Annotated in this window: 113 protein-coding genes and 2 pseudogenes (2 of these 115 running past the window's edge); 75 read left to right on the plus strand and 40 right to left on the minus strand. The window is 41.2% G+C overall.

Features of this window, described 5'->3' with window-relative positions; all coding sequences use genetic code 11:
* A protein-coding gene (locus tag ACFN7Z_RS07090; protein WP_010326937.1) for a bifunctional ADP-dependent NAD(P)H-hydrate dehydratase/NAD(P)H-hydrate epimerase crosses the window boundary here: on the plus strand, nt 1-693 show its final stretch. The gene continues 777 nt to the left of window position 1, outside the view; 693 of the gene's 1,470 nt are visible here — the last part of the coding sequence; its start codon lies off the left edge, out of view; its stop codon occupies nt 691-693.
* Complete coding sequence (locus ACFN7Z_RS07095; protein ID WP_010326936.1) at nt 690-968, plus strand: acylphosphatase; 279 nt, start codon at nt 690-692, stop codon at nt 966-968. The genes ACFN7Z_RS07090 and ACFN7Z_RS07095 overlap by 4 nt, the downstream gene beginning before the upstream one ends.
* A gap of 67 nt (nt 969-1,035) precedes the next feature.
* Here the strand turns inward: ACFN7Z_RS07095 and slyD are convergent, their stop codons facing one another.
* From slyD to ACFN7Z_RS07110, 3 genes are all read right to left on the minus strand, one after another.
* Entirely contained in the window at nt 1,036-1,518 is a 483-nt protein-coding gene (gene slyD / locus ACFN7Z_RS07100) for a peptidylprolyl isomerase (protein ID WP_004696728.1), read from the minus strand.
* Between the two features lie 139 nt (nt 1,519-1,657).
* Complete coding sequence (locus ACFN7Z_RS07105) at nt 1,658-2,959, minus strand: NAD(P)/FAD-dependent oxidoreductase (RefSeq protein WP_010326935.1); 1,302 nt, start codon at nt 2,957-2,959, stop codon at nt 1,658-1,660.
* Between the two features lie 124 nt (nt 2,960-3,083).
* Nucleotides 3,084-4,394: a D-alanyl-D-alanine carboxypeptidase PBP6B gene (locus tag ACFN7Z_RS07110; RefSeq protein WP_010326934.1), complete on the minus strand. Its 1,311-nt coding sequence runs from the start codon at nt 4,392-4,394 to the stop codon at nt 3,084-3,086.
* Between the two features lie 179 nt (nt 4,395-4,573).
* Here ACFN7Z_RS07110 and ACFN7Z_RS07115 point away from each other — a divergent pair, with 179 nt between their 5' ends.
* Complete coding sequence (locus ACFN7Z_RS07115; RefSeq protein WP_010326933.1) at nt 4,574-6,277, plus strand: M61 family metallopeptidase; 1,704 nt, start codon at nt 4,574-4,576, stop codon at nt 6,275-6,277.
* Between the two features lie 82 nt (nt 6,278-6,359).
* Here the strand turns inward: ACFN7Z_RS07115 and uraH are convergent, their stop codons facing one another.
* Entirely contained in the window at nt 6,360-6,758 is a 399-nt protein-coding gene (gene uraH / locus ACFN7Z_RS07120) for a hydroxyisourate hydrolase (RefSeq protein WP_010326932.1), read from the minus strand.
* Nucleotides 6,759-7,252: 494 nt separating this feature from the next.
* Between uraH and ACFN7Z_RS07125 the strand changes: the two genes are divergently transcribed.
* A complete protein-coding gene (locus ACFN7Z_RS07125; RefSeq protein WP_010326931.1) occupies nt 7,253-9,484 on the plus strand; it encodes an NADP-dependent isocitrate dehydrogenase in 2,232 nt (743 codons plus the stop codon).
* 126 nt (nt 9,485-9,610) lie between these two features.
* On the plus strand, nt 9,611-9,985 hold the full coding sequence (locus ACFN7Z_RS07130; protein WP_010326930.1) for a hypothetical protein: 375 nt from the start codon (nt 9,611-9,613) through the stop codon (nt 9,983-9,985).
* A gap of 39 nt (nt 9,986-10,024) precedes the next feature.
* Here the strand turns inward: ACFN7Z_RS07130 and ACFN7Z_RS07135 are convergent, their stop codons facing one another.
* Entirely contained in the window at nt 10,025-10,816 is a 792-nt protein-coding gene (locus ACFN7Z_RS07135) for a pseudouridine synthase (RefSeq protein ID WP_010326929.1), read from the minus strand.
* 197 nt (nt 10,817-11,013) lie between these two features.
* On the opposite strand from ACFN7Z_RS07135, the gene icd reads away from it, so the two are divergent.
* The 3 genes from icd to ACFN7Z_RS07150 all read left to right on the plus strand — a co-directional run bounded on the left by icd (nt 11,014) and on the right by ACFN7Z_RS07150 (nt 13,626).
* Nucleotides 11,014-12,267: an NADP-dependent isocitrate dehydrogenase gene (gene icd, locus ACFN7Z_RS07140; protein WP_010326897.1), complete on the plus strand. Its 1,254-nt coding sequence runs from the start codon at nt 11,014-11,016 to the stop codon at nt 12,265-12,267.
* Nucleotides 12,268-12,550: 283 nt separating this feature from the next.
* Nucleotides 12,551-12,724: a hypothetical protein gene (locus ACFN7Z_RS07145; protein WP_004696738.1), complete on the plus strand. Its 174-nt coding sequence runs from the start codon at nt 12,551-12,553 to the stop codon at nt 12,722-12,724.
* Between the two features lie 350 nt (nt 12,725-13,074).
* The gene (locus ACFN7Z_RS07150) at nt 13,075-13,626 is read left to right on the plus strand and encodes a M23 family metallopeptidase (protein ID WP_029575042.1); all 552 of its coding nucleotides are present in this window, start codon (nt 13,075-13,077) and stop codon (nt 13,624-13,626) included.
* Between the two features lie 219 nt (nt 13,627-13,845).
* On the opposite strand, the gene ACFN7Z_RS07155 is transcribed toward ACFN7Z_RS07150, so the two are convergent.
* Together ACFN7Z_RS07155 and ACFN7Z_RS07160 are read right to left on the minus strand one after the other, a co-directional pair.
* Entirely contained in the window at nt 13,846-15,048 is a 1,203-nt protein-coding gene (locus ACFN7Z_RS07155) for a YbfB/YjiJ family MFS transporter (protein ID WP_029575041.1), read from the minus strand.
* A 108-nt stretch (nt 15,049-15,156) separates the two neighbouring features.
* Nucleotides 15,157-15,762, minus strand: a complete 606-nt coding sequence (locus tag ACFN7Z_RS07160) for a flavin reductase family protein (protein WP_010326894.1) — start codon at nt 15,760-15,762, stop codon at nt 15,157-15,159.
* Nucleotides 15,763-15,921: 159 nt separating this feature from the next.
* Here ACFN7Z_RS07160 and ACFN7Z_RS07165 point away from each other — a divergent pair, with 159 nt between their 5' ends.
* The 3 genes from ACFN7Z_RS07165 to ACFN7Z_RS07175 all read left to right on the plus strand — a co-directional run bounded on the left by ACFN7Z_RS07165 (nt 15,922) and on the right by ACFN7Z_RS07175 (nt 21,214).
* Nucleotides 15,922-17,310 carry an L-cystine transporter gene (locus tag ACFN7Z_RS07165; RefSeq protein WP_010326893.1) on the plus strand — a complete coding sequence of 463 codons (1,389 nt, stop codon included), beginning with the start codon at nt 15,922-15,924 and terminating at the stop codon, nt 17,308-17,310.
* 152 nt (nt 17,311-17,462) lie between these two features.
* Nucleotides 17,463-18,290, plus strand: a complete 828-nt coding sequence (locus ACFN7Z_RS07170) for a PhzF family phenazine biosynthesis protein (protein WP_010326892.1) — start codon at nt 17,463-17,465, stop codon at nt 18,288-18,290.
* A 146-nt stretch (nt 18,291-18,436) separates the two neighbouring features.
* Nucleotides 18,437-21,214: a pitrilysin family protein gene (locus ACFN7Z_RS07175; protein ID WP_005401105.1), complete on the plus strand. Its 2,778-nt coding sequence runs from the start codon at nt 18,437-18,439 to the stop codon at nt 21,212-21,214.
* A 91-nt stretch (nt 21,215-21,305) separates the two neighbouring features.
* Here ACFN7Z_RS07175 and ACFN7Z_RS07180 read toward each other — a convergent pair whose 3' ends face one another.
* On the minus strand, nt 21,306-22,370 hold the full coding sequence (locus ACFN7Z_RS07180; protein WP_010326891.1) for an amidohydrolase: 1,065 nt from the start codon (nt 22,368-22,370) through the stop codon (nt 21,306-21,308).
* A gap of 120 nt (nt 22,371-22,490) precedes the next feature.
* On the minus strand, nt 22,491-22,886 hold the full coding sequence (locus ACFN7Z_RS07185) for a DUF3144 domain-containing protein (protein ID WP_005401107.1): 396 nt from the start codon (nt 22,884-22,886) through the stop codon (nt 22,491-22,493).
* 114 nt (nt 22,887-23,000) lie between these two features.
* Here ACFN7Z_RS07185 and ACFN7Z_RS07190 point away from each other — a divergent pair, with 114 nt between their 5' ends.
* A complete protein-coding gene (locus tag ACFN7Z_RS07190; RefSeq protein WP_005401108.1) occupies nt 23,001-23,633 on the plus strand; it encodes a hypothetical protein in 633 nt (210 codons plus the stop codon).
* 70 nt (nt 23,634-23,703) lie between these two features.
* Here the strand turns inward: ACFN7Z_RS07190 and ACFN7Z_RS07195 are convergent, their stop codons facing one another.
* Both ACFN7Z_RS07195 and ACFN7Z_RS07200 read right to left on the minus strand, forming a co-directional pair.
* Nucleotides 23,704-25,167: a CHAD domain-containing protein gene (locus ACFN7Z_RS07195; protein ID WP_010326890.1), complete on the minus strand. Its 1,464-nt coding sequence runs from the start codon at nt 25,165-25,167 to the stop codon at nt 23,704-23,706.
* 402 nt (nt 25,168-25,569) lie between these two features.
* Complete coding sequence (locus ACFN7Z_RS07200) at nt 25,570-27,030, minus strand: CYTH domain-containing protein (protein ID WP_010326889.1); 1,461 nt, start codon at nt 27,028-27,030, stop codon at nt 25,570-25,572.
* Nucleotides 27,031-27,316: 286 nt separating this feature from the next.
* On the opposite strand from ACFN7Z_RS07200, the gene ACFN7Z_RS07205 reads away from it, so the two are divergent.
* The 5 genes from ACFN7Z_RS07205 to ACFN7Z_RS07225 all read left to right on the plus strand — a co-directional run bounded on the left by ACFN7Z_RS07205 (nt 27,317) and on the right by ACFN7Z_RS07225 (nt 31,587).
* Nucleotides 27,317-27,700 (plus strand): DUF962 domain-containing protein, encoded by a 384-nt coding sequence (locus ACFN7Z_RS07205; RefSeq protein ID WP_005401111.1) that lies wholly within the window; start codon nt 27,317-27,319, stop codon nt 27,698-27,700.
* A 521-nt stretch (nt 27,701-28,221) separates the two neighbouring features.
* A complete protein-coding gene (gene thiE, locus ACFN7Z_RS07210; protein WP_010326888.1) occupies nt 28,222-28,842 on the plus strand; it encodes a thiamine phosphate synthase in 621 nt (206 codons plus the stop codon).
* A 42-nt stretch (nt 28,843-28,884) separates the two neighbouring features.
* Nucleotides 28,885-30,183: a glutamate-1-semialdehyde 2,1-aminomutase gene (hemL, locus tag ACFN7Z_RS07215; RefSeq protein WP_005401113.1), complete on the plus strand. Its 1,299-nt coding sequence runs from the start codon at nt 28,885-28,887 to the stop codon at nt 30,181-30,183.
* A gap of 143 nt (nt 30,184-30,326) precedes the next feature.
* A complete protein-coding gene (locus tag ACFN7Z_RS07220) occupies nt 30,327-31,157 on the plus strand; it encodes a hypothetical protein (RefSeq protein ID WP_005401114.1) in 831 nt (276 codons plus the stop codon).
* Between the two features lie 103 nt (nt 31,158-31,260).
* The gene (locus ACFN7Z_RS07225) at nt 31,261-31,587 is read left to right on the plus strand and encodes a hypothetical protein (RefSeq protein ID WP_010326887.1); all 327 of its coding nucleotides are present in this window, start codon (nt 31,261-31,263) and stop codon (nt 31,585-31,587) included.
* A gap of 3 nt (nt 31,588-31,590) precedes the next feature.
* Here the strand turns inward: ACFN7Z_RS07225 and ruvC are convergent, their stop codons facing one another.
* Nucleotides 31,591-32,136: a crossover junction endodeoxyribonuclease RuvC gene (gene ruvC / locus ACFN7Z_RS07230; protein WP_005401116.1), complete on the minus strand. Its 546-nt coding sequence runs from the start codon at nt 32,134-32,136 to the stop codon at nt 31,591-31,593.
* 122 nt (nt 32,137-32,258) lie between these two features.
* On the opposite strand from ruvC, the gene ACFN7Z_RS07235 reads away from it, so the two are divergent.
* Together ACFN7Z_RS07235 and ACFN7Z_RS07240 are read left to right on the plus strand one after the other, a co-directional pair.
* A complete protein-coding gene (locus tag ACFN7Z_RS07235; RefSeq protein WP_005401117.1) occupies nt 32,259-32,840 on the plus strand; it encodes an FxsA family protein in 582 nt (193 codons plus the stop codon).
* Nucleotides 32,841-32,972: 132 nt separating this feature from the next.
* Nucleotides 32,973-33,614: pseudogene (locus ACFN7Z_RS07240) on the plus strand (LysE family transporter).
* Here the strand turns inward: ACFN7Z_RS07240 and ACFN7Z_RS07245 are convergent.
* On the minus strand, nt 33,576-33,788 hold the full coding sequence (locus ACFN7Z_RS07245; RefSeq protein WP_010326884.1) for a hypothetical protein: 213 nt from the start codon (nt 33,786-33,788) through the stop codon (nt 33,576-33,578). The pseudogene ACFN7Z_RS07240 and the gene ACFN7Z_RS07245 sit on opposite strands and share 39 nt — an antisense overlap.
* 314 nt (nt 33,789-34,102) lie before the next feature.
* Here ACFN7Z_RS07245 and ACFN7Z_RS07250 point away from each other — a divergent pair, with 314 nt between their 5' ends.
* Nucleotides 34,103-34,348 (plus strand): hypothetical protein, encoded by a 246-nt coding sequence (locus ACFN7Z_RS07250; RefSeq protein WP_005401120.1) that lies wholly within the window; start codon nt 34,103-34,105, stop codon nt 34,346-34,348.
* A 97-nt stretch (nt 34,349-34,445) separates the two neighbouring features.
* On the opposite strand, the gene metK is transcribed toward ACFN7Z_RS07250, so the two are convergent.
* Nucleotides 34,446-35,612: a methionine adenosyltransferase gene (gene metK, locus ACFN7Z_RS07255; RefSeq protein ID WP_004984924.1), complete on the minus strand. Its 1,167-nt coding sequence runs from the start codon at nt 35,610-35,612 to the stop codon at nt 34,446-34,448.
* Between the two features lie 720 nt (nt 35,613-36,332).
* Between metK and tkt the strand changes: the two genes are divergently transcribed.
* The 4 genes from tkt (at nt 36,333) to ACFN7Z_RS07275 (ending at nt 39,937) form a co-directional block, all read left to right on the plus strand.
* Nucleotides 36,333-38,321: a transketolase gene (gene tkt, locus ACFN7Z_RS07260; protein ID WP_010326883.1), complete on the plus strand. Its 1,989-nt coding sequence runs from the start codon at nt 36,333-36,335 to the stop codon at nt 38,319-38,321.
* A gap of 116 nt (nt 38,322-38,437) precedes the next feature.
* Nucleotides 38,438-38,653 (plus strand): hypothetical protein, encoded by a 216-nt coding sequence (locus ACFN7Z_RS07265; RefSeq protein ID WP_004696769.1) that lies wholly within the window; start codon nt 38,438-38,440, stop codon nt 38,651-38,653.
* A gap of 114 nt (nt 38,654-38,767) precedes the next feature.
* Nucleotides 38,768-39,217, plus strand: a complete 450-nt coding sequence (locus ACFN7Z_RS07270) for a GNAT family N-acetyltransferase (RefSeq protein WP_010326882.1) — start codon at nt 38,768-38,770, stop codon at nt 39,215-39,217.
* A gap of 123 nt (nt 39,218-39,340) precedes the next feature.
* The gene (locus ACFN7Z_RS07275; RefSeq protein WP_004984916.1) at nt 39,341-39,937 is read left to right on the plus strand and encodes a YceI family protein; all 597 of its coding nucleotides are present in this window, start codon (nt 39,341-39,343) and stop codon (nt 39,935-39,937) included.
* A gap of 103 nt (nt 39,938-40,040) precedes the next feature.
* On the opposite strand, the gene ACFN7Z_RS07280 is transcribed toward ACFN7Z_RS07275, so the two are convergent.
* The gene (locus ACFN7Z_RS07280; RefSeq protein WP_010326881.1) at nt 40,041-40,742 is read right to left on the minus strand and encodes a glutamine amidotransferase; all 702 of its coding nucleotides are present in this window, start codon (nt 40,740-40,742) and stop codon (nt 40,041-40,043) included.
* A gap of 116 nt (nt 40,743-40,858) precedes the next feature.
* The gene (locus ACFN7Z_RS07285) at nt 40,859-41,422 is read right to left on the minus strand and encodes a TetR/AcrR family transcriptional regulator (protein ID WP_010326880.1); all 564 of its coding nucleotides are present in this window, start codon (nt 41,420-41,422) and stop codon (nt 40,859-40,861) included.
* Between the two features lie 94 nt (nt 41,423-41,516).
* Between ACFN7Z_RS07285 and ACFN7Z_RS07290 the strand changes: the two genes are divergently transcribed.
* Both ACFN7Z_RS07290 and ACFN7Z_RS07295 read left to right on the plus strand, forming a co-directional pair.
* Entirely contained in the window at nt 41,517-42,284 is a 768-nt protein-coding gene (locus ACFN7Z_RS07290) for an SDR family oxidoreductase (protein WP_010326879.1), read from the plus strand.
* An 11-nt stretch (nt 42,285-42,295) separates the two neighbouring features.
* Entirely contained in the window at nt 42,296-42,892 is a 597-nt protein-coding gene (locus tag ACFN7Z_RS07295) for a 2-hydroxychromene-2-carboxylate isomerase (protein ID WP_010326878.1), read from the plus strand.
* A 65-nt stretch (nt 42,893-42,957) separates the two neighbouring features.
* On the opposite strand, the gene eutC is transcribed toward ACFN7Z_RS07295, so the two are convergent.
* The 3 genes and pseudogenes from eutC to eat all read right to left on the minus strand — a co-directional run.
* Nucleotides 42,958-43,773 carry an ethanolamine ammonia-lyase subunit EutC gene (gene eutC, locus ACFN7Z_RS07300; protein ID WP_005401128.1) on the minus strand — a complete coding sequence of 272 codons (816 nt, stop codon included), beginning with the start codon at nt 43,771-43,773 and terminating at the stop codon, nt 42,958-42,960.
* A gap of 10 nt (nt 43,774-43,783) precedes the next feature.
* Nucleotides 43,784-45,169: an ethanolamine ammonia-lyase subunit EutB gene (locus ACFN7Z_RS07305; RefSeq protein WP_005401129.1), complete on the minus strand. Its 1,386-nt coding sequence runs from the start codon at nt 45,167-45,169 to the stop codon at nt 43,784-43,786.
* A 13-nt stretch (nt 45,170-45,182) separates the two neighbouring features.
* A pseudogene (gene eat, locus ACFN7Z_RS07310) lies at nt 45,183-46,511 on the minus strand (ethanolamine permease); the annotation flags it as partial.
* A gap of 76 nt (nt 46,512-46,587) precedes the next feature.
* On the opposite strand from eat, the gene ACFN7Z_RS07315 reads away from it, so the two are divergent.
* Nucleotides 46,588-47,334, plus strand: a complete 747-nt coding sequence (locus ACFN7Z_RS07315; RefSeq protein WP_004782810.1) for an IS5 family transposase — start codon at nt 46,588-46,590, stop codon at nt 47,332-47,334.
* A 6-nt stretch (nt 47,335-47,340) separates the two neighbouring features.
* Here ACFN7Z_RS07315 and ACFN7Z_RS07320 read toward each other — a convergent pair whose 3' ends face one another.
* Both ACFN7Z_RS07320 and ACFN7Z_RS07325 read right to left on the minus strand, forming a co-directional pair.
* Nucleotides 47,341-47,487, minus strand: a complete 147-nt coding sequence (locus tag ACFN7Z_RS07320) for a hypothetical protein (RefSeq protein WP_395442658.1) — start codon at nt 47,485-47,487, stop codon at nt 47,341-47,343.
* Nucleotides 47,488-47,710: 223 nt separating this feature from the next.
* The gene (locus ACFN7Z_RS07325) at nt 47,711-49,222 is read right to left on the minus strand and encodes an aldehyde dehydrogenase family protein (RefSeq protein WP_005401131.1); all 1,512 of its coding nucleotides are present in this window, start codon (nt 49,220-49,222) and stop codon (nt 47,711-47,713) included.
* Between the two features lie 198 nt (nt 49,223-49,420).
* Here ACFN7Z_RS07325 and ACFN7Z_RS07330 point away from each other — a divergent pair, with 198 nt between their 5' ends.
* Complete coding sequence (locus ACFN7Z_RS07330) at nt 49,421-50,596, plus strand: transcriptional regulator (RefSeq protein ID WP_005401132.1); 1,176 nt, start codon at nt 49,421-49,423, stop codon at nt 50,594-50,596.
* 29 nt (nt 50,597-50,625) lie between these two features.
* On the opposite strand, the gene ACFN7Z_RS07335 is transcribed toward ACFN7Z_RS07330, so the two are convergent.
* Nucleotides 50,626-51,597, minus strand: a complete 972-nt coding sequence (locus ACFN7Z_RS07335) for an alpha/beta hydrolase (RefSeq protein WP_005401133.1) — start codon at nt 51,595-51,597, stop codon at nt 50,626-50,628.
* A 192-nt stretch (nt 51,598-51,789) separates the two neighbouring features.
* Nucleotides 51,790-53,001 (minus strand): iron-containing alcohol dehydrogenase, encoded by a 1,212-nt coding sequence (locus tag ACFN7Z_RS07340; RefSeq protein ID WP_004984892.1) that lies wholly within the window; start codon nt 52,999-53,001, stop codon nt 51,790-51,792.
* Between the two features lie 239 nt (nt 53,002-53,240).
* On the opposite strand from ACFN7Z_RS07340, the gene ACFN7Z_RS07345 reads away from it, so the two are divergent.
* From ACFN7Z_RS07345 to ACFN7Z_RS07355, 3 genes are all read left to right on the plus strand, one after another.
* The gene (locus ACFN7Z_RS07345) at nt 53,241-55,202 is read left to right on the plus strand and encodes a hypothetical protein (RefSeq protein WP_058869753.1); all 1,962 of its coding nucleotides are present in this window, start codon (nt 53,241-53,243) and stop codon (nt 55,200-55,202) included.
* 131 nt (nt 55,203-55,333) lie between these two features.
* A complete protein-coding gene (locus tag ACFN7Z_RS07350; protein ID WP_058869752.1) occupies nt 55,334-57,049 on the plus strand; it encodes an AAA family ATPase in 1,716 nt (571 codons plus the stop codon).
* Nucleotides 57,050-57,150: 101 nt separating this feature from the next.
* Nucleotides 57,151-58,134: an ion transporter gene (locus tag ACFN7Z_RS07355; RefSeq protein WP_004984887.1), complete on the plus strand. Its 984-nt coding sequence runs from the start codon at nt 57,151-57,153 to the stop codon at nt 58,132-58,134.
* Between the two features lie 363 nt (nt 58,135-58,497).
* Here the strand turns inward: ACFN7Z_RS07355 and ACFN7Z_RS07360 are convergent, their stop codons facing one another.
* Entirely contained in the window at nt 58,498-59,718 is a 1,221-nt protein-coding gene (locus tag ACFN7Z_RS07360) for an MFS transporter (protein ID WP_005401136.1), read from the minus strand.
* Nucleotides 59,719-59,963: 245 nt separating this feature from the next.
* A complete protein-coding gene (locus ACFN7Z_RS07365; RefSeq protein WP_004696797.1) occupies nt 59,964-60,422 on the minus strand; it encodes a DUF441 domain-containing protein in 459 nt (152 codons plus the stop codon).
* Between the two features lie 135 nt (nt 60,423-60,557).
* Between ACFN7Z_RS07365 and ACFN7Z_RS07370 the strand changes: the two genes are divergently transcribed.
* A complete protein-coding gene (locus tag ACFN7Z_RS07370) occupies nt 60,558-61,292 on the plus strand; it encodes a pseudouridine synthase (protein WP_395442659.1) in 735 nt (244 codons plus the stop codon).
* 10 nt (nt 61,293-61,302) lie between these two features.
* Here the strand turns inward: ACFN7Z_RS07370 and ACFN7Z_RS07375 are convergent, their stop codons facing one another.
* From ACFN7Z_RS07375 to ACFN7Z_RS07385, 3 genes are all read right to left on the minus strand, one after another.
* Entirely contained in the window at nt 61,303-61,743 is a 441-nt protein-coding gene (locus tag ACFN7Z_RS07375; protein ID WP_004696801.1) for a GNAT family N-acetyltransferase, read from the minus strand.
* Between the two features lie 93 nt (nt 61,744-61,836).
* On the minus strand, nt 61,837-62,172 hold the full coding sequence (locus ACFN7Z_RS07380; protein ID WP_005401138.1) for a type II toxin-antitoxin system RelB/DinJ family antitoxin: 336 nt from the start codon (nt 62,170-62,172) through the stop codon (nt 61,837-61,839).
* A 112-nt stretch (nt 62,173-62,284) separates the two neighbouring features.
* Entirely contained in the window at nt 62,285-63,199 is a 915-nt protein-coding gene (locus tag ACFN7Z_RS07385) for a pseudouridine synthase (RefSeq protein ID WP_005401139.1), read from the minus strand.
* Between the two features lie 121 nt (nt 63,200-63,320).
* On the opposite strand from ACFN7Z_RS07385, the gene tsaE reads away from it, so the two are divergent.
* From tsaE to hfq, 4 genes are all read left to right on the plus strand, one after another.
* Nucleotides 63,321-63,797, plus strand: a complete 477-nt coding sequence (gene tsaE / locus ACFN7Z_RS07390) for a tRNA (adenosine(37)-N6)-threonylcarbamoyltransferase complex ATPase subunit type 1 TsaE (RefSeq protein ID WP_010326867.1) — start codon at nt 63,321-63,323, stop codon at nt 63,795-63,797.
* Nucleotides 63,790-65,730 carry a DNA mismatch repair endonuclease MutL gene (gene mutL, locus ACFN7Z_RS07395; protein WP_010326866.1) on the plus strand — a complete coding sequence of 647 codons (1,941 nt, stop codon included), beginning with the start codon at nt 63,790-63,792 and terminating at the stop codon, nt 65,728-65,730. The genes tsaE and mutL overlap by 8 nt, the downstream gene beginning before the upstream one ends.
* A gap of 6 nt (nt 65,731-65,736) precedes the next feature.
* Nucleotides 65,737-66,681 (plus strand): tRNA (adenosine(37)-N6)-dimethylallyltransferase MiaA, encoded by a 945-nt coding sequence (gene miaA, locus ACFN7Z_RS07400; RefSeq protein WP_010326865.1) that lies wholly within the window; start codon nt 65,737-65,739, stop codon nt 66,679-66,681.
* A gap of 93 nt (nt 66,682-66,774) precedes the next feature.
* Complete coding sequence (gene hfq / locus ACFN7Z_RS07405; protein WP_063454285.1) at nt 66,775-67,293, plus strand: RNA chaperone Hfq; 519 nt, start codon at nt 66,775-66,777, stop codon at nt 67,291-67,293.
* 117 nt (nt 67,294-67,410) lie between these two features.
* Here hfq and ACFN7Z_RS07410 read toward each other — a convergent pair whose 3' ends face one another.
* Together ACFN7Z_RS07410 and ACFN7Z_RS07415 are read right to left on the minus strand one after the other, a co-directional pair.
* Entirely contained in the window at nt 67,411-68,715 is a 1,305-nt protein-coding gene (locus ACFN7Z_RS07410) for a peptidylprolyl isomerase (RefSeq protein ID WP_010326863.1), read from the minus strand.
* On the minus strand, nt 68,715-71,174 hold the full coding sequence (locus ACFN7Z_RS07415) for an LPS-assembly protein LptD (protein WP_010326862.1): 2,460 nt from the start codon (nt 71,172-71,174) through the stop codon (nt 68,715-68,717). The genes ACFN7Z_RS07410 and ACFN7Z_RS07415 overlap by 1 nt, the downstream gene beginning before the upstream one ends.
* Nucleotides 71,175-71,295: 121 nt before the next feature.
* On the opposite strand from ACFN7Z_RS07415, the gene ACFN7Z_RS07420 reads away from it, so the two are divergent.
* The 28 genes from ACFN7Z_RS07420 (at nt 71,296) to pyrF (ending at nt 93,381) form a co-directional block, all read left to right on the plus strand.
* The gene (locus ACFN7Z_RS07420; RefSeq protein WP_010326861.1) at nt 71,296-72,312 is read left to right on the plus strand and encodes an aminoglycoside phosphotransferase family protein; all 1,017 of its coding nucleotides are present in this window, start codon (nt 71,296-71,298) and stop codon (nt 72,310-72,312) included.
* Nucleotides 72,309-72,998 (plus strand): N-acetylmuramate alpha-1-phosphate uridylyltransferase MurU, encoded by a 690-nt coding sequence (gene murU, locus ACFN7Z_RS07425; RefSeq protein ID WP_010326860.1) that lies wholly within the window; start codon nt 72,309-72,311, stop codon nt 72,996-72,998. The genes ACFN7Z_RS07420 and murU overlap by 4 nt, the downstream gene beginning before the upstream one ends.
* Before the next feature lie 84 nt (nt 72,999-73,082).
* Nucleotides 73,083-73,715: a 16S rRNA (guanine(527)-N(7))-methyltransferase RsmG gene (gene rsmG, locus ACFN7Z_RS07430; protein ID WP_004696825.1), complete on the plus strand. Its 633-nt coding sequence runs from the start codon at nt 73,083-73,085 to the stop codon at nt 73,713-73,715.
* Between the two features lie 25 nt (nt 73,716-73,740).
* On the plus strand, nt 73,741-74,523 hold the full coding sequence (locus ACFN7Z_RS07435; protein ID WP_005401148.1) for a ParA family protein: 783 nt from the start codon (nt 73,741-73,743) through the stop codon (nt 74,521-74,523).
* Nucleotides 74,520-75,407: a ParB/RepB/Spo0J family partition protein gene (locus ACFN7Z_RS07440; protein WP_004696828.1), complete on the plus strand. Its 888-nt coding sequence runs from the start codon at nt 74,520-74,522 to the stop codon at nt 75,405-75,407. The genes ACFN7Z_RS07435 and ACFN7Z_RS07440 overlap by 4 nt, the downstream gene beginning before the upstream one ends.
* Before the next feature lie 35 nt (nt 75,408-75,442).
* Nucleotides 75,443-76,096, plus strand: a complete 654-nt coding sequence (locus ACFN7Z_RS07445; RefSeq protein ID WP_005401149.1) for a MotA/TolQ/ExbB proton channel family protein — start codon at nt 75,443-75,445, stop codon at nt 76,094-76,096.
* A gap of 8 nt (nt 76,097-76,104) precedes the next feature.
* Nucleotides 76,105-76,527 carry a biopolymer transporter ExbD gene (locus ACFN7Z_RS07450; RefSeq protein ID WP_004696832.1) on the plus strand — a complete coding sequence of 141 codons (423 nt, stop codon included), beginning with the start codon at nt 76,105-76,107 and terminating at the stop codon, nt 76,525-76,527.
* A complete protein-coding gene (gene msbA, locus ACFN7Z_RS07455; protein ID WP_010326858.1) occupies nt 76,527-78,254 on the plus strand; it encodes a lipid A export permease/ATP-binding protein MsbA in 1,728 nt (575 codons plus the stop codon). Before ACFN7Z_RS07450 ends, msbA begins: the two co-directional genes overlap by 1 nt.
* A 3-nt stretch (nt 78,255-78,257) precedes the next feature.
* A complete protein-coding gene (gene lpxK / locus ACFN7Z_RS07460) occupies nt 78,258-79,262 on the plus strand; it encodes a tetraacyldisaccharide 4'-kinase (RefSeq protein WP_130235076.1) in 1,005 nt (334 codons plus the stop codon).
* An 8-nt stretch (nt 79,263-79,270) separates the two neighbouring features.
* Nucleotides 79,271-80,032, plus strand: a complete 762-nt coding sequence (kdsB, locus tag ACFN7Z_RS07465; protein ID WP_130235075.1) for a 3-deoxy-manno-octulosonate cytidylyltransferase — start codon at nt 79,271-79,273, stop codon at nt 80,030-80,032.
* Between the two features lie 19 nt (nt 80,033-80,051).
* Nucleotides 80,052-81,035 (plus strand): DNA polymerase III subunit delta' C-terminal domain-containing protein, encoded by a 984-nt coding sequence (locus tag ACFN7Z_RS07470; RefSeq protein ID WP_005401153.1) that lies wholly within the window; start codon nt 80,052-80,054, stop codon nt 81,033-81,035.
* A 14-nt stretch (nt 81,036-81,049) separates the two neighbouring features.
* Nucleotides 81,050-81,391, plus strand: a complete 342-nt coding sequence (locus ACFN7Z_RS07475) for a PilZ domain-containing protein (protein WP_005401154.1) — start codon at nt 81,050-81,052, stop codon at nt 81,389-81,391.
* Between the two features lie 26 nt (nt 81,392-81,417).
* Nucleotides 81,418-82,191, plus strand: coding sequence for a TatD family hydrolase (locus tag ACFN7Z_RS07480; protein WP_005401155.1), 774 nt, complete (start codon nt 81,418-81,420; stop codon nt 82,189-82,191).
* A gap of 45 nt (nt 82,192-82,236) precedes the next feature.
* A complete protein-coding gene (locus tag ACFN7Z_RS07485; protein ID WP_004696845.1) occupies nt 82,237-82,851 on the plus strand; it encodes a TetR/AcrR family transcriptional regulator in 615 nt (204 codons plus the stop codon).
* Between the two features lie 12 nt (nt 82,852-82,863).
* Complete coding sequence (locus ACFN7Z_RS07490) at nt 82,864-83,433, plus strand: type II secretion system protein (RefSeq protein ID WP_010326852.1); 570 nt, start codon at nt 82,864-82,866, stop codon at nt 83,431-83,433.
* Between the two features lie 34 nt (nt 83,434-83,467).
* Nucleotides 83,468-83,869: a prepilin-type N-terminal cleavage/methylation domain-containing protein gene (locus ACFN7Z_RS07495; RefSeq protein ID WP_005401157.1), complete on the plus strand. Its 402-nt coding sequence runs from the start codon at nt 83,468-83,470 to the stop codon at nt 83,867-83,869.
* A complete protein-coding gene (gspJ, locus tag ACFN7Z_RS07500; protein ID WP_005401158.1) occupies nt 83,866-84,486 on the plus strand; it encodes a type II secretion system minor pseudopilin GspJ in 621 nt (206 codons plus the stop codon). Before ACFN7Z_RS07495 ends, gspJ begins: the two co-directional genes overlap by 4 nt.
* A 78-nt stretch (nt 84,487-84,564) precedes the next feature.
* Nucleotides 84,565-85,515 carry a type II secretion system minor pseudopilin GspK gene (gspK, locus tag ACFN7Z_RS07505; RefSeq protein WP_010326849.1) on the plus strand — a complete coding sequence of 317 codons (951 nt, stop codon included), beginning with the start codon at nt 84,565-84,567 and terminating at the stop codon, nt 85,513-85,515.
* Nucleotides 85,516-85,637: 122 nt separating this feature from the next.
* Complete coding sequence (locus ACFN7Z_RS07510; RefSeq protein ID WP_004696854.1) at nt 85,638-86,234, plus strand: 6-carboxytetrahydropterin synthase; 597 nt, start codon at nt 85,638-85,640, stop codon at nt 86,232-86,234.
* Between the two features lie 41 nt (nt 86,235-86,275).
* Nucleotides 86,276-86,989 (plus strand): uracil-DNA glycosylase, encoded by a 714-nt coding sequence (gene ung / locus ACFN7Z_RS07515; RefSeq protein ID WP_004696856.1) that lies wholly within the window; start codon nt 86,276-86,278, stop codon nt 86,987-86,989.
* Nucleotides 86,986-88,107 carry an enoyl-CoA hydratase/isomerase family protein gene (locus ACFN7Z_RS07520; protein ID WP_005401160.1) on the plus strand — a complete coding sequence of 374 codons (1,122 nt, stop codon included), beginning with the start codon at nt 86,986-86,988 and terminating at the stop codon, nt 88,105-88,107. The genes ung and ACFN7Z_RS07520 overlap by 4 nt, the downstream gene beginning before the upstream one ends.
* 5 nt (nt 88,108-88,112) lie before the next feature.
* A complete protein-coding gene (gene tadA / locus ACFN7Z_RS07525; protein WP_005401161.1) occupies nt 88,113-88,613 on the plus strand; it encodes a tRNA adenosine(34) deaminase TadA in 501 nt (166 codons plus the stop codon).
* 75 nt (nt 88,614-88,688) lie between these two features.
* The gene (locus ACFN7Z_RS07530; RefSeq protein ID WP_010326848.1) at nt 88,689-89,120 is read left to right on the plus strand and encodes an SRPBCC family protein; all 432 of its coding nucleotides are present in this window, start codon (nt 88,689-88,691) and stop codon (nt 89,118-89,120) included.
* Between the two features lie 17 nt (nt 89,121-89,137).
* Nucleotides 89,138-89,821 (plus strand): (d)CMP kinase, encoded by a 684-nt coding sequence (cmk, locus tag ACFN7Z_RS07535; protein WP_005401162.1) that lies wholly within the window; start codon nt 89,138-89,140, stop codon nt 89,819-89,821.
* 113 nt (nt 89,822-89,934) lie between these two features.
* Entirely contained in the window at nt 89,935-91,611 is a 1,677-nt protein-coding gene (gene rpsA / locus ACFN7Z_RS07540) for a 30S ribosomal protein S1 (protein WP_159151531.1), read from the plus strand.
* Nucleotides 91,612-91,772: 161 nt separating this feature from the next.
* The gene (locus ACFN7Z_RS07545; RefSeq protein ID WP_114837717.1) at nt 91,773-92,078 is read left to right on the plus strand and encodes an integration host factor subunit beta; all 306 of its coding nucleotides are present in this window, start codon (nt 91,773-91,775) and stop codon (nt 92,076-92,078) included.
* 17 nt (nt 92,079-92,095) lie between these two features.
* Complete coding sequence (locus ACFN7Z_RS07550; RefSeq protein WP_004696867.1) at nt 92,096-92,461, plus strand: lipopolysaccharide assembly protein LapA domain-containing protein; 366 nt, start codon at nt 92,096-92,098, stop codon at nt 92,459-92,461.
* A gap of 239 nt (nt 92,462-92,700) precedes the next feature.
* The gene (gene pyrF / locus ACFN7Z_RS07555) at nt 92,701-93,381 is read left to right on the plus strand and encodes an orotidine-5'-phosphate decarboxylase (RefSeq protein ID WP_004696869.1); all 681 of its coding nucleotides are present in this window, start codon (nt 92,701-92,703) and stop codon (nt 93,379-93,381) included.
* Between the two features lie 127 nt (nt 93,382-93,508).
* Here the strand turns inward: pyrF and ACFN7Z_RS07560 are convergent, their stop codons facing one another.
* Both ACFN7Z_RS07560 and ACFN7Z_RS07565 read right to left on the minus strand, forming a co-directional pair.
* A complete protein-coding gene (locus tag ACFN7Z_RS07560) occupies nt 93,509-94,417 on the minus strand; it encodes a lysine exporter LysO family protein (RefSeq protein WP_159151530.1) in 909 nt (302 codons plus the stop codon).
* Between the two features lie 45 nt (nt 94,418-94,462).
* A complete protein-coding gene (locus ACFN7Z_RS07565; RefSeq protein WP_159151529.1) occupies nt 94,463-95,968 on the minus strand; it encodes an NAD(P)/FAD-dependent oxidoreductase in 1,506 nt (501 codons plus the stop codon).
* 148 nt (nt 95,969-96,116) lie between these two features.
* Between ACFN7Z_RS07565 and ACFN7Z_RS07570 the strand changes: the two genes are divergently transcribed.
* From ACFN7Z_RS07570 to ACFN7Z_RS07585, 4 genes are all read left to right on the plus strand, one after another.
* Nucleotides 96,117-97,124 (plus strand): AraC family transcriptional regulator, encoded by a 1,008-nt coding sequence (locus ACFN7Z_RS07570; RefSeq protein WP_010326843.1) that lies wholly within the window; start codon nt 96,117-96,119, stop codon nt 97,122-97,124.
* A gap of 85 nt (nt 97,125-97,209) precedes the next feature.
* The gene (gene zapE, locus ACFN7Z_RS07575; RefSeq protein WP_010326842.1) at nt 97,210-98,361 is read left to right on the plus strand and encodes a cell division protein ZapE; all 1,152 of its coding nucleotides are present in this window, start codon (nt 97,210-97,212) and stop codon (nt 98,359-98,361) included.
* A 362-nt stretch (nt 98,362-98,723) separates the two neighbouring features.
* A complete protein-coding gene (locus ACFN7Z_RS07580) occupies nt 98,724-100,886 on the plus strand; it encodes a malate synthase G (RefSeq protein WP_010326841.1) in 2,163 nt (720 codons plus the stop codon).
* 260 nt (nt 100,887-101,146) lie between these two features.
* Complete coding sequence (locus tag ACFN7Z_RS07585; RefSeq protein WP_010326840.1) at nt 101,147-101,809, plus strand: SOS response-associated peptidase family protein; 663 nt, start codon at nt 101,147-101,149, stop codon at nt 101,807-101,809.
* Between the two features lie 5 nt (nt 101,810-101,814).
* Here ACFN7Z_RS07585 and ACFN7Z_RS07590 read toward each other — a convergent pair whose 3' ends face one another.
* The gene (locus tag ACFN7Z_RS07590) at nt 101,815-102,279 is read right to left on the minus strand and encodes a MarR family winged helix-turn-helix transcriptional regulator (RefSeq protein WP_004696885.1); all 465 of its coding nucleotides are present in this window, start codon (nt 102,277-102,279) and stop codon (nt 101,815-101,817) included.
* A 153-nt stretch (nt 102,280-102,432) separates the two neighbouring features.
* Nucleotides 102,433-102,708 (minus strand): hypothetical protein, encoded by a 276-nt coding sequence (locus ACFN7Z_RS07595; RefSeq protein WP_228127578.1) that lies wholly within the window; start codon nt 102,706-102,708, stop codon nt 102,433-102,435.
* Between the two features lie 582 nt (nt 102,709-103,290).
* Between ACFN7Z_RS07595 and ACFN7Z_RS07600 the strand changes: the two genes are divergently transcribed.
* Both ACFN7Z_RS07600 and ACFN7Z_RS07605 read left to right on the plus strand, forming a co-directional pair.
* Nucleotides 103,291-104,817 (plus strand): TerC family protein, encoded by a 1,527-nt coding sequence (locus ACFN7Z_RS07600; RefSeq protein ID WP_010326838.1) that lies wholly within the window; start codon nt 103,291-103,293, stop codon nt 104,815-104,817.
* A 246-nt stretch (nt 104,818-105,063) separates the two neighbouring features.
* The gene (locus tag ACFN7Z_RS07605; protein ID WP_005401169.1) at nt 105,064-105,795 is read left to right on the plus strand and encodes a hypothetical protein; all 732 of its coding nucleotides are present in this window, start codon (nt 105,064-105,066) and stop codon (nt 105,793-105,795) included.
* Nucleotides 105,796-105,819: 24 nt separating this feature from the next.
* Here the strand turns inward: ACFN7Z_RS07605 and thiM are convergent, their stop codons facing one another.
* From thiM to ACFN7Z_RS07620, 3 genes are all read right to left on the minus strand, one after another.
* Nucleotides 105,820-106,695: a hydroxyethylthiazole kinase gene (gene thiM / locus ACFN7Z_RS07610; protein ID WP_005401170.1), complete on the minus strand. Its 876-nt coding sequence runs from the start codon at nt 106,693-106,695 to the stop codon at nt 105,820-105,822.
* 11 nt (nt 106,696-106,706) lie between these two features.
* The gene (locus ACFN7Z_RS07615; RefSeq protein ID WP_005401171.1) at nt 106,707-107,864 is read right to left on the minus strand and encodes a hypothetical protein; all 1,158 of its coding nucleotides are present in this window, start codon (nt 107,862-107,864) and stop codon (nt 106,707-106,709) included.
* Between the two features lie 186 nt (nt 107,865-108,050).
* The gene (locus ACFN7Z_RS07620; protein WP_005401172.1) at nt 108,051-108,308 is read right to left on the minus strand and encodes a hypothetical protein; all 258 of its coding nucleotides are present in this window, start codon (nt 108,306-108,308) and stop codon (nt 108,051-108,053) included.
* Between the two features lie 423 nt (nt 108,309-108,731).
* Here ACFN7Z_RS07620 and pepN point away from each other — a divergent pair, with 423 nt between their 5' ends.
* Nucleotides 108,732-111,341 carry an aminopeptidase N gene (gene pepN / locus ACFN7Z_RS07625; protein ID WP_010326837.1) on the plus strand — a complete coding sequence of 870 codons (2,610 nt, stop codon included), beginning with the start codon at nt 108,732-108,734 and terminating at the stop codon, nt 111,339-111,341.
* A 248-nt stretch (nt 111,342-111,589) separates the two neighbouring features.
* On the plus strand, nt 111,590-111,808 hold the full coding sequence (locus tag ACFN7Z_RS07630) for a hypothetical protein (protein ID WP_010326836.1): 219 nt from the start codon (nt 111,590-111,592) through the stop codon (nt 111,806-111,808).
* 63 nt (nt 111,809-111,871) lie between these two features.
* Here the strand turns inward: ACFN7Z_RS07630 and ACFN7Z_RS07635 are convergent, their stop codons facing one another.
* Complete coding sequence (locus tag ACFN7Z_RS07635) at nt 111,872-112,315, minus strand: universal stress protein (protein WP_159151527.1); 444 nt, start codon at nt 112,313-112,315, stop codon at nt 111,872-111,874.
* A gap of 85 nt (nt 112,316-112,400) precedes the next feature.
* Complete coding sequence (locus ACFN7Z_RS07640; protein WP_010326835.1) at nt 112,401-112,844, minus strand: universal stress protein; 444 nt, start codon at nt 112,842-112,844, stop codon at nt 112,401-112,403.
* A gap of 302 nt (nt 112,845-113,146) precedes the next feature.
* Between ACFN7Z_RS07640 and ACFN7Z_RS07645 the strand changes: the two genes are divergently transcribed.
* From ACFN7Z_RS07645 to ACFN7Z_RS07655, 3 genes are all read left to right on the plus strand, one after another.
* Nucleotides 113,147-114,160: an alpha/beta hydrolase gene (locus ACFN7Z_RS07645; protein WP_010326834.1), complete on the plus strand. Its 1,014-nt coding sequence runs from the start codon at nt 113,147-113,149 to the stop codon at nt 114,158-114,160.
* An 83-nt stretch (nt 114,161-114,243) separates the two neighbouring features.
* A complete protein-coding gene (locus ACFN7Z_RS07650; protein WP_005401176.1) occupies nt 114,244-114,588 on the plus strand; it encodes a multidrug efflux SMR transporter in 345 nt (114 codons plus the stop codon).
* Between the two features lie 5 nt (nt 114,589-114,593).
* On the plus strand, nt 114,594-115,151 hold the full coding sequence (locus tag ACFN7Z_RS07655; RefSeq protein WP_010326832.1) for a TetR/AcrR family transcriptional regulator: 558 nt from the start codon (nt 114,594-114,596) through the stop codon (nt 115,149-115,151).
* A 65-nt stretch (nt 115,152-115,216) separates the two neighbouring features.
* On the opposite strand, the gene ACFN7Z_RS07660 is transcribed toward ACFN7Z_RS07655, so the two are convergent.
* On the minus strand, nt 115,217-115,343 hold the end of the coding sequence (locus ACFN7Z_RS07660; RefSeq protein ID WP_010326831.1) for a benzoate/H(+) symporter BenE family transporter. Its footprint extends 1,049 nt past the window's final position; only the last 127 of its 1,176 coding nucleotides appear in the window; the start codon falls outside the window, past its right edge — the gene reads right to left on this strand; the stop codon is at nt 115,217-115,219.

Consider the following 115,343-nt stretch of genomic DNA (forward strand, 5'->3'; position numbering starts at 1 on the left):
CATGCGGGAGCTGGCAAGGTGACGGTGGTGTGTGATGCAAAACACCATACTGCAATTTTAGCCCGTGCACCGAATATTATGCTGCGCGATATTAACCAAATGTCGCTCCAAGAGCGTGAAGCATTGGTGGCACATGTGGATGCAGTCAGTTTTGGTATGGGCTTGGGAAGAGACTCGTGGGCTCAGCAGCAGTTTGATGCATGGTTTCCACTCATTCAAACCAGTGCTTTTCAGGTGGTATTGGATGCAGATGCTTTATGGTTTTTGGCTGAAAAGCCAGTAAAACTCGGTGAGCAGGTGTACGCAACACCGCATCCTGGGGAGGCCGCGACTTTACTCGGTATCAGTACTTCAGCGGTGGAGTCCGACCGTATTGCAGCTATTTATGCTTTACAAGAAAAATATGCAGGACAATGGGTGCTGAAAGGTTCGGGAAGCTTGATTTTAGATACGCAACTCTGGATTTGTACCGCAGGTAATCCAGGGATGGGGGCAGGTGGAATGGGTGATGTATTGGCAGGCATGATTGCCAGTTTAAAAGCACAGTTGCAAGATGACATTGCGTTACATCAAATTGTGACCTTACATGCCCAAGCAGGCGACCTTTTGGCTCAGCAAGGTGAGCGTGGTTTACAAGCGCAGCAAATGAGTCAGGCTATTTATACGGTCGTGAACCGAGAGCATACAGTATGAAAGCAGTAAAACTGACCATATCGGGAAAAGTTCAGGGTGTTGGATATCGACGCTGGTTTGCACAATATGCTGTTGCTTTAGGTTTAAAGGGTTATGTACAGAATCTGGATTCAGGTGCAGTTGAAGCACTGTTTTTTGGGGATGATGGTATGGTTGCCGAACTGGTGAATCATGCTAAAGTCGGGCCAACTCATGCGGTAGTTACGGATGTGGTCATCGTAGAATTGGCTTCAGAACAGCAAGGATTTACAGATTTTCAAATACGTCGCGAATGAGCAAGTATGCAAAAATAAAAAAAAGGGCGAAAGTTAAACTTTCGCCCTTTTTCTAAGATGTTAAATCTTAGTGGTGGTGACCACCAGCACCGTGCGCATGGCCGTGTTGTAATTCTTCTTCAGTTGCATCGCGGATTTCTACGATTTCAACTTCGAAAGTTAAGTCTTGACCAGCAAGTGGGAAGTTCGCATCAACAATTACGTTTTCGCCTTCAACTGCTTTTACAGTTACGATTTGAACGCCATCATCAGTTTGAGCTTGGAACTGCATACCCGCTTGGATGTTGTCTACGCCTTGGAACATTTGCGCTGGAACTTCTTGAACGAGTTCAGGGTTGTATTCGCCATAACCTTCAGCAGCAGGAACAGTAACAGTGAATTTTTCACCTACAGTTTTGCCTAGCAATGCATTTTCTAAACCTGGGATGATGTTACCTGCGCCGTGCAAATATGCAAGTGGTTCACCTTGTGATTGGTCTAGCGTTTCGCCTTCAGCGTTAGTCAATTTGTAGTTGAAAGAAACCACGTGATCATTTGCGATAGCAGTCATGTTTTTCGTCCATTCATTTAGAATTTAAGGGGTATATCATAAAGTGAAAAGCAGCTTTTGTAGACTAAATTTAGCAAAAAAACTGCATTTTCCACGTTCTTATGGCGTTTTTTTATTAGTGGGGACGCATTTTTAGATTTCAATGCAATTTTATTTTCGGACCGACTTTTTTATTCATCAGGTCTTTTGCGGTCATCAGCCCAGCTTGGGTATAGCCATGTAAGGTGGCCTGATGGAGTCGATATAAAGAAACATACATGGTTTTTGCCAGCACGCCTTGCACATTGACTTGGCCCAGTAGCTCGCCGACAGCTTTATATTGACTGAGGGAAACCAAAGAGCCTTTGTCAGAAAATTTAAACATCGGCAAAGACTGACTACGAATGCGCGCTTTGAGGGCTCGAAGCAAAAAGGCCGCTTGTTGACTGGCCACTTGAGCGCGTGGGCCAAGGACTGGTTCATCGGCTGCGGGCTGGCAGTGAGCGCAATCACCAAAGGCAAAAATGTTGGGGTCGGAACGGGTTTGCAAAGTCGCATAGACTTTAAGACGTCCAATCGCATCTTTTTCAAAGCCTTCAAGCGCATTTAAAACGAAAGGTGCTTTGATGCCTGCCGCCCAAACTTTTAGATCGGCATCGATTTGTGTGCCGTCGGCAAAATAGACATGGTCTTTATCTAACTTGGCAACACGGTGATGGGTGAGGACTTCAATGCCAAGCTTTTCCAATTGGGTATGTGTGTGATTTGCCATTTTGGTGGATAGGGCGGGAAGAATGCGATCCGCTGCCTCAATCAAGGTCACTTTGACTTTGTTTGGGTCAATTTTATTGAGACCGTATTTAAAAAAGGTACTTTTCGCATGGGCCAATTCGGCTGCAAGCTCGACTCCTGTGGCACCTGCACCAATAATCGCAATATTGAGTGCGCGTGTTTCGGGACGGTTTTGTGCATCCAAATACAAATGTAGAAGGTCTTGCTGGAAAATTTCAGCTTGCTGGCGACTGTCGAGGAAGTGGCAGTAATGTTTAGCGCCTTCGGTCGCAAAGTCGTTAGAGGTCGAACCGACTGCCAGGACTAAGGTGTCGTAGTTGAGTTCAAACTGCGTGGTTTCCGTGCTTTGTTTGGCATATTGGCGTGCTTCAAGTTTTACTTGTTTATGTTCTTGGTCTAAGCCGACAAAACGACCTAAAACAAACTCATAGTGATGTTTAGACGCATGTGCAAAATAATTGATTTCTTCAACACTTGGGTTGAGTGTACCTGCCGCAATTTCGTGTAGTAAGGGTTTCCAGATATGGGTGAGGTTTTGATCGACGAGGGTGATTTTCACCCACTTGGATTTTGCGAAGCTGTCACCGAGTTGCGTTGCTAACTCTAGACCACCAGCACCACCGCCAATAATAACAATATGGTGTGGCACTTGTTCTGTTTGTACAGCCATATGAAGCAACCTATTTATTATTAAAAAAAGAAGATGACATTGAATATGCCATCTTCTTGATTTATTGATAATTAGATTGTCTTACAAGTTACATAAAGTATAAAACTCGGGATACTGCTCGAACTTAACCGAGTGTATAGGTTTTTACTTTAGGTTCATCGCTTGATAAAAATGGAAACAAGCTTTTGAACCAAAACATTAGTCGTTGGAAAATATTGGCTTCTTCAATTTGTACATCTTCTTCAATGGTGAACGTTTGAATGAGCTGATTGTTTTGATAGACCTGCACTTTCGCCAGTTGCATCACTTCAGCCAGCGGAGCGGTCAGCTTGTTTTGCAACACTTCAATATTGAAATGCGTTTTTGTAGATTCTAAGGGATCAATGCGTTGTATAGTGCCATTGCCTGTATTGAGCATAATGCGTTGGTTGGTCTGATCAAAGGCATGTAAGTCAATGGCATAGGGTTGATCGTACAATGATGTGGTCACAATTTTCGGTTGCTTACTTTCCACTTTGAACATTTTCAATGTCGATTTGACTACAGGCAGTTCAGCGATAATTTGCTTATCTTTTAGTGCAACTTCATTGCGAGTATAGGTATAAGACAAATTCATGAGGTTGTGTGCAACTTCAGCGCGTTTTGCAGCACTTTCTGTACCCAATACAATCACCACCAAACGACGGTTTGGATTGTTTGGATTCATGGTCGGGCGGTTTGCTGTCAGGGCTAAATTGTATCCCGCTGCTTTGGTATAACCTGTTTTTAAGCCATCTACTGTCGGGTCTTGTTTTAACAGAATATTGGTTGCACGATGAAAGCGTTGGTTATAGCTAAAACTTTGCTGTTTTGAATAGTATAAATAGTCTGGCGTTTCATTCACCAAGGCTTGGCCTAATAGCGCTAAATCATGTGCGGTTGAATAGTGCTCTGGCATGGTGATACCCGCAGGGTTTTGAAAATGCGTTTCAGTCATTCCCAGCGCTTTGGCTTCTTGGTTCATTCGTGCAACAAAGTTTGGAATATCACCTGAGATGCGTTCCGCTAAAGTCACGGCTGCGTCGTTGGCAGACATCACCACTAAACCGGCTAGAAGCTGATCCACAGAAATCTGTTCGCCTTGTTTTAAGTACATTTGGGACTCATCCCACATCACTGTACTGACCACAGGTGTTGCGGTAAGAATTTCGCTCTTATTGAGCTTCCCTGCATTGATTTCTTTGAGTGCAATATACGCCACCATCATTTTGGTGAGCGAAGCGGGTGCACGTTGAACATGACTATTATGCTCTGCAATGACTTGCCCCGATTGGCTATCAAAAATGGTCCAAGCTTGAGCTTCAACTGTTTCAGGAACAATATTGAGCAATGCCGCTTGAGTGAAACTTGAACATAAGGCGAAGAGTGTAGCGATGAAGTAGATGACAGCTTTCAATGAAATTCCCTAACCAAGCCATTCCGTGACTTTTAAACCTAAAACAGCTGCAAATGCTATGCCTTTTTTTCCTCAATGACCAGTCAAAAATGCAGACAAATGTGACTGTGACGCAAAACTGGCGTAAATAATGCTAAGCTAAGTTATAACTCATTTCATTTTATTTTGTATCGCCCATTATGTTGCATTATCAGATCGAATTTGACGATTATCGTCAGCACCTTATACACGTGACTTTACGTTTTGTAGCAGACCCAACACAGGTACTTTCATTACCGACTTGGATTCCGGGTAGTTACCTCATTCGCGAGTTTTCAAAGCATATAGAGTCGGTTCGTGCTTATGATGAAGAAGGGCGTTTGTTAGAAATTCAAAAATTTGAAAAGAATAAATGGCGTCTTTTTAATACTGACCATGAACTGATTACGGTTGAATATGATGTCTATGCCTATGATCTGTCGGTGCGCGGTGCGTATGTAGATCAAACCCGTTTATATGTAAACCCTGCATGTGCTTGCTTAGGTTTGGAGGGTCAAGAGGACAAAGCAGTTGAAGTTGAACTCTTCCTTCCTGATGAGCTGAAACACTTCCAATTGGCTACTGGTATGGCTTCAAAAAGCCTCGTTAAAGGTCGTTTTACTTTAAAAGCCAAAAACTATGCCGAGCTGATTGATGCACCATTTGAGTTGGCCGAACAGACGCGTTTTGGTTTTGAAGCCAATGGTATTCCGCACGAGTTTGTGGTGTCAGGTAAACATGCCATGAATGCTGCACGTATGCAGCAAGACATTGAAAAAATCTGTGCAACAGAAATCTCAATGTTTGGGTCAGCGCCATTTTCAAACTACACCTTTATGACGATGGCGACAGCAAATAGTTATGGTGGTTTGGAGCATCCAAATTCAACCAGCTTGATTGGTCCACGTGAAGACTTACCAAAAGCTAACGAGCCTGAAGAGCCGTCTGAAGACTACCAACGTTTCTTGGGTTTATGTAGCCATGAATACTTCCACTCATGGTTGGTCAAATTCATTCGTCCTGAAAATTTTGTCAATTATGATCTGAACAAAGAAGGCTATACCTCTTTGCTTTGGATTTTTGAAGGTTTCACGTCTTATTATGATGACCTGATTTTGCTGCGTAGTGGTGTGATTTCCCAAGCCTCATATATCAAACTACTCAAAACTCAGATTGATCGTTATTTGCAAAATCCGGGTCGTTTTGTTCAGTCTGTGTCTGAGTCCAGCTTTGATGCATGGGTGAAATTTTACCGTCAGGATGAAAACTCGAACAATGCAGGCACTAGCTATTACAACAAAGGCTGTTTGGTTGCACTATGCTTAGACTTAGGTTTGCGCTTACGTGGTTCAAGTCTAGACGCGCTTATGCGTAAACTTTATGAGAACGCGCAAAAGGGCATACAAGTACATGAGCGTACGATTGTAGAGTTGTGTAATGAGCTGACGGGTGATAACTGGATTGAGCAAATCAATCACTTAATTAATACCACAGATGAGTTACCGCTGGATCAACTTTTCCCTGAGTTTGGTTTAAGTTATAGCCTGAAAAATGATAAGTCATTACCTTTAGGTTTAAAGCTTGTAGATAAGCCAGAAGGCGTATTGGTGCAAAGCGCACGTCGTGATGGCGCTGCGGCTCAAGCTGGCCTTTCTGCCCATGATGTGATCATTGCGATTGATGGTCTCAAAGCAACGGTGAAACTGGTAGAAAAGTATGCCAAGCAAGAAGGCTCGTATAGCATATTGGCATTCCGCCGTGATGAGTTGATGAGCTTTGACGTAAAAGCTGCTGGCTCAGAGCTGACTGAAGTTGAATTGAAAGTCGAAGATCAAGCGAAAGCAGAGAAGTGGTTCAAGGCTTAGTCCCTAAGCCACTTTATTTGATTCTGTACAGACAAAAAACCGATGCTTAGGCATCGGTTTTTTATGCGCTTATTTATGTGCATTAACTACCACGGTAAGTGGAATAGCCATATGGGCTAATTAATAGAGGAATATGGTAATGATCTAATGAGCCATCAATTACAAACACCACGGGCACTTCAGGAAAGAATGAGCGCTGATTTTTTTGGCGAAACCAATCACCCGTTTTAAAGGTAACTTTGTATACACCTTTTTGTAAGGTCGTATCTTTTGGATATAAATCATTGATTCGACCTTGGTCATCGGTCGTACTTGAGCTGATTTCTGTCCATTTATCATTTTGTTGGGCTTCAAGTGTCACTTTGACATTGGCAGAAGGGAGACCATTTTCCAAATTCAGCACATGAACGCTCAATGGATTTTGAGCAAAACACCAAGAAGAAAAACCAAGTCCAATGAGCGGAAGCAGCATTTTTAGCATTGAATTGACCCTTACCGTTGCAGAAAAAAGATTAAGTTTAACCAACCCTATAAAAATCATAGGTTTAAAAATGTAAAAATGGAGGAGTACGAGTACATGGTTTATGTATCAATATTTAAGCTGTGGCATGATGAATGGTTCTGCCGATCTAAATTTAGTGCTGAAAAAAGTCATTCTGATGCATGTAGGGCTACAAGACTGTATTATGTGAAAAGTATCTGTTGTTGTGGCTTAAATGAGGTAAATAACACATTTCGCTAAAAAATTTGTTTATTTGCTAAGCAAAAGCTAAAGCCTTGTGGAAAGACGTGATTTTGAAAAACGAAGGCTGTAGTGGTATTTTCTGGCGAAATGTCGTTATCACTGGATATTACGTTGACTGTAAAGCCCTGAGGGACGATACTTTCAGGGTTTTATTCAAGCACATCGGTTCGCAGGGGTTGAGCCAGAAGCTCATCACCCTAAAAAACTCAATCTAACGCAAGGGGCTATATATGGCTGGTGGAAAGTCAACCATCATTTACACACTGACCGACGAGGCGCCATTGCTAGCGACTTATTCGCTACTGCCGATCATTGAGACCTTTACTAAACCTGCTGGTGTAGAGATCGTTAAAACTGATATCTCTGTTGCCGCACGTGTTCTCGCAGAATTCTCTGAATACCTAAAAGAAGAGCAAAAAGTCCCAGACAATCTTGCAGAACTAGGTCGTCTTACCCAAGATCCAGATACTAATATCATCAAACTCCCGAATATTAGTGCCTCTGTTGCTCAGTTAACAGCATGTATCAAAGAGCTTCAATCAAAAGGCTACGCGATTCCTGACTATCCTGAAAACCCAACCACTGAAGACGAAAAAGCGCTTAAAGCACGCTATGGCAAATGTCTTGGTTCAGCTGTAAACCCTGTATTGCGTGAAGGTAACTCTGACCGTCGTGCACCAGCTGCAGTGAAAAACTATGCGAAAAAACACCCGCACTCTATGAGCGAGTGGAAGCAATGGTCTCAAACTCACGTTTCTCACATGGATGAAGGCGACTTCTACCACGGTGAAAAGTCGATGACTTTAGACCGTGCACGTAATGTGAAAATGGAACTCATCACCAAGTCTGGTGAAACGATTGTTCTGAAGTCAAAAGTTGCACTTCAAGACGGCGAAATCATCGACTCAATGTTCATGAGCAAGAAAGCGCTTTGCGACTTCTATGAAAAAGAACTTGATGATTGTAAAGAAGCGGGCATTTTGTTCTCTTTACACGTTAAAGCAACCATGATGAAAGTTTCACATCCGATTGTTTTCGGTCACTGTGTGAAAATTTACTACAAAGATGCTTTTGAAAAACACGGTAAATTGTTCGATGAGCTAGGCATTAACGTAAACAACGGTATGGCTGGTCTTTACGAGAAGATCGCAACTTTACCGACGTCTTTACGTGAAGAAATCATCGAAGATTTACATGCTTGCCAAGAACACCGTCCTGCACTTGCAATGGTTGATTCGGCGAAAGGTATCACCAACTTCCACTCACCAAACGATGTAATTGTAGATGCTTCAATGCCTGCAATGATCCGTGGTGGCGGTAAAATGTGGGGTGCTGACGGCAAACCTTACGACTGTAAAGCAGTAATGCCTGAGTCAACTTTCGCACGTATTTACCAAGAAATGATCAATTTCTGTAAGTGGAATGGTAACTTTGACCCACGTACGATGGGTACTGTGCCTAACGTTGGTTTGATGGCGCAAAAAGCTGAAGAATACGGTTCGCACGACAAAACTTTCGAAATGTCTGAAGCGGGTGTTGCAAACATCACTGACCTAGAAACTGGCGAAGTGTTGATGACTCAAAATGTTGAGGAAGGCGACATCTGGCGTATGTGTCAGGTGAAAGATGCACCGATTCAAGATTGGGTAAAACTTGCAGTAAACCGTGCTCGTAACTCGGGTATGCCAGCAATCTTCTGGTTAGACCCATACCGTCCGCACGAAAATGAAGTGATCAAGAAAGTACAAAAATACTTGAAAGACCACGACACTGCTGGTTTAGACATTCAGATCATGTCTCAAGTACGCGCAATGCGTTATACACTTGAACGTGTAGCGCGTGGCCTAGATACGATTTCTGTAACGGGTAACATCCTACGTGACTACCTGACCGACTTGTTCCCAATTATGGAATTGGGTACTTCAGCGAAAATGTTGTCTATCGTTCCGTTAATGGCGGGCGGTGGTATGTACGAAACTGGTGCGGGTGGTTCAGCGCCTAAACACGTACAACAGCTTGTTGAAGAAAACCACTTACGTTGGGATTCTTTAGGTGAGTTCTTGGCGCTTGCTGTTTCTTTAGAAGAGCTAGGTATTAAAGAAGATAACGCTCAAGCGAAACTTCTTGCGAAGACTTTAGACCAAGCGACTGGCAAATTACTTGATAACGACAAGTCTCCATCACGTCGTACTGGCGAGCTAGATAACCGTGGCAGCCACTTCTATTTAGCGAAGTTCTGGGCTGAAGCGCTTACTGCACAAGATGAAGACGCTGAGTTGAAAGCGAAGTTTGCTCCACTTGCGAAAGCACTTGCTGAAAACGAAGACAAGATCATTGCTGAACTTGCTCTAGTTCAAGGTCAAGCTGCTGACATCGGTGGTTACTATGCTGTAGATACAGCTAAAGTAAATGCTGTAATGCGTCCAAGCGAGACTTTGAATGCTGCACTTGAAGCGATCTAAGTCAAAACTAAATCGGTAAATTTACCGATGAAGTGAAAAAAGCCGATGCATATGCGTCGGCTTTTTTTAATAAATATATAATTAATGTAAAACACACTGAGCATGGATTTAAAGAAGAAAAAGTAGATGAAAGTTTATAAATATAGATATGGCTCAAAACGTGATAGCTATCAGTTTGAATATGTAGAAATTGAAGATTTGTTTAAAGATTCACCTAAATATAAAAGTAATATTAAATCTATAGATAAGTCTTTGATTGATTATAATGATTATGGGTGGGGTGTAGAAAAGCAATATTTTGATAAAGTAGCAGAGGTTATTAGATGTGACCCGTATTTTGAAAAATTGGACTCAATATTTATTTCGTCAAGTGAATCAAAAAGTAGGAATGAGCCAATAATTTATGTTGGCTTTTATAGGTCGGGAAATGATTTATTGCCAAATAAGCGGTATTTGACTTTGACACAAATTGATGAGCTATATAAAGAAATAAATTTATAATAAAAAGCCCACTTTCGTGGGCTTTAAAATACTTAATTTTTAACGACCATTATTACGTCCGCGACCACGTGGTGCTTTCGTATTTGGACGAGTAGTACCATTGGTTTTACGCTTTGGTTTCTCACTATCATCCATTTGCCAAATACGCTTTGTACCTGACTTTTTCACAGAACCATCTTTGTTCTTACGAACCATAGGCTTACCACCTGTACCACCCGGTTTTTTCACATAAGAGCGCGAACGGTAAGGTTCTTCCGCAGGAATGTTTTGAAAGTCAGGGTATAAAAGGGGTTCGATTTCTTTAGATTCACCTGGTTGTAAACCCATTTGAACCAAATCAATTGCACCAATTTTAGTACGGATTAAACGTAAAGTAGGAAAACCTACAGCAGCAGTCATGCGACGTACTTGACGGTTACGGCCTTCACAAATTGAAATTTCGACCCAAGAAGTCGGCACAGACGCACGAAAACGTACAGGAGGATCTCGCTCCCATAACCACTCAGGTTGTTCAACTTTAGATGCTTCAGCAGGCAAAGTCATACCATCTTTCAGTTCCACGCCTTTACGCAACTGCTTCAGCGCTTCTTCAGTGACATCACCATCGACCTGAACCAAATACGTTTTAAATTTTTTATTGGCAGGGTTGGTGATGTATTGGTTCAAACCACCATGATCGGTTAAAAATACCAAGCCTTCAGAGTCCATATCCAAACGACCAGCCAAGCGCAAAGTAGAGTCGCTGACAAAGTCAGACATCGTCATATGTGCTTCATCTTTACGGAACTGGGAGAGGACGTCATAGGGCTTATTCAGGATGACGATTTTCATAGTCAATAACTTCTGTAATTACATAAAATAAGAAATATCAAGATTTATTTAATAGAGAAATGTAGTTATTTCTCGTATAAATCTCAAAAACAGCGGAATTCGATTAAGCTATTATGCGATAAGAAGAGTGGAAAGTATTGTCTATCGGCAATTATTTTTTAAATTTGCCAATTATAATAAAAGGGAGCGCCTGCAAAATGGGTTATCAGAAGATCATCGTTCCTGCGGATGGTAGTAAAATTACCGTAAACGCAGATTTATCCTTAAATGTTCCAAATCAACCGATTATTCCTTTTATTGAAGGCGATGGTATTGGTGTCGACATTACACCAGCCATGAAAACTGTAGTAGATGCTGCAGTACAAAAAGCATATGGCGGTAAACGCTCGATTGAGTGGATGGAAGTTTACTGCGGTGAAAAAGCCAATAAAATTTATGGCTCCTATATGCCAGAAGAAACTTTTGATGCGCTACGCGAGTTTGTGGTTTCAATTAAAGGCCCTTTAACCACACCTGTCGGTGGGGGCATTCGTTCTTTGAACGTGGCGCTACGCCAAGAATTAGATTTGTACGTTTGTGTACGTCCTGTACGTTGGTTTGAAGGGGTACCATCACCTGTTCAGCATCCTGAACTGACCGATATGGTTATTTTCCGTGAAAACTCAGAAGATATTTATGCTGGAATTGAGTGGAAAGCCGATTCTCCTGAAGCGAAGAAAGTGATTAAGTTTCTCAAAGAAGAAATGGGCGTGACTAAAATCCGATTTGAAGATAACTGTGGTATTGGGATTAAGCCCGTATCGAAAGAGGGAACGCAGCGTCTTGTGCGTAAAGCGATTCAATTTGCGATTGATAATGATAAGCCGAGTGTGACCTTGGTTCACAAAGGCAATATCATGAAATATACCGAAGGGGCATTTAAAGAGTGGGGCTATGAACTTGCGATGGACCGTTTCGGTGGTAAGCTCATTGATGGCGGGCCATGGGTAAAAATTAAAAACCCAAAAAATGGTAAAGACATCATCATTAAAGATGTGATTGCCGATGCATTCTTGCAGCAGATTTTAATGCGTCCTGCGGACTATTCAGTGATTGCAACTTTAAACCTGAATGGTGACTATATTTCTGATGCATTGGCTGCAGAAGTTGGAGGGATTGGTATTGCGCCGGGTGCGAATATTGGTGGGGCGATTTCTGTTTATGAAGCCACGCACGGAACAGCGCCAAAATATGCCGGTCAAGATAAAGTCAACCCAGGCTCTATTATTCTTTCTGCTGAAATGATGCTACGGGACATGGGCTGGGTAGAGGCGGCAGATTTGATCATTAAGGGGATTTCAGGGGCAATTGAGGCGAAAACAGTCACTTATGATTTTGAGCGATTAATGCCGAATGCAACCTTATTGCGTTGTTCGGAGTTTGGAGAGGCTATCATTGCAAATATGGAATAAGTTTTAAGCTGAATTGGTAGAAGCCCGCACATACTGCGGGTTTTCTTTTGTTGTGTTGAAAATAGCTCTGGAAATAGGTTTGCAATGTAAAACTAGGTTAAAGGATTTGTGCTTTCAGTGAGTATAGGTAAGGTTAAATAAAAAGGAGAGTTGATTCTTAACCACAATTTATATATGTAATTACAATGAAGTACTTTGATACAGCTTATAGCTTGGGTTTTTAGCTGAGTGATGTATGGTGGTCTTTGTCGAATGTTACGGCAGATGATAAAGGAGTAGTCTCATGGCTAATCAACAAAATCAACAGCAGAACAATCAGCAGCAACGTCAACAACAACCAAATCAACCACAAGAACAACCAGACCAGCAACAACAGCAACAACAACCCAAACCAAATCAAGGTCAGCAAAAACAGCCGAATCAAAACCAACCGAACCCAGATCAGCAACAACGCTAGGCGTATTGCTATTTCATGAACGAATGTTAAAGGCATTTCAAGGAAGAATCGATCAAAGGGAGTTGAACCAAAGGAGGACCCTATGTCGAATAATGTTGTGAAAACATTAAAACAGAAGATCAAAGCACGTTTAAAAAAGATCTCTAAGCATCAGTCTAAGCTGAAAGCCTTAGAGAAAAAACTGAAGAAGCGTAAGTAGTTTTACGTGGTTTATTCGAAGCAAAGCCCTCATTTTATATGAGGGCTTTGCCGTTACATATATAAGATATCTTTCAATATATGAGGCATTTAGTATGAAAAGGTAACTTTATCTTATTTTAATATCTAAAAATTAGCTGAGTAGTTGAATCATGTCTCGTTTAGTTCTGAGTGGAGCTATTTTAAGTACAAGTCTGTTGATGAGTGGATGTCAGCCATCCGTTTCGGGTGAAGCAGCAGGTTTGAGTTATCCATATTTATATTGGCAGTTATATAAGACGCCTTTAGAGAAAAACTTAAATGTGCCTGTACAAGGTGTAAGTCATAAGCACATACAGGACACTTGGTGGGCTGCACGTGGTCAGGGCCGAAAACATCAAGGTATTGATATCTTCGCTAAACGTGGTACACCTGTCTTAAGTGCTACATCAGGCATTGTCTTGGATGTCGGCATCAATAGTTTAGGTGGACAAGTGGTATGGGTAATGGGACCAAACTTAAGCCGTCATTACTATGCACATTTAGATGCTTATGCGCCTAATATTCAAACGGGTGATTGGGTTGAAGTGGGAGAAGTATTGGGCTATGTCGGGAACACCGGCAATGCCAAGAATACGCCACCACATTTGCACTATGGAATTTATAGGACTGGGAAAGGAGCTGTGAATCCTTATCCGTATTTAACTTTAAATGCATCGAAATAACCGAGCTTTGATCTACAGATGTAAAAGTTCGAATGCGTGAATTGTATTGGTGATAGAAGGTCCCTCAATTGGGTTCTTTTCTTATACTTGCACAGTACATTTGTATTATTTAGAGGTAAGTTAAAAATATCACAGGTATTTAACATGGACGGCCTTCTATAACGGAACCTACTAACCTAAGTAGGTTACCTCTTTTTCGATTTCCTTCTATGTGAAGGATTAAAAGGCCTCTTTTTTAGTTGTTGGATTGGAGGTGGATGTCCTACGGGTAAAGTAAAATAGTTGCAATGTTCCTAAACCGAGGACTCCCGCAGCAAGCATAAACTGAAAGTGATATGACCAACCCAAATGCTGTAAGGTACTAAAACTTAAACCACCGACCAGTTGTACCGTTGCAAAGCTGAGTGTCGCCATACTCCACAGTTTTTTATAGGCCAAGCCGTAGAGTTGTAAGATGGTGTAGGAGGTGAGAAAGACTACCGCAGGGTTCAGTAGACCTGTGAGAAATGAAGACAGGAGCGTAAATACAGGCGAAAAACTCAGAACCGCAATAAAAACTGCCGCAATATAGACACTGTATAGAATCTTTAAAGCCAGAAAGTTACCAAATTTACGTGCTAAAGCATAAGCTGTCGCTGCACCTAGAGCGCTGCCTAAGCCATATAAAATCCAGTTAAAATTGATCCAATATAAATTCAGCGTTAAAACATGGCTTAAATAATCAATCCAAAACAAAGAATGGGGAATATAGGCAAAGGCGCTGCAGGCATAAACAATGAGTAAGCTATAGTAAGTTTTATTCACTGTATGAGTCTGGGGCTGGCTTGTAGGGATACTGTGCAGTTGCTTTTGGAAAGGACGAACAAGTATCCATAATAACCACGTAATGACAAATGCAAAGCCACAGAGAATGAACCATGCGCTACTGATTGCAATACGGTCTAAATACGGCATAAACAGCGTGGCTGCCAATACACCAATTCCTATTCCACTAAATCCAATCAGATTAATTTTAAAACGGTGCTGTAACTCACTGCACTGTGCCACAATACTGGGTGATAGAATCATCAGCAAACCGCCGCCGATACCTGAAATGATGCGCCACACCAAATACCAAACTTCGTTAAAATGCGAAAATGCACAGGCAAACAGGCTGATTGAACCAAAGAGCGCAGCAAAAATGATATAGATCGGCATTTTTGCATTTTGTGGCAACTTCATCGCCCAAAATGCGCCGATCAGATAACCCAGCAGATTAGCGCTACCGAGTAAGCTGGCGAAATTGTGTGACCATTCATAGGCTTCGCGTGTGGACGGCAGTAGCGCGGTATAAGAAAAACGTAAGATGCCAATTCCCAAGCACATACTCAGGCAGAGAAAGAGACTCAGTTGTACGGTGCTTGAGAACGTCCTGTTCATCATAATTTGACTATTTGTTTAAAAAATACACTTGAACTATAAGATGAAATTTACAATAAAACAATCGGGTGATGTCCACCTTTAGTCGAGCGGAGTAAAGGCGCAGTCAATTTAATCAGTATCTTTGAGTTGATTGATATCCACTGCATCACCAATGGTATAAAAGTGTCCGCCTGCAACATGATGGATGCTTTTCCATTCATCTGCGGCTTCATGGTAGTACCAATGGCCATCTCTAAAAACCCGATCATCTGCATAAGCTGCAATGACTTTGCCAATAAACAAGTCATGCTGTTGCTGATTATGTGGTTCAGGAATGAGTTCACACAGAATCCATGCGCTACAGCCTTCAACCACTGGAATTGGGCTGTGACCAAACTGAAAAAGGTCGACCCCACACTGACGTAACTTTTCAGGAGCATCATATTGACTGATCATGCCTAGTGCGTAGACCATTTTCAGCTGTTTAAGTGTAGGGACTTGCAGCGCAAACAAACCCGATTTTTCAATAATGCTGCGGGTTTTTGTCGATTTATCGAGTACCACCGTCACTTTGGCTGGGCTAAACTCTAGGGCGCATGCCCAAGCCGCGGCCATGACATCGGTGCTTTCATCATCTTGACTGGAAACCAGCACGGTTGGGCCGTGGTTGAGTAGCCGATATGCTTTTTCTAAAGGTACGGGCAGAATGTGAGGATTAAGCAGAGATTGATTCATATAAAAGAACACTTTAACAGCCGTTTAAATGCTTTATACCACATTCTAAAACTGCCAATTCAGTCTAAATTTGTACATTCAGCGTGGAATATGGCGCAAAACAGTAAGCCCGTTTAAATTTTGATTTATAATTATGACAGCATCATTTAGGGAAACAGTATGAATATCCCCTTAATCGTCAATGTCATCATTTTTATTGCATTGCTTTTTTTACTGGGCCGAACCCGTAAAACCGATTGGAGTTTAGCGAAGAAGGTACTGGCAGGTCTCTGTCTCGGTATTGTTTTTGGTCTCGCTTTACATGGGTTTTATGGTACGCATTCGCCTGTACTACAAGAGTCGGTACAGTGGTTTAATTTGGTCGGTAAAGGCTATGTCAAACTACTACAAATGGTGGTGATGCCTTTGGTATTTGTTTCCATTTTAGGCGCTGTGATTAAGCTGCACGATGCGGGTTCATTGGGTAAAATTAGTTTTATCAGTATTGGGACTTTGTTATTTACCACAGCGATTGCTGCATTTGTCGGTGTGGTGGTGACCAATCTGTTTGGCTTAACTGCGGCAGGTTTAGTGCAAGGGACACAAGAAACTGAACGTTTAAATACGATTCAAACTGACTATGTCGGGCAAGTGGCTGACTTGCAAGTGCCTGATTTATTTCTGTCATTTATTCCGAGCAATCCTTTTGCCGAGCTGACTGGGGCACATCCAACCTCCATTATTAGCGTAGTCATTTTTGCAGTGTTTTTAGGCATTGCAGGCTTGAACCTCATGAAAGCGGATGCTGAGAAAGGGCAAAAGCTGTTGTCTGCAATTGACATCTTGCAAGCGTGGGTCATGAAGTTGGTGCGTCTCATTATGATGCTCACTCCTTATGGTGTGTTCGCACTCATGACCAATATTGTGGCCAACTCTAAAATGGTGGACATCTTAAACTTAGGTGGCTTCTTGGTTGCGTCTTATATCGGTTTGGCGATTATGTTTATCGTGCACGCCGTGATTTTGGCGCTCACAGGCGTGAACCCAATTCAGTTCTTTAAAAAGGTTTGGCCTGTGCTGACCTTTGCGTTTACCAGCCGTTCAAGTGCTGCCAGTATTCCTTTAAATATTGAAGCGCAAACACGACGTCTGGGCGTACCTGAGTCGATTGCCAGCTTTTCAGCATCATTTGGTACGACCATTGGGCAAAATGGCTGTGCGGGGCTGTATCCTGCGATGTTGGCTGTTATGGTTGCACCGACAGTGGGTATTAATCCGCTCGATCCAATTTGGATTTTGACTTTAGTTTGTGTCGTGACCTTGAGCTCGATTGGGGTGGCGGGTGTAGGTGGTGGAGCAACATTTGCAGCACTGATTGTCCTGCCGATGCTGGGCTTGCCTGTGACTTTGGTTGCACTGCTTATTTCAATTGAGCCTTTAATTGATATGGGGCGTACGGCTTTGAATGTGAATGGTTCTATGACTGCAGGTGTTGTGACCAGTCAAGTCTTAGGTCAAACGGATAAGCGTATTTTTGAGCAAGACAATGTGGACTTAAAAGAAGTCTAAGCTGAGAAATATATAGCTTATGAACTGAAAAGAAGCCTATCTTCATGATTAGGCTTCTTTTTATTGGGCGTGTATCCATAAATGACTAAAAACTGTATCTACTTTTTTACTCAGTTTTTTGCAAAATAAAGCCTCAATTTAGGAGAAAAACGATGAAAATGTATCAAGTCGATGCCTTTACAACTGAATTATTCAAAGGTAATCCTGCCGCTGTGATTGTGCGTGATGAATGGTTAGCAGTAGATTTGATGCAGAATATTGCCTTGGAAAATAATTTGGCAGAAACGGCTTTTGTGAAAGTGATTGATGCTGAAAACTATGAAATTCGCTGGTTCACTCCTCAGGTTGAAGTGGACTTTTGTGGGCACGCGACTTTAGCCAGTAGTTTCGTCCTATTTCGGGATTATACCGATGCCAAACGTATCCAGTTTCATGTAAAAGACTTGGGTGTTTTTATCATTGATCAAGATGTTGACGGTAAGATTCATATGAATTTTCCAATTCGAGCACCGCAAAAGTTAGAAGACTATCCTGCGGAAATTCATGAATTGGTCGATTGTGAAATTAAAGAAGTCTATTTAAACCCACAGGCTTATATTTTAGTGTGTGAGTCTGAGCAGGCCGTTAAGGATGCCAAACCGAACTTGGACAAAATTCGTCAACTGGCAGAAAAGCATAAAGTCAGTACTGCGATTACCGCTGAAAACTTGGATGTTACCCTGACCTCAACATCTCAAGACTATGACTATATCGCGCGTTATTTCGCACCGCATAAAGGCATCAATGAAGACCCAGTGACAGGCTCCATGCATACAGGTCTTGCACCACTATGGGCGGAGAAGTTGGGTAAAACCTCATTGATTGCCTATCAGGCATCGAGCCGTGGAGGATTGCTTTACTGCGATCTTCAGTCTGAAACACGGATCCAAATCTCAGGCTATGCCAAGTTATATATGACGGCTGAACTTTACTTAGATTAAGTTGTAATTCTTTTAAATTAAAACTGCTGGTGAAAAATAAGCATTGATTAAAATGCTATTTTTCACCAAATTACTATAAAAATAATTTCACTTTCCTCTATGATGTTGAGAATCATTCATATTTTGTCGAATTATTTGGAAAAATAATGTTAATGCGTTTTAAAACATTGAGTTTGTCGGTATTGCTACTTGGCTTTGGGGGCACAGTATGGGCACAACCCGTATTGGTAAAATCGGAACAGAAAATTGAAGAATATAAATTAGATAACGGTTTACGTATTATTCTTGCGCCAAACGATAAAGAAAATAAAGTGTATATGAACATGGTCTATTTGACTGGTTCATTGAACGACCCAAAAGGTAAGGGCGGTTTAGCGCACCTATTGGAACACTTAGCGTTCAAGGGGACTAAAAATGTTCCAGGGGACGAGTTTCAACGCCGTTTAGATCAATACGGTTTAATGAATAATGCCAGCACGGACTATTATTCAACCAAATATATTAATGTGGTTCGTCCTGAACAAAATGCAATTAATGAGCTAATTCATCTTGAAGCAGAGCGTATGGACGGTTTGGTGCTCCAAGAAAAATATGTACCATCTGAAATCGCGATTGTAAAACGCGAGCGTGAAGTCCGTATGGATCAGCCTTTTTCAGTGCTCATGGATCAGATGTGGAAGTCCGCTTATGGTAATCAATATTTAGGGCGTTTACCGATTGGTGATTTAAATGAGTTACAGTCAATCAAAATGGCTGAGCTGAATAAGTTTTATCGTGACTGGTATGCACCGAATAATGCGGTGTTTGTCATTTCGGGCAAGTTTGACCAAGCTGCTGTACTGAAGCAGATAGATGAAAAGTTTAGTGCGATTAAAGCGCGTGCTGTGCCTGCGAAAGTCAAAGTGCCTGTCTTAGATGCCAGTAAGATTAAAGATCGTCAGTTTGTGGTGAAAAAGGGCAGTAACTTAGCCAAATATAATATCTACCTGAATGGTAAAAACGAGAACATTAAGACCGCGTTGGCGGTGTCACCGTATTTATACACCATGCAACCCAGTGGGCATTTGTACCAAAGCATTGTAGAAACGGGAACGGCGACAGCTGTTCAGTCGACCACATGGTTAGACCAAGATTTTAATATGGTGTTTATGGGCGCAGTTTATGCCCCCAACCATGATGTGAAGAAAGTCGAGTCGGCTTTGGTTACTGGTGTAGAAAAAACACCAAGCTTCAATGAGGTTGAGCTCAACCGTGTGAAGAGTATGATTAAAAATGCACAAGAAAGCATGTTCAGCAGTGCAACGGCAGTCGGTGGCATGCTCAGTGACTATGTGGTTTCTGCCAATGGTGATTGGACACAATACTTTAAAGATCAGCAACAATTACAACAGCTCAGCGTTACTGATGTGAACCAACGTTTAGATGACTTTTTAGTGCCTGAGCATCGTATTTCAGGCACTATTTTACCGACCCCAGAAGATCAGAAAAAAGCACTTGAACAAGCGGCAGCAGCGACCCCAGCAAAAACTTTAGACCAACAAGCCGTTGCTGAAGAACCATTGAAAGATGTCAGTGCGTATAAGGCAGAAGTGGCTGGATACGTAAAAAGCTCAAAGCAATATTTAGAAAGTGCTGAAAAACAAATTCAGCGTGGCAAGTTAAAAAATGGTATGCAATATGCGCTGTACCCAAGTACCACGCGTGATGATAAGACTTATGCCACCATTTCGATTGATTTTGGTACTGCAGAAAGTCTGTTTAATAAAGCAGAGTTATTAGATCTTACCTCTTATTTACTGCTCAGAGCTTCAACTCAATATAGTTTGCAAGATATTGCCGATCACTCGATCGATGCGGGTGGTGGAGCAAGTGCCTCAAGTAATGGTAACGGCATCAATATTTCAATCGTGGCAAAGAAAGAAAAGTTTGATGAATTTTTTAACTTCGTGATAGATGTACTTAAAAATCCAACCTTTGAACAAAGCCAGTTTGATTTGATTAAGTCACAAAGCTTAGCAAGTCTAGATCGACCGTATACAGAACCTGAAACTGTAGCAGCTTTAACCATTGCTCGTTTACTTGAAACTTATCCAATAGGGGATATTCGACATCACTTCGAACCTGAATATGTCAAGAAGCAGTATCAGGCCGCAACACAAGCTCAGGTTAAACAGCTGTATCAGCAGTTTTTTGCGATGAATCATGCACAAATTTCGGTAACGGGCGTGATTGATACGAAAAAGATGAAAAAGACTTTAAATCAGGCTTTTGCAAACTGGAATTCGGCAGCGCCTTATCAGCGGATTACTTCTGACTTTACTGCATATAAAGCGCAGCGTGTACATGCACTGTCAGAGCAGCGTGAGTTTGGTAGCTATCAGAGCATTATGACGTTCCCTGTGGGTACATACCACCCAGATGCACCTGCTTTACAGGTACTCGAGCATATTTTAGGTGAGTCGCAGTTATCTTCTCGTTTGGCACAAGAGTTACGTGAAAAGAATGCCTTGGTCTATGGTTTTGGTAGCAGTATTTCGCTGGATGACTGGACGGAGTCAGGAGCGCTGACGATTGATGCGAACTATAGCGCAGGCAAATCGGCTCAAGTGTCTCAGGCGGTCTATAAAGTGTTGAATGAGTTACTGGCAAAAGGCGTTACTGAACAGGAAGTGGAAGCTGCCAAGGCCGATATTTTGAAAAAGCGTGTGACTGCACTTGAAGATAGTCGCAATATCCATCGCATGTTGATTCCTCAAATGAAGCGTAATCGTACTTTACTGGATCGTGAACAACGTGATTTAGCATTGGCAAAAATTGGCAAGGCTGATGTTGATGCAGTGATTCAGAAGTATATTAAGCTGGATCAGTTGGTTGAAGTAATGGCTGACCAATATGGCAAAGCGCAACCAGCGCTGAAAAAGTAAAGATTTCAGTTTTCATCCAAAAAGAACCCCCTCAAAATTGAGGGGTTCTTTTTGTTATAGCTTTTAGGAATTAGTTTTCTTATTTTTTCAATTAAAGCCGATAAAACTGTTTGGCATTGTGATGGAATACGCGCTCTAAAGCATCAGGGTCATAGGCTGCGACGACATCACTAAAGGCATCAATAATATTGATCAATGAGGTACTCACCGAATCCATGGGAAAGTTAGAGGCAAACATCACCCGATAGGTTCCAAAACAGGCGAGAGCATGCGTAATCATGGGGTGTGCAAGGTCAAAGACTTCTTGTTTGGAAGCCAGTCGGCCTTCTTTATGAAAACGATGTCCTAATACAGGCATGAAAAGCCCCGACATTTTGGTATAGACATTTGGATAGCTTGCAAGTTCAGCTAAGTCGTCTTTCCAACGAAAGAAAATATTTTCCCGCGCTGTTTGTGTCATCCCTGTATTTGCACCAATTGGACCAAATAAACCTGCGGGTGTACCTAGATGGTCTAGCACAATGGAAGTTTCAGGGAACTGCTTGGCCAGATAAATCACATCTTCAAGCTGTGTGGAATAAACCCAAGCATCAAAACTCAAGTTGTATTGGGACAGCACTTCGAAGCCTTTGAGAAATTTTTTATTGCGATATAAGTGTGGCTCATCTGTCCACGCATGGATTTGTTTGTCTTCATGAAAAGACGCCATTTTACGAATACCACGAAAGTGTGGTGAAGCTTTATGGTGTAATTTTAGGATCTTTTTAAAGTTACGATCACGTGGATCAGCTGTTGCGACAATGCCACCCAATTTGACCGTATCGGCTCCAAAAGCTAAAGACTCAATAAATTGAGTTTCCTCAACCACACCTTTGCCTTTGCTGTGATGCCAACTGGCTTCTACATGCACTACTTGTTCTACTGTGTATGGGCCAGTATCGCGTTTATAGTCTTGGGGCAAATACGGACGTGTAATATGACGGGTTAGACCGATGGTTTCAATCAGGTCTTTAGGTTTCACTAAACGAACCATTTTGTCCAAAAGCTTAGGATGCTTACCCAATAATTTAACTGCCAAAGCCGCTGCATGTGGCGTGTTATAGGGGTCCCACTGGTGGATGTGTGGATCGATGAGTGCAAAGTCCAAATGCTGCATGTTCTTCCCTAAGTCATATTCCTTAGCGATTACCTTACTGTAAATTGAGGTGTTGCAACATTGTATTTCGTTTCAAATACGACGAAATGAAAAAAGCCTGCAGAAGCAGGCTTTGATTGATCAGTGATCGTGTTTGTGGTCATGCTTGTTGGCATGAAATTCTTCGTTATGACGGAAACGAAGGTAGTTTTCAAACTGTTCACAGTATTCGTCATAGTTGTCTTCAAGCATCATTTGGAACTGCTGCAAAATATAAGACATCACTTGCTCTTTGGCATCACGCATTTCATCGCCATCTTTAAAGTTATTGGCTGCCACCCACGTGTTAAAACGGGCTGTACCAAACAACATCGCAGCACTCACTTGGCCACGTATTTCAGCAGGTTTCACTTGTGAACCTTTTTCAGTGCGACAAAAATCGTTGGCTTGCTTAATAAATTCATCTGCACGTTCAAAAAAAGCAGCATTCAACGCTTCTTCTTCGGTTACATCTGTTGCTTTAATCTTCTGAACCATGAACTTGTCCTAAAATACATAAATAACTCAGACTGCATTATAGGCAAAGCCTTGCAGAAACTAAACCTTTGCCTTAATCTAAAAATAGCCTAAGCAATAAAATAGAGAATATCCATGCAAGACGCGATTGCGGTACAAAGTTTAAAAAGTGATATTGCCTTATTGCGTCAAAACATTTGGCCACCACAAAATTTAACCAATGTTGAAGGCTTACCAATCTATTACGGCACGAAAGCGGAAGTCGAGGACTACTACCGCCAGTGGACGGGTTTGATTGAGCGGGCGCAAGACTTGTTCCAACCCTTTATGGAAGATGAGGTACTGGATGCAATTCATTTACCCAGTCATTTGAACTTACCGCTGTTTTATTTTCACGTCGATCGTATTCGGATTAATAAGACCCGCGCCAAAGAGTCTAAAAGTTTTCGTGGTATTGCAAGTCTAATCGAAAAATGTGGGCAGTTTGAACCAGAACAGGTGCACGCTATGCGCGCTTGGTTGGACAGCGATGATAATGCCGCCTTGGTTGCGCATAGGGAGTTTATTGATCTCAGAACCTACGTCTTTCAACACGGACAGAGTGAATATACCCGTACCCGATTTTATGTAAATGGTATCGTGTTAAGTACTGAAGCACACTTTGAACTGGTCGATGCACGAGACAAACCACGTAAGCAGCGGAGTGATAGCTATAACGACCCCTTAGCAGATAACAATACGTGGAAAGTGTACGGAAAGTATCGTTAACTTAGGTGTAGACAGGGAATTCACCTATAGAAGAACTTTTCGCTACTGATGGATATTTTGATTTAAAAAACTATTTCAACGGTTTGGTTTGACTAAACTGCATCATCTGTTGTTCAACCAATTTGAGCATTCTATTTTTTTCCGCGGCGATCCATCCTGTGGCAAAACTATAAGCGGCTTCTGGTTCAGGGGCTTGTTGAAACAAGGCATCTGCAACCACCAAATCATTATAGTGCCCTAGGCTTTCCTGAACTGCTTTGAGTTTTTTTAAATAGGTTTTTAATGCTTTTGCATCGAGTAAAGACGCCACAAACTCAATGCTATAACGCAGTTGTTTGACTTGTTTACGAACGCGGTGTTTTTCCTCATCTTCAAGCTGGCTAAAGTGCTCGGCATGTGCGCATATTTTATGGTGTAAAGACTGTATCACTTTGAGCGCATGTTTTTTCAGTTTGGTTTTTGAAGGCGAATCTAGTTCTTGCTCTGTAAATAAAATTAATTCAAGCCAAAGTTGCGTCGTTTCTGGTTGTCGGAATAGAGCACAGACATCAGTGATAGCCTCTGTACTTGGTGGAAGATAGTCTAATGGATAACCTGCCTCAATTAGCTGAGGAAGTAAATCCTCGTTCAGCGCATCGATATCACGTGTTCCACCTAAGGCTTGAAAAATAGTGGTGAGTTCCGCTTTCCAGTGTGGTTGAATGTCGTCCGACCATGCAGCAAAACTTTTCAGTGCACTACGCAAGCGGCGAATCGCCACGCGGGCTTGGTGTATATGCTCACTGGAGTACTGCTGTCGAGCAATTGAACTGGCATTGGGAAGTAAGTGCTGTAGGCAATTGGCCAGTATGTTTTGTAGAGCCTCAACTTCGCTTGAACTTCTGTTCAATACAAGAGGTGTTTGATACTGCGCAGGAAAGTAACTTTGCTGACGAACGGCCTGAAGGCCATAGTCTGACTTGCTATGTGTGTCGAGACTCAGTTGGTATTTTTGAATCCAAGCTTGTATAAATGCGATCAGATCTTCTATCGATCCTTGTTTTAATTCAAATTCGATTTCGAAAATATCTACACTGCTTTGTTCTTTAAAAATTTTGCCAATATCGAGAGCAATTTCAACTGTAATACTTCCAACATCCTGCAAAACGCGTAAACGTTGGATCTTGGTTTCAAAGAGCAATTCAAGGGTTGGAAGTGGAAGCCCCAAAGCGCGTTTTAATTTTTTGTAGATAGCGGAATAATCTTTTTTATAGTTATCTAAGTCGAGTGTAGTCGTCTCAGGTGGCTCTATATCAAATTCAAGTTCAAAGCGACCCAATGCTTTTGCGGTATCTACTGCTTTGAAGGTTTGTTTCCATTCATCATTTTCCTGCCGACGTCGAATCGCGATGCAATGCTTAGCAAGCGTTTGATCGGCTGTATCAAAGTATTGGGCTGCTAAATGAATCGGCTCAGCCTTGAGCAGTGTAAAAGCTTTTTGCAATGCCTTACGCTTCTTAACTGGAACTTGAAACTTAAACTCAATCTCTTGCATAGCCCTGACTCATGACAACCTACGTTTTACTATATGCTAAATTGAGTAAAAAAAGACCAGCTTTGAATAGGTATAAGCTAAAAGAGCAGAAATAGTGTGCTAGATGTCACTTTTAAAATGAAGATGATGGTTAGAAATATGCAGAGTTAATAAGTACAGATGGTTACATCGAAGTGATAATAAACCTACATTGAGTAGGAATGTATAGGCTTACTTTTTAAGAATAAAAATGAATATAAAGCCTGTATTGTTCTGATAATAGGCCGCTTTGTCATAGATAAATTAGTGGTTTGAAGCGACCGACTACGATTTTTTATCGTGCATGATTTTGGGTCTTGTCAGACCTTATAGAGAGTCGATAGCAGTCATGTATTTAACATGACTGCTATCATATACAGTGCGTTATTTTAAGAATTTACGGCTAACTAAGAACTGTTCTGTCGCTTCTAAAAGTTTATCGGCATAAACTTCAAGCTTTGCCGTGAGCCAGCCCAAAACAAACCAATCACTGGCTTCTAACTCTGTTTGTTGAATGTACGCAGCAGAAGTCGCTAAGATTTGATATTCATGTGCGGCTTGTTGTGCATCGTTTAACGCTTTACTGTATTTCTGCAAATTTTTCACATCATAAATTGACGTTAAAATAGGAAAGCTAAACTTCAGTTCCTTAATTTTCTGCGCCACAACATCTAAACTTTCAAAGTGGCTAATATCGGCAGCATTTAAGCTTTCTTGTAGCTGTCGATATTGGTTTTGTAGGGTGTTGTGTGCATAGGTTTTTAAATCTTGCTTTTGCACTTGATCATGTGAGCTTAAACTAAAGGTCAATAATTCAAGATAATGATGTACGTTCTGCGTCGATTTAACTAAATTTCCAAGCTTTTCTTGAGCATATAAAATGTCTTTGGCAAGATTTTCTGTAGTGGTTGGATTCTGAAGAAAAGCGCCTAGGGTGCTTTGCATATGCTGCAAATGTTGTAAATGATCAAACTGATGTTTGAATGCGGCAAGTTGCATCGCCCATTTATCAGAAATATTGCTATTCCAGTCTTTAAATAAGGCTAGTGTTAGTTGTAGGTGTTCTAAAGCAGTTTGTGCTTGATCAATATGGCTTTGCTCAGCAACACCTGCCGAAATTGCGGCAATATTCGGCAGTAAATGCTGCATTTGCTGACCAATCAATAAACTCAGGTTATGTGCTGCACTTTCTTTTTTCGATAAGACAAACTCTTTTTCAAAACGTGCTGGACTTACGGTTTGCTCAAGTGCCAGTAGATTACCCATTTCGGCTTTGCTGCGGACATCTAACCACAGTTGATACTTCTTCACCCATTCAAAACTAAAAGCCAAAAGCGACTGAGCAGAGCCTGATTTAAGTTCAAACTCTACCTCATGGATGGTATGTTCTCGACCAGATGCACGAACCACACCAACATCCAAACAGACTTCAATTTCAGCATCTTCAAACTCAATGACGCGATAGGTACGTTGGATGTCCGTTTCAAAGGTGAGCTTTAACGCAGCTGCATCTGAGGCTAAAGCTTGGGTTAAAATCTGTTGAGCCTCTGGAATAGCTTCATAAATGCTTAAGTCCAGTTCAGGAGATGACTCTAACTCACCCAAATTATGATTATGTTCAAAACGGTGTAAATGACTTTTACCTGCGGCTTTGAGTGTTTGAATCCAGCAAGTGCCTTCAAGACGCTGACGCAAAGCAGCGCCGTGTTGAGCCAAAAGGCGATCAGGCGTATCAAAATACTTGGCTTGAAGTTGAATCGTTTCAGATTTTTTAGGATCTAAAGCTTTAAGAAGGGCGGTACGTCGTGCTTCGCTAATCTGAAATTTTAATTCAATTTCAACCATGAAAAATTCCTAATTTGAGGGGCTAGGTCAGTGCCAAGCCTTTATGTATTTAGATGCATGATCTGTAGTTTGTTTTTATGTGCGCTAAAGGCACACCAATGGACCACTGGATTGTAGCGAAAAAGAGATAGTATGTAAGACTTGACGACAGAATAAAACAAAGTTGCAGTGCGAGATTGATCAAAAAACAATTCTGTTTTTAGTGGATGCGCGACCAGAGGCGATTGCACTTTGCAGATTGCATATTTTCAGCTATGTTGGTAAAAAACCATCAGGATGATGACAGATGAATGCTCAGGTTGAACCGAAACAGGAACACGATGCTGAACCTAATTTTCAATTGCCGATTAAGGACTATCACCAGTTTTATCGTTTTTATCTAACAGAGCACCGCAACATCATGAGTCGTCGGCTACACGTCGCGGGCAGTTCAATTGGACTGTACTTTTTCTCTAAAGCCATACTTAAACGCAAGCCGCGTTATTTTATATACGGCTTAGTCTCTGGCTATGCCTGTGCGTGGGTAGGTCATTTTGTTTTTGAAAAAAATAAGCCAGCCAGTTTTAAACAGCCTTTGTATAGTTTTATTTCTGACTGGCGCATGTTTTCCGATGTTTTACGTGGAAATTTAAGCTTACAAGATCGTGCTTTGGATAAAATTCCAAGTTAGTGAAGCACTTTGTGACTTCATTATGAAAGTTTTATGAAAAGCTTGAAACTAACAGTTGCAAAGTATGAGTTAATGTTCTAATAATGAGGTCGTTGATTGTATTTTCATCAAATAATATATAAGTGCTTTGAACTTTAAAGTGCTTTTAGTTTTCCAAGCCTAGAGCGACCTTCTCTAGGCTTTTTTTATGTGGATTTTAAATAATAAAATATGCGGCTTTTTAGCTTTTATGATGTTGTTCAAACACCACTGGTTTAAAAAGCTAAAAAGCCGTATCAGATCGCTGAGTGTCTCTTATTCTTGTTATAAAGTTGTTATTTTTATTTTATTCTTGTTGCTTTCTGTATCCATTAAACTGCGAAAGCGGTGGGGCGACTATCACTGAAAATAGGTATTTTTACATAGCCTGAGCTTGGTCGCGGGATTTTTGTGCAAAGCAAAGCATTTTCAGTTCCAATTCATTAAAGCATCAGTCGCCTTTGGCTTTATAATAGAATGACATAACCCAAAGGTAGAGTTAAATGCGCGGTTTATATTTAATTACAAATGATGATCCTTTAGAGCTACTTTTGGCTAAATTAGAAGGTGCAATGGCAACACGTGAAGTTGCCATTTTGCAGTATCGCCGTAAAAAAGTACCCAAAGAAGAACAGGCTTACGAAGTCGAGTATATGAAAGCGATGTGCGCTGAGTATCGTGTTCCTTTTGTGATCAACGATGACTTAGAAATGGCCGTTAAATACGGTGTTGGTGTACATTTAGGGCAAGGTGATGGCGAAGTTGCCGAAGCTGTTGCACGTCTGCCAAAAGATGCGGTGATTGGTCGTACGTGTTTGAACTCGATTGAGCTGGCTGAAAAGGCGATTGCCGAAGGTGCAACATACGTTGCTTTTGGTGCAATTTACGCAACTGAGACCAAGCCAGAAGCTGGCAATATTGGCTTAGAGACTTTAAAAGAAGCCAAAGCCAAATTGAATGTGCCGATTTGTGCGATTGGTGGCTTAACAGTTGAAAATTCAAGTGAAGTGATCGATGCTGGTGCCGACCTTTGCGCAGTGATTAGTGATATATTAGGGCTATCAATGTCTGCGATTCCTGATCGTATAGAACAGTGGGCTGATTTATTTGCATCTAAAGCTTAAGCGTTTTTAGATGTTTTTTTATTTTTTGAGTTGAGTAACTTCATGAGCTTATCTCCAAAGCAAGAACAATTGTTTAAACAAGCAAGCAAACATATTCCGGGTGGTGTGAACTCACCTGTACGTGCATTTAATAGCGTAGGCGGAACGCCTGTCTTTATTGAAAAGGCGCAAGGTGCATACTTGTACGATGTGGATGGTAAGCGCTATGTAGACTATGTGGGCTCATGGGGACCAATGATTTTAGGTCATGCTCATCCTGAAATTATTAAAGCAGTTCAAAATGCTGCTGTGGATGGTTTAAGCTTCGGTGCGCCTACCGTACATGAAACAACTTTAGCCGACATTATTTGCGAAATTATGCCGTCAATTGAGCTGGTTCGTATGACCAACTCAGGTACTGAAGCAACCATGACAGCCATTCGTCTTGCACGTGGTTATACAGGTCGTGACAAGATTGTAAAATTTGAAGGCTGTTACCACGGTCACTCAGATTCACTGTTGGTCAAAGCAGGTTCAGGTTTGTTAACCAGCGGTGAAGGCGAAGCGACTTCAGCCGGTGTTCCTGCCGATTTTGCCAAACACACACTGACTCTTCCATATAACGATATAGCCACTTTAAAAGAGTGCTTTGCAAAGTTTGGTTCGGAGATTGCAGGGGTGATTGTGGAGCCTGTGGCAGGGAACATGAACCTAGTCAAACCAATCGAAGGCTTCTTACAAGCGATTCGTAATGTATGTGATGAACATGGTTCTGTTTTTATCATTGATGAAGTGATGACTGGTTTCCGTGTTGGATTGGGTGGTGCGCAAGCTCACTATGGCGTGACTCCTGATTTAACCACCTTGGGTAAAATTATTGGTGCAGGCTTACCCGTGGGTGCTTTTGGTGGGAAACGAGAAGTGATGGAGTGTATTGCGCCACTGGGCAAAGTTTACCAAGCTGGAACACTGTCGGGGAATCCACTTGCAATGCGCGCAGGGATTGAGATGTTTAAACACCTGCGCCAAGATGGTTTTTATGAAAAATTGACAGCGCAGCTAGAAAAACTGCTTGTGGGTTTACAAGCCGCAGCTGATGAAGCGGGAATTGCTTTTAAAACGCAACAAGTCGGCGGTATGTTTGGTTTGTACTTTACCGATCAAGAAGACATTACCAGCTTCGACTCAATGCTGAAGTGTGATATCGATGCATTCCGTAAGTTCTTCCACGGTATGTTAGACCGTGGTGTGAACCTTGCGCCATCTGCGTTTGAAGCTGGCTTTATTTCAGCTGCCCATTCTGATGAAGATATAGAATTTACGCTGCAAGCAGCGAAAGAAGTTTTTGCAAGCATGAAGTAAGTATTTGTCCTTGCTAAAAAGCCCATCTCATTTGATGGGCTTTTTTTATGATGGGTATTTTGAATAAAAAATACTATATCTCAAATACTTTGTGTTAATTTTAGGAGTACATGAAAAAAATGAATAATTAAATAAGATGACTTATGATTTTAGATTTTCTTAGAAAGCCTATTCAGCTAAAACATTTTTTGATTTTTATACTATTGTCACCAATCATTATCGTCATTTTGAGCGTTATTGTTAGTGTATTGGAACCAAGTGATATACCGAGCTTAAAAGAACAACCATATGAGTGCGGAAGTTTTGGCGATCAGAAAATGCGTATAGATCGACGATATTTATTTTTTACGAGAGTTGAATATCAAGATGTTAGTTATTGGGAGAAAGGTGCTAGTCAACTACATTATACCAAAGATTGTAATGATCAAATCGGTAACGCCACATTTCTTGTGAAATGGCCAGAAATGCATCCTTCAGAAGGTTTTCGGCTTTCCTCAAATCAACTTAGTGACATTGCTTTCACTGTATCACAACGTGGTGATTGGAAGGATGAGTGGGGAGACGACAAAACGTTTTTTGATTATACGCCTTCATTGAAATTTTATTTAAGTGAACGGATGGGTGCTCGAAAAGATATGAGCATAAGTGAGATTAATTCGGAGAAGAAATTTAATTCACGTTTATCACTTTATGAAATAGATTTGGGAGAGCAAGATAATATTTCTAAAAGAATTTACTGGAAAGAAGAAAACGGGAAAGGCATTAGTGTAGTCATTGCGTGTGATTCATATCCAGATGGCGCTACGGCATGTGAATTAAATAGTCATGTACCAAATTATGGCTTTAACACGAGTAGTTTAGATATAGATTTCCATGCGGAGCTTCTGCCACATTGGGAAAAAATTCAGCGTGATTCTTTAAAATTATTTAATTCTTTTCAGATGGAAGAAAATAAAGTAAATGCTTGCAAGTAAGAATATTGAAATAGCATAAGAACTATTATGTAGTAAGAAAACGCGATATAACGCGATCAAGCCTAAAATTTAAAGACTTCGAATAATGGTAAAAGGAGGAAGAATGGATAAATACTTACTGGTGGCCTTGGTAGTTGGTGCATGCATATTGCTGGTGATTTACACTCAACTTGCACCAGCAGGTGGACAGAAAAATTTTAAACAAATCGTACAGCAGGCATTTGGTCGTTATAAAGTGATCGAAAAAAACTACACCATTATGATTTGTGAGATCAATCACCGCAATGAGCCAGAAGAGTTGGTCTTTATTCGTATCGATCCTGCTCAAAAGAAAAATTTACGCATTTCGGGAAGAATGCTGATAGCAACTTATCCAAAAGCACCGTCGGTACGTGAAATGCGTAAAGACTTTAAAGACTATGTCACTTAACGTTTAGCGTCGACGAGAGCTACTACGGCTGCGTCCGCGCGCCATACCGCCAAGAGCATTGAGTACAGCAAGCTTGGTCATACTGCCTGAAGCATGTGCATGACAAATAGCAGCAGCGAGAGCATCGGCTGCATCTTGCTGTGGTTTGATGCTCAGGTTTAGGAGTCTCATCACCATTATTTGTACTTGTTCTTTGTCCGCAGCGCCATAACCGACCACCGACTGTTTAATCTGACGTGCGGTGTATTCAGCAACTTGTAGGTCAAGGTTGACCAGTGCAGCAATAGCAGCACCACGTGCTTGCCCCAGTTTCAGTGCGGAGTCAGGGTTTTGTGCCATAAATACTTGCTCAACTGCGGCTTCAGTTGGGCCATGAAATTTTACAATACGATCAATCCCTGCAAAAATACGTTTTAGCCGTTCAGGCATATCAGCAGCTTCGGTACGAATGGTGCCAGCATCGACAAAAATTAGTTTTTGACCTTCTTTTTGAATAATACCGTAGCCTGTGAGGCGAGAACCGGGGTCAATACCAATAATTAATGACATGCTTGCCCTTTAAAAAAAAAAATATGCCCATATTGTTACATAAGCGTATCAAAAAAGCTTGATGTAGATTGAGCACTTGATTCTTGCACCTTATTCATTTTGTTGAGATTAGATTAATTTTCATGAAATTATTTCTTTTTATATTAGCTGGTGTCATTCTCGAAGTCTTCGTATGGATTGGCGTGGGCGACCTCGTTGGTAGCATGTGGTACGTGTTCTTCTGGTTTATTGCCGCTTTCTTTATTGGTACGAGCCTGATTCGTAAGTATTCAGCAGGTTTAATGCCACAAATGCAGCAAATGCAAGCGGGCCAGATGGGTGCAGATCCTGCATTAACAAACAATCTGCCAAAAATCATTGCGGGTTTTCTTTTGTTGATTCCTGGCTTGGTGACAGATGTGGTTGCCGTGTTATTGCTTATTCCAGCAGTACAAAAAGCTATGACGGGCGCGCTGATGAACGTGATGATGAAACGTCAGCAAGCGATGATGGAAAAAATGATGGGTGGCATGATGGGGGATATGAATGGCATGGGTGGTGGAGCTCAAGGTCAAAACCCATTTGCAGATATCATGCGCCAGATGCAAGAAATGCAGCAACAGCAGGGCGGTTCAGCTTATCGTGACTCGAGTATTATTGATGGTGAAGCACGAGAAGTCACGCCAGAGGCGAAAAAAATTGAAATGAAAGATGTGAATAAATAATTTCATACCTAATTTTAAAGCCGAGTTCTAACTCGGCTTTTTTTATCTTTATGAAAATGTTTTAAGTGCTTATGATTTAAAATAAATATAACAAACGATATAATTATTTTTTAAAAATTATGCCGCTTTTTTATGTCATTGCTTTTCACGATTTGCGCATTGCATTTTGTTGCGCAGCTAAGTCCCGGTCCTGATGTTTTGCTGATTGCCAAAAGTTCAGCTTCGACTACACAAAAAAACACTTTAAAAACTATTTTAGGTATTTCCGTTGGCATCGTCGTTTGGGTGGTTTTAACCTTGTTAGGTTTTACCGTACTCATCGAAAAAATGCCATGGATTCAACAGGTATTGATGGTGATTGGTGGGGTGTTCCTTGCACGTATGGGGTAGCTGATGTTGAAAGCTGGCCTCAATACAATGCAGCAAGAAGCCTTGCTAGATGATGGTCAAAAACTAACTACACCCAAGGCCAACCATTATTTCATGTCAGGTTTACTGACGAACTTGTCTAACCCGAAAACGCTGATTTATTTCAGTAGTGTGTTTTCATTGGCACTGAGTTCTAGCGCAAGTCCCTATTTAAAAATGCAACTTGCGGTGATTATTCCCATTCAAACTTTTATGACTTTTGCATTGCTAATGCTGCTTTTGTCATTACCTAAAATTAAGGCGGCATACCAACGTTCAGGGAGTTATATCGACATTTTTTCTGGCGGGTTGTTCCTGATTTTTGCTTTATGGCTTTGGTACGATGCTCTTGCAATCTACATCTAAGTCATTTTTAAGCTCTTGAGATGATGGGGCCTGTTCCAAGCTAGACACTTCGTCTTTTTTACTTTGCGCATAGCAGTTGGGCTGCAATGTCGCTTCGGTATTTTCTGAGCCCTTATAGCTACGACTGCGGTTGGCACGTTCGCGTAAACCGCCTTTTTTAATCAACTGAACCATTCTTTCTTCCTCATCGTTGCATGTTATTTTAATAAACAATCGCGAGAAAACTAAAGGGTTTCGAGCAAATACTTTGGAATACGTCAAAAACTATTATGTTACAAAATGAAATTGTCATGATTCGGTGTTATAAAGAGGAATATGCGTTAAATCAATTGATTAATCTTTCAGTGTAAGCCGTTGCTGACATCACTTCAGGTGAATGGCGCTTGAGTCTCAACAAATACTCACATAAGATAAATGAATCTAACATTCTGTGAGGCAGGGTGATGGACAATAAAAACAAGAAAGGACAAAAACAAGGGGGTAAAGCCATGCTCTATCAATACCACTGCGCATGTTGTGAAACAGTTGTCGCATCAACAGATAAAGACTGTCCAAACTGTGGATCACATAATATTCGAAGTCCTTTTGGATTTTGGATTTTCTGTATTGTTGCATGTCTCGCAGCAGCGATTATCGTTAAATCTGTACAAGTCTATTTGGCCGACCGAAACAGTGAACCCGCTGCCGTGACTTCGCTCTTTGATGTGCTCAATCATGACAACAAACCCAAGTAGTGGATTTCAATGACTTCACGACTGAACTGATGCAATATTTTTCCATCAGTGAAAATAAAAAAAACCCGCATTAAGCGGGTTTCTTTTAGGATCAAACTTATAGGCCAGCTGAAGCTTTAAGCGCTTCCACTTTGTCTGTTTTTTCCCAAGTAAATGCAGTATCTGAACCTTCACGACCGAAGTGACCATAAGCAGCAGTTTGCTTATACATCGGTTGAATGAGGTCAAGCATACGAGTGATACCGTATGGACGTAAGTCGAAGTGTTCACGGACTAACGCAATGATCAGCTCTTCAGATACTTTTGCTGTATTGAAGGTATTGATCGAAATAGATGTTGGCTCAGCCACACCAATGGCATAAGACACTTGAATTTCACATTTGTCTGCAAGACCCGCTGCTACGATATTTTTCGCAACATAACGACCTGCATATGCAGCAGAACGGTCAACCTTAGATGGATCTTTACCAGAGAAAGCACCACCACCGTGACGTGCCATGCCACCGTAAGTGTCTACAATGATTTTACGACCTGTTAAACCACAGTCACCTACTGGACCACCAATCACAAACATTCCTGTTGGGTTGATGTGGAATTTGGTGTCTGCATGGAACATTTCAGCAGGGATCACTTTTTTCACGATTTCTTCAATCACAGCTTCTTTTAAGTTGCTTTGAGAAATTTCAGGATCGTGCTGAGTAGATAATACGACTGCATCTAAACGAACAGGCATGCCATTTTCATAAGCAAAAGTCACTTGGCTTTTTGCATCTGGGCGTAACCATGGTAAAGCGCCACTACGACGTAGTTCAGCTTGCTTTTCCATTAAACGGTGTGCATATGAGATTGGAGCAGGCATAAGCACGTCAGTTTCACGGCTTGCATAACCAAACATTAAACCTTGGTCACCTGCACCTTGATCTTCAGGCTTTTGACGGTCTACACCTTGAGCAATCTCTGGTGACTGTTTACCAATCATGTTGATCACAGCACATGTTGAACCATCAAAACCAAGGTCAGAATGGTGGTAACCAATGCCATTTACGGTTTGACGAACAATCGCTTCAAAGTCCACATTTGCAGTTGTTGTGATTTCACCTGCAAGTACTACCGCACCCGTTTTTACAAGCGTTTCACAAGCAACCCGCGCATATGGGTCTTCTTTTAAGATCGCATCCAAGATAGCATCACTGATTTGGTCAGCCATTTTATCTGGATGGCCTTCGCTTACAGATTCCGAGGTAAATACAGCGTACTCGCGCATAAGTCCTATCACAGTTAATTTAAAAGACGCAATATGGTACATCGACTTAGACATTTGAGCCAGTTCTACACGACCAAAATGACTGAATTTATTTCAATTCAACGACTTTTTATCTGATATAAGCATCTAAAAAATTGATATAGCGTTTATTTTTAGTTCGAAATGACAAAGTAAAGGCTTTTGGTTCAAAGTCTATAGGTCCGTATCATGAGATTTTGTACTTTGATTATATCTAATTTTAAAACAATAGCTTGTTTGAATTTTTGTTGGTTTGGGTGTTAAGTTGGTAAAGAAAAAATGCTCAAAATATGCATCAGAAAATAATCGATAATCTGTAGTAATTCATGAATAATTTAAAAAAGTGAATAAAATTCACCATGAATGTTTAATTGTATGTAAAAAATACAAATGTATCTTGTGATGTGTTTGATCCTCAAGGATAACGGTTTGTTCTGATGAGTGAATAGGGTGGCCGAGCTTTGTTTTTAAAAATTGATGATTCTATCGTGTAGAATTTGACTCAGAGAAAAGCGATAGAGACATTTCTGAGTGAAATTGTTGTGATTTTAGGCAATGCCCGCATTTATTAGACATTGATGATGAATAAATAGCGAAATATTGTCCATTAGGCTTTACCCATTCCTCTTTTTTTAAGACAATACACCTATCTTTGAATTCTATTCATCTTACTCTTTAAATCATTTGTTTGGACTCTGACCTATGACAACCCCGCTTAACGAACGTCGTATTGCAAACGCAATTCGTGTATTGGCAATGGATGCTGTGCAAAAAGCAAACTCTGGACATCCAGGTGCGCCAATGGGGATGGCTGATATCGCTGATGTGGTATGGCGTGAGTTTTTCAACCATAACCCGACTAACCCTCAATGGGCGAACCGTGACCGTTTTGTACTATCAAATGGTCATGGCTCTATGCTGCAATATGCGTTATTGCACCTTACGGGCTATGATTTATCAATTGAAGATTTAAAAGCATTCCGTCAACTGCACTCTAAAACGCCGGGTCACCCAGAATTAGGTTATGCACCAGGTATTGAGACTACAACTGGCCCGCTTGGCCAGGGTATTGCCAATGCCGTAGGTTTTGCACTGGCTGAAAAAACGCTTGCTGCGCAATTCAACAAAGACGATATTCAAGTTGTTGATCACTTTACTTACTGCTTCTTGGGCGATGGCTGCTTGATGGAAGGTGTTTCTCACGAAGCATGTTCATTAGCGGGTACTTTGGGTCTAGGCAAGCTGATCGCTTACTATGACGACAATGGCATCTCGATCGATGGCGAAGTTGAAGGCTGGTTCTCTGACGATACAGAGCAACGTTTCAAATCTTATGGCTGGCAGGTCATCAAAGTTGATGGTCATGATGCGGATGCAATCCGTCAAGCGACTGTAGAAGCGAAAGCTGAAGCGAACAAACCAACCATCATCATGTGTAAAACAGTGATTGGTTTAGGTTCACCAAACAAACAGGGTAAAGAAGACTGTCATGGTGCGCCTTTAGGTAATGATGAAATCGTATTGACTCGTGAAGCGCTTGGCTGGTCAGACGAAGCATTTGTTATTCCTGCTGAAGTTTATGCAGCATGGGATGCCAAAGAAAAAGGTTCACAAGCTGAAGCAGCCTGGAATGAAACTTTTGCCGCTTATGAAGCAAAATACCCAACTGAAGCAGCTGAATTGAAACGTCGCCTTTCAGGTGAATTGCCAGCTGAATTCCTTGCTCAAGCAGATGCATTTATCGCAGAAACTAATGCAAAAGCTGAAACCATTGCTACACGTAAGGCAAGCCAAAACACATTGCAAGCTTTCGGTCCATTATTGCCTGAACTATTAGGCGGTTCTGCGGACTTGGCTGGTTCTAACTTAACACTTTGGAAAGGTTGCCAAGGCGTTCAGGACAATCCTGCAGGTAACTACGTACACTATGGCGTACGTGAGTTTGGTATGACTGCCATTGCAAACGGTGTTGCGCTTCACGGTGGTTTCATTCCTTACGTTGCAACATTCCTTATGTTTATGGAATATGCGCGTAATGCAGTACGTATGTCTGCGTTGATGAAACAACGTGTAATCCATGTATATACACATGACTCAATTGGTTTGGGTGAAGATGGTCCAACGCACCAACCTGTAGAGCAAATTGCGTCTTTACGTGGTACACCAAACTTAAATACTTGGCGTCCATGTGACACGGTTGAAGCAGCTGTGTCTTGGAAGTCTGCACTTGTACGCTCAGAAGGCCCAACTGCGTTGATCTTCTCTCGTCAAAACCTACCATTCCAAACACGTACAGATGCACAAATCGCAAATGTAGCGAAAGGTGGTTATGTATTGGCTGAAGAAAAAGGCGAATTAAAAGCGATTATTATTGCGACGGGTTCTGAAGTTTCTTTAGCAATGGAAGCGCATGCACAACTTGACGGTGTGCGTGTCGTGTCTATGCCATGTGCTGAAGAATTTGTGAAGCAAGATACAGCGTACCGTGAAGCGGTTCTTCCATCAAACATTCGTGCGCGTGTTGCTGTTGAAGCAGCACATGTAGACTACTGGTGGAAGTTTGTAGGTTTAGATGGTCGTGTAATTGGTATGACGACTTATGGTGAATCTGCACCTGCGAAAGACTTATACCAATACTTCGGTATTACCACTGAAGCAGTTGTTGCTGCGGTAAAAGAATTGACAGCTTAATTTTTAAAAATTGACTGTTTGAAGGACGCTCCAGTTTAGGGGCGTCTTTTATTTTGAATGGTGTATATAATATGCAAGCTGCTGCTGAAGTAGCTGCATAAATTTTAGGTGATGATATGAGCTTGTACGATCAAATTCATGATGAAGTTGTATTGATGGATGCGGGCGAACAGAAGTGGATTGGACCAGATCTACCTTTGGAGGCGATGGTTGCTGTTGAACTGTTATTGCAAGATTTAGCAGAAGATAAGCAAATTAAGATCCGTCGTAAAAACCATGAAAAGCAGACAGGTATGAAGTTGATTGATCGGATTCTGATTGAAAAACTATGATGGTTGTCACGTCTAAAAGAAGCCTTATTGAAGCGATTCAATAAGGCTTTTTCTTTGTGGTGATTTCAGTTTAAATATAAGCCTTACAAAAATAAACATCACTTTGAGAGCAAAATGGAAGTAGCAAATATTCATATTGTGTCACTGACAGAAATCGATCAGTCGATCTGGGCTACATTATGGCAAGCTTATCAGGCATTTTATCAGGTTGATTTATTGGAGCAGATATCTAAAAACACGTGGCATAAATTGACTGATTCTAAGCGTGAGCATATGTATGGTTTTGCTGCGCTTATAGCAGGTCGGGTTGTAGGCATTGTGCATGTGATAGAGCATGATAGCTGTTGGACGTTAAAGCCTTATGCCTACTTGCAAGATCTATTTACGCATGAGGACTATCGTGGGCTAGGGGTTGCAAGAGCTTTAATCGAACACGTCAAAATGCATACCGAAAAGCGAGCATGTGATCGGGTTTATTGGCTGACCCATCAGGACAATTTGGTCGCACAACAACTTTATAATAAAGTCGCGAAGAAGACTGGTTTCATTCAATATCGGGCATAGCTAAGTTGCTACATTTAAAAACAATTATATCGTTCTAAAGTTGCAACATATCGTTTTATCTTTATAGATGTATTCGTTGTAGAACTCTATAGACTAAGCAGTATTCCAATGTGAGATAAAAACATGAACTTTAAAGCTTTAACAATCGGTTTGGCTGTTGCAACTGCGACTACATTTGCTATGGCAAAACCTGTGGCATATCAAATTGACCCTACACATACAGCAACAGTTTTCACATGGAGCCACTTTGGTTTTTCAACTCCATCTGCAAATTTCAGCGACATTCAGGGTGTGATTAATGTTGATAATGCAAAACCTGCAAATTCGTCGGTGAATGTAACGATTCCTTTATCTAGCTTAAACACTAACGTAAAAGCTTTAGATGAACACTTACAAGCGGCTGATTTCTTTGATGCAGCAAAATACCCAAAGATCACCTTTAAAAGTACAAAAGTACAAGCTGTTGGCGCGAATAAGTACAAAATCACAGGTGATTTAACCATTAAAAATGTGACGAAGCCTGTCGTTTTAGATGCGGTGTTGAATAAACAAGGTGAGCACCCAATGACCAAAGCGCAGTCAATTGGTTTCAACGCAACCACTTCATTTGACCGTTCTGCTTTTGGTGTAGGTGCATACGTGCCAAATGTGGGTGATAAAATTACTGTAAATATCACCACTGAAGCATCAGTTCCACAGCCTAAAGCTGCTGCAAAATAAGCGACATCTACCAAAAAGCACCTTATCAGAGGTGCTTTTTTATGTCCGCTGTAAACTTAAAAGTTAGAGCAATAGGCGCATTGAGCGGATTATGGCTGAATTATTAAGCCAGTGCTTTTAAATACGCTGCTAAAACTTGTCCAGAGGCATGTTCTAGTTGAGCTGCAAAGCGTTGGTTGTCTGCACGCAATGCGGGAATATTGATGCTCGCTTGACGCAGTTCAGCAGTATGCCCGATTAGCCATTTTTCTAAACCGTCCGCTGCGACCTCAGGATGGAACTGTAAGCCAAGAATATTTTTGCCTACACGAAAGGCTTGGTTGGGATAAACTTCTGAGCTGGCCAACAGTTCAGCTTGAGCAGGGAGTTCAAAGGTGTCGCCATGCCAATGTAGCACTTCAGTTTCTACCAGTGCTTGCAGTGGGTTCTGTTCAACGGCATTGAGCTGTAACTGACTCCAGCCAATTTCTTTGCTATGACCTGCATATACTTTTGCACCGAGTGCATGTGCAATCAACTGTGCACCTAAGCAAATGCCTAAAGTCGGTAAATTCTTTTCTAAGCGAACTTTTAGTAAGTCTATTTCTTGTTGTAAGAAAGGGTAGTCTTTAGTTTCATATACCCCAATTGGTCCACCTAAGATCACAGTTAGACCTGTGTAATCCAACGCTTTAGCTAAGTCATCTTTGCCGGCTTCAAAATATCGTACCCGATAACCCAATTGATATAACACATCTTCCCATGCACCCAAATCTTCAAAAGCAAGATGCTGAATCGCGTAAATGGTATCGGGTAGTGTCGTCATAGTTGGCTCGTTCACAGGGGTTAAAGGAGTGTAAAAATGTACAGGGAAATGCGTAGAAGTTGAAGGCAATAAATCAGAAAATATGTAGAAAAAAACTATAAATTCAATCCAAGGTTTTACTTGAGCTGAAGCATGTTTTTAATCATCCATTTGCTTGAGCTTAAAATTTCTCTTTGTAGATGTTCATCCGCCATGCTGCGCGCCATGACGATTGCACCGACCAGTTGACACAGTACCGCCCAAGCTTGTGTTTCACTGCCTAGATGTTGTGTAAAGAGTGCGTGACCACGAAGCATTTCCTGTTGAAAACACAGTTTTGTTGTTTCACTACTACGTGCTACTTCGGCTGCAAGAGAGGGAATAACACAGCCTTGATCTGGACGTTGCACATGAGACAGCGCTAAATAACGTTCAAGTTCGAAGTCAATCCACTCTTCGAGGTTGTCATGCGGATTGGCTTGCCATGCTTGAAAGCTGTGTTGTAACTCGGACTGGATCAGTGCTTCAAATAATTCATGTTTTGATGAAAAATGCGAATAAAAAGCACCGCTGGTCATTTGAGCCGCTTTCATAAAACCATCGACGCCAGTATTGGCAAAGCCTTGCTTCTTGGCCAGTTGAGCACTAATTTTAAGCAGCTCTTGACGTTTTTCTTCTTTATAGCCTGTTTTATAGCGCATAGGAGTTTCATCAAAATAAAATTGACTGATGCTGAAAACTATAACATAGTGATCGTTATGATAACGATCGTTATTTTATAAAGGGAGTATATTTATGGATGGATTACAGCCAGAACAGCAGTTGCAAAAGACTGATGCTAAAAAGAAAGTCGCGTTAGTGATTGGCGCAGGAGATGCTACAGGGGGCGAAATCGCAAAACGGTTTGCACGTGGTGGATACATCGCCTGCATGACGCGAAGAAATGCCGAAAAACTCCAGCCCTTAATTGCAGAAATAGAAGCCGAAGGTGGCCTTGCATATGGTTTTGCGTCTGATGCACGTAAAGAAGAGCAAGTCATCGCTTTGGTAGAGGAAATTGAAGCCAATATTGGTGAAATCGATGTTTTAGTGTTTAACATTGGGGCGAATGTGCCATGTAGTATTTTAGAAGAAACTGCACGTAAGTATTTTAAAATTTGGGAAATGGCTTGCTTCGGTGCGTTTTTGACTGGACGTGAAGTGGCGAAGCGTATGGTCGTGCGTGAACACGGCAGCATTATTTTCACGGGTGCAACTGCAGGAATAAGAGGTGCAGCAAACTTTGCCGCTTTTGCTGGGGCGAAACATGCACTGCGTGCCTTAGCCCAAAGTATGGCACGTGAGCTTGGCCCGAAAAATATTCATGTGGCACACGTGGTGGTGGATGGGGCAATTGATACCGATTTTATTAAAGACACTTTTCCTGACATGTACGCGCGCAAAGAACAGGATGGCATATTAAATCCCGTGCATATTGCAGAAAATTATTGGCATTTGTCGCAGCAACCGCGCGATGCATGGACGCATGAGTTAGATTTAAGACCTTGGATGGAAACGTGGTAAAAGGACAAAGCATGAAAAGCGTAGAATTTTATTTTGATTTAGGCAGCCCATATAGCTATTTGGCCTACTATCGTTTACTGCAAATAGCAGAGCAGCAAGAGATTCAGATTGTATATAAGCCTATTTTATTGGGCGGGGTGTTTAAAGCAACAGGCAATCGTAGTCCGATAGAGATTCCCGTCAAAGGGGTTTATTCAATCTTAGATATGCAGCGCTGGGCGGAGTATTACCAGATCCCAATGCAAATGAATCCGCATTTCCCGATGAACACTTTAACCCTAATGCGGATTTTGACAGGCGTTCAATTGTTGCATCTAGAAAAGTTTGAGCAAGTTTTGAAACTGTTATTCGATGCGATGTTTGGTACACCACAAAATCTGAATGAACCTACTGTCTTGGCAGAAGTGCTAAAACCAAGTGGCTTTTCTGTAGAAGATATTATGAGTATGGTTCAGTCGGATGTTGTGAAACAAAAACTGATCACTGAAACAGAACAGGCCATTCAACGTGGCATTTTTGGCGCACCGACATTCTTTGTGGGTGATGAAATGTATTGGGGCCAAGATCGCCTACATTTTGTAGAACAAGCGCTAAACAAAGCTAGCTAAAAACCTAAGTTAATAGAACGCATTATTTAGGATCAGCCGTAAAATAACGGCTGATTTGCTTCAAATTAAAATAAACGCTTAGGCGTATGTTCCGTGTCTAGACTGACCATTTCATGTTCATCTTTTAAGTCTACACCTGAGTAGCCGAGTTTCTTGGAGCCACGCATCAGAGACATTAGTCGTTGTACTGCAACAAGAATGCTTAAGCCCGCAGGTCGAACATTTGAAATACAGTTCCGTTTAGCATCCAAAGTGCCCGAGGCAGCTTTCCAAGTATAGTAAATGCCCATACTATCAGGTGAGCTTAGGCCAGGCCTTTCTCCAATTAGCATCACGAGCATAGTCGCGTGTAGGCACTCTGCAACTGGATCACCCAAAGCGACTCGGCTTCCAGTAGCAATAACCATCGGTGCAATGCTCCAGTGTTCTGCTTGCAGCTGCGGGATAAGGTGCTGAATAAAAGGAACTGCATTTTCTTCAATCGCCCGTGCAGATAGTCCATCACCAATCACAATACAGACATCATAGTTTTGCGGGTTACTGGCTTTAAAAACCTCTAAGCCATGTTGTGAAGCTGCACTTAACAGGCGACCTAAGTCAGGACGTTTTAAGTATTCTTGCTTATTTTCAGCTTGACTGTGTACCGTTAGACTATCCAAACCTAGTGTATTAAGACTCGCAACTAAGTGTTCGACATCTAAAGGTTGATGTACGGCATCTTGCGCTTCCGCATGCGCCAGTTGAAATTTCAGCAGTTCATGGGTCGGGATACTACAACCAGCACGACCAATGGCGATACGAGCATCGGTAAATTTCTTTAAGTTTTCCCAAGCATCCTGATGCTGTTCAGTTTGATAATTTTCTAGAGGAACAAGTGACATAAGCTGCTCCTTATATATGCAAAAGTTTTTCAAATTGTGGCGGGATATGCTCAGGCCAAAGAATGTGCTGCTGCTGTTGTTTAAAGATGCCTTGTTCAGCCAACCACAGATCAAATTCAGGTGCTGCTTTTAAGCCCAAAAGTTGCCTTAGATACAACGCATCATGAAACGACGTGGTTTGATAATTCAGCATGACGTCATCCGAACCCGGAATGCCCATAATAAAGTTCAGACCTGCTGTACCGAATAGGGTGAGTAGTACATCCATGTCGTTTTGGTCGGCATCGGCATGGTTGGTATAGCAAATGTCGCAGCCCATAGGTAAGCCTAGGAGCTTGCCACAAAAATGGTCTTCCAAGCCTGCACGGATAATTTGTTTGCCATTGTATAAATACTCTGGGCCAATAAACCCAACTACAGTGTTCACTAGCAGCGGCTTGAATTTACGAGCCACAGCATAGGCACGGACTTCCAAGGTTTGCTGATCTACGCCGTGATGCGCATTACTAGATAAAGCACTGCCTTGACCTGTTTCAAAATACATCACATTTTGTCCCACAGTCCCACGCTTGAGAGCCAGTGTTGCTTCATAGCCTTCACGTAATAATTCAAGGTTAATGCCGAAACCTTCATTGGCGCGCTGTGTGCCTGCAATCGATTGAAACATTAAATCAATCGGCACATTTTTCTCAGCCAGTTGAATCCCCGAACTGATATGCGTCAGTACACAAGACTGGGTTGGAATGTGATGCTCTTGGATCACATGATCGAGTAGTTTGAGCAGCTCCGATAAATTTTGTAGGTTATCGGTTGCAGGATTAATCCCAATGACGGCATCACCATTGCCATACATCAAGCCATCCAAAATACTGGCCGATATTCCCAAGAGATCATCGGTCGGATGATTCGGTTGTAAACGGGTCGAGAGATGACCTTTCAATCCGATGGTGTTGCGAAATTGGGTGATGACTTCACATTTACTTGCAACCAAGATGAGGTCTTGGTTGCGCATAATCTTACTCACCGCAGCCACCATTTCAGGGGTTAAACCGAGCGCAAGTTGTTGTAATTTCTGCGTAGTCGCATCTTCACTGAGTAGCCAGTTACGAAAGTCTCCTACGGTAAAATGTGAAATTGGTGCAAATAAATCACTACGGTGCTCATCGATAATCAGGCGGGTTATTTCATCCTGTTCATAGCTGATCAGCGCTTCAGTTAAAAACTGCTTCAATGGAACATCGGCCAATGCCATTTGTGCGGCAACACGTTCAGTGGCATTTTCCGCCGCAACACCTGCAAGTTGATCACCTGAGCGCAGCGGGGTTGCTTTTGCCATTAAAGTTTTTAAATCATTAAACACATAGTGCTGATGTCCAATCAATGTTTTATAAGCCATGTTATAGGTCCTTCTATAAGTCTTGTTCGGCCTTACGAATACTTTCAAATTCTTCTTCAGGTGTACCTTGAACGAGTCGATGGCGACTATGGAAAATAAAGTAGGCAATAAATAGCGCATAGATGCCTGCGGCCATAAACCAAACTTTAGGATCCACCACAAAACCAGCTATCACCGCAATACTGGCTAATACCAAAGCAATCGATGAGGTGACAATTCCACCTGGGGTTTTATAGGGACGATGTAATTCTGGACGGCTGATGCGCAGTTTAATGTGAGAAAGCATCATCAAGACATAAGAAATGGTCGCACCAAATACCGCCATCAGGATGAGCAGATCACCTTCACCTGTTAGAGACAATAAAAAACCAATGATGCCGGGAATAATAATCGCTAAATAAGGCGCTTTGTTTTTATTGGTCAGTGATAACGAGGTTGGTAAATACCCCGCACGAGATAAGGCGAAAATTTGACGTGAATAGGCATAAATGATGGAGAAGAAACTTGCAATTAAACCTGCCAGACCTACAAAATTGACAAAACTGCCTAACCAACTGTTTTGACCATAGACGGCTACCAGTGCATCAACTAAGGGTGCGCCTGATTCTTTAAGTTGTTCTGCGCCAGCAGCACCAGCACCTAAGAACAGAATAAGTAGGGCAAAAGCGGCCAAAATTAGCATCGAACCGATCAAACCACGTGGTAAGGATTTGGATGGATCTTTGGCTTCTTCTGCTGCTAGTGGTACACCTTCTACCGCTAAAAAGAACCAAATGGCATAGGGTACGGCCGCCCAAATGCCGATATAACCCATCGGTAGGAAGCTACTTGCACCGATATTTTCAGTTGGTGCAATGTTAAATAAGTTGGCGCTGTTAAAATGTGGCGCCATTGCGATGATAAAGACAAAAAGAGCGACGGCTGCAATGGCGGTAATGACAAACATAATCTTGAGGGCTTCACCTGCACCTTTAAGATGAATACCCATAAAAACCAGATAGCAGATGAGATAAATGATCCATCCACCGACACCAAATAAGGCCTCGCAGTAGGCACCAATAAAGCATGCGATAGCCGCAGGGGCGATGGCATATTCAATTAAAATCGCCGTGCCAGTGAGATAGCCACCAAATGGGCCAAATGCGGTACGCGCAAAGCTATAGCCACCTCCCGCAGTGGGCAGCATGGTGGCCATTTCAGACATAGACAGGCACATGCATAAGTACATGATGGCTACGACAACCGTTGCGATAAACATACCGCCCCAGCCACCTTGAGCAAGACCGAAGTTCCAGCCAGCAAAGTCGCCAGAAATGACATAAGCCACGCCTAAACCGACTAGGGTGTGTTGACACTTTTAGCTTAAAAAATAGCGAAGTAGTAAAATCAAATCGCCAAACCCAATTTTACTATTCGCTATGCCTCGTACCATGCTGACAGATCAACACTGGCAAAAGTTGAAAACTATTTTGCGTAATTTATCTATTCATCACAACTCAAATTTACGTAATTTTATTGAAGCTATTCTCTATAGAATTAGAACAGGCTGTCCGTGGCGAGATATTCCTTCCTATTTCGGTCAATCAAACTCTATTTTCAAACGTTTTAATCGTTGGTCAAGCAGTGGTAAGTTGCTTAGATTATTCAAATTATTAGCATCATGCCCCGATATGGAGTGGATTTTTATTGATGGCTCTCACGTACGTGCTCATCAACATTCTGCCGGTATAGCGAATCAATCTATTTCTAAAAGTGTAGGAGGAAACTCCTCAAAAATACATTTGATTGTTGATGCAAATGGCAATCCTGTTGATTTCATGATTACCGATGGAACCACACATGACGTCAAAGTTGCACCTGATTTAATATCAACATTAGACTTAAAAGAGACAAAAGTGGTCTGCGCAGATAAAGGCTATGATTCAGAACCACTGCGTGAACAGATCAGAAAAACAGGGACAAAAGCGAATATACCAAAGAAAATAAATAGCCAATCGAACAATGATCATATGGACTGGTATTTATATAAAATCAGGCATTTAGTTGAAAATATGTTTTGTAGATTAAAGCAATTTAGAGGAATAGCTACTCGATATGACAAGCTCAAAAGAAATTATCAAAGTGCTGTTGCCTTAGCCTGTATATTTTTATGGCTACCTTTATAGGTTTAATTATGAACAGTAAATGTCAACAGACCCTAATAATAGCCAGCCTACAGCACCTTGTTTCAGTTGCCTTTTTTCAAAATAGTCGTCAGATGTGCTTACAGTTGAAGTAGAGAGTGGAGTCGTTGAGCTGTTAATGGGAGAATCGGTCATATGAAGCTCCATATCTTGAGTTTTTATAGATGGCTTGATGGATGCAATATTTATGCAATTTCAGTACCAAGCGACTAGACGTCCTGTCTAATGTTTATATGACACAGTTTTGAATTATTGTTTTGATGGTTGATGGTTGATGGTTGATGGTTGATAGAGAAAATGTTTAGGGTAACGAATCACCCTAAACACATAGAGAACTATATATGAATAGACTAAGTGCTTAGAAGAAGCCCATAGGCTTAGTTGCATAGCTCACAAGTAAGTTTTTAGTTTGTTGGTAATGATCGAGCATCATTTTGTGGTTTTCACGACCAATCCCTGACTTTTTATAACCACCGAAAGCGGCATGTGCAGGGTAGATGTGGTAACAGTTGGTCCAAACTCGACCCGCTTGAATTGCACGACCTGCACGGTAAGAGGTATGTGCTGAACGTGACCATACACCAGCGCCTAAACCATAAATAGTGTCGTTGGCAATTTTAATCGCATCGTCAAAATCTTTGAATGTTGCCACAGAAAGTACAGGTCCAAAAATTTCTTCTTGGAAAATTTTCATGTCATTGGTGCCTTTGAAAATGGTTGGTTCAATATAGAAACCAGAACCCACTTCATTACGCTCACTACCACCTGTCAGTACTTGTGCACCTTCACCGCGACCTGTTGCGATACAACCCAAAATTTTCTCTTGTTGTTCAAGTGAAGCTTGCGCACCAATCATCGTTTCTGTATCGAGCGGGTGACCCGTTTTAATGCGTTTCACACGTTCAACTGCCATTTCAAGGAATTTATCTGCAATACTTTCTTGAACTAAAGCGCGTGATGGACATGTACAAATTTCACCTTGGTTAAGTGCAAACATGGCAAAACCTTCAAGGGCTTTGTCTAAGAACTCATCGTCTTGATCCATAATGTCTTCAAAGAAGATGTTTGGAGACTTACCACCTAATTCCAACGTTACAGGAATTACGTTTTCAGTGGCATATTGCATGATCATTTGACCCACAGCAGTAGAGCCAGTGAATGCAATTTTAGCAATACGTGGATTGGTTGCGAGTGGACGACCCACTTCAACACCATAACCGTTGACGATGTTTAAAATACCGGGTGGTAGTAAGTCTTGAATGAGTTCAATTAAAACCAAAATGCTCGCAGGGGTCTGTTCAGCAGGTTTTAAAACAATACAGTTACCCGCAGCAAGTGCAGGAGCAATTTTCCATGTCGCCATCAAAATTGGGAAGTTCCATGGAATGATTTGTCCTACCACGCCTAATGGTTCGTGGAAGTGATAGGCAATAGTATCTTCATCAATTTCAGAAATGCCGCCTTCTTGCGCACGGATACAGCCTGCGAAATAGCGGAAATGGTCAATGGCTAAAGGAATGTCCGCTGCGAGCGTTTCACGAATCGGTTTACCATTGTCCCATGTTTCAGCCACAGCCAATTTTTCTAGATTTTGTTCTAGACGATCTGCAATTTTAAGGAGTAAATTTGAACGTGTAGTAGGAGAAGATTTGTTCCATTGTTCTTTGGCTTTATGCGCAGCATCCAGTGCAAGCTCGATGTCTTCTACAGATGAGCGAGGGACTTTTGTAAAAACTTTACCGTCGACAGGAGAGATATTTTCAAAGTATTCACCTTTTACTGGAGCAACCCACTCGCCACCAATAAAGTTGTCATACTGTGCTTTAAATTCTACTTTAGAACCAGATTGGTTAGGGTCTACATAGCGCATATTGAAGTTCCTTTGCTTATTGATTTTTTAAAAGCATCTACAGCTTTGGTATAAGGTACATCTGTACAATATTTAAGTAGCATAACTAATATAAGGTTGGAAAAAGGTTGGAAGGAAGGAGGTTTACAAGCCTTTGACAAATGTTTACAACCAAGTAATACAGTGGACGTATATCAGGAATTGTTTTGAGAATAAGGAATGATGGCAATGCAACATTTAATACAGAAAAGACAAGAAATAGAAAAGCTTAGAACCAGTAGCAGTATTTCGACGGTACAAGCTGAACAACTGGGAAAAAGTATTGCAAGTTCATGGCAGCGCTCTAACTCCGCAGAAATTCCAAAAGATCGCTTTGCTGCGCCCATTTCTGAAGGTTCTATGTCACAAGGTTCAGCGCTACAACATGCTTTGAGTTACTGCGCAGATGAACTAAGACATATTGCACAACAGTCTTCGATGGTGGTCGCTGTAGGCGATATTGGGAGTACGATTATTTGGAGTGCGTCCAGCAGACAAATGCGTAATGCGGCAGAAAGTGTACATTTTGTTGAAGGCGGGCAGTGGCGAGAGGAATTGGTGGGGACCAATGCATTGGCCTTGTCCTTAAAAACGCAACAGTCCAGTTGTGTCTTTTCAAATGAACACTACATGAGCTCCATCCATGATTGGGTCTGTTATGCGGCGCCGATCATCGACCCTTACTCAAAACACGTCCTTGGGGTGATTGATTTATCCACCACATGGAAAAATCATAATAGCCTTGGTCTACTCGCAGCAGAGCGCTGTGCATCTATCATCCAAACGGCACTGTTAGAATATCAGCGTCAACAGTTATATATCCGTGCTTTTGGTGTGCCGCAAGTACATTTCAATGGCAAAGTGATGGTGCTCACACCGCGACAAATTGAAATTCTGACCATCTTAGCGCTGTGCCCACAGGGCATGACTTTAGACACTTTGCATCAGGCCTTATATGGTGAGCGCAAGGTAAGTGTGGGAACACTTAAGGCCGAAATGTCACAACTGCGTGACTTGCTCGGTGGTATGTTGGGATCTCGTCCCTATCGAATTTTGGCGCATATCGAGGCCGATTTTTTACAAGCCGAGCAAGCCTTAGATGCTGCATATATCGAAACCGCGTTAAAACTTTGTTCAGGTGTTTTACTGCCTAAAACGGAAAGTCCATTTCTATGTGCATGGCGCGACTGTTTGGAGTCACGTTTAAGCAGTGCGATTTTTAAAGCCAATGAAACCGATATGTTGTTTAAACATGTCGCACGTTACCCAGAGGCGATTGATGCTGTTGAGCGACTCATTGAGCTGACACCGAATGGACATCCTGCGCATCAGCTACTTGAGAAATATAAAATTTAAGAATTCTTAATTGTGTTGGAAAGGTATATTTACACTATTTTTTGCTCGAGCCATTGGAACAGCTTAGTATAAACTTCGGTACGAACTTCAGGTGCGGAGAGTACTAAGTCGTGTAAACCGTTTTGAATGGTCACGACACTGACGTCACCTTGTAAATTTTTAGCCTGCTTTTCAATGTCTTTAACATCTAAAATCACATCACTGGTTTGCGCGGCTAGGCCCCATTTCTTCGGGTTAAGCGTTTGATGTGAATGCATAATGAGTGCAGGAACAGAGAGCTTTAAACCACCGCGATGAATTTCTTTCTGTGCTTCATGAATTGCACGTACAAAGCTGATGCGAACCATAGAGTAGCTTGGTTGTTTCCACTCCAAATCAAAGTTCCATTCACCATGCTCGTTTTGATGCAGGCTCGGTACATACCATTTATTCAGTTCACTTGGAAACTTGATGTCAGGAAAATGCTTTGCGAGTCGGCTGAGCTGCGGCACGCCAAGTTTGCGCTTAATGGGATGCATATTAAAATCATAAAAAGGGCTATTGGCCCAAAGTGCTTTGATCAGCGGATGCTTAGGATTGTGTGCAGCGTATAAAGTCGTGATTAAGCCACCCGTAGAGTGTCCTGCAAGCAGCACCGTAGTATGGCCTTCATTGCCAATGATCTCTAAGGCTTGGGTAATTTCAGCATCGTATTCGCTGAGATCACGGACATTGTAGTATTTTTGATGACTTAAATAAGAGCGCCCGTATTTACGTAAATCCAGCGCATAAAAATCATAACCATGTTGGTTAAATTGTTCAGCCATTTCGGTTTGAAAAAAGTAGTCAATAAAGCCGTGGATATACAGCACAGCTTTTTGAGTATTTTTCGGGGCTTTTTTGCGCACGAGGGTTGCGCAGACTGCACCTTCATAATCGTCTGGGAAACTGAGTTTTAATTGTTCATAGCCTTCGCCGAGGACATCAGGTGTATACGCAGGATGAGTTTGATTTTCTGACATAATTTGCTCTGGTTGTTATTGTCATGAGTTTTCTTATCCTTGATGAAGTGCAAAACTTTGTCAACCACAAATAAAAAAAGACAATTTAAGTGCACGGGTAAGCAAGGATTAGGCTTACCTGAATGAAACAGTATGGACGTCTGTTTCATTCCACTTAAATTGTCAAAGCAAACTAAAAGTTAAGGAGAGAACTTATACCGCTGCTTTAAAATCGACCACTGAAGCACCAGATTTGAGTGCAGCTTTGAAGATGTCGACCACTTGAGCATGGTTTGCTTTACGTGGGTTCGTCAGCATGCAGGCATCTTTTTGCGCATTTTCAGACATAACACCCAAATCTTGCTCTTTCACACCCAGTTCAGATAAGCTCGATGGAATACCAATCGATGCAGATAGTTCACGAATCGCGTCAATGGCAGCATATCCAGCTTCTGTCACAGTTAAACCTGTGATGTTAACTCCCATCAGTTCAGCAATACGTGCATAACGGTCAGGGCAGGCAATTAAGTTGAACTCACAGACGTGTGGGAGTAGGACTGCATTACATACGCCGTGAGGTAGGTTATAGAAGCCACCGAGTTGGTGAGCCATAGCATGGACATAACCTAGTGATGCATTATTAAATGCCATACCTGCTAAATATTGTGCATAACTCATGGCATCACGTGCTTCTAAGTTTTCGCCGTTCGCAACTGCTGGACTTAACCATTCGCTAATCATCGAAATGGCTTTTTCAGCACAGGCATCGGTGATTGGATTTGCCGCTGTTGAAACATAAGCTTCTACCGCATGGGTTAAGGCATCCATACCTGTTGCTGCTGTTAAGCTTGCAGGTTTTGCAATCATCAGTTTAGGGTCATCAATTGCAATCAGTGGAGTGCAGCGCCAGTCTACAATTGCCATTTTTACGTGCGTATCTGTATTGGTAATAATACAGAAGCGCGTCATTTCTGATGCTGTACCTGCCGTGGTGTTGATGGCAATAAGAGGAGTCATTGGAACCGTACTTTTATCAATTCCTTCGTAGTCACGAATATGACCGCCACCCGCAGTCACGAGTCCAATACCTTTAGCGCAGTCATGGGAAGAACCACCACCTAAGGACACAATAAAGTCACAACCTTGTTCGTTATACGCAGTCACGCCGTTGTGGACATTGATGTCAGTTGGGTTCGGTTCTGCACCTGGGAAGATGTGGCTATCAACACCTGCATCTTTGAGATATCCTGCAATGGTGTCGGCTACGCCAAATTTAAATAAACCTGCGTCGGTCACAATCAGCGCTTTCTTTGCACCGAGGTTTTGTGCTTTGCCACCAATTTCTTTGGCACAGCCTGGGCCAAAAAGTGAAACACAAGGGATATAAAAACCGTTCGTTTGATCTGCAATATTTTTAAAAGCCATGGTGCGATTCCTTCTACCATTATTTATGTTGTTATCGGTGCTCATTACCGTTTTTAGAGTATTGAATGATTCCAAAAACTTGTGTACCTACCAAATACCTACCATGAGTAAGGGAATGAGGAAAAATGGCTTCACCGAACAAAATGGCTATCGATAAAAGGCATAGCCTGTGGTTCAGGATTTGTTTATATTGGTTTTGAAGTTGTGGTGAAAATAGCCAAATTCAAAGAGGGCCAGCCGTGGAGAAAAACGATAAGCTTAAGCAATATCAAAGTCTTGCTATACAGTTAAGACAAGTTGTTCCGAGTATTCAGCAGCTTTATCACGAGCAGGCCGCTTTTCTTTCCACACTCAATGTGCAAAACGTTTTAAGTGTCGACGTAAAAAAACAACGGATTCAAATTTTAAATCATTGTTTTCATATTCAGTTTTATATACCGACGGAACAGGCGGAGCTGTGTGTTCCACAGTTTATCTATCAAGGGCACTATGCGGAAGCACTCGAAGAGTTTTGTTTACACGACATTGTGTTTTTAGTGGGTGATCAGTCCCCACAACATTCTTTGTATTTGCGTAATAAAGTTAAACAGTTGCGTCAGCTGATTCTTCAGCAGGTGTTTGTTTTGTTCGATGGGCCGAGTCGCGTGCAAACGATTTTGACTGAAATACGGCAAACGCAATCAGAACTCTTTCAACAGCTGTGCCAGCAAGTTGAATTCAATACAGATGATCCAACCTCTGAGCGAAGTTTGCTGGCCGAGTTGCAGCGCTTATGCAACTTAGATGTAGATCAGGCGGAAGATATTTTACCCTTACAGTCGTTGATGAATAGTTATGATGAGCTGTGTTGCAGTGCCAATCAATTCTTAGAACCACATGTTTATCGCATTATACAAACGGCATTTCCTGAACGGTTTTCTTTACAAGAGTTGATGGATCATACGCACGACATTCATTTGTTGTATCCGCATGCTAAAGAGCAGCCCCATATGCTTGGCTTTGTGCGGCTTATGCATCGGGATTTTTGGACATCGCGTGATTTGTTGTCTAAGCGGCATTTTTTAAAAACTGAGACCAAGACATGGCAAAAGAAGGTCGCTAAACTCCCGATTTTTGATGAAAGCCGTACCGTAAATTGGTTATTCAAACAAAAAGCGGTGGTGACAGACTGGGTTAGTCAAAATATTCAGCACAGTAGTATACGCGTTGCCGTAACGGCTTTAAGTTATCTCGATACTCAGTCTTATCATCCTGAGATTATTGTCACGACTTTAAAGTACTTCCAACATGTTGCGGCTCGCTTATTTATACAAAGTTGCTATGAGTATGCCTTACAACAGCACTGGTTTGAGCTGGAGGCCAACCAGCATGTGGTCTTAAAAAATAGACGCCAAGATATGGATGATCAGCGGATAGCGATCAGCCCATCTATTTTGTATTTAGATGAATGGCTCGAACTGCTGCGCCGTGTGGTCGAACAACAGCCCGAACGGGGGAAACGGGTCTACACAAAATTGAGTCGTGTAATGCAGGCCTATATTCAGCATCTAGATAAAATTGCGCAGAAACTCCCAGAAGACTTAGTGACTTATTTTAGCGAAGATAAGCAACAACACCGTGATTTTTATCTTCAGTTAAAGCAACATAAACTGTATATTGAAAGCTTTAGACAGTTGTTTTATTTAAATCATCCCCCTTTACGAGTTTCGGTGTTTGATGCATATGTGCGCGATTATTTGCCTGAACATTTCGAGACGCAAAAGGAGATTTTAAAAAATGTCACGTGGAAGAGCCTATTTCATCAGGCTGTGCAGTGGCATGATCAATTGCATAGCCAAGAGCTGCTTGCGGAACTGAAACGAAAGCTTGGTTATGTCTCATGGCAACCGATCAGTCATGAAGCTTATTATTTTATTGAGAGTTGGGTGCTTGAGGAGCTCAAAGATATGGATCGTATCATTGCAGAGTCACGTCGCTTTCAACATTGTTTAGCAGCCAGTTTTGCCGAGCGAATTATTGTGCGCGAATATGCTGCATTTCATATGAGTCATACCGACGCACAGCGGCATTTGACGCTCGGTTGTCACTATATTGCAGGGCAACTGTTATTTGATCAGCTTGAATATCCAAACAACCAAAAAGCGCTACCGGATGATGTTGTCGTCGCTGAACAATTCATTGCCATGCTGAACCAAAACTAATAACCCAGCTCTTAAAAATTAAACAACAATGGACTTAATTTGTCGCACATCATTTACTGTGTGACGAGATCTGCTTAACTTTTTTGCAAAAACTCGGTAGGCTATAGCCGTTCATCAATGGTATAGGTCTTATGAAGCAAGAAACTGCACTCAAACTCTTAAAAGCGGGCGAAAATGTCTTTTTAACCGGTTCCGCTGGTGCAGGAAAAACCTATACGCTGAACCAATATATTAACTATTTAAAAGCCCGCAAAGTGCCTGTGGCGATTACTGCTTCTACAGGTATTGCCGCAACGCATATGAATGGCATGACTATTCATACTTGGGCTGGTATTGGAATTAAAGATGCGTTGGGGGAAGATGAACTCAAACGCATGAAAGAACGTAAATATTTAAAAGAGCATTTAGAGAATGCCCAAGTCTTAATCATCGATGAAATTTCGATGTTACATGCCAAGCAACTCAATTTGGTCAATAAAGTCCTTAAGTTCTTTAAAGAAAGTCAAGAGCCATTTGGCGGGATTCAAGTGATTGTTGCTGGTGATTTCTTTCAGTTACCGCCAGTTGGTAAAAATGAAGAACGCAACCGCGATAAATTCTGTTTTATGTCTGATGCTTGGGTCGAAGCCAAGTTTCGTGTGTGTTATTTGACTGAGCAGCACCGTCAGGGCAATGATTATCTCAATGATATTTTAAATGCCATCCGCAGTCAGAGTATTAACTCTCAGCACTTGCAGGCTTTACAAGCTACACGTCAGCAAGATATTGGAGAAATCTTTACACGTTTATATACGCATAATATGGACGTGGACACCATCAACTTCAAACATTTGAATGAAATTGAAAATGAAGGTCGACAGTTTGAGGCGGTGTGTGATGGCAATGACAAGCTTATTGAAACTTTAAAGTCTTCTGTGCGAGCACCTGAAAACCTAACCCTCAAGAAAAATGCCAAAGTGATGTTTGTAAAGAACAACTTTGATGTGGGATATATCAACGGTAGCTTAGGCGAAGTGGTGGGCTTTGAAGAAGATGATGACTTTGGGATCTTGCCTAAAGTCAAACTGACTGATGGCACGGTACTTGTAGTTGAGCCTGAAACATGGTCAGTGGACAATGATGCGGGAAAAACGATTGCCAGTTTTCAGCAAATTCCATTGCGCTTGGCATGGGCCATTACCATCCATAAGTCACAAGGGATGACTTTGGCGGCAGCGGAAATTAATCTTAGTCATACTTTTGAAAAAGGACAGGGCTATGTGGCTTTGTCGCGCTTAAAGACTTTGGATGGTTTAAGGTTACTAGGATTTAATGAACAAGCTTTGGAGTTAGATAGTCTTGCCATTAAGGCAGACCGTCGCTTCCAAGAACTGTCCGATGAAGCCGAGACACATTTCGAGGCCGTTGATCTTGACCCGCAGCACAAGGCATTTATCCGTCACTGTGGCGGAACGCTCAATGAAATTGAGATTGAGCGGAATGAAAAGAAAATTGCCCGTAATGCAGGTAAAGCCAACTATGCTTCTGCAACACTTGATGAAACACGTGAATTGTTTGAAGGTGGTTATGAAATTGCAGATATCGCACAAGAGCGCGGTTTGACGGCTGCAACTATTATCAACCATTTGGCAAAGTTGCATAAAGAGCAAGGCTTGGATATTTCCGTGGCACATCCTGGAGAAGAAGTAGTTGAGCAAGTGCGGAAAATTTATAAACGCTTAATGAAGCGTCAGCAAACAGAACACTTTAGCGAAGATGGTGCGATTAAGCTTCGTCCTATTGTGGAACTGACAAATCCACGTATGGGCTATGACCAAGTTCGTTTAGCGCTGTTATATATTGAATAACATCTTAAAACTAGGACATTTCGTGCAGAAATTTCTTACTTACTTTGCCCAGAACTTCAGTTAAACTGAATTTTAAGGGATAAGAATAACTTAGAATCGTAATGAAATTGACAGCTTGGTACACGCTTCGCAAATTTGTTTATAACAATTTGCATAATGAGGATTATGAGACGCCCTTAAGTCGAGGGTTAAACTATTTTCTCATTGCACTGATTATGAGTAATGCTGCTGCGGTCTTGCTGGAGTCGGTGCAAAAGTACTATGTGTTGTATCAAGACTTTTTCTATTATTTTGAAATCTTTTCTATTATCGTTTTTAGCGTCGAATATCTTTTACGTTTTTGGTCAATTGCTGAATCTAATAGTTTTGAGTCGGATTGGAAAAACCGTCTAAATTGGGTCAAAAGTGGTGGGGCGATTATCGACCTTTTGGCTATTCTACCTGCCTATTTAAACTTCTTTGTTCAGTTCGACTTACGATTCTTAAGAATTGTTCGTTTGCTCCGACTTCTCAAGCTCACCCGCTACTTTGTCTCTCTACAAATTTTATTACGTGTCATTGAGCGTGAAAAAGGCTCATTTCAAGCGGTTATTTTCATCTTAATGATTATGATCATTATGGCGGCTGCAGGGGTGTATTTGATTGAAAGTCAGGCACAACCTGAAGTTTTCAGTTCCATTCCTGCTTCAATGTGGTGGGCCGTGGTTACATTGACCACCGTCGGTTATGGCGATGTGACACCTATTACGCCGTTAGGACGCTTTCTTGGTGCGATTATTACTATCTTAGGTGTAGGTTTAGCGGCATTACCTGCGGGTATTTTGGCGAATGGTTTGGCCAATGAACTTGAGCAGCGTAAAGAAAAACTTGAACTCAGATTTCGAGAACTAATCCAAAATAGCGATATTGATTTTGTCTTGGAGACAGAAAAAATTGAAGAAGTTCGTAAAGAAGTTGGGCTGACCAAAGAGCAAACACACGATATTATTTTACAGCTCATTCGTGAACAAAAAGAAGAATCTTTAAGGCAAGAGCGTGAGCAATATGCCTATTGTCCACACTGCGGGAAAAAGCTACCTGAATGATTATGCCAGTCAGTTAAGGTGTTTCGTATTGAACTTCTTAACTGCGGAGTCTCACCGTTTTTAAGTTCAATTTTGGAGTTCTTTTTTTCGCCAAAAGAAACACATTGGTCATTTGAACAAACAGTCCATATTAAAGGCGATTACATCGCCTTGGGCTGCAAATAAAAGCTTTGCTTTTATTCTTACCGCAGCTTGCGGATGACGTTATCGCGTATCGAATAAAATTTAGAGTTTAAAAAAAATGCCATTAAGATTTTTAATGATCTGACATTAATCTGAATGATGGATTGTAAAAGCGTGCATAACAATACGATTGAGTTCTTACGCACGCTTATTGTTTTAGATAAAGTCATTTATTGGGGGTTAACAAGTCTGATTTGAATCGCTTTTACATGCGGATATCAACTTTTTCTCATGCTGAAAAGCCAACAATAAAATAATCAGCCCACCTAAACTTAGTAAAACTCCGACCCAGATTGGAGCTAGCCAACCTAAACCTTGGCTAATTAACCAGCCGCCCAGAAAAGCACCAAAAGCATTGGCAATATTAAATGCAGAATGATTCAGCGAAGCTGCTAAGCCTTGTGCATTACCAGCGACATCCATTAAGCGGGTTTGTAGTAAAGGCCCCAAGCCTGCAATACTGAAGCTAACCAAGAAGAGTGCAATAAAAGCAGTGGCAAGGTGATCCATAGACAGGGCACAAAGTACATAAGAGCAGGCATTGGAAACTAAGACCCAAATAATCGCCTTGTTTAAGTTTTTATCGGCAAAGTGTCCTGCGACAACACCGCCGACGACCAACCCGAGCCCAATACATGCCAGTGCAAACGGAATGACTTGAATGCTAGCATGGGTATATTCAGTCAAAATAGGTGATACATAACTATAGACAGAAAACAGCCCACCAAATCCAATTGCACCGACAGCAAGCGTGAGCCACATTTGTGTATTTTTAAGTCCACGCAGCTCATTTTGAATGCTGGCTGTGTGATCCAGTTGCATTTTGGGTAGGCCAAAACAAATTGCGACCACAGTCAAAAATGCGATAGATGCAGAAAACTCAAAACCTGCCCGCCAACCATACAGCTGACCCAGCCATGTCGCAAAAGGCACACCAATCACGGTCGCGACATTCAGCCCCATCATGAGCATGGCGACTGCCGAAGCACGCTTTTGTTTTCCAGCAAACTCTGCAACCACCAAAGCGGCAATACCAAAGTAAGCGCCGTGAGGGAAACCTGCAATAAAACGTGAGACCAACATAGACTCATAGCTGTTTGCGAGTGCTGTACTGGCATTGGCGATACCATAAAACAGCATGAGGCCAATTAAGAGCGTTTTACGCGGAACCTTTGCGGCCAAAATGGCAATCACAGGTGCGCCAATAGTCACACCTAAAGCATAGGCACTAATAAAATGCCCTGTGACAGGAATGCTGAGATTGAAACTTTGTGAGATCTCTTGGATGAGTCCCATCGCAACGAATTCAGTCGTACCAATACAAAAACCACCGAGTGCTAATGCCAAAATAATGACAGATAAGTGACTCGTTGGTGGGATGCTATTTTCTTGAGAGGACATAAATAGACGAGAAAATGAAAAGTATTATACGTTCTTTATCACATTAAAATTTGGTTGTTCAAAAAAGTTATAAGTGAACTAAGCAAGCGTATATTCATATGAACTCTGAAGGTTCTACACGATGAATATTTATTCATAGCGCTATATTGAGTGGACTTTCTATAAAAAGAAGTCAAATTTAAAGGCAGCAAATACAGATCAATCCAGCCTAGCTTGAGAATTTGGATTTTTTTGTATTCGCTAGGCTAGGGCTGTCCTGTACCAATGATTAGGGTAAGTAACCCAGCCGCAATGAGTGGGCCGACTGGAACGCCACGTAGTAAAGCCACTCCTGCAACGGTTCCGACTAGTAAGCCTGCAACAACATCGGGTTGGTTTGACATCAGTTTTACGCCGCGCCCGCCTAGCCATGCAACCAAAACACCAATGGCGATGGCAAGTAATGATTTGACACTTAAAAAAGATTTAAAAATACTTTCACCACTAATTCTACCACTTGCAATCGGCACTAAAACTGCAATGGTTAAAATGATGATCCCGATATTTAATCCATGTTGTTGGATGAGTGGGAAGTATTCACTCAGTGGTGTCATCCGCAAAATAATGAGTACTGCAGCAGCAATGGTTACCGCAGAGTTGTGACTGAAAATACCACAAGCCAGCAGGATCAAGAGGACGATCAGATTCAAATCTAAGTTCGGCATAGGGGAGAGACTGGTCAAAAAAACATGTGCATTGTAACGTTTTTTTAGCCACTTTGCCGAATGATCCAAGTACTTTGATTGATGTTCCTGTATTTCAGTATAAAATGAGCCTTTATTTAAAAATGTGGTGTGCTGATGCTGTTGGAAAAAATGTTGCAGTCGCAAGGATTTGGTTCGCGAAAGCATTGCCAACAGTTGATTAAAAATGCAGCCATTGAAATTGATGGGCAGATCATTACTGACCCTAAATATAAACTCAAATTGGATGCTTTGAACTACAAGGTACATGGCAAGAGCTTTGAATACCGCGAAAAAGTCTATATCGCCTTAAATAAACCTCAAGGCTATGAATGCTCACATCAGGCGACACATCATTTTAGTGTTTTTGATTTGTTTGAAGATGTGCTCTTGAATCGTGGCATTCAGTGTGTAGGTCGTCTAGATCAAGACACCACAGGTTTATTGTTACTCACCGACGATGGTCAGTTTTTACAAGCATTGACACATCCTAAAAAGCATGTGGCAAAAGTGTATCGGATGAAAACTGCCGACCCTGTTACAGATGAACAGGTCCAACAGTTGGAGCAAGGGGTGGAGCTGCGAAATGAAAAAGGGAGCTTTGCTGCAACGGATGTAAAACGCTTAGCTGAATGCGAACTGCAAATGACCGTGCATCAAGGGGTATATCATCAAGTGAAACGTATGCTTGCGGCAGTGGGAAATAAAGTTGAGAGCTTGCATCGTCAGCAAATTGGAGCGCTCGACTTAACGGGGATACCAGATTTAGTCGAAGGGCATTGGATCTATTTAAATGCAGAACAAGTGGCTTTAGCCAAGACACGCAATGATCTTGAGAGTGAAGGTCTTTAGACGCTGAATGCTATAGAAAGCAATGATAGGTCTTAAATTCATTATCCGCTACAAAGCCCATTGCTTCATATAAGCTGTGGGATTGATAATTATTTTTTTGCGTTTCAAGCGTAATACGAATGGCTTTTTCGTGTCGCGCAAACAAAATCGCGGTATCAATCAATTGTTTTGCTGAGCCATGGCGACGATGCGGTGGAGAAACATAAACATCATCTAAAATATAATAAGTTGCACAGGCCACAGAAGAAAAGCCTAAATACAGCAGCACAAAACCTGTAATCACATCGTCTTTGACATGAATGAAGATGACGCTTTGTTCGTTTTCAAGGCGAAGTTTAAGGAACTTTTGGGAAAGCGCTAAGTTGGAAGATGCACCATAAAATTGGCGATATTCATCAAATAATACAGCAAGTTTTTCTAAGTCTTCTAAAGTGGCACGTCTAACGATCATGTATTACTCCATGCTGTATTTATAATATTTACATGAAGCATACCTAAGTTTTGAAAGGGATATTTCTAAAATTTGTTTAGAAATGCAACACTGTTAAGTTTTGTCACTTTCTCCCAAGATTGCCGCTAATTCTTCAAAAAGATCACTATGTTCATCGTCTGCAAATAAATCATTGGTTGCAGTTGAGTCTGCGCTGGTGATGTGATCAACCGCTTTTTGTTCTTGCTTGAGCTTACGTAGCTTAATCAGCTGTTCAAGATTGATGTTCTGGTTTTCAATTGAGAATGGGATGGATTTGGTTAAAACCACTTGTCTGAAGAACAAACGAACGGCTTGCGCAGGCGTAATTCCCAGTTGTTTAAACACTGCAAAAGCTTGTTTCTTTTCTTGGGAATCGAGTCGAATTTGATAGACTTCTGTTTTTCTCATGATTTTTTAAATAATTTGAACGACTTAAGGGTAGAAGTTATTTTAATCAATTCCATTGTAATTTCAATATTCATACAATGGAATTTTAAATTATTTTGTAATGACAAGCAGATTACAATGTCAATTCAGAATTGGAGCTAAACTGCATAAGCTGTTGAGTTACTGGATCTTTAAATGAAAGATGCTTAGCTAATAGCTGTAAAGGCTGACTAAAATCATAGTCGGCTTTATGTACAACTTTAGGATAGAACGGATCATTTTTAATCGGAAGACCTAAGAAGTTGAGGTGTACACGGAGTTGATGTTGCTTCCCTGTCTCGGGTTTAAGCTCATATTTTGCCCATGTTTCATCATGTTCTAAAAGCAAGATCTCAGTTTCACTGTTCGGTGCTTCGTCTAGGACTTGCATGGTGTAGAACGGTTCACCTTTTTGCATATGTAGTTTTACTATGCGTGGAAATTTGAGTTCGCGGTTAAAAGGTGCAATCGCATGATAGGTTTTTTGAACCTGTCGCTCTGCAAACATTTGCTGATACATCCCTCGACTGTGAATGCATTTGGAAAACATCACTAAGCCAGCGGTTTCACGGTCAAGGCGGTGGATGGGCGTTAAATGCTCAATGCCTGTTTGTTTTTTCAGGCGCACCAATAGGGTTTGTTGAACATATTGCCCCGTTGGACTGATGGTCAAAAAGTGCGGCTTATCCACCACTAAGAAATGATCATTTTCAAATAAAATCTCATGCTGAGATGGCACTTCAATTTCGTGCGCTAAAAAGCGGTAATAAAACACATGCTGATTTTCAAGATATGCCGAATCTGTATGGAGTACATTACCTACAGCGTCATAGACCAAACCATCATGAAAACGTTGCTGCCACTCAGTTGCTTCAATATGCGGAAATTGGTCAGATAAATAAGCCAATACGGTGTGTGGTGCTGGCTTTAATTTAGGCAGAAACACTTTACTTGCGCTCACGCCATTGAGCATGGGAGGGCAAAATTCAGCAGGTTTTATGGTGAACATGATGTGCAGGCAATATCTAATCGGTTGGTGCAGTTAAATACGAGATTTCAAGCTTGTGGCTTGGGCATTTTGTGAGTCCAGTGCTATCATAATTGTTCTTTTGTCACTTGTCGTGAGTATTATGCAGTATTCATTTAATTTAACGCTCAATAATGAACAAGATACCCAAAATTTAGCACAAATTTTGGCACAGCATTTTACGACGGGTGTGGTGTATTTAATTGGGGATTTGGGTGCGGGCAAAACTACGCTAACACGCCATTATTTACAGTATTTAGGTCATCAAGGTTCCGTGAAAAGCCCAACCTATACCTTGGTTGAACCGTACCAAGTTCAAGAGCGTGATATTTTTCATTTTGACTTGTATCGTTTAAACGATCCGTATGAACTGGAGCTAATGGGCATTCGTGACTATTTGGAAACGCCCAATGCATTGTTTTTGTTTGAATGGCCGTCTAAAGGGGGCAATGAAATCCCTCAGGCAGACATAATTATTGATATTCAAAAATCTGAAGATGAACTGACACGGTCTGCTACCTTAAGTTTCCATTCAGTAGCATTATTACAAGCTTTAGAGAGCCAATTAAACAATGCATGATGATTTAAAGATACGCCGTATTCATACTTTGAATCCTGCTTTAGCCAACCAAATTGCAGCAGGTGAAGTCATTGAGCGTCCAGCGTCTGTGGTCAAAGAGTTACTTGAAAACTCGATTGATGCAGGTGCGACAGAGCTGATTATTCGGGTAGAGCAAGGCGGCAGTACTTTAATTGAAATCATGGACAATGGTCGAGGGATTCACGCTGAAGATCTCCCTTTGGCGGTGATGCGACATGCGACCAGTAAAATCCAAACCGCTGAAGATTTACATGCAATTGTCAGTTTAGGCTTTCGTGGAGAGGCTTTGGCTTCTATTGCAGCGGTTTCGCGTTTAACCTTGACCAGTAGTCAGGTGGATGATGGAATTGGCTATCAAGTTGAAGTCAATGGAACTGCATTTGATCGTCAAGAGATTCAGGCTGTAGCTGCGCCTAAAGGTACGCATATTCGGGTACAAGATTTATTTTTTAATGTGCCTGCACGTCGAAAATTCCTCAAAAAACCTGGCACAGAGTTTGGTCATATTGAGGAAATCGTCCGACGTTTAGCGCTGACGCATTTCGATATTCGTTTTGTGCTTGAACATAATCAAAGCATCAAATTGAATTTGCCGATTGCAGATAGTGGTGAGCTACGTTTTCAGCGCGTACAGCAGTTGCTAGGGCGTGCATTTACTGAAAATGCTTATTGGATGGATGCAGATAGCATCAACATGCGTTTAACAGGTTGGTTGGGACATCCCTCGGATGCGCGGGCTCAGGCTGACTTACAGTATGTTTATGTGAATGGTCGAATTGTTAAAGATAAAACCATCTCTCATGCGCTGCGTATGGCTTATGATGGTATTTTGCATGGACATCAGCATGCGGGTTATTTGCTTTTTCTGGAAGTAGACCCTGAAAATATTGATGTCAATGTACATCCGACCAAACATGAAATTCGCTTTTTGAATCAACGTGAAGTACATGAATTTGTACGTCACTATGCCAAAGAGACTTTATCGCAGTTTCAAACGGCAACCGCAGATTTATCTGATGCAATGAAGATTGCAGAGAATCAAGCTTCGATGTCTGTGCAGCCTCGTTATCAAGAGCCTTTGCAGTTGCATCGTCGTGTTGAGTCTGCACAAACTGGTGAGCAAGCCCCATCGGATGTGCTCACTGACTTTAGTTCAAATCAACCACAAGGTGTCCATTATTCGGCGCAACCTTCACGCTATCAGGGCTCACAACAGCTCAATAATGCCTTGCAAAGCTATTTAGCACCTCTGCGTGATGCTTCATCTGCTGTTGATCAAGCTCAGTCTTTGGCTGATTTTACAGTGCAAAGCACTAAAGTCGATGAGCATCCGTTGGGAATTGCCATTGCACAATTGCATGGTATTTATGTGCTGGCTCAAAATACAGAAGGGCTGATTATTGTTGATATGCATGCAGCGCATGAGCGTATTTTGCTACAGCAAATGAAGTCAGCGTGGGATAAACCAGAGTTTTGGACTTCTCAGCAGTTACTTATTCCCAAAGTGATTAATATCACGCGAATGCAAGCGATACGAGTGGAAGAGCTCAAAGATCAATTGGCGCGTTTAGGTCTTGAAATTGATCAATATGGCGATGAGCAGGTCATTGTTCGTGGTGTGCCTGCGATTTTACATAAAGCCAATTTTGAGGCGCTGGTACCTGAATTACTGAACGATTTAGATCCAAATGATGAAGCGCAGGGCTTACTGCAAAAGCGTGATCAAATTCTAGCGGGTATGGCCTGTCATGGTGCTGTTCGCGCCCATCGCATTTTGGGTCTTTCTGAAATGAATGCTTTGCTTCGTCAAATGGAACAAACTGAATTTGCCAGCCAATGTAACCATGGTCGCCCAACTTGGCGTGCGTTTCCATTGGCTCAACTAGATAAGCTTTTTGCTCGAGGAGAGTAGTTTTACATGTCAACTCAATTGCCGGTCATCAATTTAATGGGGCCAACTGCAAGTGGTAAAACTGCTTTGGCATGTCAGCTCTATGAGCAAGGAAATTTTGAACTGATATCTGTAGATTCAGCATTGGTTTTTAAGGATATGGATATTGGTACAGCAAAGCCGACTAAAGAAGAGTTGCTGCAATATCCACATCACCTTATCGATATTATTAGCCCATTAGAAGTCTATTCGGCTGCAAACTTTGTTGAAGATGCATGTGGTTTAATTGATGACATGCATGCGCGAGGTAAAACTCCGATTTTGGTGGGTGGGACTATGCTCTATTTCAAGGCACTTTTAGAAGGTCTTTCAAGCAATTTACCGAGCGCAGACTATGCTGTTCGTGCTGAAATAGAAGCAAAAGGTGAGAGTGAGGGTTGGTCTGCGGTCTATGCTGAATTATGCAGTGTGGATCCACTGGCGGGCGAAAAATTTAAAGTGAGTGATAAACAACGGATTATTCGCGCTTTAGAAGTTTACAAATTGACAGGGCAGCCTATTACTAAACTTCAAGCTGAACAACCTAAAAACGTGCCTTATCGCTATAATTTTCATAATTATGCTTTGATGCCAGACCGTGCCGAATTGCACCAAAGAATTGCACAACGATTGAAAATTATGTGGGACATCGGATTTTTAAATGAAGTGGAAGCACTTATGAAAAAATACGATTTAGATGAAAATTTACCCTCTATGCGCTCAGTTGGGTATCGACAAGCACTCGAATTTTTACAGAAAGGAGATAAAACTGTCGAAAAACAACGTAAAATGGAGGATAAAGCACTTTTTGCGACACGACAACTTGCCAAACGTCAATACACTTGGTTAAGATCTTTGCAAGAGGCACATAAATTTACAACGTATTGTACTATCACGCAGGCACAAGAAGACTTGCGAAACTGCTACGGATAAAGCAAAATTTAGCTACTATCTTTTTTATAATTTTTAATTGAAAAATAAAGATAGTTTTTTGCGCTGATTTTTAAATTTTTTTGGAGTTATAACATGTCTAAAGGTCAAACTTTGCAAGATCCGTTCTTAAATTCTCTCCGTAAAGAACGTATTCCAGTCTCTATCTTCCTTGTAAACGGTATTAAGTTACAAGGTCATATTGAATCTTTCGACCAATATGTTGTTTTATTAAAAAATACAGTAAGCCAAATGGTTTACAAGCATGCAATTTCTACAGTTGTTCCTGCACGTAACCCGCGTCCTGCTGGTGCACCTGCTGGCGCTGGTCAACAAGGCGGCTTTGGCGGTCAACAAGGTGGCTTCGGCGGTCAACAAGGCGGCTTCGGCGGTCAACAAGGCGGCTTTGGCGGTCAACAAGGCGGCTTTGGCGGTCAACAAGGTGGCTTCGGTGGTCAAGGTGGCTTTGGTGGTCAAGGTGGTGGCTTTGGTAGTCAAGGTGGCTTCGGTGGTCAAGGTGGCTTCGGTGGTCAAGGTGGCTTCGGTGGTCAATCGACTGGTTTTGATGGCGAATCAAAATTTGAAGACACTCAAGATGACGAAAATAATCGTTAATTGATTGTTTAAAAAAGCCTCTCACATGAGAGGCTTTTTTTATACCTAATTTTTAGTTTTCATCCAAGTGGAAAATAAAAAACCAGCATAAATGCTGGTCTTTCTATGTATCCAAACTTATGACTTGTTGTTCTTACGGTCTAAGTTCGGATCTTTAATTTCAACATAAGCTCTGTTACGGGTTTCACGTAACCAGCTATCAAGCTCTGCATCAAATTGACGCTCACCTAAAATTTGACGTGCCATACGCTCTTGGTATTCAGCAGTCATGTCTTGTTGACGTGTTTCAGTCACTTGAAGAATATGCCAGCCAAATTGGGTTTGGAAAGGTTTACTAGTTTGACCTACCGGTGTATTTTTCATGGTTTCTTCAAACTGAGGAACCATCACACCTGGGCTGACCCAACCCAAACTCCCGCCATCACGTGCTGAACCTGTGTCATTAGAGTAGGTTGAAGCTAAGACTGCAAAGTCTTCACCTTTTTGAACGCGGTTATACAGGCTTTCGATCATTTGTTTAGCATTTTCAGGGCTAACCACTTCAGAGGGTTGGATCAAAATATGGCGTGCTTTGTATTGAGGCACAATCGCTTTTTGCTCAGCACCTTTACGTTCAACTAGTTTTAAAAGATGTACACCATCTCGTACTGTAATTAAATCTGTGGTTTGTCCCACTTGGAGTGGACTCACACGTGCTGCAAGCTCGCTAGGGATGTCAGAAAGTGCTCTAAAGCCCATATCTGCACCTTCAACTTTGGTGCCAGCAGTACTGAGCTTTTTAGCAATTGCAGCGACGTCATTGTTGTTTGCTAGAACAGTTTTGACTTGCTTCGCCACAGCGTCAGCATTGTCACCTGAAACACGCACATGTAGCACATGTACTTGATTGCCAAGTGCTGCTTGACCTTGTGGGGTATTTAAGAAGTTTTTAACATCTTGGTCTGAAATTTGGATACGGGAGGTAACGATTTGTTGGCGCAAACGATTGATTGCTAAATCTTCAGCAACGCGACTACGCAAAGAAGCATAGGTTCCCGGTGCCATTTTATCGAGCTTTTGTTGGAATGCTTCTAGGCTTGTGCTACCAGATTGTTTTGCAACATTTAAAACCGCTTCATTCAAGCTTTTTTCATCAGGTTGAATGTTGTAACGCTTCACTTGTTCAAGCTGAGTCTGACGAATAATCAGTTGCTCTAATGCTTGTTGTGCCAAATATTGCTCTGGTGGGACTTGTTTCTTTTGGCTCTCAAGTTGATGTTTGAGCTCAGCCATGCTTGCTTCTAAGTCACTCTTCAAAATGACACTGTTATCGACAACAGCAACAACTTCATCCGACGCATGTACAAAAGTTGGAATAGCGGTTGCGAGAGCTAAAGCCAAAGCACTCGCTTTAAAAAATTGTTTGAACTGTTTTGTCTTCATTAACGGTCTGTCCAAGTCTGATTAATATTGTTAAAGCCTAGAATACGATTTTCTAGTAATGATGAAAGTTTACTGTTGAGTCCGCCTAAGCCTTTAAGCGTAATTTCGGCCATAATTGCACGTTTAGGTTCTACACCTGCAGCATTGACGTCATCCAAGTCGTTATAGTACTCACGACCATAAACGGAGATCCCCCAACAGCAAGACTCGTAATTGACACCAAGGAGGTATTCACGAGCGACATTGTTGTCTAAGTCATATTGAGCGTGGCCCATAATACGCCAGTTGTTATGGATAGGTTGTACAAAAGATGCAACCACTTGGTCGTAATGTTCTTGACGATCTGCAATTTCTTTACGATAGAAATAGCCAACGTTATAGAGGTTGCCTTTATCACCCGTAAAGTAAAGTTGTAAGTCGCGTTGCGCATTATCGCCATTCGCCATCCATGCTGAGTTTGCACCGAGGGTAAAGTTTTGCGAGAGCTGGCTAGATACGCTGACAATCGGCCCAGAGTGATTTTCTCTGTCAAAGACATCTGCTGTTTGGTCAAGCGTTACGCGGCGGTCTTCGAAATAATAGCTTTGGCCCACACTGGCTTTTAAGCGTTCTAAACCCACAGTATCAAATAAGCTATAACTTAAGCCCAGTGACAAGAAGTTATTGTCTTCTAGACGGTCATGGCCATAGAAGCGATTTGCACTAAACAACTGATCATAGTTGATCGATGCTGTTGCAGAGTCAAAGTTTGGTGCGTCATCTTGATTTTTATAGGGTGCATAGGCATAGAACATACGTGGACTTAACGTCTGTAAGAAAGTGCCTTCTTTTTCAAAGGTTAAACCTGCATCAAAAGTCACCTGTGGCACGACATAAGATTTGTCGTTCGATGAGCGGTTGGTGTTGTCAAACTCATTGATGGTGTCTTGATCGTAGAATGTGTTCACATTACGAATAGATACTTCAGGAATGGCGAAAGCCCACGGTGTACGGTAGTTGTAGCGTACAGAAAAGTCATTATAGACACGGGTGCCGCTTGGTTCAAAGCTATCGTTGGTATCACCGTCGATAGCCCCAAAGTCCTTTTTAAAGTAAGCCGTATCGTTGTTGAACTCGTACTCTAAACCGAGAGCGTTGCCTGCTTTATAGTTGAGTAAGAACTGTGGTAAACGTGCATACGGACGGTCAACGTAGGGTGTAGTTTCGTCTAGTGTTTGGAAGTCTTCAACTTTCAGTTGGGCTTTTAGACCAGGAATTCCATTTTTATAGTTTAACTCCCAAGCACGACGCAGGTTTAAGTCTGTCTTGGTGTTTGGGTTATTGCTTAAGTCAGTAAAGTAGTCTTTGTCTGAAGCATAGTTATATTCAAGGTTGGTTGAGAACTGTTCATTGATTTGCCAGTTATGTAAAAAGTGCAAATCTTTACGGTCTTCATCGTCATATTTTCGGTCAGAAGCTAAGTAACCCCCCCAAATTTGACCTGAACCAAAGTTTTCGGTTAGATAGCGGAACTCACCCTCAAACATTGGGCCGCGGTCGCTGATATAGCGTGGCGTAGCAGTCGCGTCGTAGTTAGGTGCTAAGTTGAGATAAACAGGTACTGCAAGCTCGACACCACCATCATTGGTGAAGCCAAAACTTGGTGTCAAAATACCGGTAGTACGACGGTCATCAATCGGGAAGTTGAAATAAGGAACTGCGAGAACGGGTACATCTTTAACATAAAGTTTTGTGCCGCGTGTTTCACCACGGCCAGTTTCTTGATTTAACTTAATTTCGTCTGCTTGGATTTTCCATGTTGGCGATTGCTCTGGTGGGCAGGTGCTATAAGTTGCATTTTTTAGCGTGGTGGTCGTTTGTGACTCACGTAGGATTTGTTCAGCCCGCCCATGCGCATGTTGTTCTTCTGAAATATAGAAACTGTTTTTCAGATCGCCTTGTTGAGTTTTTAGGTTGTAATTGATTTGGTCGCTTTGCGCTAATAAACCACTTTGCGCCATTTGCACGCGTCCTTCAGCATTGGCAAAAGTCTGAGTCTGGTCAATGGTGATTTTATCGGCACGAATTTGACGACCTTCTTGATCAATCAGAACATTACCTTCAAGAACAGAGTCACCTTGTGGGTTGTAGTGACCATAGTCCGCTGTAATGGTGGATGTCGCATTGGCTGCGTCAGCAGCTTTGGTTTCAGGGCTTACAGGGGTTAACCATGTGCCTTGGCAATACGCGGAGCTTAAGTAACGACCTTGGCGCTGTTGAGCTTCAGGAGATGACTTATCGACATAGTATTGTTCAAAAAACTTTTGCCCAGGATAGCTTTCTTGTAGTGCTTGTTTTAGCGATTGTTGTTCGTCTGAAATAGACGTGGTTGGTGTTGCAGCATAGCTTGTGATTGAGCTACCACAAAGAAGGGTAAATATCGCAGTCGCTAAAGGATTAAATTTAAACTGATGCTTCATGTGTCTCATTTACCAAGTATGCTTAAAACGCAATTAATTATTGTCGCATCATAGAGAAAAAGTTGATAAGTGGCTACACTTAGCACTTTAAAAACTCAGCCTGTATTAGAATTTATCGCAAATGAATACACAACGTGAACAATTGATACAAACATGGATTTCATCTGTACTTGGTTCAGATCAATTTGAAATTAACTTTTTAGCAGGCGATGCAAGTTTCCGTCGTTATGCACGAATCAAGTTGAATAATAAAACATTTATGCTGATGGATGCACCACCAGAAAAAGAAGATTGTGTGCCTTTTGTGACGATTGATGAATTTTTTGATACGAACGGTGTTCGTGTACCACATATTGTGGCGAAAGATTTGGAGCAAGGCTTCTTATTGCTTGAAGATTTTGGTGATGTGCTACTGTCTACACAGCTCGATGACAAGACTGTCGATGCACATTATGAGCAAAGTTTTAAACAGTTGATTCAATTGCAATCTATTGATGGTGAAGGTCATTTCCCAGCTTATTCTTATGAGAAGTTAATGACCGAAATGTCGTTGTTGACAGATTGGTTATTGCCAAGTTTACAGATTCAACCTTCTGATGATGAGTCTGCGCTGATTAAACGTACATTTGCAATTTTAGCCAATGCTGCTTTGGCTCAGCCTCAAGTGATTGTACATCGTGATTTCCATAGTCGTAATCTCATGCTTTTGGTAGATGAGCAAGAGCAAGGCGTAATTGACTTTCAGGATGCTGTGATTGGTGCCGATACTTATGATCTGATCTCAATTACACGTGATGCGTATGTGCAATGGAATCCTGAGCGCGTTTATCATTGGTTTAAAGTGTTTTATGACCTATTGCCAGCTTCTGCCAAAGAAGGGCGTGATTTTGAACAGTTTAAGCAAGATGCTGACATGATGGCCATACAACGGCATATTAAGATTTTAGGTATTTTTGTGCGTTTATTTGAACGTGATGGAAAATCAGGTTATCTGAAAGATTTACCACGTGTGATGTGGTATTTACTCGAAGAAAGCAAACCTTATGCAGAATTACAACCTTTCATGCAATTTATTTGCGATAAAGTGATGCCGAAATTTGAAGCAAAATATGGCAAATATGAGGTTGTTGCAGCATGAAAGCAATGATTTTGGCCGCGGGGCTTGGAAACCGTATGCGTCCTTTAACATTATATAAACCGAAACCTCTGCTTGAAGTTGGTGGCAAACCACTGATCGTTTGGCATATTGAAAAACTCAAGCAAATTGGGGTCACAGAAATTGTGATCAATTCTGCATGGTTGGCCGATGTCTTGATTGGTGCACTTGGCGATGGTTCGCAGTTTGGAGTGACTATTCGTTGGACGCGTGAAGAAGAGGGGCTTGAAACAGCGGGTGGTATTATCAATGCTCTACCACTGTTGGGGACAGAACCGTTTATTTTAGTGAATGGCGATGTTTGGACCACTTTTGATTTTGCATCTTTACTTGATGTGCAATTGGACGCCGATTTTGCGCATCTCGTATTTGTACCCAACCCGACACAACATCCCAAAGGCGACTTTATCTTAAATCAAGGGCGTGCTTATACCTTTGAACAAGAGCAGTCAGGCGAAGCACTGACTTATAGTGGTGTTGCAGTTATACATCCACAGATGTTTAAGGGATTGGAAGCAGGTAAGCGTCCGTTGGCTCCATTGCTAAAAGAAGCGATGTCTGCTGGAAAAATTTCTGCCGAGAAAATGCAAGCCGCATGGGTGGATGTTGGCACACCTGAGCGATTAAGTGATCTAGATCTACAGATTCGTCAAGGTATGTACGTTTAAGTGCATAATCACTAAGCGTTAGCTACTGTTCCACGGCTGAGAAATCGGTATACTTCAGTTTAATTTTATTGAGATGTCTTCTTTATGCATCCATTTTTTCAAGACTTAAAGCAAGGTAGTCAAAAGCTTGGCTTAGATTTGAGTGAAGAAGCATTAAATTTATTGCTGAAGTATCAAGACGCACTTGTGCTGTGGAACAAAGCTTACAATTTAACAGCGATTCGCGATCCTAAAGAAATGCTGGTGAAGCATTTATTAGATAGTTTAAGTATTTTAAAAGATTTGCCGAAAGGTCGTTTGCTGGATATTGGTACAGGCGGTGGTATGCCGGGCATGATTATTGCTCTATGCCAACCTGAGCGCCAATGTGTTTTGCTTGATTCCAATGGCAAAAAAATTCGTTTTTTAAAGCAGTTTATTGCAGACTTAAAATTAACCAATGTAATTGCAGTTCAAACGCGTGTTGAAAATGAAGATAGCATCCATGATTTGGGTCAGTTTGATGTGATTACCAGTCGTGCATTTGCCTCTTTAACCGATTTTATCAATGCATCGAAGCCTTATATGCACCCAGACAGCATCATTGCGTCTATGAAAGGTTTGGTTCCGCATGACGAAGTTGAAGCGTTCAAAAACGAATTTAGTTGTGACATTATTGCGTTAAAAGTTCCACGTTTGGACGAACAACGACACTTACTTTTATTAAAACGTATCTAAAAAAATTCAAAGGATTGGGCGGGTCATGGCACAAATTATTGCGATTGCTAACCAAAAAGGTGGTGTAGGTAAAACCACAACCGCAGTAAATTTGGCTGCATCTTTAGCAGTACTTAAAAAGCGGGTTTTATTGGTTGATATGGACTCGCAAGGCAATGCGACCATGGGTTCAGGCATTCAAAAAAATGACCTACTGTATTCAGTGACCGATGTTTTACTGGGTGAAGTGCCTATAGAGACTGCGATTACCAAGGCGGAAGTGGGTTATAAGGTCTTGGGTGCAAACCGTGATTTGGCAGGCGTTGAACTTGCGATTGCTGAGCAAGAAGGGCGTGAGTTTATTCTGCGTGATGCGTTGCAAGAAATTGAACAAACATATGACTACATCATTGTGGACTGTGCGCCCAGCTTAAGCTTGATCACAGTTAATGCACTGGCAGCGGTGGATGGCGTGATGATTCCAATGCAGTGTGAATACTATGCTTTGGAAGGCTTGGCAGATTTAACACAGACCATTGATCGCATTCAACAAGCATTGAATCCTGAGTTAAAAATTATTGGTGTTCTGCGCACCATGTATGATGCACGTAATGCACTGACACGTGACGTGTCTGAAGAATTAGAACAATACTTTGGCAAAAAACTCTATGACACGGTCATTCCACGTAATGTGCGTCTAGCTGAAGCACCTGCGCATGGTTTGCCTGTGATTTATTTTGAAAAAAGCTCGAAGGGCGCAGTTGCTTATTTACATTTAGCAGCTGAAATGATTAAGAAAAGCAAAGTGAAAAAAGGAAGTAACGCATGACCGTTAAGAAACGTGGACTAGCAAAAGGTCGTGGTTTAGATGCCTTACTCGGTTCCATTCAAAAAGAGAAATTACAACTTGAAGCACAAGCTCTTGATCACGGTCAGCTAAAACAAATTGATGTGCATTTATTGCAGCGTGGTGAATATCAGCCACGTCGTTTTATTAATGAGCAAGACTTACAAGAGTTAGCAGCATCGATTGAAAAACATGGTGTGATGCAGCCGATTGTGATTCGTCCAATTGATAATGAAAAGCATCCCTATGAAATTATTGCGGGTGAGCGTCGCTGGCGTGCGGCTCAACTTGCTGGCTTAACGCAAGTCCCAGCCATTGTTCGTGATTTAACAGACCAAGTTGCAATTGCACTGGCGTTGATTGAGAACATCCAACGTCAAGACCTTAATCCGATTGATCAAGCGATGGCATTACAACGTTTTCATGAAGAGTTTGGTTTAAGTCATCAAGAAATTGCGGATACGGTAGGTAAAGCGCGTACCACAGTCAGTAATTTGCTGCGTTTATTAAGTCTAGCTGAGCAAGTTAAAGACTTTATGCAGCAGGGGTTATTGGATATGGGACATGCTCGTGCCATTTTGACTTTGAAAGGGAAAGATCAACTGAAAGTCGCAGAATTGGTGATAGAGAAAAGTTTATCCGTTCGCCAAACTGAACAATATGTTCGTGATCTCAATGCGCCGAAACAAGAAAAATCGAAAACGGAAATTGCACCAGATCTTCAACAATTGACACAGCGCTTAACAGATCGTTTTAGTGCAAATGTCAAAATTGATCATAATAAACAAGGGAAAGGCAAGCTCACGATTCATTATCATTCACTAGATGAGTTGGATGGTATTTTGAATATTTGCTTAGCTGAATAATTTTATTTTCTATTTTAAATACTTGGGGAAGTGTTATGTGGGAATTGGTAAAAGCAGGTGGGTGGCTTATGCTGCCCCTTGTACTCTGTTCGATCTTTACTGTTGCGATTAGCTTAGAGCGTTTTATTCGCTTAAAGAAATCCGCTATTTTACCGAAAGATTTGCTATTAAACCCAGCGCAAAGCGTACAAATGGTTTTGCCTAAACTTAAACAAAATCAGGATTTACAGGCAACGACATTGGGTCGTATTTTGGAAGCTGGTTACCAAAGTAAGGCACAAGGTGAACAGTTTGCACGTGCGCAGATGGAAGCAACAGCTTCTCAAGAAATTGGTTATCTTGAAAAAAATATCAATTTTTTAGGAACATTGAGCGCTGTCGCGCCTCTTTTAGGATTGTTGGGGACTGTATTAGGTATTATCGAGTCATTTTTAATGATTGATATTGGGAATAGTAGTAATCCAACACTGATGATTCCAGGGATTTCTAAAGCACTGATTACAACTGCAGCAGGAATGTTCATTGCGATTCCTGCATTATTTGCTTATCGTTATTTTCAGCGTTTGGTTCAAGAGTACGTTGCTGAATTAGAGCAGCAATCGACTTTGTTTCATGCGGCTTTATTTTATAAGAAAACAGAAACTGTGCTTGAAAACCACGATGATGTTGTTGTGAAACAAGCGAGCTAAGGTGAAGTATGAAATTCAAACGCTCGCAAGTTGAAGATGTTCATATTAACCTTACACCAATGATTGATTGCTTATTATTTATTTTGGTGTTTTTATTGCTGACCACTACATTCAATCAATTTAGTCGTATGAATTTAACCTTGCCTGATGCGCAAGGGGTTCCGCCGAAAACATTTGATCATAAAATCGAAGTGGTGGTAGATTCCACAGGGCATTATTCAATTAATGGTCAGTCTATCGCATCGAAAGATGTTTCAGAATTAAATACCGCAATTAAACAGATTTCCAATGACCGTCGTGATCTAATGTTTGTGATTGCTGCGGATGCAAAAGCAACCCATCAGGATGTGATCCGTGTGATGGATGTGGCCGGTCAGTTGGGATTTGTAAATATCAATATTAGTACCAAAGTGCCTTCTCGAGGTTATTAGTGAAACACGATTTTAAAGTTTATCTACGTCTACTGAGCTATTTAAAACCTTATTGGGGCGTAGCAATTCTTGTGGTGGTCGGTTTTGCTATAAATGCCGCGACAGAGGTTTCTGTTGCTAAATTACTTGAAAAAATTATTGAAGCTATTCAACACCGTGATCAAGGTTTTACAACCTTGTTCCCAATTTTGGTTGTTGTGGTAATGTTTTTCCGTGGGCTGGGTTTGTTCATGGGGGGGTATTTTACGGCTGTCATTTCTAGAAACCTGGTCTTTAATATTCGCCAAGAAGTTTTTGCAAAATTATTGCGTCTTCCTGCACAGTATTATCTGGATAATAACAGTGGTCATATCACTGCGAAGATCATGTTTAATGTGGAGCAGCTTACCGCTGCATCTTCAGAATCATTAAAAACTATTGTTCAACAAGGTCTAATCACCATTGCACTGTTGGGGTACCTGATTTATAGCAATTGGCGTCTGACCTTGTGTATTTTGATTTTTGCACCGTTGATTGGTTTACTTATCCGTAAAGCGGCAAAGCGCATGCGTAAGCTTTCTATTCAAGTCCAAGATACCATGGGTGATGTCAATCACGTGGTACAAGAGACGGTCAATGGTCACTTGGTGGTAAAAGGTTTTGGTGGACAGGCTTATGAACAACAACGCTTTAGAGATACATCTTTAGAGAATTTACGTCGTGGCCTGAAAATGGTGGTTGTGCAGCAGCTGAACAGTCCTGTTGTCCAATTAATCATGTCCATTGCTTTGAGCATCGTCATGTGGATCGCACTACGCCCAGAGATTTTACAGGATACGAGTGCAGGTCAATTTGTGGCTTACATTACTGCAGCGGGTATGTTGAGTAAGCCAATTAAAGCGTTGACTGACGTGAATGAAAAGATTCAACGGGGTATGGCTGCAGCACATTCAGTTTTTGAAATTTTAGATTTACCAGAAGAAAAAAATACTGGGGCTTTAACTCCTGTACTGAAAGGTAATATTGACTTTAAACATGTGAATCTGGTTTATACCGATGGCCATCACGCATTGCATGATTTTAATCTGAGTGTAAAAGAAGGTGAAACAGTCGCTTTAGTAGGGCGTTCTGGTGCTGGTAAAACATCTTTAGTGAATTTACTGGTGCGTTTTCAAGATACGACCTCTGGCCAAATTCTCTTTGATGGTGTTGATATTCATAATATTGAAATCAATAGCTTGCGTACTCAAGTGGCAATGGTTAATCAGCAAGTGGTTTTATTTAATCGCACTGTACGTGACAATATTGCGTATGGTCAGCTTGAAAATGCCTCGGATGAAGAGGTGATTGCAGCGGCAAAAGCAGCTTATGCACATGACTTCATTATGGCTTTACCACAAGGCTACAATACCAAGTTGGGTGCACAAGGTCTCAATTTATCGGGCGGTCAACGCCAACGTATAGCCATTGCTCGTGCGATTTTGAAAAATGCGCCTGTACTGATATTAGATGAAGCCACCAGCGCGCTTGATAATGAATCAGAGTACTTTATTCAGCGTGCCTTCGACGCTGCAATGCGAGATCGGACCACAATTGTAATTGCGCATCGTTTATCCACTATTGAGAATGCGGACCGTATTGTGGTGATGGATAAAGGGCGTATAGTAGAGCAAGGTACACACGCTGAACTTATTGCAAAGCAGGGTGCTTACTATCAGCTACATCAGCGTAATTTTGAGGAAAACTAAGTCATGTCAGGTGCGCAGTTTATTCAGAATGCTTGGAACTCACAGGCAAAGTGGTTAATTGTGCTTCGTCCGCTGTCTTGGTTATATCGAGGTGGTTTTCTTCTAAATTGTAAGTTGTATCGGTGCAATATTAAAAAAGCCTATACGGCTCCTGTACCTGTCATGGTGATTGGTAATATTACTGTGGGTGGGAGTGGTAAAACCCCTCTGCTCATTCACTTGGTGAGTTATCTGCAAAGTAAGAATATTCGAGTGGGTGTGATCAGTCGTGGTTATGGTGCCAAAGGCCCATTTCCGACTATGGTGGATCTCAACTCATTGCCTGAAAATGTAGGTGATGAGCCAACTCTCATCGTGCAATCCACTGATGTACCGATGGCAGTGGGTCCAAATCGCCAAGAAAGTATTGAACTGCTTTTATCTCACTATCCCATTGATTTGATCATTAGCGATGATGGGCTTCAGCATTGGGCATTGAATCGCCAAATTGAATGGATTGTCCTAGATAATAATCGTGGACTAGGCAATGAAAAGTTATTGCCCGAAGGTTATTTACGAGAGCCAAAGTCTAGACTGGATCAAGGCATAGTGATTGAACATGCAGATCATCCTACACGTAGTATGCACATGCACTTAGAAGTTGCAGAGCCTTACTTGTTGAATAGTACTGAGGCAAAAGCTTTCAATCCGCAAGATGATTTTTATGCGGTCGTGGGGATAGGTTTTCCGCAACGCTTTTATCGTACTTTAGAGCGTATGGGAGTGCAGCAGTTCCAGTGTCATGAGTTTGCTGATCATTATGAATATGAGTTAGAGGATTTGGTCTTTGATGATGCCAATCCCATTATTACCACTGAAAAAGATGCAGTGAAAATTTTAGCGCTGCTAAAACAAAACCCTAGTTTTGCCCGTGATATTTGGGTTGTTCCTGTCGATGCAGTGTTATCGACGGCGTGTTATGACACCTTACATCAACAGCTCGCCGCTGTAGGTATTGAAATTTCTTAAGGTCTTTTATGAAGCATATTGTTATTCCTGCGCGTTTCGCAAGCACACGTTTATCTGGAAAACCACTCCTTAAAATTCATGGCCGTGAAATGATTTTACGGGTCGTTGATCAGGCGAAGAAAGTGGAAGGTTTTGATGATCTCTGCGTCGCAACGGATGATCAGCGAATTTATGATCTTTGCATGGCTGAAGGCGTGGATGTAGTGTTGACCTCAGCGGACCATCCTTCGGGAACAGACCGCCTAAGTGAGGTGGCGAAAATTAAGGGTTGGGCCAGTGAAGATATCATTGTCAATGTTCAAGGTGATGAGCCTTTATTGCCGGCGGCTTTGGTCAAGCAAGTCGCGCAACTTTTAGAGTCACAAGTCGATTGTTCAATGTCGACCTTGTGCGAACCAATTCAGCAGTTAGATGAATTTAAACGCGACAGTATTGTTAAAGTGGTGATGTCGAATTACAAACAAGCACTTTACTTTAGTCGCGCCACTATTCCATATGACCGTGATGCTGCAAAGCAAGTGCAACAAACGTTGCATAACCAAGCCTTCCGTCATTTGGGCTTGTATGCTTACCGCGTGAAATTGCTCCAAGAGTATGTGACATGGGATATGGGTACACTTGAAAAGCTCGAAAGCTTAGAGCAACTGCGTGTTTTGGAAAATGGACATCGTATTGCCATTGATATCGCAGAAGCGAACTTACCACCAGGTGTGGATACACAAGAAGATTTAGATCGTTTAAATGCCATGGATGTGGCTCATTTTGCATAATAGAACTTAGGTCATCTACATGAAACAAACGCTGCCTGAGCAGATTTATCCGTGGCATCAAAATATTTGGGAAACTTTAACTACGCGCTTTCCTAATATTGGTCATGGCTTATTGTTTTATGGCAAAAAAGGTTGTGGTAAAGAGATTTTTGCTGAGCAGTTTCTTGCTTGGGTCTTATGTGCGAAGCGGCAGCCAAATCATTTGGCCTGTGGGGAGTGTGGAAGTTGTCAGTGGTTAAAGGCGGATACACACCCCAATTATGTGCACATCACTACCGATGAAGACAATAAGAAACAAAATGTCAAGATCAAAATTGAGAAAATTCGTGATCTGCTGCCTTTTGTACAGCAAACGGTAGATGGTTGGCGCGTCATCATTATTGAACCAGCCGAAGCTTTAAATACAGCTTCAGCCAATGCTTTATTGAAAACGCTTGAAGAACCAGGTGATCGTGTTGTTATCATTTTATTGGCAGATCATTATTTAAAACTGCCTGCAACCATTCGCAGTCGTTTGCAACATTTTGCTTTGGATCGCATAAATGAACAGCAAGCAGAGCAATTTTTAAATCAGCATTTGTCCCATAGCGATTTGGCACAGCAACATTTGTTGATGAATTTGTCTAATCATATGCCGTTACAGGCAATTACATTGTCCGAGAGTGAATGGATTCCTCAACGTGCTGAATTTTTAAAAGATTGGCAAAAGTTGGTGATGGATAAAAATATGCCGATGGCAATTGCAACCAAGTGGAATAAAGTGCTGGCATTTAGTGATTTTAGTCAAATGTTTGAGTACTTGTTGTCAGATTTGATTTGTGTCAAGCTAAATCAGCAATTAAAAAACACTGATTTGGATTTTAGTGTGCTGGCAGAGCGGTATTCACTTGAAACTTTGTTTTCAATTTATGCTGAGTTGCAACAGTCAAAACAATATATTGAACAAAACGTACAAACTAATTTAGTGCTCGACCAATTGTGTATTCGGTTGATGGATGTTTAAAACAGGGGAATTTTATGCAACCACGTATGGGCGGAATCATTCAAGCCAATATTCCAGATAAAGCAACGTTATATGCAAGCTACATGCCTTTTGTAGTTGGTGGTGGTTTATTTATTCCATCCAAACAACCTGTAAAGATGGGAGAGGAGGTCTTTGTTTTGGCAACATTGCCAGAACAAGCACAGAAAATTCCTCTCACAGGTAAAGTGATTTGGATTTCGCAAAAGCAAAATGGAATCAAACTCCAAGGATTTGGTATTCAACTTTCTGGGGAGAAAGGGGTTTATTACAAATCAGAAGCGGAAAAGTTGCTTGCAGGTATTAAGTCTGAAGGGCGAACTAGTTACACTATGTAATTAAGTATATGAAGTAGGAAACGCCTGTGTTTGTAGATACACACTGCCATTTAACCATGCTAGATTTAACCCCTTATGATGGGGATTTAGATTTGGCATTAGCGCAGGCACGTGAAGCGGGCGTTCATCGCTTTATGAGTATTTCAGTCGACATTGATGATCATATAGAACTGGCAAAAATAGCTGCGCGTCATAATGATGTCGGTTATAGCGTCGGGGTACATCCTTGTGAAGATCCTGAAACCATGGCTCGTGCAACCACAGACTATTTAATTGAGTTGGCACAGCCTGAAAAAGTTTGGGCAATTGGTGAGACTGGGCTCGATTATTTTCATAGTACAGATTTCATCGCTGAGCAAAAAGACTGTTTTGCACGACATATTCATGCTTCACAAGCTGTAAAAAAACCAGTTGTTGTGCATACCCGTTCTGCCAAGCACGATACTGTCGATATTATTCGCGCCGAAAAATCGACCCATGGTATTTTGCATTGCTTTACAGAAGACTGGGAAACGGCCAAAGCTGTCTTAGACTGCGGTTACTATGTGTCATTTTCAGGGATTGTATCTTTTAAAAATGCGCAAGACCTGCGTGATGTGGCGAAGCAAGTTCCTTTAGATCGCCTATTAATTGAGACGGATAGTCCTTATTTGGCACCGATGCCATATAGAGGAAAGTCTAATGAGCCAAAGTACGTTCCTTATGTAGCCAAAGCCTTGGCAGATGTATATGATAAGTCCTTGGAAGAGATGGCTTTCATCACAACACAGAACTTTGAAAACCTTCTCAACATGAAGTAAATAAATTGAAACGATAAAAGCGTATAAGAGAGTACTAGGGTGAAAATGGATCGTCAGGCTCAGTTTCGAGCAAGAGAAGCGTTAATTTTCCAAGTGGCTGAACAGTTGCTTTTAGAGAATGGCGAAGCAGGGATGACCCTTGATGCATTGGCTGCGGAATTAGATCTAGCAAAAGGTACGCTCTATAAACATTTTCAAAGTAAAGATGAACTCTATATGTTGCTCATTATTCGTAATGAGCAAATGTTGCTTGAAATGATTAAAGATACAGACAAGCAGTTCCCTGAACATCTTGCTTTTTTTATGTTACATCATTTGCATCATCCTGAACGCACGGTGCTGTTTCATCAAATAGAAGAGCGATTATCGACAACGGGTGTTGGGATCTATCATTTATTTACTGAGCTTTATCAAATTCGAAAGCAACGTCTACGTTTAATTATCCGTATGACCGAGCGGTATTTGGAGTCGATAGAAAGTCAAATGACAGTTCGTGATTATTTGGCATCGATTTGGTCTTTAACGCATGGTGCAGCTGCGATTTTGAACTCTAGTTTTTATCAACGGTATTTGGGTTCGCGTGATACTTTGCGCGTGGCCTACATTGACCAAGCTCTGGCGATGCCTAAACAAACGGGCGCAGCAGGATATCTTGCTTAGCGGATAGGATGTATGAAACAGAAACCACCTTCAAGGATTCAAGGATTTACACTGGTTGAATTGATGGTGGTTATTGTTATTATGGCCATTATGGCGTCATTGGTGATGTTGAATATCAATGGGGTCGATCAACGTAAAGCAGCGCAAGCCCGTGATTTTTTTATCATGGATGTACAGAAAATTGCACGTGAGGCAAATGATCAAGCACGTGTTTTGGCACTAGAGGTTCATCCTGCGACCGATGTGGCTGATTTTTCTTATGCTGTTGTTGAATATAAAAATCCTCAATTTACCATACCCACAGAACAACAAAATAATGCAATGCTGAATCATCAAAAATGGCAAAAATATAATGAGTTCCCGCAGCAAGTGTTAGCCAAAAATGTTTCTTTTGCTGTGCAATCCTTAGACTATGATGTTTCCCCAGCCCGAAACGATGATTTAACCCAAGAGAGTGCACCTAAACTGATTTGGTTGGGGAATGGCGAAGCAAAACCTGTTCGTATTCAATTTTATTATGCCAATGAGCCCGTGGGTGCAGAAATTGAAATTGATCATTTGGGTAAAATAAATGCGAGCTAAAGATTTAAAGAATAGTCTGCCAGCTTGCGCTCGGATGAAACATTATTTCATTAATCCTCACTCAGGATTTACATTGCTGGAAGTGATGGTGGCACTGGCTATTTTTGCTACAACAGCGGTCGCTTTAACCAAAGTGGGTATGCAATATACTCAGTCTACTGGACATGCGATTTTACGTACTAAGTCACAATTTGTTGCCTTGAATGAAATTTCGATGATGGAAATCAATCGTGATTGGCTACAAGGCACGGCCTCTAAACAAATCACCCAACAAGGTGAAACTTGGCAAATTGATAAATCAGCGCAAGCAACGATCAGTACTAATGTGCAACGCGTCAATGTACAAGTGAGCTTGGTGAATACTGAAACTGGAAAAGTAGATTCGGGTGTTACGAGTTTAGTTTTTTTCAACCATCGTGATGGAAGCCAACCATGAAAAAACGCTCAGGCTTTACTTTGGTTGAGTTATTGGTGGCAATCGCGATTTTTGCTGTGCTTTCAGCTTTGGGTTGGAAGGTTTTTGATTATCTGATCAAGATTAAAGAGCGTAATACCCAACATGAACAGCGCTTAGGTCAGCTACAAGAAGCATATCAACAAGTGTTACGTGACACTGTGCAAATTGTACCAGTTACTGCCAATGTTGCGGGGCAGGTTCAACCCGCAGTCATGTTGCAAAATGGTCAGTTGACCTTTAGTAAAACTGGCGTGACTGATCCTTTAATGCAAGGCATACCGCCTGAAGAGCGAGTTGAATATATTTACAAAGCAGATGAAAAAAAACTGTACCGTTATAAATATAAAAATTTAAATCAAACCGGTAATGATCAACCAGAAACCAGTGTTTTACTTGATTCAGTTGATCAATTTCAAATTATGTTACTCAATCCCAATGAAATGGCACAATGGCCTGAGGTGGCATTGAGTGAAAATGATGTAACTCAGGCAAAAATACTACCGCGCGGTTTAAAAATAAACCTCACTGTCAATGAAGTGAGTTATGAATGGGTGTTTAGTTTATTAAATACAGACTTTTTAAAACAAAAAAATTAAGTTGCAGGATATGAAACTCACGGACTCTATGCAAAACCATTTTTCCTTAAATGTCTTCGTTGTAAATAGGTGGATGTTTTGAAGCGCTCTCAGCATGGCATTGCATTGATCACCATTTTGGTGATGGTGGCTTTAGCAACCATCCTTGCGGCTACGATTGCGCAACATCAGCGCAATACCGCAGAGAGTACGGGTTATTTAATGCGACAAAACCAAGCTCTGTTATACGCAAAAAGTGCTGAAGCTTTTTTTTCTGAGCTGTTGGTGGATGATGCTCAAAATGCAGCAGAGGTCGATCATCTACAAGAAACGTGGGCGAAGCCCATGCCTGCTTTTCCAGTGGAAGATGGTTTTGTTTCTGGGCGTTTAGAAGATGAGTCAGGAAAATTTAATTTAAATGCTTTAGTTAAGTCGGATAAAAAGCCGAATGAGGCTGCAAAACTTTGGTTTGAAAAACTGTTGGTACGTGTGGGGTTGCCTGCGCAACTTTCAGAAGCAGTGATTGATTGGCAAGATGAAGATGATGAAGTCAGTGGGCCGATGGGTGCTGAATCTGCTTATTATCAAAGTTTAGCTCAGGGTTACTTGGCGCCAAATCGTGCTTTTTATAATGTTGAACAGTTGAAGTTGGTGCGTGGGTTTGAGGGGCGTAACTATCAACTGATTGCACCTTATGTGAGTGCTTTGCCGAATAATGAATTAAAGGTGAATGTAAATACTGCACCTGCACTGGTGTTGGCTAGCATTGATCCTAAGTTGGATGTATCTGCTATTCAAAATTTACAAAAGCAAAGACAGGCCAATCTGGAGCATTTTTCCAATGTTAATGAACTATGGGAGGTTGATCCATTTAAACAAGTGGACGAGGCTCAGCGGGCTGCTGTTAATGATTTTCTCGGGGTTCAATCGAACTATTTTAAAGCTAGAATTGAAGTATTGCTGAGTGAGCGTAAGCGTCAGTTTAGTGCTGATTTGGTGCGAAAAGATCAGGCGGTATATGTGGCCTATCGGAGCATGTCAGCGTTTTAAAGGATAGATATAAGACTGATATGATTTACCAATTGGATTGAACAATAAAATAAATGAGCATAGGTTTACTTTTGCTTTATAATTAAAGTCAATTCTCAGAAAGTTTGATTGCATTACGGCATATGTTAATTCGTAAGTTATTTAAGTTTGAAAATGCCCATATTGTACGTAACTGTACATCGGATCGTTGTAAACGCTCCATTCATGGTCACAGTTATAAAGTTGAATTACTCCTCAAAGCATCAAAATTAGATCATGGTCAAATGGTTTATGATTTTGGCTTGCTGAAAGGGGTGATTAAAGACCTTTATGACTCTTTTGATCATGCGATTTGTTTTTGGCAAAACGACGATCCAGAATATATCCAAGCATGTAAAACATTTAGTGCACGTTGGGTGTCGCTGCCTGTTTCGCCATCGGCTGAACAATTTTCACGTATTTTCTTTTATCTTGCACAGCAAGTACTCGCGTCGACCGTGACTCAAAACGGTGAAGGCGATGTGGAAGTGTACTCGGTGATTGTGCATGAGACTGATACGGGCTATGCGCAGAGTTTTATTGAAGATATTGAAAATACACAGATGGGGCTTTTAGATTTAAGCCAGATCGAGTTTTCAGAACAAATCCAAGCGGAATGGGCGGATACTGAAATGTATACCAAATTAAAAGAAGGTATCCAATTTCACAATCCGAATGTAGAATTGCAAGTCAAACTGTGAAATTTGTCACGGAATATACAGTAAGGGAATAAGGCGCAAGTATGTCTTTAACAGAACAACAGCAAACCAAGCTTGATAAAATTCAGCTGGATGCCAGTTGGAAACATGGATTAAGTGACTTTTTGCTTAGTACTAAGATGGATGCGTTAAAGCAGTTTCTTGTTACAGAAATAAAAGCGAATAAAGTGATTTATCCGCCAAATGCGCTGATTTTTAATGCATTTAATACGACGCCTTTGGCGAATGTAAAAGTGGTAATACTCGGACAAGACCCATATCATGGGCCGAATCAGGCACATGGGCTCAGTTTCTCTGTGCAAAAGGGGCTTGCTTTACCACCATCTTTACGTAATATTTTCCATGAGTTAAATAAAGATTTAGGAATTGATATTCCTAAACATGGGGATTTAACTCGTTGGGCGCAGCAAGGCGTTTTGCTGTTGAACAGTGTATTAACCGTTGAAGCTGGTCAACCCACATCACATCAAAAACAAGGTTGGGAAGATTTTACCGATCATGTGATTGATGTTTTGAATGAACAGCGCGAACATATTGTTTTTATTCTTTGGGGAGCATATGCGCAGCGGAAAGGACAACGGATTGATCAAGAAAAGCATTTGGTGTTAAAGGCGGCACATCCGTCACCTTTGGCAGCAAATCGTGGTGGATTCTTCGGTTGTAAAGTTTTTTCAAAATCCAATAATTATCTTAAACAACATGGCATTGAGCCTATAGATTGGCAGCTGGACGCATGACATATTCTCCCGTTTCTAAAAACTACCATCCAGATTTGATTGTAGAAGAAGCAAAAAATGGTTGGCGCATTGTTCGTCTGAATAGACCAAAATCACTTCACGCTTTAGATGAAACGATTGTTTCAGTTTTATTTGAAGTGTTTCAAGATTTTCATAGCGATGACGCAGTAAAAGCCATTTGGTTGGATTCAACCACACCAAAAGCATTCTGTGCGGGTGGTGATGTACGTAAACTTCGTCAACTGGTGATTAACGATGAAGTTGAAACAGCCAATCAGTTCTTCGAGCAAGAATATGCTTTAGATTTATTACTACACAACTATGCTAAGCCTGTCTTGGTCTGGGGTGAAGGTTATGTCATGGGCGGTGGTTTAGGTCTGTTTATGGCCGCGCCATTTCGTTTGGTGACACCGCATTCACGTTTAGCGATGCCTGAAATTAATATTGGTTTGTACCCAGATGTGGGTGCAACGCGTTTCTTGGCGGATCGTGGAGCAATTGGTTTGTTCACGGGCTTAACGGGTTCAATCATGACGGCTGCGGGCGCATATGGTATTGGTTGGGCAACACACATCTGTGATGCGCAGCGTAATACGGTGCTTGAGAAAGTTATTAATATCGACTGGAGTCATTATCCAGCAGGTGATTTTAGAGCCATTGATGACACATTAAACAGTATGCATCGTCCTGTAGGTCCAGGTCCATTACAGAACTCTTTGGATGTCATTCATAGTGTATGTCGTGGTGTGAACTTCGAGCATGATTATGATGCTATTGTTGGTTTAAGTGATGCGCGTAGCGATTGGCTTCGTCAAGCCAGTGAGAACTTACAAAAAGGCTCACCAACAACTGCTGCATTAACATGGTTGCTATGGCAGTGGGGCAAGCAGGTTCATTCTTGGAATGAAGTGTTCGAGCTTGAAACCCAAATTTCGGACTGGAAAATCCGTCATGCAGACTTTGTTGAGGGTGTGCGTGCGCGTTTAGTGGATAAAGACTTGTCGCCAGCCTGGAAACAAGGGGCTAGTAATAGCTTAAAGGGTATTTTCGCTGGTAATCCACCAACAACGAGTATTGAAAGCTGGAATGAACTCCTTAAACATTACGATGTAATCTAATCTTTATGACTGATGTTTTAAAAATAGATAGTGAATGGATGCAGCTTGCTTTAGAGCAGGCTGCTATTGCAGCGTCAAAAGGTGAAGTCCCTGTTGGGGCGGTCATTGTGAGTCAAAATAAAATTATTGGTTCTGGCTTTAATGCTCCTATTACGCTAAATGACCCTACCGCGCATGCTGAGGTTCAAGCACTTCGCGATGCTTGCCAAAATACACAAAACTATCGTTTGCCTGATGATGCGGTCATGTATGTGACACTTGAGCCTTGTACTATGTGCGTGGGCGCTTTGGTGCATGCACGCGTTTCAAAAGTAGTCTTTGGTGCGACAGAGCCGAAAGCTGGCTCTCTTATAAGTGCACGTAAATTATTTGAAACGGGTTATTATAATCATCAGTTCTTGGTTGAGTCGGGTTGTTTACATGAGCAATGCTCACAGCAGCTCAGTCACTTTTTTAAAATGCGCCGCGAACAAAAGCGACTATCCCGTCTACAAGAAAAGGGATGAATCCATTCGTAAAATAATAATTTCATGTAAAATGAAATGACAATAATTATTGTCAAATAAGGCGTTGGAACCACCATGAATAATATTCAGATTAAAAAAGAATTTAATGCACCCGTAGAGCAGGTATTTGATTTACTTTCTAAACACTCAACGTATAACGTTGCTTTTGCACCAGTTCAAGTTGTGCGAGTGAAAGATTCAGCAGATCCAGAACGTCCGGATGGGCTTGGTTCTGTACGTCGTATGGGGTTTGGTCCAATTAAACTGTTGCAAGAGCAAATTACATTAATGAATGTGAATGAGCGTATTGAATACAAGATTATTAAAAATCCACTCATCAAACATCATTTGGGTATTATTGAGTTTGAGCCGATTGACTCGAATAAAACGTTAGTGACCTATACGATTGAATTACAAGCACGTGCACCTTTTGTAAGTAAATTAATCCTTGCACAGCTTAAATCTGCGATTAAACTAGGTTTTTCAAAACTCGCTAAATCTGTATAACAAACTTTGGGTAAGCAATGACAGTTCAAATAATCACAATTGATGGTCCAAGTGGTTCGGGTAAGGGCACACTAGCTGCGAAAATAGCAGCTCATTATCAATTTCATTTACTTGATTCGGGAGCGTTATATCGCTTGTTGGGCCTGTCATTGCATCAACAGGATTTGTTGGATGCTTTGTCAAGTGAATTGAGTCAATGTGTCGAAATTGCTAAACATTTAGACATACAATTTTTAAGTTCTGCACAAGGCACACAAGTCTTGCTCAATGGTGAGGATGTTAGTCAAACCATTCGAACTGAGCGAGTTGGTGAGTTTGCATCAAAAGTTGCAACAATTCCTGAGCTTAGAGCTGCGCTGGTTGATCGCCAGCATGCTTTTGCACAAGCACCGGGCTTGGTTGCAGATGGTCGAGATATGGCCACATCCATCTTTCCAGAGGCTCAAGCCAAGATTTATTTAACCGCTTCAGCCCAATCTCGTGCTGAACGCAGAGTAAAGCAGTTGCAGGGTATGGGGCTGGATGCTAAAATAAACGATATTTTAGCTAATATTGAGGCGCGTGATAAACGTGACATGGAGCGCGAAGTTGCTCCACTCAGACCAGCAACTGATGCCTACATCATTGATAGTTCTGAATTGAACATTGATGAGGTGTTTCAGCTTATGATGGCTTATATTGATAAGCAATTAGCAAACTAACGAATTTTTATATTCAGCAGAAGCATAGCTTGATCAGTTCAAAATGGACTATGTAGACGCTTAACTAAACCGGCCTTGTCTGATCCAAGACCGCTGACTTTATCAGGTATATCATGACCGAATCTTTTGCAGCCCTCTTTGAAGAAAGCGAATTAAACATCAACGTTGAAAAGGGTGCTGTCATCCAAGGCGTTGTAGTAAACATCGATTCTGATTGGGTAACAGTTGACACTGGCCTTAAATCAGAAGGTATTGTTGACCGCGCTGAATTCTTAAATGAACAACGCGAACTTGAAGTTCAAGTTGGCGACACTGTTGATGTTGTTGTTGAAGCGCTTGACAACGGCATGGGTCAAACAGTTTTATCACGTGAAAAAGCGAAACGTGCTGAAACTTGGACTAAACTTGAAAAAATCTTTGAAGACGGCGAAATCGTTACTGGTGTTATCTCTGGTAAAGTTAAAGGCGGTTTCACTGTTGACATCGGTCCAGTTCGTGCGTTCCTTCCAGGTTCTTTAGTTGATACTCGTCCTATTCGTGATACTACTCACTTAGAAGGTAAAGAGTTAGAATTTAAAGTAATCAAACTTGATGCTAAACGTAACAACGTTGTTGTATCTCGTCGTGCTGTTATGGAAGCTGAATCTTCAGCTGACCGTGAAGCTCTTCTTGCTCAGCTTGAAGAAGGTCAAACAGTTACTGGTACTATCAAAAATCTTACTGACTACGGTGCATTCGTTGACCTTGGCGGTATTGATGGTCTTCTTCACATCACTGACATGGCTTGGAAGCGTATCAAGCACCCATCAGAAGTTGTTGAAGTTGGTCAAGAAGTTACTGTTAAAGTACTTAAGTTTGACAAAGAACGTAACCGCGTATCTTTAGGTCTTAAGCAATTAGGCGAAGATCCATGGTTAGCGATCATGAACCGTTACCCTAAAGGTTCAATCGTTAAAGCTCGCGTAACTAACTTAACTGACTACGGCTGTTTCGCAGAAATCGCTGAAGGCGTTGAAGGTTTAGTACACGTTTCTGAAATGGATCACACTAACAAAAACATCCACCCATCTAAAGTTGTTCAGATTGGTGATGAAGTTGATGTTATGGTTCTTGAAGTTGACGAAGAGCGTCGTCGTATCTCTCTTGGTATCAAACAAACTCGTGCTAACCCATGGGAAGAGTTTGCTAAGAACCACGACAAAGGTGAAAAAGTTTCAGGTACTATCAAGTCAATCACTGACTTCGGTATCTTCATCGGTTTACCAGGCGGTATCGATGGTCTAGTTCACTTGTCTGACATTTCTTGGAACGAACAAGGCGAAGAAGCTATCCGTCGTTACAAGAAAGGTGACACAGTTGAAGCGGTTATCTTGTCTGTAGACGCTGAAGGCAACCGTATCAGCCTTGGTATCAAGCAAATGAACAGCGATCCGTTCAACGATTTCTTAGCTGCTAACGAACGCGGTGCGCTTGTAAAAGGTACTGTAACTGCTGTTGACGCTCGTGGCGCAACACTTAAGTTAGCTGACGAAGTTGAAGCGACTCTTAAAGCATCTGAAATCAACCGCGACCGCGTTGAAGATGCAACTAAGTTCCTTGAAGTTGGTCAAGAAGTTGAAGCGAAAATCATCAACGTAGATCGTAAATCTCGCTCTATCAACTTGTCTATCAAAGCGAAAGACGAAGCTGAAGAGAAAGAAGCAGTTGCTAACTTGAAGACAGCAACTACTGGTCAAGACAATGGTCCTAAGACTATTGGTGATTTGATCAAAGCTCAAATGGGCAACTAAGTAGATGTTTGAATTGTATTGTTAATGTAAGTTAACTAATACTTTTTACACAAATACAATAAACGGTAGCGTAGTATTCACTTATTACGCTACCGTTTTGTATTTAAACAGGTTATTATCAATCTATCTACAAGGTAGCTTGATAATTAAAGAGGTCGCAGATGACTACTGAAGCACTTAATAAGTCTGACTTAATAGAGCGTATTTCTCTTAAAAACCCGCACTTAGCAGAGCCATTAGTGGAAGAAGCTGTTAAGATTATGATTGATCAAATGATTGAATCTTTGTCTTCAGATAATCGTATTGAAATTCGTGGTTTTGGTAGTTTTGCACTCCATCACCGTGAACCTCGTGTTGGGCGTAATCCTAAAACGGGTAAGTCAGTAGAAGTGGCTGCTAAAGCTGTTCCACACTTCAAACCAGGTAAAGCATTACGTGATGCAGTAAATGAGACTGCAGGCGAATAAAATTTATTGGGGTGCTTATGCGTTACGTATTATTCGCATTATTAATTGTACTGTTTGGCTACTGCCTAGCTTTGGTACTACAAAACGGAACTGAGCTAACCGTTGATCTGTTGTTTATACAGGTTCCAGCAATGCGTTTAGGTCTATTGTTATTATTGACAATGGCTTTAGGGATTGTGTTGGGTTTGTTAATTGGTGTTCAGGTATTTCGTGTATTCCAGAAAGGTTGGGAAATTAAGCGACTACGTAAAGACATTGATCACCTTCGTAAAGAGCAGATTCAATCCGCTCAGTTGGCTGCTGCTGAAGCTGCAGCACATACAAGACATGAAAAAACGGTGTTAGACATCAATCCTAATGATCGTCCATCTACACCGCTTTAAGCCACAATATGAAGTAAGATTTTTATCTTAGGAAGTATTGAAGCAAGTTTGATTTAAACGCCTTTGGATATATAGCCAAAGGCGTTTTTTATTGTGCTTTAAAATATTGATAACTATATAAAAAGTATATGAATAAATAACTTAGTTTGAATTTTAAATGGTTTTTAGAAAAATAGTCTTGGTCGTTTTAGGCTTAATCCGTATAATGCCATAATTTTGTGAGTTTGAAGGGTCTCCCCATGAGTATTATTGTTGCCTTAGATGCAAAAAGTCATTATGACGCAATGACAATTGCTGGGCAATTAGACCCTCAATTATGCCGTGTAAAAGTCGGTAAAGAATTATTTACCCATGAAGGCTCATCTATTGTTAAAGCTTTACATGGTGAAGGCTTTGAAGTCTTTCTAGATCTAAAATTTCACGATATTCCAAATACGACTGCGCAAGCGGTATGTGCTGCTGCAGATATGGGGGTTTGGATGGTAAATGTCCATGCTTCAGGTGGCCGTAAAATGATGGAAACCTGTGTTGAGCGCTTAAAGGCTGGCAATTATAATACTCAACTGATTGCAGTAACGGTGTTAACTTCAATGGGCCGTGAAGATTTAGCCGATATTGGTCTGGATATTGAACCATTTGAACAAGTCAAGCGTCTAGCAAAACTGACTAAAGACAGTGGTTTAGATGGTGTGGTATGTTCAGCGCAAGAAGCAAAAATGCTGCGTGAGACTTTAGGTTCAGAGTTTGCCTTGGTGACGCCGGGCATTCGCCCTGAGGGTTCAAGTGCGGATGACCAAAAACGTATCGTAACGCCAAAACAAGCAATGTTAGACGGTGCAACACATCTAGTGATTGGTCGACCAATTACGCAGTCTGCAAATCCGTGTCAGATGCTCAAAGATATTTTAGCGACGCTTTAAGCGACTAGAAATTTAAAAAGCCTTTCTTTCGAAAGGCTTTTTTTATGGATTAAATCTTAAAAGAATTGTTGGTGAGCGAAGTGGCAACAGCAAAATAAAAAGACTGCATTGAATAGAGTGCTATACTTTACAGAGCAGCCAATACACTGACAACAATCGGTGCCAAAACTGACAGGATGAAACCGCTCACCATGGCATGTGGAATAAAGTCATTCCCACAGGCTTGTTTGACCATCGGTAGTGTAACATCCATTGCTGTAGCTCCTGCAGATGAAATTGCAGAGCGAGGGTAACGCCAGCCAATAATGTACATAAACATAATCGCAAAGATTTCTCTGAACAAATCATTCATCAGTGCAATACTGCCTAAATGTGCATTCTTTAACTCCGTGACCACAATGCCAGTCATAGAGTAGAAACCATAACCTTGAGACAACATAATCAGGTCTTTTAGTTGAATGCTCGGCACAAAATAGGCCGTTACAAACGCCCCGATAATTGAACCCAGAATACAACCAAGTGGTACGAGCAGTATTTGCCAGTTCAACCATGAGCGATCTAGTGGGGAATAGGCTAAATCAAGCCCGATCAGGAACATAAAAACCAGTAACAAGTTCCATGTGCTGATATGAAGGGTATAGCCGAAACTTGAAGATAGCTCTGCAAAGCCATAACCCAAGGCCAGTGCGATAAATGCATAACTGATATTGATTAATGATTTGCTCACAAGGCTCATGGACACTTTGCCATGACTCGGTTGGTAGCCCAAAAGTTTAAATAATATGTAACAACAGACAAAAGCACCGATACTGGTCATCACTGCTAAAAGCGCTGCATGATTGAGTATCTGCCAAGGTTGGGCAATGTTATGCAAAGTCGTTGAAAACTCAATCGCAATTGCGATTAAGAGAATATAAGTAAAATAGGGGAGGATTTGAAAGGCAAGTCGTTCAAGCCATTTGGGTAAACGACGCGCCAAAACAAATCCAAGTGCTAAACAAATAAGAAGCTGAAAAATCAACCAAAACGATTGCATGTCAAATAAAGTGTGAAAAAATACTAACTTATTATGACCGCGATCTTAACTTATTGCTTGACTATCTTGCTTAGAATTTAAAAAACGATAGTCTGCTGGATTGGCTTTTCGTGTTTTTAGCCAATATTTCCATGTATAGCTTGGCCATAAAGAGAAATTTTTCCCGTCCGCTTGTTGATACCAGCTGACACAGCCAGATTGCCAAATGGTATCTGTAAATTGACTTTGTAAATGCTGATTAAATTGGTCTTGAATATCTGCTTTCACAACGATTGCTTGAGATTGGATTTTTTGTGCCATCTCGATGAGCTGTAGAATGTAATTTACTTGTGACTCAATCATAAAAATAACCGAGTTATGACCTAAGACTGTATTGGGCCCTAAAAGCTGAAATAAGTTTGGGAAGCCTTTGGTGCTAATCCCATAGAAGCTTTCGGCTCCATCTTTCCACGCGTCTGTAAGCTCAACATGATTCAGCCCTGTACAGCTAAAGGATTTAAGATAAATACGTGGGTCAGTCACAAAACCTGTGCCATAGATGAGGCAATCAATAGGACGCTTTTTTCCATCTTTGGTGATGATACTGTCCTCAGTTAACTCCAAAATATCATCGGTAACCAATTCAACATTTTTACGGTTAAAGCTTGGGTAATACTTGTTGGAGACCAAGATGCGTTTACAACCCATAATATAGTTGGGAATCAGCTTATCTGCGGTTTCAGGGTCTTTGACTTGATGGTGAATATACGCTTCTGCTAGTTTTTGTGCATATTTCATGACCTTTGGTTTCATAATGGGAACTACACGAGATTCATTTGTCCAATACAGACGAGCTCGATGAATTTTTCGAAACCAATCAAATCGATTAAACAGTGTTTTCTCAATCGGTAAATAACGACGTTCATCCCGAGGAATAACCCATGCAGCTGTCCTTTGTAGTACGTATAGTTGCTTCACTTTTTCTGCAATTTCAGGAATATATTGAATCGCGCTACCCCCAGTGCCAATAGAGGCAACATTTTTATTGCTGAGGTCATAGTTATGATCCCACTGTGATGAATGGAAAACTTTGCCCTTAAACTTCTTGATGCCCGCAATATGTGGAATTTGTGGTACATGCAGTGGACCAGATGCGAAAATGACAAATTGAGCGGTCAGAGTTTCATTTTGATTAAGGGTGAGTTGCCATAAACACTGATTATCTAAGTAATGTGCAGCACTGACTTCGGTGTGAAAGCGGATATAAGGCTGCAATTGATGCTCAGCGGTAAGTGTTTGCATGTATTGATAAATTTCAGGTGCTTCAGCATAACGTTTAGACCAGTCGGTCTTGGGTGAAAAAGACAAGGAGTAGAGATGTGACTGTACATCACAAGCAGCGCCCGGATATTGGTTTTCACGCCATGTGCCACCTATTTCACTGGCTTTTTCCAAAATTACAAAATCACGAATATTATTTTGCAAAAGGCGAATAGCCATCGCTAAACCACCAAAGCCTGCACCAATAATGGCGATTTTTACCTGCGGGGGTGTTGAATTTGCTGCCTGCATTTGTTTTTCCTTTTTGTTTTACTTTATTGTAGAGCAACTATCCAGAAGGTCTATGATAGCCCTGACAAGAAAATTGATAGATTCGGCAATTGTTGTACGCTAGGTGGCTGTAGTAAAACATAGGCCAATATTTTGCTTTTAATTGATTATGAAACGTTCTGTACTTGGCTTGATGTATTTGATTCAAGGAATGCGTAAAGCAGGAGTCGCAGTCGATCAAAAGTTACAAAGCATTGGCTTACGTGTGGAGTCGCTTGATCCGAATGCGATCATCCATCCTGCTCTAGAGTGGGATATTTTGAAAATCATTGCAGAGGATATTGAGCCTGAGCAAGGCTTGTTCATTGGTCAGCATTATGTCTTGGCAGGATATGGCCCTTTACTGATGTTATTGATGACCAGTCCAACGACACATACCGCGTTAGAACAGGGTATTCGCTATCAAAGTTTGACACATTTGAGTGGCTTATTGGGTTTAAAAAAACAAAATGATCAAGTCGCACTGTGTTATCTACCACGAGACTTGCAAACACCTGTGGGACAGTTGCGTGCACATTCTGAAATAGCGGGAACCTATAAGTTTTTACAAGATATTTATAAGATGATTGGGCTGGAAATGCCTGAGATTCGAATTACTTTACCTGTTGCACGACCTGATGATGCGAAAAAACTGGCGCTCTACCAGCAGGTTTATGGTCAGCAAGTCAGTTTTGGTACGCAGCAAGCTGAATTTTGGTTTGATGAATGGGTTTTAAATGTACCAATTCCCTCAGCAGATTTGATGACATTTAACGTTTATGCAGGCAAATGTCAGGTGGAATTACAACGTTTGGAAGAAACGGCAGAACAGCCGAGTCTGATTCAGCGGGTACAGGATTATTTGGAGTTACAACGTGGTTTACTGCCGACCATGGCTGAAACCGCACAAGCGTTGAATTTGCCAGAGCGAACCTTAAGACACCAGTTGCAACAGTTAAATAGCAGTTATAAACAAATTCGTGAGCAATTAATGAAAGACCGTGCACTACATTTAATGGAATATCAGGAATATTCCATTGAAATGATTGCAGAGTTATTGGGTTACTCGGAGCCTGCAGCCTTTAATCATGCATTTAAACGGTGGTTTGGTTACAGTCCACGACAATATGGGAAATAGCCTAAGCATAATTATGCCAAAGTGTTATATATTAACTTTTCCACTCCGCTATAATTGATATAGCCTAAAAACAGTATTAAATGATATGTCAGATTTTAATTCACCTACCGCATTCAGTCCCTTATCTCCTGCAGAGCGTTATGCTCAAGCCTTAGCATCCGGGCAGTTCATGTCTGATGAGGCACAAGCTCAGGCCGTTCATGAGCTGGATCGCGTATGGCATGAATTAATTCAACGTTTTAAGGCATCTAAAAAAGCATTCCGTCGTTTCCGCCGTCAAACTTCTCCCCGTGGTGTATATATGTGGGGTGGTGTAGGTCGTGGTAAAACATGGTTGATGGATCAGTTTTATGACTCAATTCCATTTCGTCGTAAAACACGGATGCACTTTCACCATTTTATGCAACATGTACATCGTGAGCTCAACAAGCTTTCAGGTCAGCGTAACCCTTTAGATGCGGTTGCAGATCAAATTTATAAAGAAGCAGTGGTCATTTGTTTCGATGAGTTCTTCGTCTCGAATGTGACGGATGCCATGATTCTTAGTGATTTGTTCCAAAAGCTTTTTGCACGTGGCATTACCTTGGTGGCAACCTCAAACATTGCGCCAGATGGTTTATATAAAAACGGCATTCACCGTGATCGTTTCATTCCAACCATTGAAATGGTGAAGCAGCAGTGTGTGATTTTAAATGTAGATGCAGGCGTGGACTACCGTTTGCGTGTTTTAAAGCAAGCGCAACTCTTTAAATCACCTTTAACACATGAGCACCAACGCTGGATCGCACAGCGTTTTAGCGCATTGACACAGACTCAAAACATTTCAGATGAGCCGATTATTATTAATAATCGTATTGTAGAAACGGTCGGTCATACTGAAGATGTTTTATGGTGTGAGTATTCAGAGCTGTGTTTAAAACCACGTAGTCCTGCTGACTTTATCGAAATTGCAAATATTTATAATACGGTGTTGGTGAGTAATGTTCCGCATTTGACCGATTATCTTTCTGAAGGCACACGTCGTTTTATTTATCTGGTCGATGAGTTTTATGACCGTGGGGTAAAACTGATTTTAACCTCAGAAGATACAATTATTGAATTGTACTCTGGTGATAAATTAGCCTTTGAAATTGAACGCACGCGTTCACGTTTATTGGAAATGCAATCAGATGATTACTTGAATGAAGCACATCGACAAATACAAGCTGAAGCAAGTAAACAACAAGAAGAAATTTAAAAATATAAGCACCCAAAAGGGTGCTTTTTTTATGTGCATTTTCATCGATTAATTTATCGACTTTTTTGAATAATCATGGCTTAATCAGGATTGAAAATAGGGAGAATATTGGTTTTAAGTGTAAAAAATATACAAAACTGCACTTAAGTCTAATTTCGGCATTTCAAAAACTTAATAAACTACTAAAGAGCATTTTGTAAATTGATAATGCTTGTGCCTTGAGCAGTATTTTATTTGGTAGTTTGTATACTTTATTAAATAAAAAATGATCACTATTTCGCACAGTGATATTACTATTCAGCCAAGTTTAAATCGGTATACTAGAATCTCTTGTATAAAAAGTAGCAATATCAGGAAAGACAATGACTGCACGTATTCAAAAAGGCAAGTTAGCGATTGCTAAAGAACTTTACGATTTCATCGAAAATGAAGCACTTCCAGGTTCAGGTTTGGACAGTGAAACTTACTGGAAAAACTTTGAACAAGTCGTTGTCGATCTTAGCCCAAAGAACAAAGCACTATTGGCTAAGCGTGACGACATTCAAGCGAAGATCGATGAATGGCACCGCAACAACAAATTTGAACTTGGAGCTTACAAAGCTTTCCTTACTGAAATTGGCTACTTAGTACCAGAAGTAGAAGATTTCCAAATCAGCACAGAAAATGTAGATGAAGAAATCGCATTATTGGCTGGTGCGCAATTGGTAGTACCTGTGCGTAATGCACGTTACTGCTTAAATGCTGCAAACGCACGTTGGGGCTCTTTATACGACGCACTTTACGGTTTTGATGTGATCCCAGAAGACGGTGGCGCGGAAAAAGGTAAAGGCTATAACCCTGTGCGTGGCGACAAAGTTATTGCATTTGCTAAAAACTTCTTAAATGAAACCTTCCCATTAGCGAATGGTTCGCATGCTGATGCGACAAAATATGCAGTTGAAGGCAAAAAGCTAGTTGTGACGTTAAAAGACGGTTCGACATCGACTTTGGATAAAGAAGCACAATTTGTTGGTTTCAATGGCGAAGAATCTGCTCCAACAGAAATCGTACTTTTAAACAACGGCCTACACGTTGTGATTGAAGTTGATGCAAACAGCCCAATTGGTAAAACAGATGCGGCTGGCGTAAAAGATTTAGTACTTGAGTCTGCTTTAACCACAATTCAAGACTTAGAAGATTCGATCGCTGCTGTAGATGCAGAAGAGAAAGTTGAAGGCTACCGTAACTGGTTAGGTTTGATGAAGGGTACACTTTCAGAGTCTATCGAGAAAAATGGTAAAACTGTTACGCGTACTTTGAATAAAGACCGTACACACAAAAACTTGATCGGTGGTGAAACGAAACTTCATGGCCGTTCATTGATGCTTCTTCGTAACGTGGGTCACCTAATGACCAACCCTGCGATCTTGGTAGATGGTGCTGAAATTTACGAAGGTATCATGGATGCATTAATTACTCCGCTATTGTCTTTTGCAGACATTAAAGGTGAAAACGAAAACAAGAACTCTCGTAAAGGTTCAATGTACATCGTAAAACCTAAAATGCATGGTCCTGAAGAAGTTGCTTTTGCTGTTGAGTTGTTTGAGCGTTCAGAACAAGCGCTTGGCTTGCCTGCAAAAACTTTAAAAATCGGTATCATGGATGAAGAACGTCGTACTTCTGTAAACTTGAAAAACTGTATTGCTCAAGCGAAAGACCGTACGATCTTCATTAACACGGGTTTCATGGACCGTACTGGAGATGAAATCCATACCTTTATGGAAGCAGGTCCATTCGTTCGTAAGGGCGAAGTGAAATCACAAATTTGGTTCCCAGCATATGAAAACCGTAACGTGATGATCGGTCTTCAAGCGGGCTTACGTGGTAAAGCACAAATTGGTAAAGGCATGTGGCCAAAACCAGATATGCTTTTAGACATGTACAAAACCAAGATTGAACATCCAGAAGCGGGCGCAAGCTGTGCATGGGTTCCTTCTCCATCTGGTGCTGTCATTCATGCGATTCACTATCACCAATGCAACGTGTCTGAGCGTCAAAAAGAATTATTGAATACAGAGCCTTTATCATTAGATGATTTGTTAACACCACCTTTAGCGACAGATACCAACTGGACTGAAGAAGAGAAAACCAAAGAGCTTGAAAATAACCTTCAAGGGATCTTGGGTTATGTTGTGCGTTGGGTTGACTTGGGTGTAGGTTGTTCGAAAGTTCCAGACATCAATAACGTGGGTTTAATGGAAGACCGTGCAACTTTACGTATTTCATCTCAACACGTTGCAAACTGGTTACGTCATGGCATCGTATCTGCGGCGCAAGTTGAAGAAGTGATGCAGCGTATGGCGAAAATCGTTGATGAACAAAACGCAAACGATCCGCTTTACACGCCTATGGCACCAAGCTTCGATGGTTATGCATATAAAGCAGCGTATGACTTAGTGTTTAAAGGTGGTGAGCAGCCATCAGGTTATACAGAGCCACTTCTGCATGCTGCACGCTTGAAGTTAAAAGGTTATACAGGTGACTAATCTGTAAATCTAAAAAAGCCTCTTCGGAGGCTTTTTTATTGGACGAAATAAGTCGTACTCTATCCTTAGAGGAAAACAATAAGACTGATTTAATTTTGGGTAATAGTGATCTATAGATTGGCGCTTGCTTAGAGCTATGAATGGGTTTAAGCATAGGGCTAAACAAGTATTTCAGCTAGACGCTGCGGATAAAAGCCTTATACAATTCATTATATAAAGCTCGTCATACTATTGTTAACCATCAAGTTGGATGAAAATCCATGTGCGCTAATTTTAAACCTCTAACCCTTGCTCAAGTACAACAGTTTGGTCTCCCTGAAATTCCTTTTGATTATGTCGAAGAAGTCTATCCTGGTTATGAGTTGCCTTTATTGTTCAAATCAAATTTAGGATTTGAGTGGTGTAAGGTACATTTTGGTTTAATACCGAAATGGGCCGAAGATAAGAATATTGCAAGCAAAACCTATAATGCTCGAAGTGAGACACTTCTGCAAAAGGCCAGTTTTATTGAAGCGACTTCCAAATATCAGTTTGGGGTGATCCCAGTTTTTGAATTTTATGAGTCAAAATATATAGAACAAAAGCCACAGAGATGGGGTGTCAGACGACAGGATGGGCAAGTGATATTTGTTGCTGCACTTTATGAAATCTGTCGTATAGCAGGCGAGGTAGTGCCTTCAGCAACCATGCTTACAATGGATGCTATAGACCACCCAATGATGCGGGAGTTTCATGAGCCGGGTGATGTGAAGCGTTCAGTAATCGTGATTCCACATCAACGCTTAGAGGAGTGGCTCAGCTGGAAATCACCAAATATTCAATCCTTTGTACAAGGCTTTCCTGTTAAAGAGTTTGAATGTTCACATGTGCCGAAAATAAAAGTCGAAAAAGAGAGTCCCCAACTCAACTTTTTCGACTTTTAAGCGGTTTAGCGAGCTAAATTTTTAAACACGTGTTTTAAGCTTTCCATCATTTTTTCAATTTGCAAAGGTGTTAAGCCTTCAAATGATTGCTCAAGCACAACACTGGTGAGATCATTAATCTTATTGGTCATTTCAACACCTTTTTCGGTGAGAAGGACGCGGGTGATACGAGCATCGTCTTCACAAGAATAAGTTTCAACCAATCCTTCATCTTTTAAACGATAAACAATTTTGGTGGTTGTCGACATTTTAGAGACCACCATGTCAGATAAATCAGAAACACTGGCATGTGGCTTTGAATCTAGAGCTAGTAAAATACGACGACGTGAGTTATCTAAACCATACTTTTTTAAAGCGTGATCGACATTGAGTACATACTGTGCATGTACTTGTGTTACCCAGTAAAATGGAAAACTTTCTAAAGAAAAATCTTCAGAACCTGGTAGGAACTTACTGTACTTTTTGGTCATGTGACGGATTCCCCGTGAATCGTATTTTTATTTTATAGATCATTTGAACACATTTTATGTGAACACTCATACACTTATCAATACAAAATTACTGGATTTATCACCATAAACGAAATTTGTTAATGGATAACCTTGGCCAGTAATCAAGAAAATTTAAGCGTGGCTGTTTAGAAGAGACAGGGCATAACTGTCTTTATCCTGATGGAAGCTCACAATACTTTGCGCAAATTGTACAACTTCATCTTCGACTTCAGCATTCTGGTGAGAATCCAAAGAAAGTTTAGCCATCGGAAAACCGTCCTGTAGAACGATAGGCAAGTGCATTTCAAACTTTTGGTTATTATGCGAAACCAGAACTTTAACTTGATGCTGATCAAATGAGGAGTCTAAATGCAGATATACGCCTTCATAGCTAGTATTCGCAAGCATCTTTGACGTCTTACTGAAGGTCAATGCTTTTTCATTGTTCATAGCGATGAATCCTGTCTTCGATTATTTTGATCGGACTATCAATCCGTACATCCTTGGTTCGAGCAACTGACCAATCTTACAATAATGCTGGTCGTGTTTCATTTTAGTGAAAAAAATGGATTTGTGAACTAGCGTTTTTAACAAAAAGTGTCATTCATAGGAGCCATAAATGTAGTAAATTGATGTTTTTTAATTATTATTAAAATAAATAATTTAATAAAAACAATTGTTTGCTTTTTGTTTTAAGGTGCGTTTAATTAGAAAAACTAAAAAGTGACCGCCGCGTCTAATCTTTATTGAATGCGACAATTGGCATTAAGTGACAAAATTTCGAACAGAGATTTCGATATTTTTATGTATTTTTTGCATAATAAGTGGTCGAATATTAAAATTTTGTTAAAAACTATAAAAAAATTATTACAAGCCAAATATCTCAGGCATAATTATTTCATCTTTAGTTGAACAGGTCATAAATATGGATCCGTCGCCGTGCAGGTCTATGCTTTTAAAACAGAAACATAATTCTGGGGTAATAAAATAATGGAATTTTTATTAGATCCGGGAATATGGGTAAGTTTACTTACACTTATTATATTAGAAATTGTTTTAGGTATTGATAACCTAGTCTTTATTGCCATTTTGGCCGAAAAACTTCCTCCTGAGCAACGTGATAAAGCGCGTGTCATTGGTCTGTCGCTTGCACTTTTAATGCGCTTGGGCTTGTTGTTTATCATTACTTGGTTAGTCACGTTGACTCGACCGCTGATTACTGTCTTAGATTGGACATTCTCTGGGCGAGATCTCATTCTTTTATTTGGTGGCTTGTTCCTAGTCTATAAAGCCGTTACCGAATTGCATGAAAAAATTGAAGGTAAGCCCGAAGTTAAGCTGACCACCAATGTGGTCTACGCAGGTTTCACCGCAGTTGTGGCACAGATTGTGATCCTTGACGCGGTGTTCTCACTGGATTCGGTGATTACCGCGATTGGTATGGTCGACAACATTAATGTGATGATGGTGGCTATGGTCGTTGCCATGGTGGTCATGCTGTTGGCGTCGAAACCATTAATGACTTTTGTAAACCGTCATCCGACTGTGGTCATCTTGTGTTTAAGCTTCTTACTCTTGATTGGTATCAGCCTGATTGCGGAAGGTTTCGGCTTCCACATTCCTAAAGGTTATATCTATTCGGGTATTGGTGTTGCCATTGCGATTGAAGCCTTTAACCAGTTTGGTGAGCGTAATGCGGCAAAACATGAAGCGAAAATTCCACTACGTCATCGTACTGCGGATTCTATTTTAAAACTCATGGGTGGCAAGCTCCAAGCTGAAGACCCTGATCAGCTTCAAGCACAAGAAACTTTTGCGGATGAAGAACGTTATATGATTGGCGGTGTATTGACATTGGCTGAACGTTCGGTCGCGTCGATCATGACACCGCGTAGTCAAATTTCGTGGGTCAATCTTGATGATTCACCTGAGAAAATTCGTGAACAGGTACTGTCTGTGCCGCACAGTTTATTTCCAGTGTGCCGCGGTAGCTTGGATAAAGTGATCAGCATTGCGCGCGCCAAAGAATTGCTCGATGTCTTAGATGATGAAGAGCAATTGAAAGACCTGATCAAACGTCATCGTCCAATTTACATTTTTGAAAAAATGAAAGTCATTGATGCGATTAATACGTTAAGAACGTCTAAAGGTTCATTGGTTTTGGTGAGCGATGAGTTTGGTAATGTGCAGGGCCTTGTTTCACCGCTTGACGTATTTGAAGCGATTGCTGGTGAATTTCCCGATGCCGATGAGCAACTTGATTTGGTGAAGGTTGATGATCAGACGTGGAAGGCGACAGGCATGCTGGATTTATATCAGCTTGAACTGGAACTTGGGATGATCGATTTGGTTGAAGAAGATGCGGGCTATATTAGTGTTGCCGGTTTAATCCTAGATAAAACTCATGGTGATGTACACGTTGGGACTCAACTGGACTACCGTGGTGTTCACTTTGAAGTGCTTGAGTTGGATTCAAACCGAATTAAGACCGTGAATATTAGCTATCGTACTGCTTAATCATTGCAATAATAGATTGTGAGAAAAAATGCCAGCTTTGTGCTGGCATTTTTTCTGCTTATAAAATAAGCGCTATGCACTTAAATAAAAAGCAGTTATTCTATGCCCGCAATTGGGTTGTCGTATTGCGTACTTGAAATTACCTGTTTGGTGAAGACAGCTTGTTTCTATCCCTATGGTTATCAAAGCATTGCATTTAGACTATAGCAGTAAAACAAGTGATCAAAATAAGAACGGAAATACTTCATGCAACTTATGGAAAAGGTCGTTGATTTTAAAAAGCTTTCAGTAGAGAAAAAACAAGTTCTATTTGAAGAGCTTGAAACTTTTGATCGACAAATTTTCCCAAATGCAATCCAAGAAGAACTACATCAATTAGTATATAACCCTGATGTAGTGGCATTACCAATTATTCGTTTTTATCATCGCGGAAAAATAGTTGGGCAAAATATTATTGCTATATTGAAGCTTAAGACAGCGCATCAACCTTTATATATTCTTAGCTCGCGTGCAGCTTTTTTACCTGATTACCGAAATCAAAACAGAACACTTTTATCCGCAATTCGAGTGACCTTGGGTTATCGTTTAAAATATCCCACGCGTCAGTTATGGTTTGTTTCGAGTTTGATGCAGCCAAAAGTATATCGGCTGTTTGCTTCACGTTCAAAACGCTTTTATCCGCGTGCAGAAGTGCCAATGCCTAAGGATTACTTACAGGTTCTTGATCTAATGCAAAACCGTCATGTGAATGTGCAACAGCGCAGTGAGGATGTGTTTGTGCATCCTTGTGTACTGCCGCAGACCACGCCTGAACAATTGATTCGGCTTCGAAATCGAGCCAGTCGTCATATCAACTTTTATATGCAACATACGCCTGATTATTTTATTGGTATGGGTTTAATGTGTATCTGTAAATTAGATGTGCTGACTCTGCTAGAAGCGGCGATGAACGTGCTTTTAGGGCGAGAAGTTACCTAAGCAGAAACTCTCGCCATACTTTATTTAGGCTGAGGTACGGATAAGCTGTATATCCGCATATTTATAAATGGTTTCAGCTTTCATTTGATGAATGTGATCCATAAACGCTACATTAAAACTTCCTGTGCTTTGGCTTCGGGCATATGCAAGCTGCCCAGCAATGGCAAAGTGGACATGCGCAGACAGCGCTGCAATGACAGGATTGGTGACTGCGCTATAGGCTGCAATTAATGCACCAAGGGCACAACCTGTAGCAGTAACTTTGGGTTGTAAATGTGAACCACCATTGACTTGGATTACAGCATCAAGTTGTTTGGAGAGAATATAGTCAGACTCACCAGAAATGGCAATGACTTCAGCCTGCGCTAAAAGTGTTTTTGCTTGATGGTAAACATCAGCACTGCTTGCAGTACTATCAACGCCTTTGGTTTCGATCTGGTTTCCCGCAAGTGTGCTGATTTCAGATGCATTTCCACGAATAACCGTGGGTTGAAAAGCTAACAGCTGATTCACCATTTCAGAGCGCCACTTTAAAAACGGCCCATATCCCACAGGGTCTAATACCCACGGAATGTTTTGCTGCTGCGCGGTTTGTGCCGAGATTTGCATGGCTTGCATTTGTTCAGAGGTTGGCGTACCTAGATTAATACTGAGCGCTGCACTAATGCGTGTGAAACTTTCAGCTTCAAAGGGATTATCAATCATGGCAGGTGAGGCGCCTGCAGCCAATAAAACATTGGCTGCATAGTTGGCAGCCACACTGTTGGTGATACATTGTACCAAAGGTTGTTGCGTTTGCAGGGCAGTCCAAGCTTCAGCAACATATGCCACCAAGACATCGGTTTGGTCTTGAATCGATTGTTTTGTGTTAAGCAAGGACAGGTCTAAAAGCTGGGTCATAGTGGATGCCCTTATTTGGTGAAATAGTGGTCTTGATGCTTACATTTGCGACAAAATAAAGTCACATATTGGTCGGCATCATAATCTACGGTGAGCTCATTTGAACCGCAGTACATACAGCGTTTTTGTGAGTAGAAACTTAAACGTGGTTCAATTTTTTGCCATGAACGAGAGACAGGCTGAAAGAAAATGGCTTCGTCATAGCCTAAAAATCGGAAAAATAAGACTTCGCTCATTTTGCTGAATGGTAGGTTATGTGGTCGAGGCAGAGTTGATGTTTCCCATTTTTCAGCCACACTGCGTTCACGGTATTGTTGTAGAGTTTTTTTCAGTAAGTTGGTGTTAATAAAGTTTTCATTTCTGGGTTGTAAGGCTTTACGTTCATATAAATACTCCAATGCAGTTTGGATTAAATAATAAATTTGTCCGACCGCGAGTACATCGAGTAAACGATAACAAAACACTTGGAAACTGTTATTTCCTGCAATTTGAATGCCCCAAGTACGACAGTAAAACTGCATAAATTGGATAATTTCCTGATAGAGCAATTGGTACAAGGCATTTTTGACTTCATCCGCGGTCTTAAAAGGCACACCAAGGCTAAGGTTTTCATAAAACCAATAGCGTAACTGCTGCGTAACACTAAATAGGCTGGGTTCAGAGTAGCCGTCCAAACGCACATTAATATAATACTGATGGGCTTCACTGGCAAAATCTTTGGCAACGAGGATTTGTTCTTTTACCAGTTGTTTGACGAGACTATTTTGAAATAGATAATTGGGGGTGACACTAAAATATTTGATCTGTTCCCAATCAATAAACTCTTGATGCTGTGTATGTTCTTGTGCGTAGCCATCTAACAGGGCCAATAAAAATAATTTATGCATAAAACTGAGTTGACCCAGTTCAAACTCATAAATGTCCTTGGTTTTGGTTTTATGCTGTTCTTGCTGACGAGTTTCTTTCAATATTTTTTTGCGCTGGGCTAAACAACTGTCGCAGTGGCAATTTAGATTGGAATTGCTAAAAACACGATGTTGGCAGTGGCTACATTCATGAAAGTTAATTTCTTTGTCGTATTGTTCAGCATCCACCCAAAACATGGCCGCCTGACAAAGTGGACAAGGCGTGCTCTCATCAAGTTGTTTGTGCAAAATTTGAAGCGACATAAGATGAATTTGAAACTCAGGATTTTCTCAAATTATACACGCTAAAATTTCAGAAAGGCGTTGTAAATTGCAGTGTAATTGAACAAGTAGAGGTGCTTTGTAAACGCTAGATGGGTGAAGCAACGCAGTGGCGAATATAGGGCAAAAAAAATACGGCATGCACCGTATTTTTTGGACTAGTAGAATTTAAACGGGGCAAGGTAGAGAGTCATCTTCCATACCTAGTTTTTTAGCTTCAATCATGGCTTGAACTTTTTTGCTCGGCAACTTTTTGCTCCCTAGTGTGTCGTAGTGATTTAAAATGCTACTGACATCGTGTGCTTGTAAAGGTATTCCTTCACAGCTCATGAACAGGGCAATGACTTTATGATCAATTTTTGCAGCATGCATTGCTTGCAGCATTTTTATATTTTCGACGCGGACGATATGGTCTTTTAAGTACATCTCACACCTCTTTTATTTTGCTTAAGTTTTATCATGCGCTATGCATATTTAGATACAAGCAAAAACTGTGCACAAAATGTAGCCGATTTGAAAATTAAGTTGGATATTTGAAAAGAGCTGGCTTTAGATCTTATCGATGTCTTTAAGTTTCTCAGCGTTTGAATGGCGGAGAGCTAATGGCACTGTGCAAGTCTAAAGGCTGGTGCAAATATTGCTAGACAAGCACGGCACGATGTGAGGAGTTGTCTGTTTCTTATTCACTTGGTGCAGTCATATGAGCGGGATAAGAACAATAGAATTGAAAAGCCTGTTCAACGTGCCCATATAAATATCATTCAACATACACAGACAGTATGGCAAACTTGTCGTATGATCAAAACATACACAATATAAAGCTGTAGACCAATAGCATTAGGACATGACATGAATATTGCGGCAAATCCAATTATTGAAGCAGATCAAACCGTCTATTTAAAAGACTATCAAAAACCATCTTTTTTAGTAGACAGCATTCACCTCGATATTCAAGTCTATGATGAGCATAGCCAAGTTGATGCTGTACTGGAGCTGACGCGCCAAACCGAGGGTGATTTGGTTTTACTCGGTCGTGATTTAGAGCTGAAAAGTTTAGTGCTGAATGGTCAGCAACTTAGCCAAGAGCAATATGCGCTTGATGCAGAGCAGTTGGTGATTCGTAATGCACCAAATCAGATCAAGCTTGAGACATCGGTGATCATTCATCCTGAGTCAAATACACAACTTGAAGGTTTATACCAAGCCGCATCAGATTTGTTTGTTACCCAAAATGAGCCTGAAGGATTCCGTAAAATTACCTTTTACCCAGACCGTCCTGATGTCCTTTCAGTTTTCACCACACGTGTAGAAGCCGATAAAAAATATCCAGTGCTCCTTGCCAATGGTAACTTGATTGAAGCGGGCGAGGCAGGCGAAGGTCGTCACTATACCATTTGGCAAGATCCAACCAAAAAACCAGCGTATTTGTTTGCTTGTGTGATTGGTGATTTGGCTGTTTTAAAAGACCGTTATGTGACCTCGGAAGGCCGTGATGTGGCTTTAGAAATTTATGCCGAAGAAAAAGATATTCCGAAATGTCATATTGCAATGGAAGCCTTAAAGCATTCAATGCGTTGGGATGAAGAACACTATGGTCGTCCCTATGATTTAGACAACTATATGATTGTGGCTACCAGTGCGTTTAACATGGGTGCGATGGAAAATAAAGGTCTAAACATCTTTAATACGTCATGTGTTTTGGCGGATGAAGAATATACGACAGATGCCGCGATTATGCGTGTACAGTCGGTAATTGCCCATGAGTATTTCCATAACTGGACAGGTAACCGCATTACTTGCCGTGATTGGTTCCAATTGTGTTTAAAAGAAGGCTTAACGGTTTTCCGTGATCAATCTTTCTCAGAAGATTTGCAGTCTGCTGCGGTTCAACGTATTGATGACGTTGCGGTACTCAAAGCGCATCAGTTCCCAGAAGATTCAGGCCCATTGTCTCATCCACCGCGTCCTGATCATTTTGTGGAAATCAATAACTTTTATACTGCAACGGTCTACGAAAAAGGTGCGGAAATTAACCGCATGATGGCTACCTTATTGGGCAAAGAAAAATTCCGTAAAGGAACTGATGAGTACTTTGAACGCCATGATGGTCAAGCTGTGACCGTTGAAGACTGGGTAGCCGCTTTAACCGCAGGTTCAGGCGTAGATTTATCCAATTTCTTAACATGGTATAACCAACCTGGTACACCAAAGTTAGAAGCGGAAGGTCATTATGATGCTGCTGCGCAAACCTATACTTTAAACTTTAAGCAAAGTTTAAAAGCACATCCTAAGTATCCGAACCTAAAAGCTGTTCCAATTCCTGTCGCTTTAGCACTGTTCGATGCTGCAACAGGTGAGCAATTGGTTTTAAACTCAGACAGTTTATTTGAAAATGCAGTCAAAGACGGTGTGTATCTTTTTGACCAAGACCAAGCCAGCATTGTGTTTAGCGGTTTAAGCACGAAACCTGTCGTGTCATTACTGCGTAATTTTTCTGCGCCCGTCAACTTAGAATTTAACTATACCGATGAAGAGTTGGCGTTCCTGATTCAATACGAAACCAATGGTTTTAACCAATGGCAAGCAACGCAAACACTGCTTGAGCGTATTTTACTCAATGGTCATGATGCGCATATTTATATTCAAGCCATTAAAAACACGCTACCAGATCTTTTTGAACAAGATCCACTCTTGGCATCACGTTTATTTGATGTGCCAAGTGAAGGTTATTTAGGTAGTCGTATCGACACTGACTACGAACCAGCGAAGATTCAAGAACAACGTAATGCTTTGATTGAAAAATTAGCACGTGAGTTAGGTGCGTTCTGTAAAGACACTTATTTGGCTTTAGACCCAGATTTGCAAAAAGAGTTTTCACAAGCCATGGGTGTCCGTGCGCTGAAAAACATCATGCTTAGTATGATGGCGCGTCAAGGCGATGAAAGTGCTTTTGAGCTGGCATATCAGCAATATGAAGCCACAGGCAATATGTCTGAACGTTTAGGTGCACTACGTGTCTTGGTTTGGAATGATGCACCGCAAGCAGAAGCGGCTTTACGTGATTTTTACCTACGTTTTAAAGATGAGGCTTTGTCACTAGATCAGTGGTTCACACTTCAAGCGGCACATCCTTGTGCTACGACGGAAACCATTCAATACCTCACTTCACATGCCGATTATGATTTGGGCGTGCCGAACCGCATTCGTTCAGTGAGTGGTGGTTTAAATGCAAACCCAGTGAACACATGGAGTTTTGGTGTGGATCATTTCATTGGGCTGGCAAAATATTTAGATGAGAAAAACCCAATTGTTGGCTCTCGTTTACTTCAGGTTTTGTCACGTTGGTACACATTGGCAGAGCCACAGCGTAGCGAAGTGAAAGCGAAGCTTGAGGCTTTAAAACCACAAGTGAAATCTAAAAATGTCAGTGAAACTTTAAGCAGTATGTTAAGTATTTAACTGATCTACGCATAAAAAAAGTCAGTCAGTAGACTGGCTTTTTTTATGTAAACTGAAGAATGACAGCATGAAGAGTGCACATTGGTATTTTTATAAATAATGAACATTCATGTGAATAGTGTGAAATAAATCGCATTTTATGGGTATAATGTTATGGCATAACAGATGATTAGCTCAATATTCTGTATTTTTTCGGCTTCTGTATACAGGCTATTGGGCAGACAAACATGTAGAGTGTAAAAACAGATATGTTAGTTAAAATTGAAGATGGGTTTTATTTAAATACCGTTCATATTATTGCTATTCGTATTGCGAAAAGTGCTGAACTGGGAACATTTCAAGTCAATGTTGAATATAGTCCGCATAACCATCAGGCTTCGGGTTTATTTCAAAAAACTTTTATGCAACAGTCGGCAGCAGAGCATTATTTGCAAAATTTGCATCAGCAGATTAGTAAAAGCAAATGAAGTGAACGAGTTCTGCCAAATAAAAAAGACTGCTTCGGCAGTCTTTTTTATTTAAAACAATACTTAAACTTTTACGATCAGCACAGATATTGGAGACTGCGTTAGAACATTTTGCGCCACACTACCTAACATCATCTTTTTAAAACCTGTACGGCCATGTGAGCCCATCAGAATCAGATCTGCACCGACTTCATCGGCCACATGAATAATACCTTCAGAAGGAGAGATGCCGCGGATCACTTTGGTATCCACCTCAATTTCATCACGGTCAAATGAGAGCTTTACTTCGGCTAAACGGTCTTGAGCGACTTTTTCAGCATGTAGAAAATAGTCGGTGATAGCTGGTGCTACTTTATAGAAGTCGACTCCGACAAATGGATCGACTGCAATCACGCTCATGAGCGTTACGCGACTATTTAAATCTTTGGCCAACTCAAGTGCTTGTTCAACAGCAGCATAAGACATCGGTGATTCATCGACGGCAACCAAAATGTGTTTGTAGCTCATTATCTTCTCCTTAATGGTACGTCTTTATGCGGATCATTTTGCAGTACATGCGAAATCAGCTCACATAAAGACGCGTTATAGTTGATTAAGCTTTAACAATGAGAACTGGGAGCTCAGTAGATTTGAGAACATCTTGAGCAAAGCTGCCTAATAGGAATTTTTGAAAGCCTTTGCGACCATGTGAACCCATTACAATCAGGTCATTTTTCAGTGAAGTTGCTGTTTCGACCACAGCATCTTCAGAGACTTCACCTTTAATGATTTTAGACTGAGCTGTTACACCTTGTTCTTGTGCAATTTGAACCGCATCCTGAAGGGCTTTCTCAGCATTGTTATAGGCTTGTATGAAATAGTCTTTCATGATTGGAGAGGTATAGTAAAAATCGGCATCTTTGAGAGGGTCTTCAGCAACTAAGCTAATCAATGTAAGTTGACTGCCAAAAACTTTGGCAATTTCAGCCGCTTGCTTAACCGCAGAAAAAGAAATTTGTGAACCGTCAACAGGGACTAAAATATGTTGGTAAGCCATCAGAGGGACTCCTTTTTGTATAAGATTTAGTTCTTGATTTATTGATAACACACTGCCATTAAATGTTCAATTTTGATCGGGCTAAAAATTGAAAATTCATGAAATTAAAAGAAAATAATTCAAGAAAATGCTGATTTTCGTGTCCAAAATCTTGAGTGAAAAACTCAAGTTTCAGATTTAATACGATATTCTTTAAAAGATACTTCTGGTGTTTAAATGAAGCTGAAATGAGATCTGTTTAATCATGCGATGTGATAGAGACTGTATTAGAATCATTTGAAAAAAGGATGGGGCCGAACAGTATGATTTTTCAACCAATAATAAAAGTACTTAGTACTGTTTTCATGATTGTGCTTTTGAGCGCGTGTCAAAGTGTAGAAAAGAACACCAAACTAATTGCGGGTACATTTAACACAGCAACCAATATTCAAATGAAAATGCTAGATCGCTTTGCGCCTCCCGATGTCATCGTACACAATAATATTACATATCAAGCTAGTCCTGAGCTGAATGTTGACATCTATCAACCCCAAAATATTGAACAATTAAACGCAGTGCCCACGGTGGTTTGGATTCATGGCGGCGGATGGGTTTCGGGCTCAAAAGAGCATGCGCGAGGTTATTTTAAGCTTTTAGCTAATCAAGGCTTTAACGTGGTCTCGGTAGAGTATCAGTTTGCACCTGAGGCTATTTATCCCACTCAGTTACAGCAAGTCGATCATGCACTGAATTTCTTACAATTGAATGCTGCTCAGTATCATATTAACCCGAACCAACTGTATCTAGCAGGAGACTCTGCTGGAGCCAATATTGCCAGTCATTATGCTGCGCTTTTGACGAATCCCGCATTTGCTCAAGCATCCAATTTTAAGCCGAGCATTCAGCCGAAACAGCTTAAAGGGCTAATTTTGCATTGTGGTATTTATGACTTATATCGCTTTGTAAACACCGCTCCTGAGGAACTCAGGCTCATTGAATGGGGCGTTTATAACTTGGTTCAAGCGTATACAGGAGAGCGTAAAGAGGATGCAGCTTTTTTAAAGGCAATTTCAACCAGTGAGCATATTACGCCACAGTATCCACCTGTCTTTATTAGTGGAGGAAATAAAGACTTTTTAACCAATAGCCAGTCTTTACCTTTCGTCGAGGTGTTGAAGCAGCATCAGGTTGCAGTCACGGAGGCTTTTTATCCAGACTCTAAGGAGTTTTTGGTGCATGAATATCAGTTCATGATGAGCAAACAAGCGAGTCAGATCACCTTTGATCGAACCATTGATTTTATAAAGCAAACCTCAAGGCCGACTGAAACAAAATAAAAAAGTATGCAGAAAGCCTTGTTTAATTTTTGCTATTTTAATAACATACCGACCGATTGGTATGTTTTTTTGTTGAGTTTCTGATGAATCCTATATTAATGGCTTATGCTTTGCTGGCGATGGCAATTATTTCTGAAGTGATTGGTTCGACTTTTTTGGTAAAGTCGGAAGGTTTTACCAAGCTATTGCCTTCTCTGGCCGTAGTCGTTCTATTTTCGTTGGCATTTTATTTATTGTCTCAAGTGATTAAAGTGATTCCATTGGGTATCGCTTATGCGATTTGGGCGGGTGTTGGTATTGTTTTAACCGCTCTGATTGGTTACTTTGTTTTCCGACAAAGTCTAGATTTCGCAGCAATGATCGGTATTGCACTGATTGTTTCTGGTGTGGTCGTGATTAACTTATTTTCAAATTCAACAGGGCATTAAGTTCGATGCAACAAGCAAGTCCACGTAAAAAGGCACCAGAACAGGTTCGCCAAAGTATCCTACAACATGCGATCTGTTTGGCTGCTGAAAAAGGCGTGACTGGGGTCTCCATACAAGCAGTGGCTGATTTGGTTGGCGTGAGTAAGGGTGGTGTTTTCCATCATTTCCCAAACAAACAAAAGCTACTTGAAGCGATGGTTGTGGAACAACTTGAACAATTGGATCGTGTTGTTGATGAGTTGATTAGTCAAGACCGTGATCGTTATGGTTGCTTTACCCGAGCCTATATTGAAATTACTCTAGAAAAGCAGGTGCTAGGCTTGGAGCATTCTTGGTCAGCTATTTCGATGATTATGCTGACGGATCGTACCTTTAATGAGTATTGGATTGAGTGGCTAGAAAAACGTTTAGCGCGACATCAGGATACAGATAATAATTTGGAGCTTAAAATTTTACGCTATGCTGCAGATGGCATTTGGCTCACAGCATTTACCGAGGTGGAAAATCTGTCTGAGACGATGCAGCTTAAGCAAGAATTGATTCAACGAAGTTATCAGCATTAAGTTTTCAATTTAGCAATATTTAAAAATGAAAAAGCACCCATCGAGGGTGCTTTTTGTATGAGGGCTTAAACTTTTTTGGCTTTAAATTTAAATATAAGCATAACTGCAAAACCAAAGAGTAGTCCCCAAAAGGCAGAGCCAATACCAAAGAACTGTACCCCAGATGCGCTGAATAAGAAGGTCATGAGGGCT

The sequence above is a fragment of the Acinetobacter sp. P1332 genome (assembly GCF_044057475.1).
Taxonomy (GTDB): domain Bacteria; phylum Pseudomonadota; class Gammaproteobacteria; order Pseudomonadales; family Moraxellaceae; genus Acinetobacter; species Acinetobacter johnsonii.

Coding starts and splice junctions, on each gene's coding strand:
- ACFN7Z_RS07095 (WP_010326936.1), top strand. CDS start 690: ATGAAAGCAGTAAAACTGACCATATCGGGAAAAGTTCAGGGTGTTGGA.
- slyD (WP_004696728.1), bottom strand. CDS start 1,518: ATGACTGCTATCGCAAATGATCACGTGGTTTCTTTCAACTACAAATTG.
- ACFN7Z_RS07105 (WP_010326935.1), bottom strand. CDS start 2,959: ATGGCTGTACAAACAGAACAAGTGCCACACCATATTGTTATTATTGGC.
- ACFN7Z_RS07115 (WP_010326933.1), top strand. CDS start 4,574: ATGTTGCATTATCAGATCGAATTTGACGATTATCGTCAGCACCTTATA.
- uraH (WP_010326932.1), bottom strand. CDS start 6,758: ATGCTAAAAATGCTGCTTCCGCTCATTGGACTTGGTTTTTCTTCTTGG.
- ACFN7Z_RS07125 (WP_010326931.1), top strand. CDS start 7,253: ATGGCTGGTGGAAAGTCAACCATCATTTACACACTGACCGACGAGGCG.
- ACFN7Z_RS07130 (WP_010326930.1), top strand. CDS start 9,611: ATGAAAGTTTATAAATATAGATATGGCTCAAAACGTGATAGCTATCAG.
- ACFN7Z_RS07135 (WP_010326929.1), bottom strand. CDS start 10,816: ATGAAAATCGTCATCCTGAATAAGCCCTATGACGTCCTCTCCCAGTTC.
- icd (WP_010326897.1), top strand. CDS start 11,014: ATGGGTTATCAGAAGATCATCGTTCCTGCGGATGGTAGTAAAATTACC.
- ACFN7Z_RS07145 (WP_004696738.1), top strand. CDS start 12,551: ATGGCTAATCAACAAAATCAACAGCAGAACAATCAGCAGCAACGTCAA.
- ACFN7Z_RS07150 (WP_029575042.1), top strand. CDS start 13,075: ATGTCTCGTTTAGTTCTGAGTGGAGCTATTTTAAGTACAAGTCTGTTG.
- ACFN7Z_RS07155 (WP_029575041.1), bottom strand. CDS start 15,048: ATGATGAACAGGACGTTCTCAAGCACCGTACAACTGAGTCTCTTTCTC.
- ACFN7Z_RS07160 (WP_010326894.1), bottom strand. CDS start 15,762: ATGAATCAATCTCTGCTTAATCCTCACATTCTGCCCGTACCTTTAGAA.
- ACFN7Z_RS07165 (WP_010326893.1), top strand. CDS start 15,922: ATGAATATCCCCTTAATCGTCAATGTCATCATTTTTATTGCATTGCTT.
- ACFN7Z_RS07170 (WP_010326892.1), top strand. CDS start 17,463: ATGAAAATGTATCAAGTCGATGCCTTTACAACTGAATTATTCAAAGGT.
- ACFN7Z_RS07175 (WP_005401105.1), top strand. CDS start 18,437: ATGTTAATGCGTTTTAAAACATTGAGTTTGTCGGTATTGCTACTTGGC.
- ACFN7Z_RS07180 (WP_010326891.1), bottom strand. CDS start 22,370: ATGCAGCATTTGGACTTTGCACTCATCGATCCACACATCCACCAGTGG.
- ACFN7Z_RS07185 (WP_005401107.1), bottom strand. CDS start 22,886: ATGGTTCAGAAGATTAAAGCAACAGATGTAACCGAAGAAGAAGCGTTG.
- ACFN7Z_RS07190 (WP_005401108.1), top strand. CDS start 23,001: ATGCAAGACGCGATTGCGGTACAAAGTTTAAAAAGTGATATTGCCTTA.
- ACFN7Z_RS07195 (WP_010326890.1), bottom strand. CDS start 25,167: ATGCAAGAGATTGAGTTTAAGTTTCAAGTTCCAGTTAAGAAGCGTAAG.
- ACFN7Z_RS07200 (WP_010326889.1), bottom strand. CDS start 27,030: ATGGTTGAAATTGAATTAAAATTTCAGATTAGCGAAGCACGACGTACC.
- ACFN7Z_RS07205 (WP_005401111.1), top strand. CDS start 27,317: ATGAATGCTCAGGTTGAACCGAAACAGGAACACGATGCTGAACCTAAT.
- thiE (WP_010326888.1), top strand. CDS start 28,222: ATGCGCGGTTTATATTTAATTACAAATGATGATCCTTTAGAGCTACTT.
- hemL (WP_005401113.1), top strand. CDS start 28,885: ATGAGCTTATCTCCAAAGCAAGAACAATTGTTTAAACAAGCAAGCAAA.
- ACFN7Z_RS07220 (WP_005401114.1), top strand. CDS start 30,327: ATGATTTTAGATTTTCTTAGAAAGCCTATTCAGCTAAAACATTTTTTG.
- ACFN7Z_RS07225 (WP_010326887.1), top strand. CDS start 31,261: ATGGATAAATACTTACTGGTGGCCTTGGTAGTTGGTGCATGCATATTG.
- ruvC (WP_005401116.1), bottom strand. CDS start 32,136: ATGTCATTAATTATTGGTATTGACCCCGGTTCTCGCCTCACAGGCTAC.
- ACFN7Z_RS07235 (WP_005401117.1), top strand. CDS start 32,259: ATGAAATTATTTCTTTTTATATTAGCTGGTGTCATTCTCGAAGTCTTC.
- ACFN7Z_RS07245 (WP_010326884.1), bottom strand. CDS start 33,788: ATGGTTCAGTTGATTAAAAAAGGCGGTTTACGCGAACGTGCCAACCGC.
- ACFN7Z_RS07250 (WP_005401120.1), top strand. CDS start 34,103: ATGCTCTATCAATACCACTGCGCATGTTGTGAAACAGTTGTCGCATCA.
- metK (WP_004984924.1), bottom strand. CDS start 35,612: ATGCGCGAGTACGCTGTATTTACCTCGGAATCTGTAAGCGAAGGCCAT.
- tkt (WP_010326883.1), top strand. CDS start 36,333: ATGACAACCCCGCTTAACGAACGTCGTATTGCAAACGCAATTCGTGTA.
- ACFN7Z_RS07265 (WP_004696769.1), top strand. CDS start 38,438: ATGAGCTTGTACGATCAAATTCATGATGAAGTTGTATTGATGGATGCG.
- ACFN7Z_RS07270 (WP_010326882.1), top strand. CDS start 38,768: ATGGAAGTAGCAAATATTCATATTGTGTCACTGACAGAAATCGATCAG.
- ACFN7Z_RS07275 (WP_004984916.1), top strand. CDS start 39,341: ATGAACTTTAAAGCTTTAACAATCGGTTTGGCTGTTGCAACTGCGACT.
- ACFN7Z_RS07280 (WP_010326881.1), bottom strand. CDS start 40,742: ATGACGACACTACCCGATACCATTTACGCGATTCAGCATCTTGCTTTT.
- ACFN7Z_RS07285 (WP_010326880.1), bottom strand. CDS start 41,422: ATGCGCTATAAAACAGGCTATAAAGAAGAAAAACGTCAAGAGCTGCTT.
- ACFN7Z_RS07290 (WP_010326879.1), top strand. CDS start 41,517: ATGGATGGATTACAGCCAGAACAGCAGTTGCAAAAGACTGATGCTAAA.
- ACFN7Z_RS07295 (WP_010326878.1), top strand. CDS start 42,296: ATGAAAAGCGTAGAATTTTATTTTGATTTAGGCAGCCCATATAGCTAT.
- eutC (WP_005401128.1), bottom strand. CDS start 43,773: ATGTCACTTGTTCCTCTAGAAAATTATCAAACTGAACAGCATCAGGAT.
- ACFN7Z_RS07305 (WP_005401129.1), bottom strand. CDS start 45,169: ATGGCTTATAAAACATTGATTGGACATCAGCACTATGTGTTTAATGAT.
- ACFN7Z_RS07315 (WP_004782810.1), top strand. CDS start 46,588: ATGCCTCGTACCATGCTGACAGATCAACACTGGCAAAAGTTGAAAACT.
- ACFN7Z_RS07320 (WP_395442658.1), bottom strand. CDS start 47,487: ATGACCGATTCTCCCATTAACAGCTCAACGACTCCACTCTCTACTTCA.
- ACFN7Z_RS07325 (WP_005401131.1), bottom strand. CDS start 49,222: ATGCGCTATGTAGACCCTAACCAATCTGGTTCTAAAGTAGAATTTAAA.
- ACFN7Z_RS07330 (WP_005401132.1), top strand. CDS start 49,421: ATGATGGCAATGCAACATTTAATACAGAAAAGACAAGAAATAGAAAAG.
- ACFN7Z_RS07335 (WP_005401133.1), bottom strand. CDS start 51,597: ATGTCAGAAAATCAAACTCATCCTGCGTATACACCTGATGTCCTCGGC.
- ACFN7Z_RS07340 (WP_004984892.1), bottom strand. CDS start 53,001: ATGGCTTTTAAAAATATTGCAGATCAAACGAACGGTTTTTATATCCCT.
- ACFN7Z_RS07350 (WP_058869752.1), top strand. CDS start 55,334: ATGAAGCAAGAAACTGCACTCAAACTCTTAAAAGCGGGCGAAAATGTC.
- ACFN7Z_RS07355 (WP_004984887.1), top strand. CDS start 57,151: ATGAAATTGACAGCTTGGTACACGCTTCGCAAATTTGTTTATAACAAT.
- ACFN7Z_RS07360 (WP_005401136.1), bottom strand. CDS start 59,718: ATGTCCTCTCAAGAAAATAGCATCCCACCAACGAGTCACTTATCTGTC.
- ACFN7Z_RS07365 (WP_004696797.1), bottom strand. CDS start 60,422: ATGCCGAACTTAGATTTGAATCTGATCGTCCTCTTGATCCTGCTGGCT.
- ACFN7Z_RS07370 (WP_395442659.1), top strand. CDS start 60,558: ATGCTGTTGGAAAAAATGTTGCAGTCGCAAGGATTTGGTTCGCGAAAG.
- ACFN7Z_RS07375 (WP_004696801.1), bottom strand. CDS start 61,743: ATGATCGTTAGACGTGCCACTTTAGAAGACTTAGAAAAACTTGCTGTA.
- ACFN7Z_RS07380 (WP_005401138.1), bottom strand. CDS start 62,172: ATGAGAAAAACAGAAGTCTATCAAATTCGACTCGATTCCCAAGAAAAG.
- ACFN7Z_RS07385 (WP_005401139.1), bottom strand. CDS start 63,199: ATGTTCACCATAAAACCTGCTGAATTTTGCCCTCCCATGCTCAATGGC.
- tsaE (WP_010326867.1), top strand. CDS start 63,321: ATGCAGTATTCATTTAATTTAACGCTCAATAATGAACAAGATACCCAA.
- mutL (WP_010326866.1), top strand. CDS start 63,790: ATGCATGATGATTTAAAGATACGCCGTATTCATACTTTGAATCCTGCT.
- miaA (WP_010326865.1), top strand. CDS start 65,737: ATGTCAACTCAATTGCCGGTCATCAATTTAATGGGGCCAACTGCAAGT.
- hfq (WP_063454285.1), top strand. CDS start 66,775: ATGTCTAAAGGTCAAACTTTGCAAGATCCGTTCTTAAATTCTCTCCGT.
- ACFN7Z_RS07410 (WP_010326863.1), bottom strand. CDS start 68,715: ATGAAGACAAAACAGTTCAAACAATTTTTTAAAGCGAGTGCTTTGGCT.
- ACFN7Z_RS07415 (WP_010326862.1), bottom strand. CDS start 71,174: ATGAAGCATCAGTTTAAATTTAATCCTTTAGCGACTGCGATATTTACC.
- ACFN7Z_RS07420 (WP_010326861.1), top strand. CDS start 71,296: ATGAATACACAACGTGAACAATTGATACAAACATGGATTTCATCTGTA.
- murU (WP_010326860.1), top strand. CDS start 72,309: ATGAAAGCAATGATTTTGGCCGCGGGGCTTGGAAACCGTATGCGTCCT.
- rsmG (WP_004696825.1), top strand. CDS start 73,083: ATGCATCCATTTTTTCAAGACTTAAAGCAAGGTAGTCAAAAGCTTGGC.
- ACFN7Z_RS07435 (WP_005401148.1), top strand. CDS start 73,741: ATGGCACAAATTATTGCGATTGCTAACCAAAAAGGTGGTGTAGGTAAA.
- ACFN7Z_RS07440 (WP_004696828.1), top strand. CDS start 74,520: ATGACCGTTAAGAAACGTGGACTAGCAAAAGGTCGTGGTTTAGATGCC.
- ACFN7Z_RS07445 (WP_005401149.1), top strand. CDS start 75,443: ATGTGGGAATTGGTAAAAGCAGGTGGGTGGCTTATGCTGCCCCTTGTA.
- ACFN7Z_RS07450 (WP_004696832.1), top strand. CDS start 76,105: ATGAAATTCAAACGCTCGCAAGTTGAAGATGTTCATATTAACCTTACA.
- lpxK (WP_130235076.1), top strand. CDS start 78,258: ATGTCAGGTGCGCAGTTTATTCAGAATGCTTGGAACTCACAGGCAAAG.
- kdsB (WP_130235075.1), top strand. CDS start 79,271: ATGAAGCATATTGTTATTCCTGCGCGTTTCGCAAGCACACGTTTATCT.
- ACFN7Z_RS07470 (WP_005401153.1), top strand. CDS start 80,052: ATGAAACAAACGCTGCCTGAGCAGATTTATCCGTGGCATCAAAATATT.
- ACFN7Z_RS07475 (WP_005401154.1), top strand. CDS start 81,050: ATGCAACCACGTATGGGCGGAATCATTCAAGCCAATATTCCAGATAAA.
- ACFN7Z_RS07485 (WP_004696845.1), top strand. CDS start 82,237: ATGGATCGTCAGGCTCAGTTTCGAGCAAGAGAAGCGTTAATTTTCCAA.
- ACFN7Z_RS07490 (WP_010326852.1), top strand. CDS start 82,864: ATGAAACAGAAACCACCTTCAAGGATTCAAGGATTTACACTGGTTGAA.
- ACFN7Z_RS07495 (WP_005401157.1), top strand. CDS start 83,468: ATGAAACATTATTTCATTAATCCTCACTCAGGATTTACATTGCTGGAA.
- gspJ (WP_005401158.1), top strand. CDS start 83,866: ATGAAAAAACGCTCAGGCTTTACTTTGGTTGAGTTATTGGTGGCAATC.
- ACFN7Z_RS07510 (WP_004696854.1), top strand. CDS start 85,638: ATGTTAATTCGTAAGTTATTTAAGTTTGAAAATGCCCATATTGTACGT.
- ung (WP_004696856.1), top strand. CDS start 86,276: ATGTCTTTAACAGAACAACAGCAAACCAAGCTTGATAAAATTCAGCTG.
- ACFN7Z_RS07520 (WP_005401160.1), top strand. CDS start 86,986: ATGACATATTCTCCCGTTTCTAAAAACTACCATCCAGATTTGATTGTA.
- tadA (WP_005401161.1), top strand. CDS start 88,113: ATGACTGATGTTTTAAAAATAGATAGTGAATGGATGCAGCTTGCTTTA.
- ACFN7Z_RS07530 (WP_010326848.1), top strand. CDS start 88,689: ATGAATAATATTCAGATTAAAAAAGAATTTAATGCACCCGTAGAGCAG.
- cmk (WP_005401162.1), top strand. CDS start 89,138: ATGACAGTTCAAATAATCACAATTGATGGTCCAAGTGGTTCGGGTAAG.
- rpsA (WP_159151531.1), top strand. CDS start 89,935: ATGACCGAATCTTTTGCAGCCCTCTTTGAAGAAAGCGAATTAAACATC.
- ACFN7Z_RS07545 (WP_114837717.1), top strand. CDS start 91,773: ATGACTACTGAAGCACTTAATAAGTCTGACTTAATAGAGCGTATTTCT.
- ACFN7Z_RS07550 (WP_004696867.1), top strand. CDS start 92,096: ATGCGTTACGTATTATTCGCATTATTAATTGTACTGTTTGGCTACTGC.
- pyrF (WP_004696869.1), top strand. CDS start 92,701: ATGAGTATTATTGTTGCCTTAGATGCAAAAAGTCATTATGACGCAATG.
- ACFN7Z_RS07560 (WP_159151530.1), bottom strand. CDS start 94,417: ATGCAATCGTTTTGGTTGATTTTTCAGCTTCTTATTTGTTTAGCACTT.
- ACFN7Z_RS07565 (WP_159151529.1), bottom strand. CDS start 95,968: ATGCAGGCAGCAAATTCAACACCCCCGCAGGTAAAAATCGCCATTATT.
- ACFN7Z_RS07570 (WP_010326843.1), top strand. CDS start 96,117: ATGAAACGTTCTGTACTTGGCTTGATGTATTTGATTCAAGGAATGCGT.
- zapE (WP_010326842.1), top strand. CDS start 97,210: ATGTCAGATTTTAATTCACCTACCGCATTCAGTCCCTTATCTCCTGCA.
- ACFN7Z_RS07580 (WP_010326841.1), top strand. CDS start 98,724: ATGACTGCACGTATTCAAAAAGGCAAGTTAGCGATTGCTAAAGAACTT.
- ACFN7Z_RS07585 (WP_010326840.1), top strand. CDS start 101,147: ATGTGCGCTAATTTTAAACCTCTAACCCTTGCTCAAGTACAACAGTTT.
- ACFN7Z_RS07590 (WP_004696885.1), bottom strand. CDS start 102,279: ATGACCAAAAAGTACAGTAAGTTCCTACCAGGTTCTGAAGATTTTTCT.
- ACFN7Z_RS07595 (WP_228127578.1), bottom strand. CDS start 102,708: ATGCTTGCGAATACTAGCTATGAAGGCGTATATCTGCATTTAGACTCC.
- ACFN7Z_RS07600 (WP_010326838.1), top strand. CDS start 103,291: ATGGAATTTTTATTAGATCCGGGAATATGGGTAAGTTTACTTACACTT.
- ACFN7Z_RS07605 (WP_005401169.1), top strand. CDS start 105,064: ATGCAACTTATGGAAAAGGTCGTTGATTTTAAAAAGCTTTCAGTAGAG.
- thiM (WP_005401170.1), bottom strand. CDS start 106,695: ATGACCCAGCTTTTAGACCTGTCCTTGCTTAACACAAAACAATCGATT.
- ACFN7Z_RS07615 (WP_005401171.1), bottom strand. CDS start 107,864: ATGTCGCTTCAAATTTTGCACAAACAACTTGATGAGAGCACGCCTTGT.
- ACFN7Z_RS07620 (WP_005401172.1), bottom strand. CDS start 108,308: ATGTACTTAAAAGACCATATCGTCCGCGTCGAAAATATAAAAATGCTG.
- pepN (WP_010326837.1), top strand. CDS start 108,732: ATGAATATTGCGGCAAATCCAATTATTGAAGCAGATCAAACCGTCTAT.
- ACFN7Z_RS07630 (WP_010326836.1), top strand. CDS start 111,590: ATGTTAGTTAAAATTGAAGATGGGTTTTATTTAAATACCGTTCATATT.
- ACFN7Z_RS07635 (WP_159151527.1), bottom strand. CDS start 112,315: ATGAGCTACAAACACATTTTGGTTGCCGTCGATGAATCACCGATGTCT.
- ACFN7Z_RS07640 (WP_010326835.1), bottom strand. CDS start 112,844: ATGGCTTACCAACATATTTTAGTCCCTGTTGACGGTTCACAAATTTCT.
- ACFN7Z_RS07645 (WP_010326834.1), top strand. CDS start 113,147: ATGATTTTTCAACCAATAATAAAAGTACTTAGTACTGTTTTCATGATT.
- ACFN7Z_RS07650 (WP_005401176.1), top strand. CDS start 114,244: ATGAATCCTATATTAATGGCTTATGCTTTGCTGGCGATGGCAATTATT.
- ACFN7Z_RS07655 (WP_010326832.1), top strand. CDS start 114,594: ATGCAACAAGCAAGTCCACGTAAAAAGGCACCAGAACAGGTTCGCCAA.